The organism is uncultured Campylobacter sp. (assembly GCF_937921625.1).
Lineage (GTDB): Bacteria > Campylobacterota > Campylobacteria > Campylobacterales > Campylobacteraceae > Campylobacter_B.
This window is the reverse complement of the sequence record NZ_CAKZTI010000036.1, coordinates 1-115,343: the sequence shown is the minus strand read 5'-3', so window position 1 is coordinate 115,343 and position 115,343 is coordinate 1. Positions and strand designations below refer to the sequence as shown.

General features: G+C 44.7%; 102 protein-coding genes, 1 tRNA gene and 4 pseudogenes (1 of these 107 running past the window's edge). 40 read left to right on the top strand and 67 right to left on the bottom strand.

Translation table 11 applies throughout. From position 1 onward, the window contains the following. From Q0101_RS06005 to mscL, 8 genes and pseudogenes are all read right to left on the bottom strand, one after another. Nucleotides 1-516, bottom strand: the 5' portion of a protein-coding gene (locus Q0101_RS06005; protein ID WP_297943271.1) for a hypothetical protein. The gene continues 33 nt to the left of window position 1, outside the view; the window shows 516 of its 549 coding nt (coding positions 1-516); it begins with the start codon at nucleotides 514-516; its stop codon lies beyond the left edge, outside the window. Between the two features lie 643 nt (nucleotides 517-1,159). Then, nucleotides 1,160-2,500, bottom strand: a pseudogene (gene priA, locus Q0101_RS10715) (primosomal protein N'); the annotation flags it as partial. 702 nt (nucleotides 2,501-3,202) lie between these two features. Continuing rightward, nucleotides 3,203-3,454: pseudogene (locus Q0101_RS10710) on the bottom strand (primosomal protein N'); the annotation flags it as partial. A gap of 4 nt (nucleotides 3,455-3,458) precedes the next feature. Continuing rightward, nucleotides 3,459-3,932 (bottom strand): prepilin-type N-terminal cleavage/methylation domain-containing protein, encoded by a 474-nt coding sequence (locus Q0101_RS05995; protein WP_297943269.1) that lies wholly within the window; start codon nucleotides 3,930-3,932, stop codon nucleotides 3,459-3,461. A gap of 97 nt (nucleotides 3,933-4,029) precedes the next feature. Further along, a complete protein-coding gene (asd, locus tag Q0101_RS05990; RefSeq protein ID WP_297943268.1) occupies nucleotides 4,030-5,085 on the bottom strand; it encodes an archaetidylserine decarboxylase in 1,056 nt (351 codons plus the stop codon). Then, nucleotides 5,086-6,213, bottom strand: a complete 1,128-nt coding sequence (locus Q0101_RS05985; RefSeq protein ID WP_297943267.1) for a metallophosphoesterase — start codon at nucleotides 6,211-6,213, stop codon at nucleotides 5,086-5,088. A gap of 3 nt (nucleotides 6,214-6,216) precedes the next feature. After that, a complete protein-coding gene (locus Q0101_RS05980) occupies nucleotides 6,217-6,855 on the bottom strand; it encodes a Crp/Fnr family transcriptional regulator (RefSeq protein ID WP_297943266.1) in 639 nt (212 codons plus the stop codon). A 9-nt stretch (nucleotides 6,856-6,864) separates the two neighbouring features. Continuing rightward, nucleotides 6,865-7,266, bottom strand: coding sequence for a large-conductance mechanosensitive channel protein MscL (mscL, locus tag Q0101_RS05975; RefSeq protein WP_005872182.1), 402 nt, complete (start codon nucleotides 7,264-7,266; stop codon nucleotides 6,865-6,867). A gap of 114 nt (nucleotides 7,267-7,380) precedes the next feature. Here mscL and gltX point away from each other — a divergent pair, with 114 nt between their 5' ends. The 4 genes from gltX to Q0101_RS05955 all read left to right on the top strand — a co-directional run bounded on the left by gltX (nucleotide 7,381) and on the right by Q0101_RS05955 (nucleotide 11,134). Next, a complete protein-coding gene (gene gltX / locus Q0101_RS05970; RefSeq protein WP_297943265.1) occupies nucleotides 7,381-8,697 on the top strand; it encodes a glutamate--tRNA ligase in 1,317 nt (438 codons plus the stop codon). After that, the gene (locus Q0101_RS05965; RefSeq protein WP_297943264.1) at nucleotides 8,684-8,980 is read left to right on the top strand and encodes a YggT family protein; all 297 of its coding nucleotides are present in this window, start codon (nucleotides 8,684-8,686) and stop codon (nucleotides 8,978-8,980) included. Before gltX ends, Q0101_RS05965 begins: the two co-directional genes overlap by 14 nt. Then, the gene (locus tag Q0101_RS05960) at nucleotides 8,977-10,641 is read left to right on the top strand and encodes a lytic transglycosylase domain-containing protein (protein ID WP_297943262.1); all 1,665 of its coding nucleotides are present in this window, start codon (nucleotides 8,977-8,979) and stop codon (nucleotides 10,639-10,641) included. Before Q0101_RS05965 ends, Q0101_RS05960 begins: the two co-directional genes overlap by 4 nt. Nucleotides 10,642-10,891: 250 nt before the next feature. Next, on the top strand, nucleotides 10,892-11,134 hold the full coding sequence (locus Q0101_RS05955; protein ID WP_297943260.1) for a hypothetical protein: 243 nt from the start codon (nucleotides 10,892-10,894) through the stop codon (nucleotides 11,132-11,134). A gap of 402 nt (nucleotides 11,135-11,536) precedes the next feature. On the opposite strand, the gene Q0101_RS05950 is transcribed toward Q0101_RS05955, so the two are convergent. Together Q0101_RS05950 and Q0101_RS05945 are read right to left on the bottom strand one after the other, a co-directional pair. Continuing rightward, complete coding sequence (locus Q0101_RS05950) at nucleotides 11,537-12,493, bottom strand: hypothetical protein (protein ID WP_297943258.1); 957 nt, start codon at nucleotides 12,491-12,493, stop codon at nucleotides 11,537-11,539. 11 nt (nucleotides 12,494-12,504) lie between these two features. After that, entirely contained in the window at nucleotides 12,505-13,026 is a 522-nt protein-coding gene (locus tag Q0101_RS05945; protein ID WP_297943256.1) for a hypothetical protein, read from the bottom strand. A 101-nt stretch (nucleotides 13,027-13,127) separates the two neighbouring features. Between Q0101_RS05945 and mobB the strand changes: the two genes are divergently transcribed. From mobB to dapE, 5 genes are all read left to right on the top strand, one after another. Then, entirely contained in the window at nucleotides 13,128-13,616 is a 489-nt protein-coding gene (mobB, locus tag Q0101_RS05940) for a molybdopterin-guanine dinucleotide biosynthesis protein B (protein ID WP_297943254.1), read from the top strand. Nucleotides 13,617-13,625: 9 nt separating this feature from the next. Further along, nucleotides 13,626-14,474, top strand: a complete 849-nt coding sequence (locus Q0101_RS05935) for a class 1 fructose-bisphosphatase (RefSeq protein WP_297943252.1) — start codon at nucleotides 13,626-13,628, stop codon at nucleotides 14,472-14,474. Beyond that, on the top strand, nucleotides 14,474-14,683 hold the full coding sequence (locus tag Q0101_RS05930) for a hypothetical protein (RefSeq protein ID WP_291936097.1): 210 nt from the start codon (nucleotides 14,474-14,476) through the stop codon (nucleotides 14,681-14,683). The genes Q0101_RS05935 and Q0101_RS05930 overlap by 1 nt, the downstream gene beginning before the upstream one ends. Before the next feature lie 1,158 nt (nucleotides 14,684-15,841). Next, nucleotides 15,842-16,432 carry a LysE family translocator gene (locus Q0101_RS05925; protein ID WP_297943249.1) on the top strand — a complete coding sequence of 197 codons (591 nt, stop codon included), beginning with the start codon at nucleotides 15,842-15,844 and terminating at the stop codon, nucleotides 16,430-16,432. Between the two features lie 22 nt (nucleotides 16,433-16,454). After that, complete coding sequence (gene dapE / locus Q0101_RS05920) at nucleotides 16,455-17,633, top strand: succinyl-diaminopimelate desuccinylase (protein ID WP_297943247.1); 1,179 nt, start codon at nucleotides 16,455-16,457, stop codon at nucleotides 17,631-17,633. A gap of 244 nt (nucleotides 17,634-17,877) precedes the next feature. Here the strand turns inward: dapE and Q0101_RS05915 are convergent, their stop codons facing one another. Then, nucleotides 17,878-18,036: a hypothetical protein gene (locus Q0101_RS05915; protein ID WP_297943245.1), complete on the bottom strand. Its 159-nt coding sequence runs from the start codon at nucleotides 18,034-18,036 to the stop codon at nucleotides 17,878-17,880. Nucleotides 18,037-18,327: 291 nt separating this feature from the next. Between Q0101_RS05915 and Q0101_RS05910 the strand changes: the two genes are divergently transcribed. Then, nucleotides 18,328-18,522 carry a hypothetical protein gene (locus Q0101_RS05910; protein ID WP_297943243.1) on the top strand — a complete coding sequence of 65 codons (195 nt, stop codon included), beginning with the start codon at nucleotides 18,328-18,330 and terminating at the stop codon, nucleotides 18,520-18,522. Between the two features lie 184 nt (nucleotides 18,523-18,706). Here the strand turns inward: Q0101_RS05910 and Q0101_RS05905 are convergent, their stop codons facing one another. The 3 genes from Q0101_RS05905 to Q0101_RS05895 form a co-directional block, all read right to left on the bottom strand. Next, complete coding sequence (locus tag Q0101_RS05905) at nucleotides 18,707-19,270, bottom strand: methylated-DNA--[protein]-cysteine S-methyltransferase (protein WP_297943241.1); 564 nt, start codon at nucleotides 19,268-19,270, stop codon at nucleotides 18,707-18,709. Between the two features lie 144 nt (nucleotides 19,271-19,414). Then, entirely contained in the window at nucleotides 19,415-21,322 is a 1,908-nt protein-coding gene (locus tag Q0101_RS05900; RefSeq protein ID WP_297943238.1) for a hypothetical protein, read from the bottom strand. A 25-nt stretch (nucleotides 21,323-21,347) separates the two neighbouring features. Beyond that, a complete protein-coding gene (locus tag Q0101_RS05895; RefSeq protein ID WP_297943236.1) occupies nucleotides 21,348-22,160 on the bottom strand; it encodes a M23 family metallopeptidase in 813 nt (270 codons plus the stop codon). A 108-nt stretch (nucleotides 22,161-22,268) separates the two neighbouring features. On the opposite strand from Q0101_RS05895, the gene Q0101_RS05890 reads away from it, so the two are divergent. Both Q0101_RS05890 and Q0101_RS05885 read left to right on the top strand, forming a co-directional pair. Further along, nucleotides 22,269-23,084 carry a lipid-binding SYLF domain-containing protein gene (locus Q0101_RS05890; protein ID WP_297943234.1) on the top strand — a complete coding sequence of 272 codons (816 nt, stop codon included), beginning with the start codon at nucleotides 22,269-22,271 and terminating at the stop codon, nucleotides 23,082-23,084. Nucleotides 23,085-23,337: 253 nt separating this feature from the next. Next, nucleotides 23,338-23,413 (top strand) — tRNA-Lys (locus Q0101_RS05885). A gap of 396 nt (nucleotides 23,414-23,809) precedes the next feature. On the opposite strand, the gene Q0101_RS05880 is transcribed toward Q0101_RS05885, so the two are convergent. The 45 genes from Q0101_RS05880 to yajC all read right to left on the bottom strand — a co-directional run bounded on the left by Q0101_RS05880 (nucleotide 23,810) and on the right by yajC (nucleotide 75,402). After that, nucleotides 23,810-24,739: a Wzz/FepE/Etk N-terminal domain-containing protein gene (locus Q0101_RS05880; protein WP_297943232.1), complete on the bottom strand. Its 930-nt coding sequence runs from the start codon at nucleotides 24,737-24,739 to the stop codon at nucleotides 23,810-23,812. Nucleotides 24,740-24,761: 22 nt separating this feature from the next. Then, entirely contained in the window at nucleotides 24,762-26,072 is a 1,311-nt protein-coding gene (locus tag Q0101_RS05875) for a sugar transferase (RefSeq protein ID WP_297943230.1), read from the bottom strand. A 1-nt stretch (nucleotide 26,073) separates the two neighbouring features. Further along, on the bottom strand, nucleotides 26,074-27,438 hold the full coding sequence (locus Q0101_RS05870) for a mannose-1-phosphate guanylyltransferase/mannose-6-phosphate isomerase (RefSeq protein WP_297943228.1): 1,365 nt from the start codon (nucleotides 27,436-27,438) through the stop codon (nucleotides 26,074-26,076). Next, nucleotides 27,431-28,555 carry a glycosyltransferase family 4 protein gene (locus Q0101_RS05865; RefSeq protein ID WP_297943226.1) on the bottom strand — a complete coding sequence of 375 codons (1,125 nt, stop codon included), beginning with the start codon at nucleotides 28,553-28,555 and terminating at the stop codon, nucleotides 27,431-27,433. Before Q0101_RS05865 ends, Q0101_RS05870 begins: the two co-directional genes overlap by 8 nt. After that, nucleotides 28,552-29,658: a glycosyltransferase gene (locus Q0101_RS05860; RefSeq protein WP_297943224.1), complete on the bottom strand. Its 1,107-nt coding sequence runs from the start codon at nucleotides 29,656-29,658 to the stop codon at nucleotides 28,552-28,554. Before Q0101_RS05860 ends, Q0101_RS05865 begins: the two co-directional genes overlap by 4 nt. A 27-nt stretch (nucleotides 29,659-29,685) precedes the next feature. Further along, nucleotides 29,686-30,915 carry a hypothetical protein gene (locus Q0101_RS05855; protein WP_297943222.1) on the bottom strand — a complete coding sequence of 410 codons (1,230 nt, stop codon included), beginning with the start codon at nucleotides 30,913-30,915 and terminating at the stop codon, nucleotides 29,686-29,688. Further along, a complete protein-coding gene (locus Q0101_RS05850; RefSeq protein ID WP_297943220.1) occupies nucleotides 30,867-32,027 on the bottom strand; it encodes a glycosyltransferase in 1,161 nt (386 codons plus the stop codon). The genes Q0101_RS05855 and Q0101_RS05850 overlap by 49 nt, the downstream gene beginning before the upstream one ends. Next, nucleotides 32,020-34,074, bottom strand: a complete 2,055-nt coding sequence (locus Q0101_RS05845) for an alginate lyase family protein (protein ID WP_297943218.1) — start codon at nucleotides 34,072-34,074, stop codon at nucleotides 32,020-32,022. Before Q0101_RS05845 ends, Q0101_RS05850 begins: the two co-directional genes overlap by 8 nt. A gap of 37 nt (nucleotides 34,075-34,111) precedes the next feature. After that, nucleotides 34,112-35,179, bottom strand: a complete 1,068-nt coding sequence (locus Q0101_RS05840; protein ID WP_297943216.1) for a hypothetical protein — start codon at nucleotides 35,177-35,179, stop codon at nucleotides 34,112-34,114. A gap of 9 nt (nucleotides 35,180-35,188) precedes the next feature. After that, nucleotides 35,189-35,950: an AglZ/HisF2 family acetamidino modification protein gene (locus Q0101_RS05835; protein ID WP_297943214.1), complete on the bottom strand. Its 762-nt coding sequence runs from the start codon at nucleotides 35,948-35,950 to the stop codon at nucleotides 35,189-35,191. Nucleotide 35,951: 1 nt separating this feature from the next. Continuing rightward, nucleotides 35,952-36,569 (bottom strand): imidazole glycerol phosphate synthase subunit HisH, encoded by a 618-nt coding sequence (hisH, locus tag Q0101_RS05830; RefSeq protein ID WP_297943212.1) that lies wholly within the window; start codon nucleotides 36,567-36,569, stop codon nucleotides 35,952-35,954. Next, nucleotides 36,563-37,726 (bottom strand): N-acetyl sugar amidotransferase, encoded by a 1,164-nt coding sequence (locus Q0101_RS05825; RefSeq protein ID WP_297943210.1) that lies wholly within the window; start codon nucleotides 37,724-37,726, stop codon nucleotides 36,563-36,565. Before Q0101_RS05825 ends, hisH begins: the two co-directional genes overlap by 7 nt. Before the next feature lie 33 nt (nucleotides 37,727-37,759). After that, nucleotides 37,760-38,326, bottom strand: a complete 567-nt coding sequence (locus tag Q0101_RS05820; protein ID WP_297943208.1) for an acyltransferase — start codon at nucleotides 38,324-38,326, stop codon at nucleotides 37,760-37,762. 150 nt (nucleotides 38,327-38,476) lie between these two features. Further along, the gene (locus Q0101_RS05815; protein ID WP_297943207.1) at nucleotides 38,477-39,556 is read right to left on the bottom strand and encodes a DegT/DnrJ/EryC1/StrS aminotransferase family protein; all 1,080 of its coding nucleotides are present in this window, start codon (nucleotides 39,554-39,556) and stop codon (nucleotides 38,477-38,479) included. Further along, a complete protein-coding gene (locus Q0101_RS05810) occupies nucleotides 39,553-40,515 on the bottom strand; it encodes a GDP-mannose 4,6-dehydratase (RefSeq protein WP_297943205.1) in 963 nt (320 codons plus the stop codon). The genes Q0101_RS05815 and Q0101_RS05810 overlap by 4 nt, the downstream gene beginning before the upstream one ends. Further along, nucleotides 40,512-41,468 (bottom strand): Gfo/Idh/MocA family oxidoreductase, encoded by a 957-nt coding sequence (locus tag Q0101_RS05805; protein ID WP_297943203.1) that lies wholly within the window; start codon nucleotides 41,466-41,468, stop codon nucleotides 40,512-40,514. The genes Q0101_RS05810 and Q0101_RS05805 overlap by 4 nt, the downstream gene beginning before the upstream one ends. After that, on the bottom strand, nucleotides 41,458-41,970 hold the full coding sequence (locus tag Q0101_RS05800) for an acyltransferase (protein ID WP_297943201.1): 513 nt from the start codon (nucleotides 41,968-41,970) through the stop codon (nucleotides 41,458-41,460). Before Q0101_RS05800 ends, Q0101_RS05805 begins: the two co-directional genes overlap by 11 nt. Beyond that, complete coding sequence (locus tag Q0101_RS05795) at nucleotides 41,963-43,051, bottom strand: DegT/DnrJ/EryC1/StrS aminotransferase family protein (RefSeq protein ID WP_297943199.1); 1,089 nt, start codon at nucleotides 43,049-43,051, stop codon at nucleotides 41,963-41,965. The genes Q0101_RS05800 and Q0101_RS05795 overlap by 8 nt, the downstream gene beginning before the upstream one ends. Before the next feature lie 4 nt (nucleotides 43,052-43,055). Continuing rightward, on the bottom strand, nucleotides 43,056-44,318 hold the full coding sequence (locus tag Q0101_RS05790) for an oligosaccharide flippase family protein (protein WP_297943197.1): 1,263 nt from the start codon (nucleotides 44,316-44,318) through the stop codon (nucleotides 43,056-43,058). A gap of 19 nt (nucleotides 44,319-44,337) precedes the next feature. Beyond that, nucleotides 44,338-46,467: a bi-domain-containing oxidoreductase gene (locus Q0101_RS05785; protein ID WP_297943195.1), complete on the bottom strand. Its 2,130-nt coding sequence runs from the start codon at nucleotides 46,465-46,467 to the stop codon at nucleotides 44,338-44,340. Nucleotides 46,468-46,488: 21 nt separating this feature from the next. After that, a complete protein-coding gene (gene wecC / locus Q0101_RS05780) occupies nucleotides 46,489-47,688 on the bottom strand; it encodes a UDP-N-acetyl-D-mannosamine dehydrogenase (protein ID WP_297943193.1) in 1,200 nt (399 codons plus the stop codon). Further along, on the bottom strand, nucleotides 47,685-48,821 hold the full coding sequence (wecB, locus tag Q0101_RS05775; RefSeq protein ID WP_297943191.1) for a non-hydrolyzing UDP-N-acetylglucosamine 2-epimerase: 1,137 nt from the start codon (nucleotides 48,819-48,821) through the stop codon (nucleotides 47,685-47,687). The genes wecC and wecB overlap by 4 nt, the downstream gene beginning before the upstream one ends. A 138-nt stretch (nucleotides 48,822-48,959) precedes the next feature. After that, nucleotides 48,960-50,291, bottom strand: coding sequence for a lipopolysaccharide biosynthesis protein RfbH (gene rfbH, locus Q0101_RS05770; protein ID WP_297943189.1), 1,332 nt, complete (start codon nucleotides 50,289-50,291; stop codon nucleotides 48,960-48,962). Further along, on the bottom strand, nucleotides 50,288-51,217 hold the full coding sequence (locus Q0101_RS05765) for an NAD-dependent epimerase/dehydratase family protein (protein WP_297943187.1): 930 nt from the start codon (nucleotides 51,215-51,217) through the stop codon (nucleotides 50,288-50,290). The genes rfbH and Q0101_RS05765 overlap by 4 nt, the downstream gene beginning before the upstream one ends. Further along, on the bottom strand, nucleotides 51,214-51,999 hold the full coding sequence (locus tag Q0101_RS05760; protein ID WP_297943185.1) for an aldolase/citrate lyase family protein: 786 nt from the start codon (nucleotides 51,997-51,999) through the stop codon (nucleotides 51,214-51,216). Before Q0101_RS05760 ends, Q0101_RS05765 begins: the two co-directional genes overlap by 4 nt. Nucleotide 52,000: 1 nt before the next feature. Beyond that, nucleotides 52,001-52,729 carry an HAD-IIA family hydrolase gene (locus Q0101_RS05755; protein ID WP_297943183.1) on the bottom strand — a complete coding sequence of 243 codons (729 nt, stop codon included), beginning with the start codon at nucleotides 52,727-52,729 and terminating at the stop codon, nucleotides 52,001-52,003. Continuing rightward, a complete protein-coding gene (locus Q0101_RS05750) occupies nucleotides 52,722-54,512 on the bottom strand; it encodes a thiamine pyrophosphate-binding protein (RefSeq protein ID WP_297943181.1) in 1,791 nt (596 codons plus the stop codon). The genes Q0101_RS05755 and Q0101_RS05750 overlap by 8 nt, the downstream gene beginning before the upstream one ends. Then, on the bottom strand, nucleotides 54,509-55,582 hold the full coding sequence (gene rfbG / locus Q0101_RS05745; RefSeq protein ID WP_297943379.1) for a CDP-glucose 4,6-dehydratase: 1,074 nt from the start codon (nucleotides 55,580-55,582) through the stop codon (nucleotides 54,509-54,511). The genes Q0101_RS05750 and rfbG overlap by 4 nt, the downstream gene beginning before the upstream one ends. An 11-nt stretch (nucleotides 55,583-55,593) precedes the next feature. After that, the gene (gene rfbF / locus Q0101_RS05740; RefSeq protein WP_297943179.1) at nucleotides 55,594-56,367 is read right to left on the bottom strand and encodes a glucose-1-phosphate cytidylyltransferase; all 774 of its coding nucleotides are present in this window, start codon (nucleotides 56,365-56,367) and stop codon (nucleotides 55,594-55,596) included. Nucleotides 56,368-56,378: 11 nt separating this feature from the next. Continuing rightward, a complete protein-coding gene (locus Q0101_RS05735) occupies nucleotides 56,379-57,311 on the bottom strand; it encodes a glycosyltransferase family 2 protein (RefSeq protein ID WP_297943177.1) in 933 nt (310 codons plus the stop codon). Between the two features lies 1 nt (nucleotide 57,312). Beyond that, nucleotides 57,313-57,678: a GtrA family protein gene (locus Q0101_RS05730; protein WP_297943176.1), complete on the bottom strand. Its 366-nt coding sequence runs from the start codon at nucleotides 57,676-57,678 to the stop codon at nucleotides 57,313-57,315. Further along, entirely contained in the window at nucleotides 57,671-59,716 is a 2,046-nt protein-coding gene (locus Q0101_RS05725) for a glycosyltransferase family 39 protein (RefSeq protein WP_297943174.1), read from the bottom strand. The genes Q0101_RS05730 and Q0101_RS05725 overlap by 8 nt, the downstream gene beginning before the upstream one ends. Further along, nucleotides 59,706-61,766, bottom strand: coding sequence for a glycosyltransferase family 39 protein (locus Q0101_RS05720; protein ID WP_297943172.1), 2,061 nt, complete (start codon nucleotides 61,764-61,766; stop codon nucleotides 59,706-59,708). Before Q0101_RS05720 ends, Q0101_RS05725 begins: the two co-directional genes overlap by 11 nt. Nucleotides 61,767-61,768: 2 nt before the next feature. Continuing rightward, on the bottom strand, nucleotides 61,769-62,467 hold the full coding sequence (locus tag Q0101_RS05715) for a 3-methyladenine DNA glycosylase (RefSeq protein ID WP_297943170.1): 699 nt from the start codon (nucleotides 62,465-62,467) through the stop codon (nucleotides 61,769-61,771). After that, nucleotides 62,464-62,832, bottom strand: a complete 369-nt coding sequence (locus Q0101_RS05710; RefSeq protein WP_297943168.1) for a hypothetical protein — start codon at nucleotides 62,830-62,832, stop codon at nucleotides 62,464-62,466. Before Q0101_RS05710 ends, Q0101_RS05715 begins: the two co-directional genes overlap by 4 nt. Further along, nucleotides 62,829-63,812, bottom strand: a complete 984-nt coding sequence (locus Q0101_RS05705; protein ID WP_297943166.1) for an ATP-binding protein — start codon at nucleotides 63,810-63,812, stop codon at nucleotides 62,829-62,831. The genes Q0101_RS05710 and Q0101_RS05705 overlap by 4 nt, the downstream gene beginning before the upstream one ends. Next, nucleotides 63,796-66,756, bottom strand: coding sequence for a DEAD/DEAH box helicase (locus tag Q0101_RS05700; protein WP_297943164.1), 2,961 nt, complete (start codon nucleotides 66,754-66,756; stop codon nucleotides 63,796-63,798). The genes Q0101_RS05705 and Q0101_RS05700 overlap by 17 nt, the downstream gene beginning before the upstream one ends. Continuing rightward, nucleotides 66,756-67,649 carry a M23 family metallopeptidase gene (locus Q0101_RS05695; RefSeq protein ID WP_297943162.1) on the bottom strand — a complete coding sequence of 298 codons (894 nt, stop codon included), beginning with the start codon at nucleotides 67,647-67,649 and terminating at the stop codon, nucleotides 66,756-66,758. Before Q0101_RS05695 ends, Q0101_RS05700 begins: the two co-directional genes overlap by 1 nt. After that, nucleotides 67,642-69,249, bottom strand: coding sequence for a bifunctional folylpolyglutamate synthase/dihydrofolate synthase (locus Q0101_RS05690; protein WP_297943160.1), 1,608 nt, complete (start codon nucleotides 69,247-69,249; stop codon nucleotides 67,642-67,644). The genes Q0101_RS05695 and Q0101_RS05690 overlap by 8 nt, the downstream gene beginning before the upstream one ends. Next, complete coding sequence (gene lptE, locus Q0101_RS05685) at nucleotides 69,230-69,769, bottom strand: LPS assembly lipoprotein LptE (RefSeq protein ID WP_297943138.1); 540 nt, start codon at nucleotides 69,767-69,769, stop codon at nucleotides 69,230-69,232. The genes Q0101_RS05690 and lptE overlap by 20 nt, the downstream gene beginning before the upstream one ends. 6 nt (nucleotides 69,770-69,775) lie before the next feature. Beyond that, entirely contained in the window at nucleotides 69,776-72,223 is a 2,448-nt protein-coding gene (gene leuS, locus Q0101_RS05680; RefSeq protein WP_297943136.1) for a leucine--tRNA ligase, read from the bottom strand. A gap of 9 nt (nucleotides 72,224-72,232) precedes the next feature. Next, a complete protein-coding gene (locus Q0101_RS05675) occupies nucleotides 72,233-72,574 on the bottom strand; it encodes a DUF6394 family protein (RefSeq protein WP_005872279.1) in 342 nt (113 codons plus the stop codon). A 9-nt stretch (nucleotides 72,575-72,583) separates the two neighbouring features. After that, a complete protein-coding gene (gene secF, locus Q0101_RS05670; protein ID WP_291935970.1) occupies nucleotides 72,584-73,552 on the bottom strand; it encodes a protein translocase subunit SecF in 969 nt (322 codons plus the stop codon). After that, entirely contained in the window at nucleotides 73,539-75,140 is a 1,602-nt protein-coding gene (gene secD, locus Q0101_RS05665; RefSeq protein ID WP_297943134.1) for a protein translocase subunit SecD, read from the bottom strand. Before secD ends, secF begins: the two co-directional genes overlap by 14 nt. Then, nucleotides 75,130-75,402, bottom strand: coding sequence for a preprotein translocase subunit YajC (gene yajC, locus Q0101_RS05660; protein ID WP_005872282.1), 273 nt, complete (start codon nucleotides 75,400-75,402; stop codon nucleotides 75,130-75,132). The genes secD and yajC overlap by 11 nt, the downstream gene beginning before the upstream one ends. Here yajC and Q0101_RS05655 point away from each other — a divergent pair. The 9 genes from Q0101_RS05655 (at nucleotide 75,378) to Q0101_RS05615 (ending at nucleotide 85,717) form a co-directional block, all read left to right on the top strand. After that, a complete protein-coding gene (locus Q0101_RS05655) occupies nucleotides 75,378-76,721 on the top strand; it encodes an apolipoprotein N-acyltransferase (protein ID WP_297943132.1) in 1,344 nt (447 codons plus the stop codon). The genes yajC and Q0101_RS05655 overlap by 25 nt on opposite strands. 64 nt (nucleotides 76,722-76,785) lie before the next feature. Next, nucleotides 76,786-77,505 carry a UMP kinase gene (gene pyrH, locus Q0101_RS05650; RefSeq protein ID WP_005872284.1) on the top strand — a complete coding sequence of 240 codons (720 nt, stop codon included), beginning with the start codon at nucleotides 76,786-76,788 and terminating at the stop codon, nucleotides 77,503-77,505. 16 nt (nucleotides 77,506-77,521) lie between these two features. Then, nucleotides 77,522-77,740 (top strand): DNA-directed RNA polymerase subunit omega, encoded by a 219-nt coding sequence (locus tag Q0101_RS05645; protein ID WP_005872285.1) that lies wholly within the window; start codon nucleotides 77,522-77,524, stop codon nucleotides 77,738-77,740. Then, nucleotides 77,718-79,910, top strand: coding sequence for a RelA/SpoT family protein (locus Q0101_RS05640; RefSeq protein WP_297943130.1), 2,193 nt, complete (start codon nucleotides 77,718-77,720; stop codon nucleotides 79,908-79,910). Before Q0101_RS05645 ends, Q0101_RS05640 begins: the two co-directional genes overlap by 23 nt. Nucleotides 79,911-79,924: 14 nt before the next feature. Then, nucleotides 79,925-81,130 (top strand): tyrosine--tRNA ligase, encoded by a 1,206-nt coding sequence (gene tyrS, locus Q0101_RS05635; protein ID WP_297943128.1) that lies wholly within the window; start codon nucleotides 79,925-79,927, stop codon nucleotides 81,128-81,130. Further along, nucleotides 81,130-82,218 carry a nitronate monooxygenase gene (locus Q0101_RS05630; protein ID WP_297943126.1) on the top strand — a complete coding sequence of 363 codons (1,089 nt, stop codon included), beginning with the start codon at nucleotides 81,130-81,132 and terminating at the stop codon, nucleotides 82,216-82,218. The genes tyrS and Q0101_RS05630 overlap by 1 nt, the downstream gene beginning before the upstream one ends. Next, on the top strand, nucleotides 82,202-84,001 hold the full coding sequence (locus tag Q0101_RS05625) for an N-acetylmuramoyl-L-alanine amidase (RefSeq protein WP_297943124.1): 1,800 nt from the start codon (nucleotides 82,202-82,204) through the stop codon (nucleotides 83,999-84,001). Before Q0101_RS05630 ends, Q0101_RS05625 begins: the two co-directional genes overlap by 17 nt. A gap of 658 nt (nucleotides 84,002-84,659) precedes the next feature. Then, the gene (locus tag Q0101_RS05620; protein WP_297943122.1) at nucleotides 84,660-85,394 is read left to right on the top strand and encodes a hypothetical protein; all 735 of its coding nucleotides are present in this window, start codon (nucleotides 84,660-84,662) and stop codon (nucleotides 85,392-85,394) included. Next, the gene (locus Q0101_RS05615) at nucleotides 85,391-85,717 is read left to right on the top strand and encodes a hypothetical protein (protein WP_297943120.1); all 327 of its coding nucleotides are present in this window, start codon (nucleotides 85,391-85,393) and stop codon (nucleotides 85,715-85,717) included. The genes Q0101_RS05620 and Q0101_RS05615 overlap by 4 nt, the downstream gene beginning before the upstream one ends. Nucleotides 85,718-85,820: 103 nt before the next feature. On the opposite strand, the gene Q0101_RS05610 is transcribed toward Q0101_RS05615, so the two are convergent. Then, entirely contained in the window at nucleotides 85,821-86,927 is a 1,107-nt protein-coding gene (locus Q0101_RS05610; protein ID WP_297943118.1) for an FtsW/RodA/SpoVE family cell cycle protein, read from the bottom strand. A gap of 52 nt (nucleotides 86,928-86,979) precedes the next feature. Between Q0101_RS05610 and Q0101_RS05605 the strand changes: the two are divergent. The 10 genes and pseudogenes from Q0101_RS05605 to Q0101_RS05560 all read left to right on the top strand — a co-directional run. Continuing rightward, nucleotides 86,980-87,609 (top strand): annotated as a pseudogene (locus tag Q0101_RS05605) (RluA family pseudouridine synthase); the annotation flags it as partial. A gap of 669 nt (nucleotides 87,610-88,278) precedes the next feature. Further along, nucleotides 88,279-88,605: pseudogene (locus tag Q0101_RS05600) on the top strand (RluA family pseudouridine synthase); the annotation flags it as partial. Beyond that, complete coding sequence (locus Q0101_RS05595) at nucleotides 88,535-89,200, top strand: fibronectin type III domain-containing protein (protein WP_297943116.1); 666 nt, start codon at nucleotides 88,535-88,537, stop codon at nucleotides 89,198-89,200. The pseudogene Q0101_RS05600 and the gene Q0101_RS05595, both read left to right, overlap by 71 nt. Before the next feature lie 3 nt (nucleotides 89,201-89,203). Then, the gene (trmB, locus tag Q0101_RS05590; protein ID WP_297943114.1) at nucleotides 89,204-91,366 is read left to right on the top strand and encodes a tRNA (guanosine(46)-N7)-methyltransferase TrmB; all 2,163 of its coding nucleotides are present in this window, start codon (nucleotides 89,204-89,206) and stop codon (nucleotides 91,364-91,366) included. Continuing rightward, nucleotides 91,354-92,043: an ATP-binding cassette domain-containing protein gene (locus tag Q0101_RS05585; RefSeq protein WP_297943112.1), complete on the top strand. Its 690-nt coding sequence runs from the start codon at nucleotides 91,354-91,356 to the stop codon at nucleotides 92,041-92,043. Before trmB ends, Q0101_RS05585 begins: the two co-directional genes overlap by 13 nt. Continuing rightward, nucleotides 92,030-92,845: a hypothetical protein gene (locus Q0101_RS05580; RefSeq protein WP_297882232.1), complete on the top strand. Its 816-nt coding sequence runs from the start codon at nucleotides 92,030-92,032 to the stop codon at nucleotides 92,843-92,845. The genes Q0101_RS05585 and Q0101_RS05580 overlap by 14 nt, the downstream gene beginning before the upstream one ends. Then, nucleotides 92,842-94,224 (top strand): peptidoglycan DD-metalloendopeptidase family protein, encoded by a 1,383-nt coding sequence (locus Q0101_RS05575; protein WP_297943109.1) that lies wholly within the window; start codon nucleotides 92,842-92,844, stop codon nucleotides 94,222-94,224. The genes Q0101_RS05580 and Q0101_RS05575 overlap by 4 nt, the downstream gene beginning before the upstream one ends. Before the next feature lie 4 nt (nucleotides 94,225-94,228). Continuing rightward, on the top strand, nucleotides 94,229-94,663 hold the full coding sequence (locus tag Q0101_RS05570) for a hypothetical protein (protein ID WP_297943107.1): 435 nt from the start codon (nucleotides 94,229-94,231) through the stop codon (nucleotides 94,661-94,663). 25 nt (nucleotides 94,664-94,688) lie between these two features. Continuing rightward, on the top strand, nucleotides 94,689-95,504 hold the full coding sequence (locus tag Q0101_RS05565; protein ID WP_297943105.1) for a threonine/serine exporter family protein: 816 nt from the start codon (nucleotides 94,689-94,691) through the stop codon (nucleotides 95,502-95,504). Nucleotide 95,505: 1 nt separating this feature from the next. Next, complete coding sequence (locus Q0101_RS05560; protein ID WP_297943377.1) at nucleotides 95,506-95,997, top strand: threonine/serine exporter family protein; 492 nt, start codon at nucleotides 95,506-95,508, stop codon at nucleotides 95,995-95,997. A 54-nt stretch (nucleotides 95,998-96,051) separates the two neighbouring features. On the opposite strand, the gene Q0101_RS05555 is transcribed toward Q0101_RS05560, so the two are convergent. The 3 genes from Q0101_RS05555 to Q0101_RS05545 all read right to left on the bottom strand — a co-directional run bounded on the left by Q0101_RS05555 (nucleotide 96,052) and on the right by Q0101_RS05545 (nucleotide 99,532). Continuing rightward, nucleotides 96,052-97,002: a hypothetical protein gene (locus tag Q0101_RS05555; RefSeq protein ID WP_297902755.1), complete on the bottom strand. Its 951-nt coding sequence runs from the start codon at nucleotides 97,000-97,002 to the stop codon at nucleotides 96,052-96,054. Nucleotides 97,003-97,203: 201 nt separating this feature from the next. After that, the gene (locus Q0101_RS05550) at nucleotides 97,204-98,184 is read right to left on the bottom strand and encodes a hypothetical protein (RefSeq protein WP_297943103.1); all 981 of its coding nucleotides are present in this window, start codon (nucleotides 98,182-98,184) and stop codon (nucleotides 97,204-97,206) included. Between the two features lie 184 nt (nucleotides 98,185-98,368). Then, nucleotides 98,369-99,532, bottom strand: coding sequence for a PepSY domain-containing protein (locus Q0101_RS05545; protein ID WP_297943101.1), 1,164 nt, complete (start codon nucleotides 99,530-99,532; stop codon nucleotides 98,369-98,371). 353 nt (nucleotides 99,533-99,885) lie between these two features. On the opposite strand from Q0101_RS05545, the gene Q0101_RS05540 reads away from it, so the two are divergent. From Q0101_RS05540 to Q0101_RS05510, 7 genes are all read left to right on the top strand, one after another. Then, the gene (locus Q0101_RS05540; RefSeq protein ID WP_297943099.1) at nucleotides 99,886-100,575 is read left to right on the top strand and encodes a hypothetical protein; all 690 of its coding nucleotides are present in this window, start codon (nucleotides 99,886-99,888) and stop codon (nucleotides 100,573-100,575) included. A 42-nt stretch (nucleotides 100,576-100,617) separates the two neighbouring features. Continuing rightward, the gene (locus Q0101_RS05535) at nucleotides 100,618-101,340 is read left to right on the top strand and encodes a hypothetical protein (protein WP_297943097.1); all 723 of its coding nucleotides are present in this window, start codon (nucleotides 100,618-100,620) and stop codon (nucleotides 101,338-101,340) included. A gap of 287 nt (nucleotides 101,341-101,627) precedes the next feature. Further along, nucleotides 101,628-102,521 carry a DMT family transporter gene (locus Q0101_RS05530; protein WP_297943096.1) on the top strand — a complete coding sequence of 298 codons (894 nt, stop codon included), beginning with the start codon at nucleotides 101,628-101,630 and terminating at the stop codon, nucleotides 102,519-102,521. 285 nt (nucleotides 102,522-102,806) lie between these two features. Then, complete coding sequence (locus tag Q0101_RS05525; RefSeq protein ID WP_297943094.1) at nucleotides 102,807-103,520, top strand: vWA domain-containing protein; 714 nt, start codon at nucleotides 102,807-102,809, stop codon at nucleotides 103,518-103,520. A 387-nt stretch (nucleotides 103,521-103,907) separates the two neighbouring features. After that, nucleotides 103,908-104,075 carry a hypothetical protein gene (locus tag Q0101_RS05520; protein ID WP_297943092.1) on the top strand — a complete coding sequence of 56 codons (168 nt, stop codon included), beginning with the start codon at nucleotides 103,908-103,910 and terminating at the stop codon, nucleotides 104,073-104,075. Between the two features lie 48 nt (nucleotides 104,076-104,123). Beyond that, the gene (locus tag Q0101_RS05515) at nucleotides 104,124-105,230 is read left to right on the top strand and encodes an alanine racemase (RefSeq protein ID WP_297943090.1); all 1,107 of its coding nucleotides are present in this window, start codon (nucleotides 104,124-104,126) and stop codon (nucleotides 105,228-105,230) included. Between the two features lie 140 nt (nucleotides 105,231-105,370). Further along, entirely contained in the window at nucleotides 105,371-105,811 is a 441-nt protein-coding gene (locus Q0101_RS05510) for a pyrimidine dimer DNA glycosylase/endonuclease V (RefSeq protein WP_297943088.1), read from the top strand. Between the two features lie 378 nt (nucleotides 105,812-106,189). Here Q0101_RS05510 and Q0101_RS05505 read toward each other — a convergent pair whose 3' ends face one another. The 4 genes from Q0101_RS05505 to Q0101_RS05490 all read right to left on the bottom strand — a co-directional run bounded on the left by Q0101_RS05505 (nucleotide 106,190) and on the right by Q0101_RS05490 (nucleotide 113,527). Continuing rightward, nucleotides 106,190-106,822 (bottom strand): tetratricopeptide repeat protein, encoded by a 633-nt coding sequence (locus Q0101_RS05505; protein WP_297943086.1) that lies wholly within the window; start codon nucleotides 106,820-106,822, stop codon nucleotides 106,190-106,192. Between the two features lie 56 nt (nucleotides 106,823-106,878). Next, nucleotides 106,879-109,509, bottom strand: coding sequence for a hypothetical protein (locus Q0101_RS05500; RefSeq protein WP_297943084.1), 2,631 nt, complete (start codon nucleotides 109,507-109,509; stop codon nucleotides 106,879-106,881). Nucleotides 109,510-110,981: 1,472 nt separating this feature from the next. After that, on the bottom strand, nucleotides 110,982-112,628 hold the full coding sequence (locus Q0101_RS05495; protein ID WP_297943082.1) for a formate--tetrahydrofolate ligase: 1,647 nt from the start codon (nucleotides 112,626-112,628) through the stop codon (nucleotides 110,982-110,984). Between the two features lie 140 nt (nucleotides 112,629-112,768). Continuing rightward, nucleotides 112,769-113,527 (bottom strand): exodeoxyribonuclease III, encoded by a 759-nt coding sequence (locus tag Q0101_RS05490; RefSeq protein ID WP_297943080.1) that lies wholly within the window; start codon nucleotides 113,525-113,527, stop codon nucleotides 112,769-112,771. A gap of 67 nt (nucleotides 113,528-113,594) precedes the next feature. Between Q0101_RS05490 and Q0101_RS05485 the strand changes: the two genes are divergently transcribed. Then, nucleotides 113,595-113,957 (top strand): diacylglycerol kinase, encoded by a 363-nt coding sequence (locus Q0101_RS05485; protein WP_297943078.1) that lies wholly within the window; start codon nucleotides 113,595-113,597, stop codon nucleotides 113,955-113,957. 488 nt (nucleotides 113,958-114,445) lie between these two features. Beyond that, nucleotides 114,446-115,343: DNA (cytosine-5-)-methyltransferase (dcm, locus tag Q0101_RS05480; RefSeq protein ID WP_297943076.1), on the top strand; the 898-nt coding region annotated here is incomplete at its 3' end.

The window sequence follows — 115,343 nt, the reverse complement described above, 5'->3', positions numbered from 1 at the left end:
GGTAAATTCGCCATGATCTCCCAACCAAAACGTCGCATACTCAAAATTATCAATCGCAAATGTCGCATGGTGTTCGCTGTATACCCTGCGCGATCTGCATTTTTTGCCTTTGTAATCATAGTGATCTGATAGCTTTTTATAAAACTCGATGCTTTCGTTATCAAAGTCGTAGCCCAGCGCGATATCTTGATTTCGCCCGTCGTAAAAATGAATATAGTCGAAATCGAGGTTGTAATAAACTTTGCAATGATCATTATCGCCGTTTATTATGGCATCGCTGCAATATTTTTCTAGCTTTAATTTCTCTTTTTCAAACTCATGCCGTAGCTCAATCTGCTCAGACGGGTCTAAATTTTGTGTTTTCTCAGTAAAAAATTCCTCTTCATACCTAAGCGCCTTTTGCAATAAAATAGCCGCATACTCGGCTCTTTTAGAATAAAAATATAGAAAATAGGAGGTGTATAACATAAAGATAAACCCTACAAAAATCATAAAATTTCTAAGTAGTTTTTTCAAATCGTTGCCTTTTTAAATTATAAGACGGCAAGACCTACCGCCGCCAAAATCTATTTTCTAGCATAAATTCATCGCCCCGTTGCGCAAAATTTTGCGGGCAAGGCTTATGTCGATAAAATTTTATAAATCGCGCTTAGCCGAAGCTTACAGGGTCCATATCGATCTCGACGGGCAGATGCTCAAGCGCGCGCGCGGCGTTGATCAGCGGCACGTGCGAGCTAGCGCGCAGCAGAATTTCAAAGCGAAATTTCGACGCGATATAGGCGATACCCGCCTTGCCGTAGCCGATGATCTCAAAGCTCTCGCTCGTCTTCTCTTTCAAATACTGCGCAGAATTTTCGGCAGTATTTTCGGCCGCTAAATTTATAAAATTTTGCGCGGCACCGTTTCTTTCAAGCTTTAAATTTACGCTGTCTGCGCCTGCGTCACAAGCTGAAATTTGCGCAGCATTTTTCAAATTTGAAGCGTTTTGGCGGTTTAAATTTGCATCGTCCCCGCACAGATCCGAGCTTTGAAATTTAAAATTTGATATTTGTTTGCCGCTCTGCTGCACAGAATTTTGTAAATTTAAAGCGCTTAAATTTGCTCTCCTAGCATCCAGCCCGTCACGCGGTGCAAACGCGTTACTTCCCGACTGTTTACGACGTAAAAGCTCAAGCGCGGCGTTCATTATCTCGCTCGCCGCCTTTTCATTTTTATGCGAGATCAGCACGCGTAAAAGCCGCATATACGGCGGATAGAACCCTTCTCGAAACTCCGCTTCGTCGCGCAAAAAATCGTCGTAGTTTTCGATATAATCCCTAAAAAAGCCGCTCTGGCGCGTCTGTATGACGACCCTGCCCTGCCCCGAGCGGCCCGCGCGGCCAGCCACCTGCATCGCAAGCGCCAGCGTCTTTTCACGCGCCCTAAAATCGGGATAGCTCAGATGCTCGTCGATCCCCATTATCACCGCAAGATCGACGCCATGGTAATCGTGCCCCTTACTAAGCATCTGCGTGCCCACCAGAATGTCGATTTTATGGGCGTTGAAGTTATTGAGCAGCGCCTCAAGCTTGCGCTGCGTGGTAATCTCGTCGCGATCAAATTTTGCGATGCGGGCGCTTGGGAAACGCGCCGCAAGCTGTGCCGCAAGCTCGCCGGTGCCGATCTTGCGCGCCTGCATCACCTCGCCGCCACAGTTTTCGCAAGACGCCCTGTAAAACGTGCTAAAGCCGCAGTAATGGCACTTTAGCGCCGCAGCGTCCGCGTGGTAGCTCATCCCGACGGCGCAAAACGGGCAGCGCACGATCTGCCCGCAGTTTTCGCAAACCATATATTTGTAGTTCGCGCGCGTCGGCAAAAACACGACCGCTTGCTTGCCCGCTTCGAGGCTGCGCCCGATCTCGGTTAAAATTTTAGGGCTCAGCCCCGTCTCGCTCTCATCGAAAATGAAGCGCTTAGCGCTGCTAAAATAGGTGCCGCGCAGGCGGAAATGCGGCTGCTTCGCGTAGGTGCTAAGCGCGGGCGTCGCGGAGCCCAAAACCACGCGGATGCCAAGCTTTTTGCCGACGAAAATCGCGGCGTCGCGGGCATTTAGGCGCGGCGCGGCGGCCGATTTATAGCTGTCGTCGTGCTCCTCATCCACGACGATGAGGCCTAGATCGCTAAAGGGCAAAAATAGCGCCGAGCGAGCGCCCGCGATGAGCCGAATCTCGCCTGCGTTAAATTTTTCTAAAATTTCGCGCTTTTTTTTGGGCGAAATTTTGGAGTGCCAGACGCCGAGCCGCTCGCCGAAATAGCTCTGTAGCCGCTTCGTCATCTGCGGCGTGAGCGAAATCTCGGGCATCAAAAACAGCGCCTGCTTGCCCGCAGCGAGCGCCTGCGCGATCAGCGCGATATAAATTTCGCTCTTGCCGCTGCCCGTATCGCCGAAAATCAGCGACGTCTCGTTGGCTTCGGCAAATTTACGCGCTTGCTCCTGCGCGGGGGTGAGGTTTGGAATTTTACCTATTTGAAGCGGAGATAGCGACGGCGGGGCGGGGCTTTGCGCCGCGGCGTCGGAATTTTGAATTGAGATGGAATTTTGCGCTGAAGTAGGATTTTGAATCGAAATGGAATTCTCTCTCTCGGTAAAATCCCGCTCTTGGATCGAATTTTGCGCGATAGCGAAATTTTGTTTGTGTGCCGAACTCGGCGCGGTAACAAAATTTATGGCGGTCTTCATGGCGGCAGAATTTTGAATCAATGCGAAATTTTGAATTGAGGCGGAATTTAGTTCATTGACAAAGCCCTGCTCTTGGATAGAATTCTGCGCAGGGGCGGAATTTGACGCCAAATTTTGCGAGATAGAATTTGGCGCCCGCTTTAAATTTTGCTTTTGCATGGAATTTGGCGCGATGACGGAATTTATGACGGTAACAGAATTTTCTGCGGTAGTAGAATTCCTCCTCAATTCAGAATTTTGAATTGAGGCGGAATTGTGTGTGGCATTAAAATTCCCATCGAGCGTAGAATTTTGTGTGGTGATGGAATCCTGCTCGAAAATAAAATTTTGTTCGCGGGTAGAAGCTTGTTTGCAAGCGGAGACCAACTCACTAACGGGAATTTGCTCGCAAGCGCAATTCCGCTCGGTCGTAGGATCCTCCTGCGAATTCCGCAAATTCTGCGTCGTCTCACTTGAAGGCTCAAAGATCCCGAATGCAACGCCCTTTTCGCAAACATAATAATGCGCTATAAAATTTGCTAGTATAATTTGAAACTGCGTAAATTTAAGCTGCGAAATCTCTAAAATTTTCTTAGTTTTGAAGCTCGGCTTTGCAACCTCGCGCAGAATTACGGCGGATTTGATACTTGATTTTATGGGAACGGATACGATTTGATAAGCTGGGATTTTAAAATTTAAACTATAAGTAAGCGGCTTTAGGCTGGCGCCCAAAACCGCAACTTCATAATAGAGCATTTAGCTATTGAGCTAAGGATTGGCAAAGCTCGTCTTTGTGATCGCAGTCGAATGAACCTACGTTTCTACCCGCTGCCGTAGCCAAAGCCGATGTCGGATAGTAATCAAAAGTAGTACTCTTGCCCGCTACGCTAGCCCTATATGTAGACGTTGCGTTAGCATTGCCGTTCGTAACCAAAGCCCAGCCGTTCCTACCGCCATCTCTCATAGGATAGATAGGTTGCTGCAAAACGCCGTCAAAAAGAGTGGCGTTGTCCGAGCCCTCCAAAGCAGGCCATGTGGTCACGCCCCTCATCATATTCTCGCTTCTAACCAGCGAAAGTCCGCTTCTAATGGCGGCGATATCTCCACGCATCTTAGCGATCGTAGCATCGTCGCGCGTAGCGGCTAATCTAGGCACTGCGATGCCCGCCAAAATACCTAAAACGACGATGACGAAAACAAGCTCGATCATCGTAAAAGCTTTTAAATTTTTCATGTTAAATCCTTTGATTTAAAGTGAGATGATTATAGCCAAATTTAAATAAAATTAATTTTAGTTAAACGGAAAATATCTAATTTTAGATAAAAATTTACTAAAATTTGCCTAGTTCGCCGATTTTTTGTGAAAATTTTACGGCGGTCTCGGACGAAATGCTAAATTTCAAAAACTCGCTTTGCGCTACGAGCACGATCGTCGAGCCCAGCTCGAAATTTCCCAAATGATCGCCCTTTTTAAAGCTTAAATTTTCATATTCGTAAAACGCTCCCTCCCTGTTTGCGCACGCATTCGTCTGTATCTGCGTATCGAAATCAAATCTCATCTTGCCGACGTTTAAAGCGCCTACGAAAACCATCCACAAAATCCCGCCGTTTCGCATTTTACACTTCAAAATAACGCGCTCGTTTTTTGCGTAGAGGTTTGGAATTTTAAGTAAAAATTTCTTCGCCACGCTGTAAAGATCAGCAGGTATGTAAAGTGCCTGCAGCACGCTCAGATCGCACGGCGCGTGATAATGATGATAATCACGCGGGCTTAGATAGATGTTTGCGTAGCTTAAATTTACGCCGCTTGTATTTTCGCCGCCTTGGGCGTCCTCTGCGTTCGTTTCGCGGCTCGCACCGCTTTCATCGCTATAAATTTCAGCCTGCACGCCGCTTGCGGCATAAGTTGCGCCGCTTTCGTCGCTTATGATTTTCGCTTGCGCGGCGCGAAATTTCATCCTTGCGCCGGCATCTTTTGCGTATCCGGTTCCAACCTCGCCGCTCCCGTTCGTAGTAACCGCCCCGTCATCTAAATTTTTAACCGCTCCGCCGCTTTCGCTTGCAGTAAACGTGCGCCCCAGCAGCTCGCTAAGGCTGTATTCGCAACCCTTTACGCTAAAAGCTCGCATATCGGCGCAGCATCCGCTCTCAAAGATCACGCCGTCGCTAGGGCTTATAAAAGCTGTCTCGTCTGCCGCTATCTCGCGCGGACTCAGCAAGCGGCGAGTAAAAAGCGCGTTTAAACTCGCGTAGCTTTGCGGCGGATCAAATTCGCTCATATCGATTTTGAAAAATTCCACATATTTGCAGTTGATAAAATTTTGTATAAATTTAGGGAATTTCACCGCGGCGATAATCCCGAAAATCCTCGAAATAAAACTTCTCATCTATGCCTTTCTAAGCTTAAGCAGCGCGATCTCGGCATCCGCAAAGACCCTTATCGGCGGGCCCCAAAACCCTACGCCGCTGCTTACGTAGATTTGCTTCAGCCCGTCGTTATACAGCCCGTAAAGATACTTCTGGCTAAGCAGCACCAAAAGCGTCCATGGGAAAATTTGCCCCGCGTGAGTGTGTCCGCAGATACACAGATCGACCTCGTCGCGCACGAAGTCCACGACGTATTTGGGCTGATGCGCGAGTAAAATTTTAGGCTTATCGGGATCTGCCTGCGCTAGCGCAGTGCTTAGATCGGGCTGCATGTATCCGAAGCGAAAGCCGCTAAGATCGTGCACGCCCATTAAATTTAGCCCTTCAAATTCCACGCTTTCGTTTTGCAGTACCCGCACGCCCGCTTTTTGCATCGCCGCGATAAGTCCGATTGCGTCGCCGCGGTAATACTCGTGGTTGCCCGCGACGAAAAAGATAGGCTTTTTGATCGCCTCAAGAGGCTGCAAAATATCCCCGAGCTCATCCGAGCGTAGATCAAACATATCGCCCACGATCAGCAGCGCGTCGAAACTTAGCGAGTTTATCTGCGCTACGACGCCTTGCAAAAACTCCTTTTTCAAAAACTCGCCCAGATGCACGTCCGAAATAACGACGAAGCTTAGCTCGCGAGCTAAGTTTTTGATTTTTATTTCGCGCTCGGTGATTTTTGGAATTTTTAGTGCATTATAAAGCCCCTTAAAAATATAGCTAAACGCCATTATCACGAAGGTTATGTCGATAAGGGTTTTTAAAAATTTTCGCCTGTTTTGGCTAAATTTAACCACATGCGCAGCGGCGCTTAGCACATCGTAAGCAAGGCAGATAAAAAAGAGCGAAAAGGACGCTGCCATGCAAAATACGCATAGTTTATAGAGCAGCTCGTTTTTAAAGCTTCCATTAAGCCCAAAACCCGCAAAAAATATCGCATCTAAAATCGCCAAAGCTATGCAAAGCAAGCTCAAGGCAGGGCGGAAGATCACGAAATTTTTATATGGCGTAAAGCGCGCGTTGATCGATCTGTAGACGTAAAGATTAAAAAACAGAAATAAAACGGTGCCGACGATCGGAAAAATATAGGCGCTTTTCAAACTCTAGCCTTGGATATACTCGTCCAGCTTATCTTTATCAAAGCCCGTGATTTCTTGCTTATCGTCCAAAATTAGCGCGCCACTCTTTTTAAATTTAGTGATAGTGCGCGAAAATGTTTCGGGAGTCACGTTTAGAATTCTGGCTATTCTAGTGTATTTCGTGCTCATAAAAATATCGAAATTCTCGTTGATAAACTTAGCGATCCTGCCGTCGCAGCTAAGCACGACTTGATTATCAAAGACCGCATTTAGCGCGCGGATCTTCTCAGACATCGATTTTAAAAGCTCCAGGCAAATTTTAGGATCGCTCATAAACTCGTTTTTAAATTTTTCATAATCGATCTTTAGCACCTCGCCGTTTGTCGAAAACACGCCACTTGCAGGATAGCTCGTCTCTTCGAAATTTACCATCTCCGCCACGAGCGAGATGGGGCGGATCTCACGCATATGGATCTCACGCCCCTTTGCGGAGGTTTTATAGATTTTTAAAATTCCTTTTAGCAGGATTAATAGATACTGCGAGCGCTCGCCCTCGAAAAATAAAATTTCGCCCTTTTTGTAGCTTTTATGGATGCTAATCTGCTCCAAACGATCGATTTGCGCTGCGCTTAGAGCTTTGAAATAAGGAATTCTCTCAAGCATCGCCGCGACCTATTTTTTAAGCAGGTCTCTTATCTCGGTAAGAAGTTTAATCTCTTCGCTAGGCTCCGCAGGTGCGGCAGGCTCCGGCGCAGGAGCAGGCTTTTTAAGCTTATTGATCGCCTTGATCGCGCAGAATATACAAAATGCGATGATTATAAAATCGACCGTTACCTGGATAAACGAGCCGTAGTTTATCGTAACGGCGGGGGTCTGCCCCACCGCTTCTTTTAGCACGATCTTAAGGTCGGTAAAATTCATCCCTCCCGTAAGAAGTCCTAAAACCGGCATCATGATGTCGCTTACGAGCGAGGTTACGATCTTGCCGAAAGCCCCACCGATGACGACGCCCACCGCCATATCGATGACGTTTCCTTTCATCGCGAATTCTTTGAATTCCTGAATGAAACTCATATTGTCTCCTTAGATAAGATGCGCCGATATTAGCCTATTTTTGCTTTGTTTTTGCTTTTTATTAGGAAGTAAAAAGTATAATCCCAGCTTAAATTTAAACCCAAAGGACCTAAATTGTATCGCTTCGCTCCGTCGCCCACCGGCGATATGCATATCGGAAATTTACGCGCGGCTATTTTCAACTACATCTGCTCGCTGCAAGATAAAAGCGGCTTTATTTTACGCATCGAGGATACCGACACTGCGCGCAATATCGAAGGCAAAGATCAAGAGATCATCGAAATTTTAAAGCGCTTCGGCATCTCGTGGCAGAGCCTGTATTATCAAAGTAAAAATTTAAAATTTCATCAGCAGTTCGCAGCCAAGCTACTCGCCGAGAAAAAGGCGTTTTGCTGTTTTTGTAGCGAGGAGGAGCTTGAGGCGAAAAAGCAAGCCGCCAAGGACGCGGGAGAGGCGTACCGCTACGACGGGCACTGCGAGCATTTAAGCGACGAAGAGGTGCTAAGCTGCGGCAAGCCCTTTACTATCCGCCTTAAAAAGCCCGATCACGCGCTGGAATTTACCGACGCGATCAAGGGGCGTATCGCATTTGAGCCGCAGAATATCGACAGCTTCGTCATCATGCGCGCGGACAAGACGCCTACATATAACTTCGCTTGCGCCTGCGACGATATGATGCAGGGCGTTAGCTTCGTAATCCGCGGCGAGGATCACGTCTCAAACACGCCAAAGCAAAACTGGATCCGCGAGAACCTCGGCTACGACGGCGAGATCAAATACGCGCACCTGCCGATCATATTAAATTCCGAAGGCAAAAAGATGAGCAAGCGCGAGGATAGCTCCTCGGTAAAATGGCTGCTTCAAAGCGGCTACCTACCCGAAGCGATCGCGAACTATCTGATCCTGCTGGGCAACAAAACGCCGCGCGAGGTCTTTAGTATGGATGAGGCGGTGGAGTTTTTCGACATCGCTAAAATTTCAAAAAGCCCGGCGAAATTTGACGAGGACAAACTCGCCTTTATAAACCGCGAGCATATCAAAAGAGCGAGCGAGCAGCGCCTAGCGGAGCTTTTTGAGCTTGAGCCGAAATTTGCGCCTTTGATAAAATTTTACACTCAAGAAGCGAGCCTTATCCCACAGATCAAAGAGAAGATCGCAGCGATCTACGGCGCGAAAGATATCCCGCAGGAGTGGGCGGCGCAGGCACAGGCACTGCGAGAGGCGATCTTAAATTTATTAAGCTCAAACGGCGCTCCAATGGAATTTAATGACTTCAAAACGGCGCTTTCGCAGGCTACAAATTTAAAAGGCAAGAGCCTGTTTATGCCGCTTAGGTTTTTACTAACCGGCGCGCCCCACGGACCGGAGCTTAGCGAGCTGTATCCGCTGATCCACGCCGATTTAAAGGAGATACTCGATGCTACTAAATAGCGTATTTTACGGCATTTTAGTGAGTATTCACTACGTGATTCAAGCTTATATGGTGCTAATTTTCGTCGCCTGCGTTTTGAGTTTCATCCGTCCAAATCCGTTCGGTAAATTTTATAAAATCGTCCGCGTCATCTCTGCGCTTACTGAGCCTGCGTTTGCGTTGGTGCGTCGCTATCTGCCTACGACTTTCGGCGGCTTTGATCTTTCGCCGCTTCTTATCCTGCTCGTGCTTAATTTCTTTGACAGCGCGATAATCTATATCATCAATAGGACGGTCATTTGAAAATATTTCTGAAATTTAGCCTTGTTTTGGGGCTGCTGTGCGCCGCAAGTAGCGGTAAAATTTTAAGCTACGAGGAGATCAAAAACGAGCCCAAATCCCTAGCCAAGGACTATTACATCTATCGCCTAATAGATGAGACGAAATACAACAAAGCGGAGATTAAAATTTTAAAACAAAGTATCTTTCGCTACAAAGGCAAACTAAAAGAGAAGCTAGATAGAATTTTCGGCGCCATTCGCCCTCCTAAGCGTCCGGATCGCTGCGCAGGAGTAACGGCGGCAAATATTTTAGATGCAAATTTAACCTGCAAAAAGGCGCGCTCATATCCAAATTTCATCGCCAAACTAAGCCCGTCGGTACGAGAGACGCTCGCTTCGCAGCTTGAAAAGTACCAAGACGCAGCAAGTAGAAACGCCGTAAATTTACTGCGCGGATTTAACGACGAAAATCCGAGCGAGTATTTTATGCAGAGCCGCAACGCGCAAAACTACTTTTTATATTACGACTACTTAAAAGGTGCGGGCAAAGACGCTCTGATCGACATCGACGCCAACGCAGCCTTCGTAAGCGAACTAGCTTCGCAAAAAGGTTTCAAAGCGGTTCTTAACGATGCGCTAATCAACCGCAAATACCCGCACTTGCGCCGCTCGCTCACGGGCGTCGATCCACTAACCGTGGAGAAGGACGTAGCGTTTATGCTGGGCGTAAACGCCGTCATGCAGGGCGACGAAGGGGCTGCGCTTGCATTTTTTAGCCGCGCGGCTGCTAGCTTTGAGAAGCCTCACGATGTGCACAATGCGAAATTTTGGATCTACCTGCTAAACGGAGATCAAAATGCCTTGCGCCAGCTTGCTAGCAGCGATTATTACAGCCTCTATGCGCTTTATGCCAAGGAGGTCTTAGGGGATAGGAATTTAAACATAATCATCCCAAATCCTGCTAAAAATTCCATCGAAGGCTACGATATTACCGATCCTTTCGCTTGGGTTCGCACGAAAAATAGCGCTGATAAGATGTCGCGCCCACAACTTTTGGAATTTGCTAAAAAATTCGACACCAAGCAAAGCATCGGCGAGTACTCATACATCATGAATAAAGCAAGCGGCGGCAAGGACAACTTCTATCCGACGCCGTTTATGGAGTATATCGGCGACGGCGATAACCGCCGCAAGGCGCTAATTTTGGCGCTCGCTCGCCAAGAAAGCCGCTTCGTGCCCGCATCGGTATCTACGTCGTATGCGCTTGGGATGATGCAATTTATGCCATTTTTGGCTAACGAGATCGGAAAAAAGCAACTCAAAATCGACGGCTTCGATCAAGACGATATGTTCCGCCCCGAAGTCGCCTACCGCTTTGCTAACATCCACATCGACTGGTTGGAGCGTAAAATTTACAGCCCGGTTTTCATCGCATACGCTTACAACGGCGGGCTCGGGCTCGTCAAAAAGATGCTTCAGCGCGACGATATGTTTAATAAGGGTAAATTTGAGCCGTGGCTTAGCATGGAACTCGTGCCGTATGCCGAGAGCAGGGACTACGGCAAAAAGGTACTCGCAAACTTCATCATCTACTCGCAGATCCTCGATCCGCGCGCGAAAGTCTCGGTACAACAGGAGCTGCAAGATCTGCTGATACCGAGTAGAAGCGACAGCTTCCGCTAAGCAGGCAGCGGGCTTGGAGGATGATTTTAAAAAGCGATGAGCAAAGAATTTTAAAAGCCGTCGCTTCAACAAAAGCGCGAAATTTGCCCGCTAAGGGCTTAGACGGGCAGATCAAAACGGCAAAATTTTATCGCGCGAATAGGCAATGCGCTATAAAATCGTGCGGAATTTATTTTGGTTTCAGTGACAAAATTTTATCTCTTGATGCTAGCCAAAGGTTATTTCTGCCCTACACGAAAGGCGGCGCGCCATGCAAATTATCGCGACCGCAGTTCTCATAGTAGCCGCCGTTTTGTGCGTATCGTCATTGAAAGACGAAAAGAAGCGCTCCGCAAATTTAGCGGCTTGTTTGTTTTTTATGGCGTTTGCGTATTGCGTACAATTCGGCGTAGGGGACGATAGCTACGTCCGAGTGGGCGGCGCGGCGCTGATAGTCTTTTTTATCTTTGCGGTTGCTTTTTTCGAGCTTTATTTCTGGGGCGACGAGCTTTAAAATCTAAAATTTATTGAAATTTTATCGCGGCGTTTTGTGAGCGATTAAATTAGCGCCGGAGCGCAGAATTTTAAGTGGCGTGAAATCAAAATCGGGCACTTTCGGCTATGGAATTTAATTTAAACAGATAAGCTATTCGCAGATTACCCGCCGCAAAGGCTGCGGCAGGTTTAAATTTAGCCGCTTTTGCGGCCTACTTGCGGCGCTTTAAAGCTTGGGTATGCAAACCGTCGTTTTAAAATTTCGGCAAGTTTTAAATTTTAAATCCACTCCTCTTTGCCGCTGCGCCGTTTTAGTTAAATTTTAACCGCGCGGCGCAGAGCTCGCGAGCGCAAGATGATTTAATTTTACGACCTTAACTCCGCGCGAGCTTCTGCGGAATAAAATTTAGCGATCAAATTGCTATTTGAAAAGCCCTTTGATCTTGCCGAAAAGCGACTTTTCGCCGCCTGCGCAGGTTTCGTCTTCATGATCTTCTGCGGCGGAATTCTCACTGCCGCCTTCTATCGTATCACCGCTGCACGAGACGGAATTCTCGCTGCTTGCCTTCATTATGTCGCCATCCGCTTCTATTGCACTGCTGCCGCCCGCTACATCGACGCTGCGCAAGGTAAAATTCTCTCTGACCATCCTAACGCCTCCGCCTGCCTTATCTCGCTCTATCGCCTCGCCGATCTGCTGCGCGGCGATTTCCGCATAGATCAGCGCGCCCTGCGTATCGCAATTAAAAAGATTTGAAAACGACTCGGACCTATTCAGATCGATCGGATTGGGCTCAATCACCTCGGTAGCCTCAAGCAGCCCTGCTTCAAGCTCTGCGGCGGAATTTAGCGCGTTTAAAAACACGGGCAAATTCTGCGCGTAAAACTCATCTATCGCCTCTTTTATCTCGCCGTCCGCTTCGTAATCGCGCAGCAGTTTCTGCACGCCATCGGCGCCAAGATACGCGCCGCAGCAGTAATTCTCGACGATCTCGTTGTGAATTTCGCCGCTAAATTCCGCTAAAAATTCCTTCGGCAAAACCTCGCGCCAATCGCTTATGTAAGGTTTAAATTTAAAGCTTTGCTCCGCCAAAAAGCTAAACGCCGTGCCGCGCGTGTAAAAATACTCTCTAAAATAGCCCTGCGCCACGGCGAGGTGAAATCCGTGCGTTTTATTAAAAATCCCCTGCGTGCCGTACTGCAGCGCCGAGCGGAAGCCGTCCGCGTATTTTTCTACATAAAATTCATCCATCCCCGCTTCGCGAGCGATTTGGGCGATAGCCTCAAAATCTCCCTTCTGCGCGAGCTTTAGCGGCTTAAAATACCACTGCGAAATTTCATCTTTGCCGATCGCATGGTAGCTTATGTCGTAGCCCACCCTCTCTCCTTTTAATCTTTCAGATCGATCTGCGGCTGCCAATACAGCGACTTTGAAACTTTGCGAAATTTCATCGTGGCGTTCAGACCATTTGAGGTGCGGTAGCTAAGCACCAGCTCGTCCTTATCGCTCTTAGGCGCGGTGATCTTGTAGCGGCTCGCCCACGCGATCTTAAAAAGCTCCTTTTGCAAAAGCGGATCCCCGTCGTGCAGCGGCACTACGTTTGCGTTTACGCCGTTGATCTGCACCGCGCGGATCTGAATCTCTTTAGGATAGGAGGTGAGCAAAAACACCTCGTCCTCCGCGGCGTTTCTAAGCTCGGGCGCGACGGGATTTAGATAGGTCGCCACTCCCAAATAGCGATCGCCCGCGCGCACCGATTCAAATTTTTGCGTGTAAGCAAGAAACTCATTTTTAAGCGGATCGTGACGGGGATCGTTTGCGGAGCAGGAGTTTAAAAATAGCGCTAGCGCGGCTAGGAGCGCGCCCTTTAGCAGGCCGTTTAGCGCGCCGCTAAAATCAAATTTCTTCATCGATCTTTCCTTTGAAATTTTAGGCGCATTCTAACGAATTTTGCTTTTTAAAAGGCTAAATTCGCTACAATCTGCTCATCTTAAAAAGCCGGATTTTAAAAATGAAAAGACTTGTTATCGCATTTTCAGGCCCTTCCAACAGCGGCAAAACGACGCTAATTTGCAAGATCGCTAAAATTTTTATCGCTAGCGGGCTACGGACTGCGATCGTAAAGCACGATCCCGGCGATAAGGCGCACTTCGACGTAGAGGGCAAGGACAGCGCAAAATTTAGCGAGCTCGGCGCCGAAACCGTCGTGATGAGCCCGACGCGGACGAGCTATTTTTCGCAGCGCTGTATGCAGATTGACGAGGTCGTGCGGATGCTAGGCGAGTTTGATATCTTGCTCGTAGAGGGGTTAAAGACGCTGCCGCTGCCGCGCATAAGCCTGTTTCGCGACAAGATCGATGAGGCGTATCTGCCCTTTTCGGACGCGATCGCTTCAAATTTAAGCGGCGAGCAGATGGATAAGTTTTGCTCTGTAAATTTCGACATCGACGACGCTGCGGGCATTAGCGAATGGATCTTAAAAAACGCCAAAAAAATGTAAAGGAATAAAATGCAAGAGATCGTAAAATCAATCCAAAATATCGCGCTACAAATCGCCGAGGAGCTGAAATATGCGGACTTCGGCTACACCGATCATCACAACAGCACGGGCGATACTCAGCTCAAACTCGACGTAAAAAGCGACGCCATAATCGAAGCGGAATTTCGCAAAAATCCGCTCGTGCGCGCCCTAATCAGCGAGGAGAAAGATGAAATTTTAACGCTGCAAGAGGATGCGCGCCTAATCGTCGCCTACGATCCGCTCGACGGCTCAAGCTTGGTGGACGTAAATTTCGCCGTGGGCTCGATTTTCGGCATCTACGAGGATGAAATTTCGCCCGCAAACTTAAAGGCGGCGATCTATTGCATCTACGGGCCGCGCCTTGAGATGGTCGTTTGCGAGGACGCGCCGAAGCTCTACCGCCTAAATCGCGAGGGCAACTTTAGCTTCGTAAAAGACCTGCGCCTACAGCAAAAAGGCAAACTAAACGCCACGGGCGCGACGCAAAAGGGCTGGAGCGAACCGCACCGAAAGCTCGTGCGGGCGCTGTTTGATGAGGGCTACCGCCTGCGCTACAGCGGCGCGATGGTAAGCGATCTGCATCAAATTTTATTAAAAGGCGGCGGACTTTTCAGCTACCCCGCTACCAGCGATCATCCTCGCGGCAAGCTTCGCGTGACCTTCGAGGTTCTGCCGTTTGCGTTCATATTCGAGCACGCAGGAGGCGCCACTAGCGACGGCGAGAACGGCTCGCTTTTGCAGCTAAAGATCGAGAAAATCCACCAAAGCAGCCCTTGCTTTTTCGGCTCGAAGTACGAGATCGCGAAAATGCATGAAATTTACGGCGAGAAAAACTGATGGCTGATACCCAGAGCAGCGCGCCGCGCGACGTTTACGACGAAATTTTGGATAAAAGCTTAGCCGCGCTGCAAGCCTGCCAGGCAGAGCACAATCTCACCAGCTGCTTGGAGTGCGAGAAGCTGCTAGATTGCGCCGTGCGCGATAAATACGTCAAGGCGGTTTATGAGAGCATGTCGCACGGCGCGACGGGGGATTTTTCGTTTTAAATTTGGCTATTGCGATGCGACGAGGGATTTTTACGAATTCGGGTATAAATATACCACCGCCTTCCTCTTGCGTCGCAAGGTTTTCACGAAAATAGCTGCGGCGCGGAATTTGCTCTGCGGTGCAGATTTAATCCGGCGGCGCGCAGGCTCTTGCTTTGCAGTGTAAAAAATTTGCTCCGCTGCGAAACGATAAAATTTACGGCGCGATTTGGCGTTGCGGCGAAATATGCTCTGAGGCGCGCCTGTTTTGCGGGCCAGATTTTACGGCGGGCGATAAAATTCAAAATGAAGGTGTAGCCAAATTGCAGGCACGCGGCTAAATTTCAAACGCACATACGGTTAATTCGGCACGCGGCTAATTGAAGCGGACAAACGTTGATCGGGCTCCGCGGTCGGATTTTTAAAATTTGTGGATAAAATTTTAAGACAGGCAGAACGGCGGGATTGTATCCTTCGTTGAGTTTTTAAAATTTACGGATAAAATTTTAAGGCGCGATTTCGCTTCGCAAAATTTTATCTGCGATCGTGAGCCGTTTATAAGCGCGGACGCGCGAAATTACGCAAAGTAAAATTTCGGCGGGTTAAATTTTATCGCCGCAATCTTTAAATTTACGCGACTAAAATTTACCGGCTTGCGCGAGCCGCCGTTCGTCACCGATCTTTTGCCGGTTTAAATTTTGCCTTGCGAAATTTGGCTCGAAATTTCACAATGCAGGCGAGACGGCGGATTTTGCCTCGCAAAATTTAAGCCGTAAATTTAAAACGCAAATTTAAACCACGATCCGTGCGTTAAAATTTAAAAGCCAAAGCGCAGGCAATCGCACGCGTTAAATTTAAATGCCCTGGCGCACGCAATGCTCGGTATCAGAATTTCAGAGCCAGCCAAAGCTCAGTAAGCAAGTGTGTCGCGAGCCGTGCATGCTAAAATTTCAAAGTTGAGATGCATGCGACTACGCGCGTTAAAATTTTAAAGCCAAGGCGCATTACGGCGGCGATTGCGTTAAATTTAAAAATCGATCGGCGATCGCGCGGAATTTTAGGATCGGTCCATTCGCGAAGCTGTGCGTCATCGACCTATTCGTAAAGCCGCGCCCATAGGTTTTTTCGCAATGCCGCGTGCCGAAATTTTATAGCAGATTGGGGAGTACAAGCAGAGGGATGCAATCGTTCGTACAAGGGGTTTTGTTGGGGCTGGGCGTTAGCGTGCCGATCGGCCCGGTAAACGTGCTGATAATGTCCTACGCGCTGCGAAGCTACACCAAGGCGCTGTGCCTGGGCCTAGGCGCCATGAGCGCGGATATGCTATATCTGGCGCTATCGGCGTTTGGCATATCGCAGCTAGCCAAAATCCCGATCGTTTTTGCCTGCATATCGGTATTTGGTGCATGCTTTTTACTCTACACGGCGTACGCGATCTGGCATGGCGCGACTAGCTCGGTGCAGCCTGCAAGCGTCGAGGCTTGCTCAGGCGTAGCGCTTTACGGCAAAGGCTTTTTGATAAATTTACTAAATCCATACGTCATTATGTTTTGGCTCAGCGTCTCTGCCGGCACCGCGCGAGCAGATTTTGCGCTTGCTCTTGCGGGGCTTGTAAGCGGAATCTTAGCTTGGATCACGCTTTTTCCGCTTGCGATATATTCTAGCCCGCAGCAAGCTTCCAAACATAGTAGTGCGAGCATTTGCATATATCTCGGCGTTTATTTTGGTATTTTTCGCACTAAAGCTTTTATACGCTATAATTTTTGCTAAAATTTAAACCAAAGGATGGCTTATGAAACCGATTGAAATTCTAAAAGAGCTCATCAAATTCCGCTCGCTCACGCCTAGCGACGACGGAGCTTTTAACTACGTCTCGATGCTGCTGGCGGACTTTAGCGAGGATAGATTCGAGCTAAACGGCGTAACTAACGCGATTTTTACCAAGCGCTTCGGACAGGGTCCGCACCTATGCTTTGCCGGGCACATCGACGTAGTCCCGCCGGGCGAGGGCTGGGCGAGCGATCCGTTTAAGCCGGTGGAAGCAGAGGGCTTTTTATACGGGCGCGGCGCGCAGGATATGAAAAGCGGCATCGCAGCGGCGATCTGCGCGCTAGCGGCGGCACACGATTTTAAGGGTACGCTAAGCCTACTACTAACCAGCGATGAGGAGGGTGACGGCATCTACGGCACGCGCGAAATGCTCTCTAAATTACGCGAGCAAGGTGCCCTACCCGACTTCGCAGTCGTTGCGGAGCCTACATGCGAAGTATGCTTCGGCGATACCATTAAGATCGGCCGTCGCGGCTCGATTAACGGCGTCCTCACGCTCACGGGTATCGGCGGGCACGCAGCCTACCCAGATAAATGCATCAATCCTGTCCACATTTTAGCGCCGGTGCTTGTAAGTCTTGCGGGGCATGATCTGGATGCTGGCAGCGAAGATTTCGCTCCAGCCAAGATAGTCATTACCGACATTCGCGGCGGTTCGCAGGTAGTAAACGTAACGCCCAAGGACGTACACGTGATGTTTAACGTACGCGGCGGCGTAGGGCTGGGGCTAGAAGACGTGCGAGACTATGTACTAGAGTTATTTGAACTGGACGCAAAAGATGCGCTATGCAGCGAAAGCGAATCCTGCGGCAAGCTAGAAATGAGCTGCACCGCACAGCTGCGAGCAGGCGCATCGCTGCACCTTGCGCTAAAAAGCTCCTCAAAGCCTTTTTTAACTCAGCGAAACTCCAAAATCGTGCAAAAACTAAGCGCTAGCGTGCAGAAGATCTGTGGCGCAGCAGCCGAGCTAAACACCGCAGGCGGCACGAGCGATGCGAGATACTTCGCGGAGTTTGGCGTGGAGACGGCGGAGTTTGGCGTGCGAAACGACACGATCCATCAGATCAACGAACGAGTAGAGATTAGCGACGTCGAAAATTTAGCTAAAATTTTTAGCGATCTGATAGAAAATTTCGGCTAATTTAAGAATTTGGCAAAGCTGCGTAGATTTGATAAAAATTCTTCGTTCTACCAAGTTTCGCCGAATTTGCTGGGGTTTTCGCTCGTAGTTGCTTGGCAAATTTTATCTTTGCCTCGCGTCTTACGTAGGAATTTCGCTCTGCGCCACTTTTGCTAAGAATTTTATCTGCAGCATGCTCGCCGCTTTTACAATTACTTTGCTATGCAACGTCGCTTTCGCAAGAAACTCTAGCAAAACGTCGCTTTCAAAGGCGAGCTTCGCCGACGAACGCTACCACTGCTAGGAATTTTTTAAAAGAATATTGCTTTTGCGCGAATTTCAGCAAATAGCGCGGTCTTTGCGCAAAATTCCCCTCGCTCTCTTTGCGTAGAATTTCATCTTCGTCAGGTGACTCTAGCGGCATACTGCTGTACTTTGCCGTCTCCGTGAAAAATTTTATCTTTGACGCGCCCGCTGCTTACGCAAGAAGCTTGGCTAAGACAATGCTGCTTCTGCCCCCCCAGGATACCGCCCGCTTCGTGGATCTATAAAATTTTACTTAGTCACGTTACCGCTAGGATAAATTCTGCCCCGGTTACCGCTTCTGCGCGGATTTTAACCTCGCTTCGGCAAGCGCAATTAAAAATTTACTTTGCCTTAATACGGCGGCGTTGAATTTTACCCTTGCAGCGCGGTGACGCAGAATTTTTAGGCTATGCAAAATTCCGCCTCAAAATTTGCTATCCTTGCCTATTTTCACGAAGGGGGCTGCAAAATTTTTACCGCCTCGCGTGCTGCTACACTAAAATGCACGCAAGATGAAAATTTATCGAAGGACTTCAGCACGGAATTTCGCGAGGCTAAATTTTATCACTGCGAAAAATTTCAACCGCTCATAGCAGGCGTCTAAGGCGCGATAAATTTAAAATTAGGGCTTTAAGTCAGCATAGCAAGTTTCGCTTCTTGCAAAATTTTAACTGCCTTGGTCGCCGCAAAACTAGAAATTTACAAAATCGCTTTATGAAATTTCGCAGCGTCGCGCGGTAAAATTTTAAAATCAGCGCCGTGCCTGCAAGGCATAATTTAACGGAATTTTACTTGCCCAATTTGGCTAAGCTTTCTCTTTCAAAGTTTAGCAGCCATGCTTTGGTAGCTACGCCGCCCGCGCCGCTGTATCCGCCGAGCCCGCCCGCAGCTACGACGCGGTGGCACGGCACGATGATGGGGATTTTGTTTTTGCCGTTTGCGCCGCCTACTGCGCGGCTTGCGTGCGGTCTGCCGATAGCCCGAGCTAGCTCGCCGTATGTTACGACCTCGCCGTAAGGAATCTCTAAAAGCTCGCTCCACACGGACTTTTGAAACTGCGTGCCATTTTGGCTCAGTTTAACGCTAAAGCTTTCAAGCTCGCCCCTGAAATATGCGCCAAGCTCGTCGGCGCAAAGAGCCAAATTCTTTCTTAAATCGCTAAGCCTTAAATCGCGTCCTTTATCATCCGCTGCACGCACAAAGCCCAATTTAAGCTTTGCGTCGTGTTTTTTAAAGATCTCATCGTTGGGGCTGCAGGCAGAGCTTTTGACCCAGTCGATACTGCAGATCCCGATCTCGTCATCCCAAATTTCAAGCATTCCAATAGGCGAATTAAAAAAGGCTTTTTGCATCTCAATCCTTTCAAATTTTTACTGGTTTGATCAAAAAAATTTTAAAAAGCGCTTGTTGCGGTGCGAGCTAAAGCTCGAAAACGATGGAATTTCATGCGGTAACGCGAATTTTTTAAAATTTATACGCAAGGTGCCGCAAAGCCTCTACTCAAACCGCACGATGTTTACCAAAACCCCGTCGAAAACGTCCTGCTTAAAGAGCTTGATCTCGCGCACGATATCTGCGTTATCATCGTCGATGACGCCATTTTTAACGAGGCTGTCCTCGATGAGCTTAAAGATAAAGGCGTGGTTGCTGACGTCAGAGATACCGCTTTTAAAGCCCATTTCAAGGCGTACCGGCACGCCTATGTGCACGCCGCGCAGATCCTTGGCGATGTAAAGATCAGCGATCGTGCGCACCATCTTTTTCGCCATTTGGTAGCTCGCCGTGGACGACAAAATATCATTAAGACCGAAATTCTCCATCAAAAGTGGAATACGAACGCGCGCCAAAACCCCTTCGCCCGGCTCGCTCGCGCTCTTTTTCAAAAACGAAATTTTAATCCTATGCGCGATGCCTATGAAACGCGGCTTAAGCTCGATGAGCCTAGCTTTAGACGTTTGCGGTAGCGAGATAGGACGCGAAGTACTTGCAATAGGCAGAGCCTGCGGACGCTCTCGAAGGCTCGAGCGCTCTTTCGCAGGCGCTTTGCGCGCAGGCTTGCCATAGAAATTTACGGGCTTAGTCGCAAAAGTTGATTCGCTCCCAAAAGCAGCAGACGCGGGCTCATCACCAAGCGCCCCCTCCGCCATAGAAGAAGCAAACGTAGAATTCTCACCCGTTAACGCAGGCTGCGTGGGTTGCTCAAATTCGGGCACAAATTTATTTCCCGCTTGCGGTGGCAAATTCGAAGGGCGCCACTCTTGTGCGGAGCTTTTCTGTGCTAAATTTTGCTCGTCGGAATTTTTTAGCGCGTAATTTTGCCCTTTTGCCAAGCACATTGAATCCTCACCGACTAAATTCTCATCTTGAGGCGCGAATTCCGAGGCATTTTCTAAGGCAAAATTTGCGGCACGGCGGCTAGCGAAATTCACGCTTTGCTTCTTGGCAAACTCGGAGCCTTGAGGCCCACAATCATTTGCGCACTTTATATCAAGCGCAGAATTTGCGAAAGTGGAATTTTTTGATGCAGAGCCTTGCGCCGTAGAATTTTTACTTCGTAAGTCCGCGTCCTGCTCTGCTACAAACAAATTTTCAACCGTAAAATTCTCTGTTTGCGCTATAAAATTAGAATTTTGCGCCTCAAATGCGGAATCTTTCACGAGCGCAGAGCTTTGCGCAGAAACAAAATTTCGCGATGTAGGAATGAAGCTTTGCCCTTTGGCAGAATTCGCAGGCGCAGAGCTTTGCGGCATAAAATTTTTACTCCTCGCATTTGCGCTCTCTTCGAAACTAGCAGCAAGCCCCACGCTCACGTCATCCTGCGCAGCATCATTTTGCGAAATTAAATTCTCGCACGCCGTATCCCACGCGGTATCTACGCAAAATTCCGCCCGAGCCGCACCATAAAATTCTGCTTGCGAAACATCTTGAAATTCCGCCTGCGAAGTAAAGCCTTGCGCACTCTGAGCGCTGCGCGCAGAAAAATCTCTCTCGCCGCGCCTTGCATTTGTGGCATACGAAGTCTTTGCCAAGCTGTCATTTGCCTCGGGCAAAACTGCGCTTAAATCTCCTTCACAAAAGCTACTAAAATCGCAGGCGTCGCCAAACTCCGCATAACCATAACCATCCGCTGCGCGGAAACGATCTGTGCGGGCTTTCTTTTTGGGCGTAGAAGAGAGGGTGAGCCTGCCTGCAAGCTCGCGTCCGCCGGAGTTTAAAATCCCAAAGATTCTAGCTCTAAAACGCTCGAACTGTTCGCCACTGAGCGAAATTTTGTCGTTTAGGCTCTGCACGCCGAAGTCTGCAGCGGTAAAATTTACGATCGCTCCGTCCCTACTCGCGACGCGCACGCGGCCTTTGACCGAGCCTTTTAGCTTAAAATCGCTGCCTGCGAGAATTTTTTTCATCAACTCCTTCGGATTGTAGGGCATTTTAGCGCTCGCCAAAAACCACTTCGTTAAATTTAGCGACGAAGCTTAGCGGATTGACACTCACGCCGTTGATTGCGATGCCGAAGTGCAGATGCGGGCCGCTGACTCTACCGCTCTCGCCCGAAAGTGCGATTTCATCGCCTTTGCGAACGTGATCGCCAAGCGTCACTTTGATCTCGCTTAGATGATAGTACTGCGAATAGATGCCGCCGCCGTGATCAATCACGACCGAGCCGCCCGCGTAGTAGCGATCTTTGGCGATGACTACGACGCCGTCGTTGGCGGCGCGCACCGCAGTGCCTACTGCGGCGCGATAATCGGTGCCGCTATGATAGCTTTTAAGCTCGCCGTTGAAAGTGCGGGCATTGCCGAACGCAGAGGTTATTTTGGAGTTTAAAGGCAGCTCAAACGGCGTGGAAAAAAGATAGCGCGGCGTGGTAATCGCATAGATCGCGTTGGCTTCGTCGAGCTCTTTTTTGATACGCGCGGCGGCTTCTTTGGGTGGTTTAACTTTACCAGGAGCGACACTTAGGGCCTCTTTTTTATACTCGCCCTTTTTCAAAGCGACGATCTGCTCACGGCTGCCGCTTTGATCTACTATTCGCAGCGCGAAATCTCCCTTAGCACGGTAATTCGCTGCTAAAACGGCGATTTTACAGCTAGAATTTGGCGCCTCGATAAGGGGGATTTTCTTTGAGCCAAAGCTCAACTCGGTTGTGCTTTTATCTAATTTTAAGATAATAACGTCACCGTTTACTATGTCTAAAGCGAAAATTTTGATCGCCAAAAGTGCAAAAATAGCTAGAAATTTCATAAATTTTCCAAAATTCGTTATTTTTCATCAATTTTTTGTTAAAAATTAGCTAAAACAAATGAAATTGCTGTTATAATAACGAAAATTCAATTTTAAAAGGATTAAATGATGAAAAAGTTTTTGCTTCTAGCATCTGTTGCACTTTGCGGTCTTTTGCACGCGGACGTCGTGGCAAATCAAGAGGTTATAGCGGCGACTAACGTCGTTAGATCTTTCGTAGCGGCTAATAACTTCGGCACCGATGAGCGCTATCTAACCAGCGCCAAAGCCGTCGCAATCCTAACCGACGTAAAACGTTTAGCTGCGGGCGCATCGCTACAATACGGCGATGGAATTTTTAGCGTCAAAGGCGAGAACGGTGAGTGGAGTTCACCGATTTTTATCAAATATAAAGGCTACGGCGTGGGCTTACAGGCAGGCTACGAGACGAGCGACATCGTGATGATCTTCCATACTACGAAGTCATATCAAGACATTTTTACTGGCACAGACACCCTTGAGATCAATGTAGGTGCTGCAGCAGGCGGCGTAGGTAGAAGAACAGGTCGCGCAACCGATCTACCTGATATTTCTGCATGGATGGTAAGCCCGGGCGAGCAAACAGGCGTCTACCTAGGCGTATCGATCGACAACGGCAGAATCACTATCGACGATCAACTAACTAACGACTTCTATGAGAGAATTTACGACTACGAGGATATCTTAAACGATTCTCCGCGCGCGAATAAATATGCAAAAAGATGGAAGGAAGTGATGAGGAAGTATTTCACAAACGGCGAGAAATATGGCGCTAGCAGCAGTGCAGCGATACCTGTAAGTCACGTGCAGAAAAAATACCCTGATGGTAAGCCAATCATCTCAAACCGCTCTCCTAGAACTCATGCTAAGGCTACGCGAAGCAAAAAGGCTAAAAAAGCAAAATAAATTATCGAGCCAAGCCCCGCTTATGGGGCTTCTTGTTTTGGCTTTGCGTTGATTTGTGCAAGAGCGCCTAGATGTGAAATCGAAGCGCATAGGTTATTTTAAAAAGATTTATTGATTCTTTACTAAAGTATTTTATTTAATTTTTATGAGTTATTAGATATATAAAGACCGAATAAAATTTTATGAAATTTAACGAAATTTTTATAAAATTTAATCAGTTTTTTATATTTTTATCACTACAATTATAATTCTTGTCTCGTTAGCTCAGTTGGTAGAGCATCTGACTCTTAATCAGGCGGCCGTAGGTTCGAATCCTACACGGGACACCAATACTTTTTTACATACAATTATAGAATTTTAATCGGCGATTTTTAATTAATACACCTAAATTTATAATTACGATGCTTTTGTAAATGCAAATTAGGGCCACTCGAAGTAATAAATGACTTTTTCGATAATGTATCCAAGCGATAGAATTCGATGCATAGATGAAATTTAATAGTCATAGCCAAAAGCACAAAACAAATCTATCTTTGATACCGCAATAGCCAAATGTCATTCTTGCTCTTTAGTAAAATAGTATTGCTAATTTAACGTCAATACTATTTTACTAGAGTTTGCGCAAAATAATATTTCATATAAAGGCGCCGCAGTAGGGAGTTTTATCAAAAGCAGCCTTTACATTCAGCTGTAACACCCCAATATAGAAATAAATTATTTAAAATTTATCTATTTTCGGAATTGCAGGTTTTAAATTTATCATAAACCAATACTACAAAGGTAGAAAGCATAAGTCCTATTATTGCAGATATTGCTAAAATGATTAGTTTTTTAGGCTTTACTGGGCGATCAGATAAAACTATATTAGAAATTATATGAGAAGTTTTAAAATTAAAATCAGAAAGCCTACTTTCTATAATGCTCTTTTTCTTCATTAAATCAGGAATTTGTACTAGAGTTATAGCACTCATTTCATCGCTTATTTTAGGTATATTGTCGTTTAAAATTTTGTCTTTTATATTCATTAACTCCATCAGTTTTAATTCGCCAACATCACTAAGCTTTTCTTTCTTGTTCAGCATATCTATTTGATCGTCTATTTTGGCTATCTGAACGCCTTTTAAATATTCTATGCGTTCTTTTAAATTACGAATTTTATCATTTTTTAAATAACTTATCTGCGAATCAATACTTACCGATTGTTCGCGTACAGCCTTTTTATATTCATCTAAAACTATAGCATCTTCTTTGCTTAAATCTGCCACCATCTCATCTATCTGTTTTTTTAGTAATTCGTTTGATTTGGCAAACGCCGTTATAATAAATATATTGGCGCTATCTTTATCAGCGACGATACTATCAACCGTTACGTTCTTGTCCTTAATATCCTTTAGTCCATCAATATATTTTACTCTAAGCTCATGCATCCGAGCGGATCTTTCGGTTATATACTGTGGCATACCAGTTTCATTATTATAATAGGCGGTTTCTACCGCCGCCGTTGCTTTATACCACGGAGTAGCAAATAAAATGTACAAAAGCCCAATCGCAATAAATCCGCAAGTTACTATACAAATTTGCTTTTTATATTTCCATATCTTTTTTGCCAAATCTAGCAAATCAATCTCATCATCTTCACAATAATTCTGTTGCATATTTCTTCTCCAAATTTAAAATTTAAATTGCGCCCTCACGAACAAGGACCACCTTAAAGGTTTTTATGATTATCACGATGTCGTTCCAGATCGACCAGTTTTTCATATACCACGTATCCATGCCAGCTCTAGTCGCAAAATCCACGTCGCTACGCCCACTCACCTGCCAAAGCCCCGTAATACCGGGCTTGACGGCTAGGATGAGATCGGCGTATTCACCCATATCTTTGCGCTCGTATTGCGCGCACGGGCGAGGTCCTACGATGCTCATTTCGCCCTTTAGGACGTTGATCAGCTGCGGAAGCTCATCAAGCGAGCTTCTGCGCAAAAAATCGCCCAGCTTCGTAATACGCGGATCGTGCTCGTATTTGTGATATTTTTCAAAATACTCCACTTCTTGCGGATTTTGCTTGAGATACTGAGCTAAAATTTCATCCCCGTTCTCTTTCATCGAGCGGAATTTCAGGCATCCAAACGGCTTACCGCCAAACCCCATCCTTTGATGCGAAAAGAATATGCGCCCGTCCGGTTCTTTTAGCTTCATCATCAGCGCGATTACGCCGAAAATCGGCACCAGCAAAGGAAGCGCCAAGATGATAAGTGCTAAATCAAGCCCGCGTTTAAGCGCTAAATTTAGAGGACTTTTTAGAGAATTTCGTATCGCAAAGAGGCTTGTGCGCGAGGCAAAGACGCTGTAAATATATGTCTGCGTAAAGTCATACGAACGCAGCACGGGGGTGAATAAAATTTCTTTATTTTCCCTGATGTTGCTCTCGATGAGCTCGTTTAAAGCGCTCGCTTCGAGCCTGCTTCCGCCGATAAATAGTACGTCGTAGTCCCTGCCTAGCGCTCTTACATACCCAAGATATGCGCTTCCTAAGACAGCGCTTTCAAACTCCTCGCCCTCGCCTAAAATTTTCGCCCTCTTTCGCCATAATCCAAATTTAAAAAGCTTCCTTTTCATTATGAGCTTAAAAATCGGCAAAACCACCGCCATAAAGGCAAAGCTCAAAATAAAGCTGGCGCGCGAAAATTCATAATTGACTTTGATTAAAGCAAGTAGCGCTAGGCTTAGCAAAAGCCCAAAAAAGCAGCTTCTTACTAAAATTCTACTCTCGTGCCAAAAATCATATCGCCTCGAATAGATCCCCTGATAAAAAAATAGAAATATCATTATGATGTAGGACGGCGCGAAGCCCTGATACCTGCCGATATCCAGCAGCACGCTATCGCCGTAGAGCAAATTTTTAAGCACCACGGCAAGCCCGAAGCAAAGCCAGATGCCGAAAATATCGACCGCCAAGATTATCAAAACGCAGAGTTGCTTTTTCATCCTAACTCCTATTAAAATCATCTTGCAGGCGCACGATATCGTCCTCGCCGGTATAGCTGCCGACTTGAGCTTCGATTAGCACTACGGGGATCTTGCCTTCGTTTGCGAGGCGGTGGACCTCGCCCATTCTAATGAACGTCGATTCGTTCTCGCGCAGCAAGAAATTCCGCTCGCCCACGGTCACAGTCGCAGTGCCGCTAACGACGATCCAGTGCTCGTTGCGATGGTAGTGCTTCTGCAGCGATAGTCGCTTGCCGGGCTTTACGACGATGCGCTTGATCTTATAGCCACGCTCATCTTCGAGCACCGTGTAGCTGCCCCACGGACGGTGCGTCGTTACGTGCACGCGCGCTAGATCACTATCCTTTAGCCGCTCCACCACCTGCTTTACCTTTTGGGCAGAGCCTTTTTTGCATATAAGTAGGGCGTCCTTGGTATCGACTATAGCGAGATCCTCGACATCTATAGCGGCTATCGTGCGGTCCGAGCCGATGATGAGATTGTTTTTAGAATTTAGAGCGATATTTTGCTCGCTTGCGGTGTTGCCGTTCGCGTCTTTAGGCAGCTCGGCGTCTAAGCTATCGAAGCTTCCCAGATCGCTCCAGCCGATATCTGCGGGCACGACCTTAGCAAGGCTCGTGCGCTCCATAACTGCGTAATCGATACTATCTGAGGGGATCTCTTGCATATCGCCTAGTTTAATTCTAATCGGATTTTCCGCATTAGAATTTTCGTGTGCACGAACGCAGGCTTCGTAAATTTCAGGACTTTGCGATTTTAGTTCGCTCAAAAATACGCCGGCTTTAAACATAAACATGCCGCTGTTCCAGTAAAAATTCCCCGCCGCTATGTAGCTTTGCGCCGCCGCAAGCTCAGGCTTTTCGTGAAATTTTAACACGTCCTCGCCGCTTGCTTCGATATAGCCGTAACCCGTATTTGCATCCGCGGGCTTGATACCAAACGTCACCAAAAATCCCTGCTTCGCAAGCTCATGCGCGCGCAAGACGCTGTTTTTATACGCCGCTTCATTTCTAATGAGATGATCGCTCGGCGTTACGAAAACGATCTCCTCGGCCTTTAAGCTCAAACATGCAAGCGCGATCGCAGGGGCCGTGTTTCTGCCGACGGGCTCGAGTAGAAATTTTACGCCGCGCGCGCCTAGGGTCTCAAGCTGATCGAGCACCAAAAAATACTGCTGCTCATTCGAGACGACGAGCGTGCGCTCGCATAGCGGGGAGTTTCGCTCGTAGCTCATCATAAAAAGCGAGCGATCGTCAAAGAGGCGCACGAACTGCTTTGGCATAAGCGTGCGGCTGATGGGCCACAGCCTCGTGCCGCTGCCGCCGCTTAGGATTATATTAGTCATTTAGGCCGTCCTTAAATTCCTCATATTTTTTCTCGACGTAGCTTTTGATCTCGGCTTCAAAGCGCGCGCGCGAAAATTTTAAAGAATTTTCTCTGATTTTTGTAGGCTCAAATTTATCATAATTTTGCTCAAATTTAGCTACGGCGGCGAGCAGCTCCTTTGCGTTTTGCTCCATAAAATACAGCCCGCTCTCGCCATCGCGCACCGTCTCGCGAGCGCCGCCGCGCCCAAAGCAGATCACCGGCGTGCCGCACGCCTGCGCCTCCACCGGCGTAATGCCGAAGTCCTCCTCTGCGGCAAAAACGAACGCCTTAGCCCGCCCCATAAGATCCGCCATCGTTTCATCATCTGCGAAGCCCAAAAGTTCGACATTTTTGCCCGCTTTTGATTTTATTTTTGCCATATCGGGACCATCGCCGATAACGAGCAGCTTTTTATCAGTCTGCGAAAATGCCTCTACAATGAGATCGATCTTTTTGTACGGTACCATGCGCGAGGCGGTAAGGTAAAACTCCTCTTTGGCTTCGCGCAGCGTAAATTTATCCACGTCCACGGGCGGATAGATGACGTCGCTGGGCTTGCCGTATGTTTTTTTGATACGGCGCGCGATGTAGCGGCTATTTGCGACGTAGTGATCCACGCGGTTTGCGGTGCTCGCATCCCAAAGCCTAATTTTATGTAAAAAATACTTCGCCAACATGCCCTTTAAACCGCGATCCAGCCCGCTTTCTCGCAAATACTGATGATACAGATCCCACGCGTAGCGGATCGGCGTGTGTACATAGGCGATATGAAGTTGATTTGAGTGCGTCAGCACCCCCTTTGCGACGGCATGCGAGCTGGATAGCACGACATCGTAGCCGCTTAGATCAAACTGCTCGATCGCAAGCGGAAATAGCGGCAGATAGTTGCGGTATTTATCCTTCGCAAAGGGCAGCTTCTGGATAAAGCTCGTGTGGGCGCGCTTGCCTTTTAAAATTTTATCTCTGTCGGTATCGCTTAAAAAGTCGATGAGGCTATAAATTTCAAAATCATCCCAGATATCGGTAAAACTCTCGACGCATTTCTCCGCGCCCGCATAGGTGCTAAACCAGTCGTGGATAAGGGCTTTTTTCATTGCAGCTCCCTAGTTGATCTATTTTCAAATATTTCCTCGTAAATTTTTTCCACTTTACGAACCGCGATGCCGATATCAAATTTATTTTTAAAATTTAGCAATGCTTCGCCCTGCATTTTACCGTATATTTGCTCATCATTTAATAAAATTTCTATATCCTGGCGCGCCTGCTGTGCGCTCTCAAACAAAAATCCGCTTTTGCCGTTTTCTACGACCTCGTTATTTCCCACGACGTTTGTCGCTACTATCGGGATGCCGAGCGACTGCGCCTCTATGAGCGCATAAGGTAGCCCCTCCCACCTAGAAGTAGACAGGTATATGTCCGTAGCGGATAGATACGCGGGTATTTCGTCGGTAAAGCCGGTAAAGATTATATTTACGCCGTCTTTTTGCGCCATAGATTCAAATTTTGTCCTATCGTCGCCGTCTCCGAGCCACAAAAAAACGATGTCTGAGTTGTCTTTAAAATTTTGAGCTATCTCGTACGCCAAGGACATATTTTTCTGATAATCGAATCTCGAAATAGTTGTAACTACCCTTTTTTCCGATAGATTAAATTTTATCTTGGCATGATCATCTTTTAAAAGAGCTTTTATGCCGTTATATACGATCTCGCACTTACTTTTTTTAAATAGTCTAAGCTTTAAACAAAGGCTATTTTCGCTATTTGAAACATTTATAAATTTATCGGTAAATAGCGTTAAAAACCGCTCCAAAAAAATATATACACTCTTTTTCAAAAAGCCGTATTCTCCAATATGAACGCCGTGTAAAGTATGGACTATCTTTAGCCTTGGATTTAAAATTTTAAGCATCCGCGAATAGATGCCCGCACCTTTGCCATGAGAATGAACTATCTCTATATCGTTATCTTTTATAAATTTATTTAGCCCAAGGAGTTTTTTTACACTAAATTTTCTGTGCGGCAGGGCAAATATATCTTTAACCTTTTTTGACTCGCTCCACATATTATAATAGGGCTTATCTTTCGGACAAGCCAGAAAGATCTCCATATCGCTGGATAAATTATTTATAAGCAGATCGACGTGTTTTGGGCCACCGCCGTGATCGGCCCTAAGTGATAATAAAAGTATTTTCTTCATTTTAAAACCTTATAAAAATATATCAATCTACTTTTGTTTAATAGAAGCATCAAATTTCCCGTTTAATGCTTTATCGTTAAAGTTATATATCAATCCGGTAATCATCCAAAAAAACAGCTTCTCAGCATTTCCAAAAAAATGATCATTAAAAAAGCTTATAAAAACAAAAGCAAAAATATATGCTATAAAATATAAAAATATATTATCTTTCATTTTTATATATAATAACCAAGCCATCTTTATTATATGATATAAAAATGCATAAAATACACAAAAGCCAAGTACTCCAAGCTCTATAAGTGCTTTTAAATATTCAGAATGGGGTGTAATAATCTTTGCGTTGCCAAAAACATACGAAGCCGCTCCAAGACCATATCCAAAAGGATTAGCAAAGAAGAGAGAGATAGCATTATCCCAGATTTCATATCTAGTTATAACACTAGGTGCACCAAAAGGAGTATAATAAAGCCAGGAGCCGTATAAAGACCACACGCCTGAAAGATATGTGATTGTCGCAAAATAATATAATATACAAATATTTGCAAAGAAATATATATGAAATAACATAGGATTAAATTTAATTTTTAAGAAAAATAGCATAGAAATAAGGATAACAACGAACATCAATGGGTTTTTAGGAATATGAAAGCAAGATAGAGCTACAAGAGCCAATAAAAAAATATATTTATATTTATTCCTAAAAATAAAAGATAGCACGACAATAGAAATGCCATATATGTATAAAGTCTGTTCCCCCACAAAAAATGATCTTGTTCTAATTTCTCCATCCGATTCAAATAAGTTACCCAACAAATTAAAAGCCTCTTTTTCGAAGTCGGCATAGCCAAATATCTCATTAAATACAGCATAAAAAACCGATAATATAAAAAAAGAACCCAGCCCAGAAATAATAAAATTAATTTGAGTTTTTGATCTAATACAATTTGAAAAGAAAAAGAAGGTTGCAATAACTGGTAAAAAATATGTTATAAAGGCAACAGCTCCGATTTTAATATCAAAAAACATATAAATAAATAATATGCAAATAAAAATATTCATATATATGGAAGTCTTTTTTCTAAAAGAAAAAACAGCTATAAATAACCATATTAAATAAATTAAAGCCTTATATATATACGCATATGAGCCAAAATAAAATAGGCTAAATCTATCAACAAAATTATTTAAGCAATACAAAGTAAAAGCTATTATATAGAGAAAAGTAAATTCAATATTTTTTGTATTTTTGCGTTCCAATCATTATCCTTTATGAAATTAGCGGCTTTATCCATTCTATCCTTATCTGAATGCATAGATTTTTCTATATTAAGCATAAAATCCTCCTTCGAATTAGACAAAAAAACCAAATCTTCAAGTTGCTTTAGTTCTTGCCAACTAATTGCAACAACGGGAATTCCGGCAGCAAAGTACTCATATACCTTTAGCGGATTGATATTATTTACTAAATCAGGATAATCCTTAACATTAAAAGGAATTATGCCCACTTGCGAATTATATAAAAACGCAGGGATTTTAGTGTATGGAATAGAGCCTAAAATATGCACGTTTTTTAGCTTTTTAAGTAAAGATAGGTCTTTTTGCTCCGGACCTATTATAATAAAACTATAATTTGGCAAATTTTTAGCACAGTAATATACTAAATCCACATCAAACCAATCATGTATTGCGCCTACGTAAATTACCCTAGGCTCAGGAATATCTTCAAGCTCCTGCGGCAAAGACCTATCTGCCGCTTTAAAGAAATCAAGATCAATGCCATTTGGCACATATTTCATTTTAGATTTATCTTTTATCTCGGCATATTTTTCTTTTAAATTTTTAGCCGTATAAATGACTGCATCTACCTTGTTCGCGATATTTATCTCGGCTTTAAACTGCGTATCAGAAACTGCATTAAAACCTTTTGAATAATCGGCTATCCTTAAAATCGATTTTTTATAAGTTACAGAATCTAGCAAAAAGCCGAACAATGGGCTATCAAACCACAATATATCAACCTCATTAAAACCCCGCTCCTTTATAAAATTTAATAAATTCGGACGCGTAAAATTTTGCCAATTGTTTAAGATAAAATTTGACGATAAAAACGGCTTGTTTTGAGGAGTAAAAAGGGAGCGCGGAACATAATAAAAAATGCCGCCTGCGCGCTCGCCGCCTTTTTTATAAATTCTTTCCCGCTCTTTTAGCTCGTTGCTATTTGCAAAAATTTTATGTATAGGCGAGATAGGATTTGAGATAAAAAGTACCTCATACCCTAGCTTTTCAAACGCCCTGGCATAGTGATGGCTGCCGACTTGAAACGGCGAAGTATAGTAATTTGCAACGGCCATTAAAACTTTTTTAGACATTTTTTATCAACTTTCCATACCCATTTGAATATAACTCAAATTTACTATAATAAAATTCCCTATTTGCCATATCGATAATCTCCAGGCTGTCCCCTTTTATCTCAAATTTTCTAATAATTTTTACGCCTTTATATTCTGCGGCGAGACTTATAAAATTTTCTCCAAAATCCGCCACTTCACATATGCACTCTGCAAACATTCCAAATAATCCGATCGCTCCCTCGCCCCAACTATTTTGTTCCAAATCGCTTATAATCGGCACGTTGTGAGCCTTGACGCTTCGAAATTCATTTCTTCTGCCGGGGATCGGCGTATAAAGATATGTACCTGGATCCCTCGCTATGTCGCGGCCGTCTATCCACAGCTCGTAGCTTAGCTTGTCGTTGTGCGTGTGTCCGCCGTGGTCATTCTGTCCAAGCGGCGTAGCGCAGATAGCGAGGTAAAATTTATCTGATTTGAAAATAAAAATTCCGCTGTCCGGATAAAATAGATTTTTGATCTCTTGCGAATTTGGAATTTTAAATTCCATGCTTTTTCGGTGCGGCAGTTCGCTAAATTTCACGCCAGAAGCGACCTGACTTTTATACGTTTTATCGACCGCTTGCAGCGTACGCCCTGCGAGCGAGTAAACAAAGCTTCTCTCAAAGCGCATTTCATTTTTAAATATCTCATCATCGAAAATTCCGCCCATACAGCTAATTAGCGTGGAGTGGTTTAAGATATTTTCATCCCAAAACGGCTCGCCGCCGCCCTGGGAGCCGCTTAAATTTAGATATTTTCGCACGGCTTGTTCGTTGCTCAAGAACTCGCCGTTTGGGCTAAATTTGAAAAACCTGCCGCTGTCGTTATCGCCAAATTGCGGCACTTCGCCGTTTGGCTTCGTGATATCTGCGGTAAACCTGCCGATTTTATACAGCCTGTCTGCGAACCACTGCGGCAGCGCTATTTGTCCGTTTAAAATTTTAAATTCCTGCTCCTCTAAAGGCAAGAGTTCTGGTTTTTTACGCCAAAACTTTGCATCGTAATTTTTTAGCGACGAAATTTTCTCGCTTTTTAGACCCAGTATCATAGCCGTGGCATACGCCATCAGCTCGCCGCTTAGGCGGTGGTAACTCGTAGAACTCTCGAAATTTCCGCCGTCTTCGTAAAATTCCTTTTTCATTTCGCAAATTATCTCTTGCACGGCAAACGCCAGCCACGCGTCTATCTCACCGCCGCCGTTCAAATACGCGCAAGCTTGCAGCAAGCCCGCGATATCGCTTAGATAGTGATTTGACGTAAGATGCGGCGAATATTCCAGATTATTTACGATATGAAGCGCATGCTCGTAGACGCTATTTGAAAAGGTCTGCTTGAAATTTTGATCCAAAATTCCGCCACTGTCCATCTGGCAAAACATATCGCAAGCCGCCAGCATATTGGCGACCCTGATGCCCACGTCCATCGTACAGGCCCAATTTACGCCCATTCGAGGCGGATTATTGCGGATAAAATCTAAAATTTGGTTTTTAAATTCTTTTAAATTTTGCTCCTTTAAACTCGGATCCGCCATCGCAAAAATAGCAAGCTGCGGCAGATGTTGCAACCTCGCAAGCTCCCACGGCACCTTTATATCGCTGCCCGGTTTATGGGCTATGCGCTGATCTTTGTACCATTTTTTTTCGCTCCACCGAAAGCCGCTTTTAACATCTTTTTGCCAATCGATCGGCTCGTAGCCTTCGGGCACATTCGCGGGCGCCGCAACATTCATATCGTATTTGTAGCCCTCAAGCCCGAGCGCCGCGCTATCATAGCTATTTTTTACCCAGCCGCTGCCGAGTAGATCAAATTTATGGTCGATATACATTTTGGATAGATATCTTGCGACATTAGGATCTATATTTGACAGGTCAAGCTCTTTTATATTTATATAGCCGGATTTTATGATCGGAACGTTAAAATTTATATGAGTATTGCCTCGTATTAAATCGATATAATATTTACTTTTATTGTAAAAAAATACGTAAAATTTATTATAAATTTTTAATAAAATTAGTCTTGGCGTCATTGATGTGAGTTTCTTAAAATAAAAATATATCATTAATCTATATCTTTGCACCGCATTCTTTATAAATTTTAATTAAATCATCAACAACTAGGTCTATTTCATGATATTTTTCTACATACATTCTGCTCTTTTTACCCAGCTCCTCTCTTGCCTGAGGATTTAAAATTAAAAATTTAAGATTATCGTAAATTGTTATAGGATTTGTATTCACAAATGGCAGCTCTTTTGGAAACTTATCTATTATGCTCTCTTTAATGTATGTAATTGTAGGTTTATATAAAGCGCAAGATTCGAGCGCCAAAACACCGTGCGAACCCGTTCTTAGCTCATCAACCAATATATCGCAATTTACTATTTCTTGATAAACTTCATGCTGAGTTAAATTGGTTATAAATCTATATTCAAATTTATAACCATCTTTTTGTAACCTATTAATTGCATCTTCTACAAAAACAGTACCTCTTGGTATAACCTGAGTTGGCATATGTAAAATCCTAACAATACCGTTCCCATCTTCTTTTTTCGAACCCAAATAACTATCAAGTATTTCTATGTCAATAGGCTGTCTAAATCTGTAAATCTTTTTAAAAAATGGCATACAATAAGTTTCCATTTCCGGATCTGTTAAAACATTTACTCCATTCTTTGCTAAAACACGCATTTTTTGTCTTATTTTTTTATCCGTATAAGAATCGTTAAATCTATAGAAAAATGGGTTATCGCTAACTGCCATTTCTACAATTCTTGCATCCGTACCACCCCAACTAATAAACATTGGAATTTTAAAAAATTTAAAAATATATGTATCAAGACAAAATGGTAGTATTGTCCCGCCGTGATAATGAACCATCTGCCCGTTTTTAATAATCTCAAAAACTAATTTTATCCTATTAAATAGCTTAACAACAGCACTATCTTTACCGCTATTTAAAGCCTTGTCATATTTTAAGGCTCTTTTTGATAATATTTCTTTGCCTTGCTTATCATTTATAGCACCTCTATCTTCAGAAGTTAATATTATATTTATAGCTTCAAATCCTCTTTTTCTTAAATTTTCCGATATTGCATATGGCCAACCAGCCAAAAGTCCTATTTGATAAATCATTTTTAGCTCCTATTTTAACATTTCCTCTAAGATATTTTTATTTGGGAAATTTACCAAAACGCCCATGCCTTTTTTCTGGTATACAACCATACTACCGACAGCACATGCCGAAACACCAGCCAATTTAACAGCATCTCTTATATCCTCTATTTTCCCACATCCACCATTTGCGATTATTGGTATATTTGTATTTTCGACAACTTCTTTAAGCGTTTGTATATCATATCCGCCCCAAGTGCCGTCTTTTTCAATAGATGTAACAATTATTTCTCCAACACCGGCCGCTTGTAATCGCTTAACCCATTCTAAAATATCATATTTTTGTCTTTTTGTCCCATGATGAGAATATATATGTTTTTTACCAAAAAAATCCTTGCCGACATCAACAGAACCAATAATGCTTTGTGCACCAAAGTGACTTGAAATTTTTTCTATCAAATCGAGATTTTTAAAAGCATTTGAGTTCACTACAATCTTTTCAAAGCCGATTTCAAAAATTCTCTTCGCATCGTCAAAGGATTTTATATTGCCGCCGTAACTAAGGGGCATGAAACATTCATTTGCAATATCTTGCAAAATTCTAAAATTTATATCTATATCTTCTTTTGAGGCAAAAATATCTAAGAACATCAACTCATCTACTTCTATCTCGTTAAAAATTCTAACAGTATTTACAGGATCGCCTATATAGCTATATTTTTTAAATTTGATTGTTTTTACAAGGCTTTCATTTTTTAAAAGCAGACATGGTATCACTCTTGTTTGCAGCATCTTATATCCTTGCAAAATTTTCAAATATTTTCATACCAAATTTATGACTTTTTTCTGGATGAAACTGAGCGCCATAGATGTTATCCTTTTGTATTGCGCTGTCAAAATTTATACCATAATTTGTTTTTAAAATAGAATTTCTCTCATCTTCTACTCTAACAAAATACGAATGAACAAAATAAAATCTAGCCTCTTCGTCTTCTTTTAGTCCGGCGGTTAATAAACTAGTATTTGAAATTTTGACATAGTTCCAACCCATATGCGGCACCCTTACATTGCTTTGTAGAAAATTTCTGAAACTTAATGTTTTTGCATCTATCCACCCAAGTCCTTTCAAATTCCCCTCATCGCTTGAATTTGTCAGAAGCTGCATACCAAGACAAATGCCAAGGATTGGGATTTGCTCTTTTAATGCCTTTTCGTTAAGAACTTCAATTAAATTACTATCATTGATTCTTTTCATTGCAGCGTCAAAAGAACCGACTCCCGGCAAAAGTATCTTGCTCGCCTTTGCAATTTTATCAATATCACTTTCTATAATAGCCTCTACGCCGATATATTTAAACATATTTTTAATGGAACCAAGATTGCCCATACCATAATTTACAATTGTTACCACTCTCTATCCTTTGGCATAGGGAAGCAATATTTTAAATAAAAACTCATAGGAACTAAATTTGCATTTGCAAGAATTTTAAAAAGCGGCCTTAATCTCTCAAAAGTCTTTTTATACGTTGGGTAATCATACCATATTTTTGGCTTTCTATTCATCACTTCTTCATATTGCTTATCGGTTAAATCTAATCTTTTTTTAAAATACTCGACCAGGTCTTTTTCTACATAGGGCTCGCTATTATATTCCGCCAGCGCGTCATCTCTACTCATTTTTCCATTTCTGACCTTTGCCGAAAGGGTATTATTTCGCATATCTGTACCAAATTTTTGCGGTAAATAGACGCTGTGAAAAAATGAAGTCATTCTATTTTCTAAATGATGTCCGCCATAATATCTCCAATCATACTCTTTTTCTAAAAATTTCATAGCATCTTCTTTGTTATAGCTAATATACCAAAAAGGTCTTATCTTTTTAATCCTAACAACGGCGGTCCAAAACAAAAATCTAGCTAGTGTCATCAAAGGATAGGTCCTCATGGGCATTTTGCCAAACATTTTATGTATTGATTCGATATATTTTCCATCAAAATAGTTTCTACCAACAGGGGTTATTCCCTCTTCTATAAACGAATGGCCCTCCAAAACATATTTTATATTATACTTCCAAGCCGCTCTATACATAATCTCAGCCAATGCCAAATCGGTTGATGCCTCAATTTCAGCGACATCAGCCAAAAAAAAGGATCTAAAAATATCGTCAACTTCTTTATTATCTACTACATAAGTGTATAAATCTATATCAAGCCCAGTTAGGACCTTTCTAATATTTTGCGTTGCTATGGCGCTATTCCACGTGTTATCATAATGAACCGCCAATGGTCTAAGCCCCATTTTTTTTGCCAGATATAGCATATAGGATGAATCCGTTCCGCCGCTAACGCCTATAACACAATCATACTTTTTCCCAATACCGTCCTTTTTAATTTGTTCTACTATCTTTTTAAATTCTTCTTCGCCCTCTTTTGTACCAGTTTTGTAATCACTTTTTATCTTATCCAGTTGATGGCAATAGTTACAGACACCATTTTCATCAAATGTGATATACGGAACTCTACTATCATAAATACATCTAGTGCAAATTTTTAAATTATCATTATTCATCTTTTTTTTGCTTTCTATATTATCTTTATTATATCATACTATTTTGGCCGGTGTTCCAAATGCCTTACTATTGGCCGGAATATCTCTATTAACGAAACTATTGGCTCCTATAATAGTTCCTTTGCCTATTGTAACACCCTTTTGTATTATAACATTAGGTCCTATATAACAATTATCTTCTATCTTGGTTGGCTCATATTCGTAATTGGCTCTACCACCACTTATGGACCACCCTACACTATCATGAGAATAAATTTGCACACCAGCCGAAATAGAACAATTTGAACCAATTTCTAGTCCTCCGCTACCATCTAATATCACATTTGGTCCTATCCAAGTATTGCATCCTACATTTACATCCCCCAAAACCAATACATTATCATAAACACTGCTGCCTTCTCCAAATCCAAGTGTTTTCGCCTTTTCCCACCTATCAACGAAACAATCCGCAAAGGATAAGCCTCTATTAAATTTGTTTTTTTTACTTAGAAACAAAGCATTATATATCCTAATCAGAAAAATCAATGCTTTTTGTTCCCAAGCACCGCCACCCCAGTCTTTTAATTCCTGCAAAATATTTGAATTTATGTCTTTTTTCATTTATAAATCATATCTCCTAGATGCAAATTTGCTACTTATACTAATATAATGTTTAATATTCAAAAATCTTACTATCTCCATAACGCAACCAAAAGTCTACTTAAAAAATTTATTCCCTAGCACACGGACTATATTTATACCAAAAAATACTCATGAAAACTCTTTTATTTTATCACAAACAAATAAAACATCTAAATCATTATAGCAAGGCAATGTAATTGTTTGCTCTTGCAAGTAAAGTGCGTTTTTTTGAACTGCGTTATATTTTTTAGAATAATATGATGTACCGCTAAGACAATATGTCCCTATTGTGCTTTCAATGCCTATATTTTTTAAATATGCGATTAATTTATCTCTTATAATATTTTTTGGAACTTTAAAGACGAGCGATTGAACATTATGTATTGCGCCTTCTGAAACCTTTTGAATTTCAAATCCATAAAGCTCTAATTGTTTTGCAAATTGCTTCCTCATCTTATTTCTTAATGCCACTATGTCATCTATTTTCTTGATTTGGACGATACCCATTGCGGCTTGTAGCTCTGACATTCTATAATTATATCCATAATCAATAAAGTTAAATTTATTATTCTCAAATTTAGAGCCATGATTTAATTTAACATCAAAAAAATCTACCATTTTAGAATCGTTAAATGTTATTGCCCCGCCCTCTCCGGTAGTAAGTAGCTTTCTAGGGTGAAAACTAAAACAAGTAATATCCGCTATATTGCCACATTTTACACCAAATTCGCTACTACCGATAGCGCATGCGGCATCTTCTATTAGCGGGATACCTTTTTCTTTGCATATCTCACTTATTTTATGAATACCGGATGGATTGCCTAATGCATCTACAAAAATAACTGCTTTTGTCTTTTTTGAAATTTTACTTGCTAATGACTCCGGCAGCATATTAAACGTATCAAAATCTACATCGGCAAAAATCGGTATGGCTCCTAAATCCTCCACCACATTAGCAGTAGCGGGAAAAGAAAAATCTGAGACTATAACTTCATCTCCACTCCCAACCCCAACAGCTTTTAATGAAATAGACAGAGCGGTAGTAGCAGAAGTTGTAAGATATGCATATTTTGCACCCGTGTAAGAAGCGATTTCATTTCTAAATTTTTCTACAAATACGCCTTTTGTAAAATATCCGCTATCAAATATCTTTTTGAAATCGCTCTCTACTTCATCAAATGAAATATATGGTTTTATTAACTTTATCATTTTATATTCTCCTTATACCAGTTTATCGTCTGTCTTAGTCCGTCATCAAATGTCGTATTCTTTGTATCGCCAATCAAGGATATAAGCTTAGAATTACTCGCATTATGGCATTTAACATCGGACGCCCTGGCCTCTTTCGATATTATATCGCCTTTATAATCCATGATGTTAGCTATTTTGTGGATTACATCCGATATAGATGTTTGATTTTTAGATGAGATATTAACGCTATCACCAGCCTCCATTATAGAATATAGCTTCATAATGGAATCAATAGTATCATAAACGTAAATAAAATCTCTACTTTGCTTTCCATCTCCATGTATCTCAGGCGGGATTCCATTTAAAATTTTATAAACGGTTATCGGAATAACGCCAGATAAATAGCCTTTGTAATTTTGTCTTGGCCCATAATTATTAAAAGGTCTTACTATAAAAGCGTCTAAATTAAACATCTTTACCCACGAAGTAAGCGCAAGATCAGCAGCAGCCTTACCTGCCGCATAAGCAGTAGTGGGAAAAATAGGGTGTTTTTCATCCATAGGCTCATAAACAGCACTGCCATAAACTTCTGATGTAGAAAAATGAACTAATGTTTTAAAAAAACCTTTTTTTTGAAATTCAAGCAAATTTAAAACACCGTTTACATTTGTATCAAAGGCATTTTTTGGATTTACAAAAGAGTAATTAAGTGCTTTTGTTGCTAGATTAAAGACTATATCAATATTATGATTTGTAAAAATATACTCCAAGCTAGAGCATATCTCTATATCGTCTTTATACAAAATAACACCTTTGCTTATGGCATTTTGCAAATTTGATTCGCTACCGGCAAACATATTATCCATCGCTACAATACTTTTTGCACCCTCAGATAATAACCTATCTACCAGGTGACTGCCTATAAACCCGGCTCCGCCGGTTACGAGTATATTGCTATTATTTATTTTTGGTCTCACTTTACTGCCTCCATAATTTCTTTTTGAATAACACTAGCAACCTCAATAGCCGCCAACCCACTACACTCATTAGCCACCACAACATCATCGCCGTTGCACAGCTTTGCAAAATCTATAAGTTCAAGCAACAATGCCTCTTGCGGTCTTACATCAACTATCTCGATTTTTGATGATATGGATACATTGTCTATGTATTGCTCGATAGTTTGTTTGTTGACAAATATTTCTTTGCTTAGAAGATTGCAGTCAATATATTTATCATCGCAAGTTACGCAAATATTTCTTGTTCTTTTTTCTGTAATTCTACTTGCTAAAATATTAGAAAAAGAGCCATTTTTATGTGTTATTATAGCTCTTGCATACTCTATCATTTGATTTTTTATGTAGCCGTGTGCGTAAATTTTATCCACTTCGCCATTAAATTTTAATGCCAAATCAATATCATGAATCATTAAATCCATAATCACATCAACATCGGTTATTCTACTACTAACTTTATTTGTCCTAGAAAAATCAATAGCGATAGTATTTTTGCTATTGCTTATTACATTTTGTAATGCAACGACAGCAGGATTATACCTTTCTATAAAACCGACCTGAATTTTTAGATTTAGCTCTTTTGCCAATTTTGCCACCTCTTTACTTGTTTCAAGGGTAGATGTCAATGGCTTTTCTACAAAAATATTTTTAACATACTTCGAGACCAATTTTATATAATCAAAGTGCGTAAAAGTAGGCGTTACTATTATTACGCCATCAACCCCTTTTAAATCTCTCTCTAAATTATCTGAAACCGGGACATTATAAATTTTTGAAATTTTATCACAAGCTTGTTTGTCTAAATCATATATAAAGGCAATTTCAACTTGTTTTAACATTGATAAATTTCTAAGATGGTTTTGCCCCATCACCCCGATTCCTAGTAGGCCTATTTTTGCAGTTTTATTTTTCATCTGGATTGCCTTGTATTTTATTGCCCATTTTATCTATATAGCTAAAATGTTTTGCAGGATTTCCCATAACTAGGCTATATGGTTCAACATTCTTTGTTACTACGCTACCGGCGGCAACCATACAATATTCACCCAAAACTACGCCACAAACTATTGTTGAATTTGCACCTATACTAGCACCATTTTTTATAATAGTTTTAGTAATTTGCCAATTTGTATTAAATGCTCTTGGGATTTTATCGTTTGTAAAACTAACGTTCGGTCCTACAAATACATCATTTTCAATCACAACACCATGGTATATAGAAACACCGTTTTGTATTTTGCAATTATCACCAATTTTTACACCGATATCAACATATGTATCTTTTGATATAATGCAATTTTTACCTATTTCGCTATCTTCTCTAACCTGTGAATTTATCCAAATTTTAGTTCCGTCTCCTATCTTTGCTTGCGGTGAAACATGGGCATTTGGATGTATAAAATATGAATTATCCATTGTTTATAACCTTTATAATTAAATCTTGTTCATCTTTTGTAACAAAAGCTGACATAGGTATAGCCATAATATCATTTGATACCTCTTCTGCAATTGGAAAATCGCCTTTTTTGTATCCCAAATAATAAAAAACCTCCTGCAAATGTAGAGGTATTGGATAATAAACGCCGGTAGGAATTCCATTATCATTGCATCTTTTTATCACATCGTCCCTATCTTTTACTCTTATGCAGTATTGCGCCCAAACAGATAGATTATGGTCCTCCACAAATGGGACAGTAACTCCTTTAAGATTATCTTTATAAGTATTTGCGATTTTTTGTCTGATAGCGATTTCATCTTCAAAATACTTTAATTTTACATTTAAGACCGCTGCTTGAATTGTATCTAAACGTCCATTTATTCCTATACAACTATGAACATACTTTTTAGTTTGTCCGTGATTTAGGATAATACGAATTTGTCTCGCCAAATCATCATTGTTAGTAAAAACTGCCCCGCCATCGCCATAGCAGCCAAGTGGTTTCGCCGGGAAAAATGATGTTGTAGCTATTTCGGAGAGACTACAAGATCTTTTATTTTTGTATAAAGCACCGAAGCTTTGTGCCGCATCTTCTATCACTTTTAAATGATGTTTCTTTGCAATATCATTTATTTTATCCATATCTGGTACTTGACCAAAAATAGAAACCGGCATTATAGCTTTTGTCCTTGGCGTTATAGCTGCTTCTATTTTTGAAGGATCTATATTATATGTTTTTTCATCAATATCAACAAAAATGGGCTTTGCCCCTACAAAAGCTATCATTTCAGCAGTCGCGATAAAAGTAAATGGACTTGTTATTACCTCATCCCCATTCTTAATGTCTAATGCCATCAAAGAAAGCAATAATGCATCCGTACCATTTCCACATGCAATAGCGTGTTTAACGCCTACAAAACTAGCCAATTTGTTTTCTAGCAGAGCTACTTTGTCGCCCATTATATATGTGGATGTTTCCAAAACATCGCGTATCTCATTGTCTATCTCGGCCTTATATTGCTGATATTGAGCTTGCAAATTTATAAAATTTACTTCCATTTTCCTATCTCCTTAATTTGAAATTATTTCTTGTCCAAAAATATGGTATATAATAATACTTTTGACCTATAACACAGTATAGCATAAAATAAATAAAACTACTTATTGCGGTTGCATAAGCCGAGCCCATTAGCTCATATTTTTTTATTAATACCAAATTTAAAAGTATGTTTAAGACCAACGAACAAATATTTATATATAAGACATATGACGTCTTTTTTGCTATAAATACTCCGGGCGCAAAATTTATAATGCCTATAAACAAAATAGATATTGATAACCATGGAATGATGGTTGCAGCTTTTATATAAAATTCATTTGCGACCAAACGCACTATGTGCTCCGAAAAACAAAATAAAAAACAAATTAATAAAATAGATAAAATTATAAAATAATTAAAAATTTTTGCTATTGAAGCCGGCGTATTCTTATCTCGATAATGTGTATATATTAATGGCGTCAATGCTGTTTGTATACCGGAGGTTAGCAAAGTAATTACCGATGCAAATCTAAAAGCAATACCATATATACCAACATCTTCTACTGATAAAAAATATTTAATTATAAACCTGTCGGCATATACCATAGCATAGGCCATGATAACAGAAAATACCAATGGTAAAGAGAAACTAATCATTTTTTTCAAACAGCTTAAATTAAAAATAAAAGCATAATATTCTTTTGAATACATATATGACAATATAGCACATACTATAGATGCAATGATCTGTGCTATAAATACGGACATAATACCATACCCATAAAGTAGCATAAAGTATGTAATTATTGCAACAATCAGGCTATATATAAAGCTGACTAATAAATTTTGTTTAGATTTTAATTGCCATTTTAACTGACTACTACAATAGTAGTAAATAAAATTGAATCCAAATGATAAAAAAGCTATAAATACGATCTCCTTATATTTTGTACTATCAAAAAGAAAAACAGATATCCTTGAATAGAAAGGAGTGGTACAAATAATAAAAAAAACGTATAAAAATACTATACTCCAAAAAGCAGTTGAAACTATTGTTATTTTATCATTATTATTGGATTCTGGGAAAAATCTAGATACCGCTTGATGAATTTCAAGCCCAATAACTACAGATATTATACTCCCGGTAACAACCAACAAATCAACAACTCCGTATTCTTTTGTGGAGAGAAAAGTGGTATATACAGGAATCATTATAAAGCCTATTGCTTTTGTTAAAATATTAGCAACTGTATATATAAAACTATCTGAAAGTATCTTTTTTATCATTGATATACTTTAAATTTTATCAAATACAAAATGTCACTTCCGTCGTCTGCACCATATCCCAAAGCTCTATCGGCCAGCCTTTTTTGTTTCCTTTTAGAGTCCCAAATAGTGCCTCGAGCTCTTCGAGCTGCCCCTTTTGGCTTACGTTTGTTGAAATTTCTTTCACCCCCGCTCCGTATCCTTTAAGGCTTTTGTAATCGTCCAAAATAATGCTCTTGCCGTCAAAGTGGATCTCCATAAATTCCTTGCCCAGCTCCTTGCTACCGTTTGCAAAATACTCGATGTTTGCCACCGAGCCGTCTTTGTATTTTAAGACGATGGATTTGTTATCCTCGGCGCTATATTTTTCATTACTCGGCGTGATGGCCTGCGAAAATACGCTCTGTATCTCGCTTCCCGTTAGTGCCGTCATCAGATCTATTATGTGGCACGCTTCGCCTACCATTCTGCCGCCGTTTTCGTGCACCCAATGATCCATCGGTATGTAGCCAGCGTTCATCCTATATCTGATTATCATCGGATTTATTCTAGCACTCGTGTGCTTTTTTATCTCCTGCGCGTAAGCGCTAAATCGCCTATTAAATCCCACGAATAAAAGGGGCTTGTCGCCTCCCCCTTCGTAAAATTTCTTTATCTTTTCAAGCTCGTCTTTGTTTGTCGCAAGCGGCTTTTCTACAAATACGTTTTTGCCCGCTTCAAGCGCCTTTAAAGTAAGCTCCGCATGGCTATCGTGCCTTGTGGAGATGATCACCAGATCAACGTTTTTGTCATTTAAAATATCGTCTAAATTTGAAGTAGCGTAGTTCGCTCCGTATTGCTGAGCCACCGCCTTTGCCTTATGCCCACTTCGGTTCATGATCGCGTAAATTTTATATTTATCCGTAAGCTTTGAGATATTAGGCAGATGCATCCCGGTGGCAAATCCGCCGACGCCGACGAACGCGACGTTTATGACATCCCTATTTACTGGCGCGGAGCTTATGATGATTTTTTTATCGTGATTTAGATAGCTATCAATTTCGGTTAAATTTGCCTCGCCGTAGTCTAGCAAAACCATAAGCGGCTTATTCTGCGAAGTCTGTAGCGATTCAAACGCCTCCGTTACCTGCTCGATAGGGTATTTTGCGTCTATGAGCTTATCCAACTTTATCAAATTTTCATTTACCAGCCTTAGATACTCGCTCATGTTTCGATTTTCCGTCCATCTTACGTAGCTAAACGGATAATCAAGCCCCCCCTCTTCGTAGCTCTTATCGTAGCGACCGGGGCCATAGGATGTGGAGATGAGGAAATCAAGCTCCTTTTTATACATATCCTCTCTATTTATCTGCATACCGGCAACACCTACAAGCACCACTCTGCCCTTTTTCTTGCACATCTGAAAACTTTGCGATAGCGGCTCGCTACTGCTCGTAGCGGCGGTAAATAGCACTCCGTCGGCGCCGTATCCGCCGCTCCAAGACGCAACGACGTCTAGCAAATTTTCCTTTGAAGGATTGATAGTTAGCTCAGCGCCGTATTCCTTTGCTATCTGCAAGCGCCTATCGTCAAAATCGCTAACTGCGACCCTCACTCCTGAAATTTTAAGCATCTGCACTGCAAGAAGTCCCAAAATCCCCGCACCGACCACTACGCAGGTCTCACCCAGCCTTAGATCAATCCGCCTAACGCCCTGCATCGCTATGCCGCCGAGCGTCACGGTGCAAGCCCGCTCAAAGTCCATATCCTGCGGCATTTTCATAACTAAATTTTTAGGCACATCTACGTATTCTGCGTGGTTTGCAAGCCCTGCACCGGCTGCGGCGACGCGCTCTCCGATCTCAAAATTTGAAACGCCCTCTCCGACCGCTATGACGACGCCGCTAAGCGAATAGCCAGTCGGATTTCCGTTATCAAGCTTGCCTTTTACCTTCGCATAGACGCTGGCTATACCGTCGGATTTCACCATATTGATGACTTTTTTGACATTCTCAGGCTGCTCTAAGGCCCTTCTGATCAGACTCTTGCCGCTATTTGATACGCCGCTTATCTCGGTGCCCGCCGATATGCAGCTATTTACTACTTTTATAAGAACGCATCCCTTTGAAACGCTTGGAGCGGGGATCTGTTCTGCTAAAACTTTACCTTTTTTAACTATTGCTTGTATCATTGACTATAACCTTAAAAAATATTAAATATTAGTATTTCGCACACCGCAAAAATCCAAAACTTCTTTTTCTATTTTCAGCCCTTTAAATTCCTTATGTCCGACCAAAAATACGACAATGTCCGAAATTTCAACAGCCTTTTTATAGTCCGCTATCTCAAAATCCTTGTGAGCCTTGATATTGGGCTCTACGGCGATCACATCGACGCCGTCTGCGATCAGGCGTCTGGTTATATTTAGCGCAGGCGACTCCCGCAAATCGTCGATGTCGGGCTTAAAAGCAAGCCCCATACACGCGACTTTGGGCTTTTTGCCGTTTTGCAGCTCAAATTTTAAAGCCGCGTTTTTGATCTTTTCTATACACCACTCAGCTTTGTGATCATTGACCTCTCTTGCGGATTTGATCAGCCTCGCTTCGTAGCCGCCCGCATGGACGATAAACCACGGATCGACCGCTATGCAGTGCCCGCCTACGCCACAGCCCGGGTTTAAAATATTAACTCGCGGATGGCGATTTGCTAGCGAGATAAGCTCCCAAACATTGATGCCGAATTTATCGCACAAAATACTAAGTTCGTTTGCAAAGGCTATGTTTACGTCGCGGAAAGAATTCTCTGTAAGCTTTGACATCTCTGCAGTCTTAGAATCCGTCTGCAAAACGTTACCACTAACGAATTCTCCATAAAATTCCGCTATCTTTTTAGTAGCAATTTCTGTAGTTCCACCCACGATTCTATCGTTTTGCGTAAGCTCTTTTAAAATTTTACCCGGCAAAACTCTCTCCGGGCAATGAGCGATATAAATTTTAAAAATATCAACACCGCCATTTTTTAAAATTTCACCTATCTTTTCGGTAGTACCTACCGGTGAAGTGGATTCTAAAACGACCATATTATCGTCTTTTACGTATGGTATTATAGATTTTGCCGCACTTATGACATAATCGATATTTGGCACGTATCCGTCTCGAAACGGCGTCGGAACAGCTATGATAAAAACGTCTGCGAAATCAGGCTTAACGTCTGCTTTTAAATTTCCGCTCTGCACTGCTTTTTTAACAAATACGTCAAGTTCCGGCTCGACGATATGAATTTTACCCTCATTGATCGTATCCACAACGCTCTGCACCACGTCAACGCCGTGGATTTTATAGCCCCTATTTGCCAAAAGTGCTGCTGTCGGCAACCCTATATACCCAAGACCTAAGATGCAAACTTTTTTCATAATATTCCTTTTAAAAATTCCAGTATTTTTTTACAAGCTTTACCGTCGCCATACGGACTTGTATTTTTACTCATTTTATCATATTCATCTTTTAAATTTAATAATTTTTGCACCTCTTTTATGATATTTTCGCGCTTGGTGCCGATAAGTTTAACGCATCCCGCCCTTATCCCTTCAGGTCTTTCGGTAGTTTCTCTGATAACTAAAACGGGCTTGCAAAGGCTCGGCGCCTCCTCTTGGATGCCGCCGCTATCTGTTACTATCATATATGACTTGCTCATAAGATAGACGAAACTATCATACTCTAGCGGATCGATTAAAAATATATTCGAAATGCCCGATAAAATTTCTCCTACAGGCTTTCTTACATTTGGATTTAAATGCACGGGGTAAACGATGTCGATATTTTCGTTTTTTAGCGCTATTTCACGTAAAGCCTCACAAATATTAACAAAGCCTTCTCCGAAATTCTCTCGTCTGTGTCCTGTAACGAGAATAAATTTTCTATCACTAAGCTTATATTTGGAATTTATAAAGGATAAAATTTTATTTTTTAGCAGCTCGTTGTTTTCGATTTTGTCTATCGTCCACAAAAGCGCGTCTATAACGGTGTTGCCGCTAACGACTATATTTTTTGAATCTTTGCCTTCTTTTAATAGATTATCTCTTGCGTCGGCAGTCGGCGCGAAGTGATATTTAGCTATGAGCCCCGTCATCTGCCTATTTATCTCTTCAGGAAACGGCGAATAGATATTATGCGTCCTAAGTCCAGCTTCTACGTGAGCAACATCTATTTTTTGATAATACGCCGCCAAAGAAACAGCATAAGTAGTAGTCGTATCTCCATGCACAAACACGATATCCGGGGTATATTCACTAAATACATCGCGCATACCAAGTAAAACACCAGACGTAATATCGTACAGATCCTGCCCTTGCTTCATTAAATTTAGATCAAAATCAGGCTTTATCTCAAAGAATTCCAAAACCTGATCGAGCATCTGTCTGTGCTGCGCCGTGACGCAAACCTTCACTTCAAATTCCGCGCGCTTTTGAAATTCCTTTATCAACAGAGCCATCTTAATGGCCTCTGGGCGCGTTCCAAATACTATTAAAATTTTCCTTTTCGTCATAAACTCCCCTAAATATCGGTTTTTTAACCAAATTTATCGCCGTAATTTTAATTAAATTTTGCTATATCGGCGCTTAACCAAATAAAATGACACCATTTACATTGCATATAGCTTTAAAATTTAGATCTAATTTATATTTTAGCTTTTAGTAGATACAAATCCTCTAACAGTTTTTATAATATACCCTATCTTCTCATCACTCATACCGGGATATACGCCTACCCAGAAACTATCGTTCATTATCTTATCGGTATTTTTTAGCTCGCCTGAAATTTTATAATCTACTCCGAGTTTAAGCTCTGCAAATAACGGATGCTTGATCATATTGCCCGCAAATAAATTTCTTGTTTGCACGCCCGCCTTCTCTAGATGCTCGCTCAGTTCGTTTCTACTAAATTTTGCCCCGTCTGCAACCGTCATCATAAAGCCGAACCAGCTAGGCTCGGAATGTGGCTGAGCTTTAACTAAGATAAGCTCTTTTATATCTTTCAGCCCGTCATAAAGCTTTTTAAAATTTTGCCTACGATGCTGCACGAAACTAGGAAATTTCTCTATCTGAGCGCAACCCACGGCAGCTTGCATATCGGAGGCTTTTAAATTAAATCCGAAGTGCGAATAAACGTATTTATGATCGTATCCAAGCGGTAGCTCACCAAATTTCTGCGAAAAGCGCCTGCCACAGGTATTATCTACGCCGCTCTCACACCAGCAATCGCGTCCCCAATCACGCATACTTAGCATAATTTTTTTAAGCAGCAGATTGTTTGTGTATGTAGCGCCGCCCTCGCCCATAGTCATATGATGGGGTGGATAGAAGCTACTTGTGCCTATATCTCCCCATGTGCCGGTCGGCTTACCGTCATACAGAGAACCCAGCGCGTCGCAGTTATCCTCGATAAGCCACAAATCGTGTTTATCGCAAAATTCCTTCACGGCTTTTATATTAAAAGGATTTCCCAGGGTGTGAGCTACCATGACGGCTTTTGTTTTTTGACTAAGCGCAAGCTCAAGTTTCGTATGGTCTATGTTAAAATACTCAAGCTCCATATCGACAAAAACGGGAACGGCACCGTATTGTACGATAGGCGCAACCGTCGTAGGAAAGCCTGCTGCTACTGTTATAACTTCATCGCCCTTCTTTATGCGGCGCTCTTTTAGAAGCGACGAGGTAAGCGCAAAGAATGCAAGCAAATTCGCACTGCTTCCGCTATTTACTAAAAACGCCCATTTTACGCCAAGCATTTTGGCAAATTCCTTTTCAAATTTTTTAGAATATGTGCCGTATGTGAGCCAGAAATCAAGCGAACTATCTACCAAATTTACCATTTCGTGCTCGTCAAAGACTCTACCTGCGTAATTCACACGGCTTTTGCCGGGTTCAAATTTAGCTCTCTGCGCCGGCTCATGAACCAGCCTATAATACTCTTTCGTTTTTTCTAAAATTTCTTGTTTTAATTCTTGCGGGGTCATTTTTTGCCTTTCCAAATTTCATTGATTTTTCCCAAATATGGATCTTTTTTTATAGTATCTAAGTCTAAGCTAGCAAAATTTTGTTTAAAATATTTATGAATTTTACCGATCGCTTCCGAATGCGGCGTAAGCTTGAATTTATCTTTCATTTCGGATTTTAATAGGCTATTGTCGGAAGTGTATTCGTTATTTAGCCCTTCATTTAGCACGCTTATCTCGGATTTAAAATCGCTCGCCTCATTTACCAGCGCAGCCAGGCTAAGCAGATCGATTTTTGTTCCGCTACTTGCGTTGTAAATTTTATGCCGTACGTCATTTTCTATATAAAATTCCACTACGTTTAGCAGATCCTCAACATACATATAATCAAAAAATACGTTTTGATTGATCGTGATGGGTAGGTGCAGTAGGTTTTTTACTACGGCATTTGTAATAAATTTATAGCGGTAATTCTCCATTTCGCCGTAAATTCCAAATAAACGAAGCTGGATAATGTTATCCGCGCAATCCTCAATGTAATGCGACGTGATAGCTTTGTAAAAACCGTATTCATCAAGCGGAAGCGCCTCTTTATAATCATCCTCGCGAGCATTTATTATCGGCTTGTGTTTACCGTACTCTGCACCGCTTCCAAACGATATAATCTTTGCGACCTTGTTTTTTTGCTTGGCGATATTGAAAAAGATTCGTAAATTATACTCGGTCACATTTGTCATATCCAGCGTATCACGACCGCCGCCACGATTGGCTAGATGAACGATAGTATCGATTTTATGCGCACGGACAAAATCGTCAACTGCGATTTCGTCAGTCAAATTTAGCTCGCTACTTTTTGGAGCGAAAACATTAAAATTACCATTTAGCGCAAGATGCTTTTTTAGATGCGATCCAATAAAACCGCCACCGCCCGTGATGAAAAGATTCATCTGTTACTTAGCCTTTTTTCAAGCATTTCGATTCTTTTCTCGTCCTCGGACTTGATTCTGTGATAATACCTACGCTTGCTCTTAAGCCAAGCTAATTCAAATTCAACGCCAGCTAAAATTCCGGCTTCCATATTGTTTACAGCATCTTTGCAATATACGATCTTTCGCGTTTCGTATTTATCAAGTAGTCCTTTAGAAATGAGATAGTTAATAAAATCGCATGACTTCGCGGATATGGCTCCGCCTAGACCGCATTTTAGTCCTTTGGCCCTTGCTTTAGTGTAAATATCTTCGCAATATTTTAACATCTCATCGCTATCTGCGAAATCCCTATTTTTGCCCATCGAAGCAGTAAAATCAACCCTGCCTATCGTTATGCCGGTTAATGTATTGATATTTTCTAAAGATAAAATATCGTCTAAATTCTCATAGCATGTTATGGTTTCTACATTAATCGCGAATTCTATATCATTACGGTTATCTTCTGCTACAAAGGTATTTATAGCGGCCACGAACTTACTAACGGCAAATTTTGTCTCCGCCATCGGGGCTACGATCCCTTTTACGCCAAGCGTGATAGCATTATACATATCGGTAACAGCTTCTACGCCACCAATCTTCATAATAATAGGCAGATCAATTTTAGAAGTAATATCCTTTAGTCTACAAAGCTCTTCTTGCCTGCTACCTTCATTCTCATACTCTGCTTTGATCTCAAAAACACCGTATTCGTCTTTAAGTCTTTTAAGAATATCGATCATCTCGTATTCTAAAACATTCATTTTAGCTCCTTAAAATTTTATTCTTAACATTCAGCAATGTAATATCATTGCCAACTAGAATTCCTTTACAATTAAAATTCTTTGCCATAGCCATATCACTTTCTATCCTATCACCTACCACAACGATATGCTGTTTATCAAGCCCCCAATCCTTACATAAAATTTCGAGCATAAAAGGATTTGGCTTTCCTACTATATCCAGCTTAATTTCTTCATCAATACTACCAAGGATTGCACTTAGCATAGCATTGGCACCGGGTCTTAAAAGACCATTTTCTACCGGGAAATTTTTATCTGTATTTGCCACTATTATTCTACGAGATTTTTGTAATGCAATAAGAGCTCTTGATAAAATTTCATAGTTAAAATTTAAATCAAGCCCAATTACCACGGCTTCACAACTATACTCATCCTCGACATTTATATCTGCATTCATTAATTCACTTTTAAAACCACGGCTACCAACTAAAAATATATTTCTTAGATCATTTCTTTGCAAAAATATAGCACTAGCATAAGCTGAGGTATATATTTTATCTACAGTAGTTCTTATACCCATATGAATTAATTTATCTAAAATTTCAACTCTTGTTTTAGTTGAATTATTAGTAAAAAATAAGACATTATAACCATTGGATTGAAGCTCATCTATAGTTTGCAAAGCAAAATCGGCAATTTTACTCCCAAAATAAATAGTCCCGTCTAAGTCAAAAACTACAGCTTTATTCATCTACCGGCTTAATTATCATATTTTTATAAAATTCTTCTCGCGGCAAAAACGGAAACATATCCTCAAGTGGCTTTGAAACCATTTTGCCGTCAGGCTTTATCTTAGACGATAATTTTGGCTCCATTTTTTCAATAGGTGAAAGCATTATTTCGCAAACTACCGCACCTGGTTTGGATAGAATTTCCTCCAACTCCCCTTTTAAATTTAGCTGATTTTCTATCCTGCAGGCTTCAAAGCCATAAACCTCTGCTAATTTTACGATATTAGGAAAGCTGACGCCGCTATCTTTATCTGAGCCTACCTTGTGCCCTTTAAAAAAGTTGTTTTGAGTATTTCTGATAGAAATATAACCTGCATTATTCAGAACAAAGATTTTGATCGGAAGCTTATTATGAATTATTGTCTGAAGCTCTTGAATATTCATCTGCAAGCTACCTTCACCCGTAACGCAAATCGTATTTTTTTTGCCATTTGCGAAGCAGGCACCGATTGCGGCAGGCAGATCGTATCCCATAGAAGCACAACCCGAATTTACTACCACCTTTTGATTCTCATATAAGCGCAAGCTCTGATACGATGAAACACATGCCGTACCGTTACCGAATACATAAACTAAATCTCGTTTATGATTAGATAGCACATCGAAGAAATTATATGAATCAACCCGCTCTTTTACATTTTGTCTAAAAGGCTCAATCGTAGGATAATTCTTTCTGTAATTTTTACAAATTTCAAGCCAAGCTCCAAAATCTAGCTCGTCTTTCAGCACAGATCGCAAATCCGATATAAAAACCTTCGCATCGGATTTTATCTTAATATCTGCGGCAATAGTTTTTTTGTTTAGTTCGTTTTGGTCGATATCAACTAAAATTTTTTTGGCTTCTCTGCCGAAGAATTCCCAGTTATAGCTGACTGCACGGATATTTAATCTAGCACCTATAGCAATGATGAGATCGGAATTTTGCACGACAAAATTTGCCGCTCTATTGCCAATAGTGCCATATCTACCGAAAAACAGCTCATAGTCATTTCTAACGATATCGTATCTAGCGAAAGTACCGATAACGGGGATTTTTAAAATTTCGATTAGTTTTAGAAATTCTTCGTTAGCGCCGGCAAGCGTTACGCCGTTACCTACAATGATAACGGGGCGTTTAGCAGCTTTTAACGCATCTAAAACCTGCGGGATTTTTGTATCGAATTTCGGCTCTTCGGGGATTTCAAATTCTACCAGATCTGCTTCGTCCACCATCGCGCCTTGTATGTCTAGCGGCACATCCAGCCATACGGGTCCGGGTCTGCCGTGCTTAGCCTCATAAATAGCTTTTTGCAGATGAAATTTTATGCTATTTTTATCCGTTATCATTACGGCGTATTTTGTGATAGGTCTTACAATATCAATGATATTAACCTCTTGATCGCCGAGCTGACGTAAATTTAACTCGGGTTGCGAAGCAATGGTCGTCTGAAATTTCACTTGCCCCGATATGATCATCGTAGGGATCGAATCCACCCAGGCACCGTAAACGCCGGTAATCGCATTCGTTCCGCCGGGGCCTGTGGTAACATACGCGATACCAATCTTATTTGAGACGCGCGCATATCCCTCTGCGGCTATCGCGCAAGCCTGTTCGTGATGGTTACAGACATACTCTAAATTTTCATTTTTGCCAAGCGAATCTATCAGGTGCATATTGCCGCCGCCTGAGACCATAAATACGGTCTTTGCAGTATCTTCGTGTTCGGCTATAAATTTTGCTATAAAATCGCTAACTTTTATCATCGCATCATCTCTTTTACGTAGTCGTTTAAATTTTGTTCGGTATCGATCGCGCCGTTTTCGTAGAAATTTTTATACCATTTTACAGTTTTTTCAAATGCCGTTTCACTATTCCAAACGGGCTTCCAGCCAAGCAGCGCATGTGCCTTAGAGCAATCAAGCTTCAATAAATTTGCCTCATGAGGCTGGTTTATGTCGGAATTGATTTGAAATTCTATCTTATCCCAATATCGCTTGGCGCTCTTTAGTACATCAAGCACCCTAATCGCGCCATCATCGCTAGGACCGAAATTCCATGCGCTGCCGAATTCCTTTCGTCCTTCAAGCATTTTTTGCCCCACAAGCAAATATCCGCTAAGCGGCTCGAGCACATGCTGCCAAGGACGCGTCGCATGCGGATTGCGGATCGTTACCGCTTCATTTTTAGCTGCCGCGCGCATCACGTCGCAAATCAATCTGTCTTGCGCCCAGTCTCCGCCGCCTATGACATTACCTGCACGACACGTAGCAAGCAGCGTTTGATGCTTTGTGCCGTAATCTTTTTCATTAAAAAACGAATTTCGGTATGAGCTAGCCAAAAGATCCGCGCAGCCTTTCGACGAACTATATGGATCATATCCGCCCATAGGATCGTTCTCGCGATAACCCCAAACCCACTCTTTATTTTCATAAGCCTTATCGCTGGTGATATTCACGATCGCGCGAACGCCCGCCTTTCTGCAGGCTTCAAATACTTTCAACGTGCCGATGACATTGGTTTCATAAGTTGTTATCGGATCAACATAAGATGGGCGCACCAGCGCCTGAGCGGCAAAGTGAAATACTATATCGGGTTTATAAGCTGCAAAGACTTCATTTAATTTAGCAAGATCTCGTATATCGCCCATTATCTGGATGATATTTAAATTTAAAAGCCCTATATGGTTTGGCTCTGTAGGCGCCGGCAGCGAATACCCTATCACTTTTGCACCCAAGCGCTCCAGCCATAAGCTAAGCCATGAGCCCTTAAAACCGGTATGCCCGGTAAGCAAAACTGTTTTGCCATTATAAATTCCGGAGTATAGATCCTGCATATCTTGCATTGCTACCACTTTTTCCACGGAGCGTTGCCGCTATCCCAAATTTTGTTTAACTCGAGCTTATCTCTAAGCGTATCCATCGGCTTCCAAAAGCCGCTATGTTTATATGCTAAAATTTCGCCGTCGTGGGCCAAATTCATAAGCGGCTCTTGCTCAAATATTGTCGCATCTCCATTCGCAATATAGTCAAAAACCTTGGGCTCACATACAAAGAAACCCGCATTGATCCAATTGCCGTCTCCTTTTGGTTTTTCCTTAAACTCATGCACGCGACTTTCGTCATCTATATTTAGCGCTCCAAAGCGACCTTCCGGCTGAACGGAAGTCATAGTAAGCGATTTGCCGTGAGACTTATGAAATTTTACAAGCTCGTGGATATCTATATCACTAACGCCATCTCCATAAGTAAGCAAAAACGGCTCGTCTCCCACTATGCTCTGAGCCCGCTTAATACGACCGCCAGTCATAGTGTTTAGCCCGGTATTTAACAGCGTAACACTCCAAGGCTCGCTAAAATTGGTCAAAACCTCCATTTTTCCATTTTTCAAATCTATAGTCATATCGCTTTGATGCAAAAAATAATTGGCAAAATATTCTTTGATATAGTAGCCTTTATAGCCAAGCAGAATGACGAATTCGTTAAATCCATACAAACTATAAATTTTCATAATATGCCATAAAATCGGTTTTTCGCCGATCTCTACCATTGGCTTTGGTCTAATGCTCGTCTCTTCGGCAAGCCTAGTACCGAAACCTCCTGCTAGTATTAAAACTTTCATTAAAGCTCCCTTTAATCAAAATTTATTCTTTCTTTTTCAAATACCAATGGGCGATTCAACACTTGTGTATAAATTGCCCCGATATATTCGCCTATTATACCGATAAAAAACAAAATTCCAGATGAAACGAACGAAAAAAGTATGATAAGAGGCGCGATACCCACACTCATTTCGTTCCAATATATGAGTTTCAGGATAAAATACACAAGCCCCACTATTATGCTTAAAATACCCATTATCATGCCTATAAAAGTCGCGAGCCTAAGTGGCACTTTAGAATTGCAGATTATGCCTAGTATCCCCATATCATAAAGCGTGTAGAAGTTATTTTTGGTAACTCCTTTAATTCTTACCGGTTGATCGTAAGGAATTTTGGCTACCTTATAGCCTGCCTCCGCGAGCATTCCGCGAAAAAACGGATATGGATCATGCATCTGCCTAAGAGCCGTTATTACTTTTTTATCAAAAAGCCCAAAACCGGTAAAATTCTTAAAAATCTCGATCTCAGATAGTTTTGATAAGAGCTCGTAATAACACTCTCTGATTTTAAACATCACGCCGCGCTCCTCGCTATCTCGCTTAATAGCCAAAACCAAGTCGTTGCCCTCCTGCCATTTTTTTATAAACTCTGGTATCATCTCGGGCGGATCTTGCAAATCGGCCACGATAGAAATCACGGCATCTCCGTCTGCACCCAAAAGCGCATAGGTTGGCGATTTGATATGCCCGAAGTTTCTGGAATTTACGATGATCTTTAAATTTTTATCATCGTTTGCAAGGCGTTTTAAAATTTCAACCGTTCTATCAGTCGAAGCATTATCGATAAATATATGCTCGTAGGCATACTCCGGAAATTCGCCCATAACTTTTTTTACGCGCGCATAGACCTCCTCTACGTTTTCCTCCTCATTAAAGCAGGCGGTAACTATACTGATCTTTTTCATATCATCTCCTAAAGACGAAAAATTTATTTAACAAAAATGATACCGCAGCTAGCGGGATCAAAAGCACAAAACCGTTTATATACATATTATCAAATCCAAGCCACTTGAAAAGCCATAGAAAAAATATATTTAAAAAATAAGTAATGATGTAAACTAGTATAAATCTAAATATCAGACCATTATCACTGCTACCAAATACCAGCTTGCCTATAGTTTTAAAGTTAAACAATACGCCTAGTATCGTAGAAAACAATACGGCAAGAGGATAATATAGGCCCAAATAGATAAAAAGAGCGAATAGCCCATACCCAAAGGCAGTATTTAGGATACCGACGAGGAGAAACTTGACGGCTTGTCGTTTAATCATAGCTATCATTTCGTCTATAAATATTTATAGTATTAAAATTTGCCTTATCAATCGGCTCAACCCCAAGTTGAGGTAAAATTTCCATTATATTGGCTACATTACCATTCAAGGTCACTATATCCGAATTCCTAACTGTATTATTAATATCTTGCAAAACGACTCCGTCTCTAGTGATTTGTATGAGATTTACGCCGCTATCCTGTAGCCATAAATAGAACCTTTCATAACTTTGATCAAAAAAGTTACTATTTTGAATTATTACATCTGTTTGAATATTTAAATTTTTAGATGCATTATTAAACATCAAGCTATTAGGTACAACAAAGGAGTTTATAAATTTATATCTACCCTCTTTTACCCATTTATTCATTACTTTATAAAAATCCTCTTGAATAAAATCATCTTTTCTCAAAAGTCTTTTATTTATATCAAACGCTTTTTTATAATATTGATATAAAACGATGTTCTTGGTTGGTCTATTTGTAAAATTAATATATTCTTGTTTAATCAGTTTTGTTGGAGTTACATCAAACCATTGTGTTACTAAGTGATATGGTGGAATTTTATCATTTAAAAGATACATTATCGGTAAGTTAAAAAAGTAAAAATCTTTGTCAGATACTGTATTTTTAGGTACATAATCATGAATATAGTCAAAAATATAAGATAATTTCTGATTCATATAAATATTTTTTAAAGGAATATATGAGGTCTCGGATTTAGCCTCGAATACACTACCTTGATAATTTTCAAGCCAATTATATGGTATTAAAAATTTTACGTATATTATGAAAGATACCATTACAAGCATCCAATAGATCAGTAAAATCCTAGCTATTTTGCGCAAATTTTGATTTAATAAAAAGCTGAATGCCAACCCTGCACACAAAAGAATGCTATTCATATTTAAGGCGATAGTAGTGAAAGTATTACTATAAACTATAGCAGCAACACAAAAAGTAATGAAAATGTAAATTTTTGATCCAAAAATACTACTATTTTTATAGAACATAGCAGCAAACATGATATACAAAATCATAGCTATGGAAAAGCTAATATAAGAGATATATTTAATAATATATAATATAACAGTATTATGAAATAAAACAATATAAGTAAGCGCAGTCAGTCCAATAGCTACGATAGTAAATCGAAATAAGATAGTTGTTCTTGCTGCAATTTGTCCTACCAATACATCATATAGATATACAATATTTTTTCCAAAATATGCAAGAATTAATATTATAAAAAATTCCGATACGCTTATTGTTAATATCCGACTAAGCTCTGGTTCAAAAATAAATCTAGTCGCTACAGTCCATAGACTTCCTTTTGAGTCATTATCGGTTATAGATGCGGGATCAAAAGGCATTATAAAATTTACGGGTACAAAGAATATAACGGTAAAGAGCAGTAAAAATCCTATTCTTTTAAAATAATCTTTTACGCTACTGGATATAAAAGCATAAGATACAAAAAGACTAGCAAAAAGAACTAATCCCACATTTTGCTTTATGAAAAAAAGTAGGACTAGAAATAAGATTCCAAGTATTTGATATATGGTACCTTTTTTAGAATTTTCATTTTTTATGGATTTTACTAGAAATAGTAGGGTAGAAAATTCTATGATGAAGACGTAAGTATGATAATCCTTCGGTATATATGTCTCCATACTAAACCATAAAAAGCTAGCAAAAGTGGCTCCTATAGCACTAGCCGGCTTTGAAAAAAACTCCCTTAAAACCAAATACAATAAGATCACCTGAATCATTGCTGCTACCACGCCGATGCAGGCAAATGCAAAGAAATTTATCCCAAATATTTTTTGATAAAAGGCATTTATATATACAAATAACGGAGTCCATGCTAGATAAAAATCTTTATTTATCACCTCTCCCTTATTTACCAGATAAGCATATGTTTCCCACCAGCCTTCTTGGAGGGAAAAGTAATGGTTGAATATAAGAAGATGTAGTATTAATACTATACTAAAGCAAAATGTTAATATAAATTTCTCTTCAATAGAACTATTCACCATGACCTTCTTGCTTTTCGTATACGTTGATGGTATTGAAAAAAGTCGCTTCGGTCGGAGCTACTCCTAGAATTGGAAATATTTTACATAAATCTACTATACTACCATCCATTTGCAATACATCACCATTTTGCAAGCTATCATCTTCTTGTTTTGTGCCATTTTGATCGGTAGCTATCTTTTTATCACGCCTGATAGTAACTAATGTTACGCCATTCTCTTGTAGCCACTTTGTAAATTTAGATCTATCCATACCAAAAAATTTTTCATTTTGCAAAATAATGAGCATATTTTTAAGAATATGGTTTTTTTCTTCTTCAGCAGGTACATTATCGTATGGAACTACAAACGACTTTATAAATTTATATCTTCCTTCCCGTACCCATTGATTCATAGTTTCATGAAAATCAAGTTGTTTAAAAGAGCTTTTAACTTGAAAATTTCGATGCACAGTAAAGAAAAATGTCTGATATTGATACATAACAACGTTCTGCGCAGGAGATTTAATAAATTCATCATATTCCCTAGATATGGCCTTAGATGACGATACGTCTAGCCAATGAGTTACTAAATAATACGGTGGAATTTTATTATTCAATAAGTACATTATGGGAAAATTAAAAAAGTAAAAATCTTTTTGATTTTTAGATTTAACAGCTACATACTTATCGAAATAATCAAAGATTTCCGATATCCTCTCATCCATATAAATACCATCTAACTGAGCGTATGAACTTTTAGAATTGGCGCTAAAGATATCTACCTGAGTATTGAAATTCCAATAATACGGCATTCTTATAGTTGCTAAAAACATAAAAAATATTATTATTAAATGTATATATATAGTAATGTATTTTATTTGTCTTAATCTACTTATATTTATAATAAATGCGCTGGCAAAAGCTATACATATCATATTACCACTCGCCGTAAAAGCATCAGCCAAAGTACCCGAATAAGATATGGCGGCCATGGCTACAATCATAAAGGCATATATCTTTGATGAATTGCCAATTACATCGTTCCTCTTGAAACATATATACAGCAAAAATAGAATAATACCTATTGAAAGAGATATAAAATTCTTTATTTCTATCCCGCTACCGCTCATCTTAATAAACATACAATATATTAAAATTATATGTAATATTACAAGCATTAATATACGAAATTCTCTTGTAGTTTTGGCTATAGCTTTTTCATATAAATTAGTATAAATTTCCGCTATTTTTGATCTTATAACATATAAGATGAGTACAGCTATCGATACAATAAGTGAGTTTTTTAGTATCGTTTGATTTAAAGGATATGTGATAAATCTAGTAGCCATAGCGAAAAAGCTGCCTTTGGAATCATTTTCTGTTATAGAAGATAAATTAAAAGGAATGACAAAATTCATAATAGTAAAAAATATAGCAGAGGTAATGAGTAAAAAACCGATTCTTTTTATATAATCTTTAAAACTTGTAGCAACAAAAGCATATGCGACAAACAAACTAGCAAAAAGAACCAAACCCACATTTTGTTTAATGAAAAACAATAAAATACAAAACAAAATTCCAATTATATGATAAATTCTACCCATATTAGAATTGTAATTTTTGATATATTTTATAAAAAATAGCAATGTCAAAAATTCTGTAATATATACGTATGTATGATAATCTTTGGCGATATAGGTGCCGCTATTTATATTTAAAAATGTCGCAAAAAGTGCAGCCACGGCGCTGCTTGTTTTAGAAAAAAATTCTCTTAAAACCAAATACAATAAGATTACCTGTATCATTGCGGCTACTACACCGATGCAGGCAAAAGCAAAAAAATTTATTCCGAATATTTTTTGATAGAAGGCGTTTATATATACAAATAACGGAGTCCATGCTAGATAAAAATCTTTATTGATCACTTCTCCTCTATTTACTAAATAAGCATAGGTTTCCCACCAGCCTTCTTGGAGTGAGAAGTAATGGTTAAATATCAGTAAATGTAACGCAAGCGTTATACAAAAGCAAAAAGCAACCATTAAATTTTCTAAAATTTTAGTGTTAAACATATCTACCTCAAATCATTTAAAATTATTTTCGCGCTCTCATCGAAAATTTTACCTTTCAAATGCGCTTTGCAAAATTCCACTATGAGCCCGTGAAATAGCGCATACACGCCGTTTTCGTTCTCTAGCTTTCCTGCTTTTGCCGCCGCATCGCAGGGAGAGTTGGCGGAATTTACAAATTCATAGATCCGCTCAAATTCCAGCTCGCAAAGCCACGCGCTAAGCTCGTCGTAGCTTTCAAACTCATATCCCAAAGCCCCAAGCAGGCGCGCCGAATAGCTGTCCGCAACCATCACCGCGCGCTCGCACGCATAGCACAAAATCGCATCACAGCTCTCTGCGCCGATCCCTTTGCGCGCTAGCAGCCACTCACGGCTAACGCCCGCTTTAAAGCTCTCAAAATCCCCAAAATCCGCGATTATCGCTTTACAAAGCAAGCTTAGGCGTCTCGCTTTTTGATTATAAAATCCGCTCACTTTAATGATCTTCGCAAGCTCCGCTTCATCTAGCTCGGCGATCCCATCTAAGCTCAAAAGCCCTTTGCTACGCAGGTTTTGCAGTGCCGCGTCTGCATTGCGCCACGCAGTATTTTGGATCAAAATCGCCCCCACGACCACCTCAAAGCTTCCAAACGCGGGCCACCAGCGAAAATCCTTGATTTTCACGGCGCGAAAAAGCGCGATAAAAAGCTCGGTCGCGCTCATCTGCCGTCTCCAAGGACGCTGGGGGCATCAAATTTCGGCTCTATAATCCGTACCTCGCCGCATCTTGCGACAAGCGATGCATACGCCGAAATAATTTTTAAATTTCGCTTAAAGAGTGCCGTGCAACGCATAAAAATTTGAAATTTATGCGTTGCAAAAACAGACGCAAACGGGGTTTGTTCTTGCAAGACACCTGCGATGAGAAGGAATTTCGACGCATCGCTAGGCTTAAATTTAACGATCGTCGCGCACGTAGCGGCAACTTTAAATTTTAGTGCAGCCGCTGCCCTGCTTCGCTCCAGAAGCCGCTTTACGCCGCAACTAAGCTCGCTTACGACATTTTGAAATTCGCGCGCCGTATTCATCTGCTGCCGCCTTTTAAATTTGCAAAAAATTCCTCGCCAAAGCTTAGGAAAAACTGCTTTGCCGCGCGGCCGCTGCGGCTTGCACGAAGCATCGTAAACTCACGCGCCTTTGCATGCAGCTCGTCTAAATTTGCGGCAAAGCTCAAGCGAAATTTCGCCGCACTTATACCTTGCGCAGCCGCAAAATAGGCATCTACGATCCCCAAATACTCCTGCATGCTCCCGCCGTAAAAGCTTAGCTGTAGCCCAAAGCGCTCGCTAAGGCTGATTCGCTCGTTCGCCGCATCGCTTAGGTGCAGCTCGCCGCGGCTTATCTGCGCGGCGTCGTTATCGCTTGCGCATTCGCCTACGATGTGGCGGCGGTTGGACGTCGCATACATCAGCACGTTGCGCGGCGCGCGCTCCAGTGAGCCTTCAAGTAGCGGCTTTAGGTGCTTGTAGCCGCTCTCGCCGAGCTCAAAGCTCAAATCGTCGCAAAAGATGATAAATTTAAAGTTCGTTTCGCGGATCGCATCGATTATATCCACGAGATAGCCCAGATCGTCCCTACCGATCTCGATGATCTTAAGACCTTGCGGGATAAATTTAGAAAAAACCGCCTTCGCAAGGCTTGATTTGCCGCAGCCGCTCTCGCCCCACAACAGCGCGTGATTGGCGCTACGGCCGCGCAGGAAGGCGTCTGTGTTTTTTATAAGAGCCGATTTTTGACTCTCTAGCCCCACAAGCGCGTCAATACCCGTGAAATCGATGTCGCGAACGATCTTTAGCGCCTTTTTATTCGCGCGAAAAGCGGCGACCTGCACAGCGCGCCAATCAATCGTGCTAAAATCGCTGAAATAAATTTGCTCGCCGGCGGCGCTCTGCACGCTTTTTAGGACGGCTTGCGGCGCTAAATTTAAACCGCTCGCCGCGTCTAAATTTAGCCCTTCGCTTCTACTTTTACTCGCGCTTTTTTTGATATTTTCATCGCAAGTTCGCATTTTTTAGCTCCCTTCGCAGATAGATCAAAATTTCGCTTATCACGTCGTCATCGTCGCGCGTCTGCGCCTTTAATCGCACCTTATCGCCGTTTGTAAGGGTGATCAAGATATTTTCGTCCATGCTCGAAATCACGCGCAAGCCAAGCTTCGTAGCCAAAACCTTAATCATCATCACGTCGATAAATTGCTTAGTGTAAATGTCTGCGCGCCCGAAGCGGTCCTCGATCTCGCCGAAAATTTCAAGTACTTCGCTCGCCTCGGCGCACTTGCTAAGCCGCCTGTAAAGATCTAGGCGCAGGCGATCCTCTCTGATAAATTCCGAGTTCAAAAAGGCGTTTACTGAAATTTTAAGCTCCACGCTCGCAGCGGCGCTTTTTCTGCTTAGCAGCTTGCCGATCTCCTCTTCGAGCATCTTTAGATAAAGCGAGTAGCCGATCGCCTCGATGTGCCCGCTCTGTGCCTCTCCGAGCAAATTTCCGCCGCCGCGAATTTCAAGATCGTGATACGCCAGTACTGAGCCGCTACCCAAAAACGAGTTGCTCTCAAGCGCTACGAGCCGCTTTAGCGCGTCCTGCGTAAGAGCGGTTTTATCCTCGATCAAAAAGTAGCAAAAGCCCTGTTTGTTGCTGCGTCCGACGCGGCCGCGCAGCTGGTGCAGATCGGCGATACCGAATTTATCAGCGTTTTCGACGATGATCGTATTTACGCGCGGCATATGGATGCCGCTTTCTACGATGCTGGTGCAAAGTAGCAGATCGTATCCGCCCGCCACAAATTTTAAAATTTCATCCTCCGTAGTTTTAGCGTCAATCTTGGAGTGCAAAATTAAAATTTTAAGGCTCGGCAAAATTTCAAGCAGCTTCTTTTTGGTGCTTTGCATCGTCGCGATGTGGTTGTGGACGTAAAAAATCTGCCCGCCGCGTCGCAGCTCGCGCGAGATCGCCTCTTTTATGATCTTTTCGTCCCACTGCTTGACGAAGGTACGCACGTCAAGGCGATCCTGCGGCGGGCTAAGCAGCGTGGAGTAGCTTTTAATCGAGCTTAGCGCCATATTCAGACTGCGCGGTATCGGAGTGGCAGACATACTAAGTAGGTGCGAGGCGGCGCTTTTCTCTTTGAGCCGCTCCTTTTGCTTAACGCCGAATTTATGCTCCTCATCGATGATTATGAGCCCTAAATTTGCGGGGTTTAAATTTAAAAGCGAGTGCGTGCCGACCACGACGATCGCCTCGCCGCCTTGCAGGCGCTTTAAAATTTCACTTTTTTGCCTTGCGCTGCTAAAGCGATCGAGCTTGAAAACGGGAATTTCAAACTCCCTAAAGCGCTCGCTAAGCGTGGCGTAATGCTGAGAGCTAAGCAGTGTCGTAGGTACGAAAAACAGCACCGAATGACCGCTGCGAATGCAGGCAAAGATCGCATTCATCGCAACCTCGGTCTTTCCAAAGCCCACGTCTCCGCTAAGCAGACGATCCATCACCTTGCCGCTTTGCAGATCCTCTAAAATCGCGCTCACTGCCTTTTGCTGATCGCTCGTGTAGCTAAAGCCGCTTGCGCTTAAAAATTTCGCATAGTCCGCGCTTTCGTTTTTGATGACGAGCCCTCGCACCAGCTCGCGCTTGGCCGCCAGCGCGATGATCTTTGAAGCGATCGCGAAGAGCTTTTCGCGCACTCGCTCCTTGATTTTGCAAAAGCTCGCCCTGCCCAGATGATCCAAGCTCACCGCACCGCCGCTTGCGACGTAGCGATCGATCTTATTTAGATACTCTACCGGCAGCAGCAGCTTATCGCCGCCCTCGTAGAGCAGGGATACGAACTCCTTGCTGCGCCCCATCACCTCAATGAGCTCAAGCCCGTTAAATTTAGCGATACCGTGATCTTCGTGCACGACAAAATCGCCCACGTTTAGCTCATCCAGAGCCAGGCTCGATCTTCTTACGCGCTTTTTAGGCGCCGCTTTGTTTAGCGAAAGGATGATCCGCTCGACGCTTATTAAATTTACGACGAAATCCTCGCGTAAAATTTCGATATTGCTAAATCCGCTAAGATCAAACGGCGCGAGCAGTGCGTCGTTTCGCGCGATCAGCGTGATAGTCTCGCTGCGGTGGAATTCAAAAAATTCCTGCGACGGCGTCACGGCGAGGTCTTTAAATTTACGCGCCGCGGGCAATACCTCGATCGCGTCTAAAAAATCCAAATTGCGCTCGGAAAAAATTTCATCCTTTTTGATCTCGTGCAGCAAGACGCAATCAAACGCACTCGTGTAATCTACGAAGCCCTCGATGAACCAAAACCCGAGCGAGCCCAGATCGCGAGCTAACGCGTCGCTGTCCGCGCGCGATATCTTTTCGCTCACGCTCTCAAACTCGTCCTCGCTTAAATTTGCCAAAAACGGCGCTATCTCTACTTGCGCAAGCTCATCTTTTTCGCTTTTTTGCGTCGCGACGTCAAATCGCCTGATACTCTCAACCCTCTCGCCGTCGAGCAGAATTCTAACCGCGCTTTCGCTCCCTACCGAAAAAATATCGATGATCTCGCCACGGAAGCTAACCTCGCCCATGCTTTCAACGATGTCGCGCACGTCGTATCCCAGGCGCAAAATTTCCTCTTTCAGCTCGTTTAAGTTTAACTCTTCGCCAAATTTTAAATTTAGCGGGCGCAGATGGCTTGCGGCGGGGAGTTTGTTTAAGATCGTGCGGACGGGCGAGATTAAAATTTTTTTACCGCTTGCTTTGTAAAACGCGCTAAGAGCGGTGCTGATACCCGCAAGCTCGCCCATGTAGCTGCGCAGATCCTCGCCAAAGCTCGCTCTAAAATCGGGCAGGCAAAAGGCCGCGTAGCCCATAAATTTAAGAACCTGCTCGCACGCCGCAGCCTCTTTATCGTCCTCGCAGATCAAAAGCTCTTTTTGGTTTTGCAAAAAGTATTCGTAAACCTCGGCTTGCATTATTTAAACCTTTCGATCTGATGCTGCACGACGTTTGCGATCTCCTGCCACGATACGTTAGGCTCCAAGGTCGAGATATTTTTGAAATTTTGCGCGTTCCAGCTCATAAAATTTGCAGGATCGACGCTTTGAGCCAAAAACCTAACTTCGTAATGCAGGTGCGGGCCGGTGCTGTAGCCGGTGTTGCCGCTATAGCCGATGAGATCGCCCTTTTTAACCCAAGAACCGGGCGTTACGATCGCGGAGCTAAGATGGCCGTAACGGGTCTCAAAACCGTAATTGTGCGATAAAATCACTAAAATTCCATATCCGCTGCCACTGCCGCCTGCAAACTGCACGAAGCCCTCTGCCGTCGCAAACACCGGAGTGCCCTCGCTTGCTCGCAAGTCGATGCCGTGGTGCATCCTCATAACACCGCTGATTGGATGAGTGCGCATCCCAAAAGGGCTAGTGATCCCGCGATACTGCATCGGAAGTCCATTAGGCACAGCGCTAAGAATCGCGCTCGCCGTTTTTTCGCTAGCTGCGATGTGCGTGCCGGAGCCCTTTTTACGCTCCTTTTTCATCTCATTCATCGCAAGCATTACTTGGATATCACTATCCAGCCCGCCTCCATCGTCTTCGCGTCCGTCCAGCTTGGCAAGCACCTCCTCGTTTTTGCCCTCAAGCGCGATATTTTGCTCTTTTAGCGCGAGATTTTCAGCGTATAGGGTTTTGTTTAGCTCTTTTAAATTTGATCGGTCGCTCGCGAGTTTAAAGATCGCAAAAAACAAAACTAGCAGAAAAATTACAAAAAACGCGGATAAAATTTTAAGTTGAAATCTAAAATTTTCGCCAAAATACAGCGTCTTGGTGCCAAAGTGATCGCTTAGGGTGAGTTTAGTTTTAGCCACGGCGCGCCTCAAACCATAAAATGAAATTTTCTACCAAATGAAACGAGCCGAAAACCAAATACTCCTCGTCCGCTCTAAGCTCGCCGCGAAACGGCGAATGTGGAATTTTAAGCGCGTCAAGCGCACGGGTTATCGCCTCTGCTGCCATTTCGCGATCCGCAACCTCGTAGTTAAAGATCTCCACGCGCTCTACCACGGGTGCTAAAGTCCGTAGCACCGCGGCTACGTCTTTATCGGCAAAGGCGTTATAAATCAGCACGATCTTTTTGCCTCCGTAGATTTCGGTAATTTCGCGGGCGACTTGCTGTGCCGCAAGCTCGTTGTGTCCAACATCCACGCGTAAATTCGGCGCCAGAGTCTCCATCCTGCCGCGTAAATTTAGAGGCGGCAGCTGTGAAATTTCAAATTTCAAATTTAAAAATTTCATCGCAGCAAGCGCTAGAGCTAAATTTGAAATTTGAAATTTAGGTAGATTATTGTGCGCGCAAAACCATGCAATCTGCGCTTGCTCACTCTCGCTTAAAAGCTCTGCTGCAAACCTCAAATGAGTTCCTTTTTGCTCTGCGATCTGCCGCGCGATACGAAGCGGAACTTCGCTCATCTCATCGCTTAAAATCGCCGCTTGCTGCATCGTAATGAGCTTGGTGTGGGCGATCTGCTCTAGATTTTGTCCTAGCATGCCCAAATGATCGGTGCCGATCGGTGTAAAAAGTGACAACGTGCGCCCGAAGCTCGACGTAGCGTCAAACTCGCCGCCCATCCCAGCCTCGATCACGCAGTAATCGCAATCCCTAAAAAGCACTGCCGCCGCAAGCGTGAGATACTCGAAATACGAGAGGCTATCTTTAAACTCCGCGGGCAAGCTCTCTTGCAAAAACTCATGCGCGAAATCAAGCTCCTCATCCGTAGCATCACGACCTAGCGAAATGGGAAGCGAGCTTTGAGCGGATTTGGAATTTGATCTTAGCTGAGATTTAAAATTTTGCTCCGGTGAGAATTTTAAATTTTGCTCAGACGGCGATTTGAGATCTTGAGAATTCCATAAATTTTGTGTAGAAGTAGAATTTTGCGCGATGAAATTATGCTTGCTACAAAAATTTTGCGTGGTATAAACGGAGTTCTGCAGGGCGGAATTCTGCTCGCCGTGCAAATTCTGCGTGGTGGAATTTTGCAAATTAGAAATAGAAATTTTAGAGGCTGAATTTTCTCTATTCGCAAAATTTTGCATCTTTATGGAATTTTGTTTTTCTGTAAAATTTGACGCCGAAGCGGAATTTTGCTCGTTTTTAAAATTTGAAGCGCCTGAATTTAACGCAAAAACTGGGTTTTGCGCGATGCGTCCGCCTAGATAGATGCGCTCGTTGAGCTTAAAAACGTGCGGACTGGTGTAGTGCCCGACGTTAAAGCCCGCTGCAGCGATCGCGTTAGCCAAAAACCGCCCAGTGCTGCCCTTGCCGTTGGTGCCGATGATCTGAATGACGTTTTTGAGCGGAATTTTATCTTTAATGGCAGCATATGCCCGCGGGAAGCGCTCGTAGTCGATTTTTTTGTAATAAATCGGGCGATTTTGCAAAAATTCTTTAATGCTGCGCCCGCTCAAGTCTGAATCCCCTAATCGCAAGCGCCGAAATAAACTCGTCAAACGCCTGCGCAGAGGCATTTTCGATCGCCTTGTAGCGGTCCTTATCGCTAATGATCGAGCTCGTATCGTAGCTATTTTTGACTAGGCGGCTAACTTTAAAATCGTAATCGCCAACGCAATCCTTGCTGAAAACCTCGCCGTTTTTAAGCTTAGTGCTAAAATTTACGACAAGATTTGCGCGGTAGCTAGTGACGTAGCCGAACTGATCGTATGAAAGCTCGCTAAAGCTTAGGCTTTTTATGCTCGCTACTACAATCGTCTGCGCCGAGTTTTTATCCGAAAGGCTCATCCCTAGGCGCTGGACTATACCCTGTCTGATCGCATCTTTAATAGCGACGGTGTTTTGCGGATCGGTCTTGCTCATCATTACGTCCACAAATACACTTCCGCTCATCGTCTCTTTTGCAATCCTTGAAACGGGCTTGTAGCCGCAGCCGATTAAAAAAATCAAACAAAAAACGGTTAAAACTTTTCTCATCTTCGCCTACTTTATCACCAAATTTACGAGCTTGTTTTTGACGTAAATTTCTTTTACGACGCTCTTGCCCTCTAGCCATTTGGCGCAGTTTTGCTTTGCAAGGTTTAAAATTTCGCCCTCGCTTAGGCCTGCATCCGCTTCAAACTCGGCGCGTTTTTTGCCGTTAATCGTGACGGCAAGCCTGATCGTATCGCTCTCAAAGACCTCTTCGCAAACTCTCAGCTCGCCGAAATTCCGCCTCTTAAACAGCTTCTCGCTAAGCTCGGCGCAGATGTGCGGCACTATAGGCTCTAGCAGATTTAAGATCACGAAATATCCCTCGGTAAATACGTCTTTGTTGCTCTGCGTATTTAGCGCATTTAGCGCCTCCATACACGCGGCGATTAGGGTATTGAAAGCAAAACTGCTCTCATAAACCTGCTGTGATTTCTTAAGCGCCTCGTAAACTTTGAGGCGGGCATATTTTTCCTCTTTGTTTAAAGCGGCGTGGTTGATCTGCGGAATTTTATCCGTAGCGTAGGCGTTTTCAGCACGATCGTATAGGCGATTTAAAAATTTATACGCGCCCTCTACCGCGCTGTCGTTCCACTCAAGCTCCTTTTGCGGAGGCGCGGCAAAAAGTATAAAAAGCCTCGCCGTATCAGCGCCGTAGGTCTCGATGATGTCGTCGGGATCGACGGTATTTCCCTTGCTTTTACTCATCTTCGCGCCGTCTTTTAGCACCATGCCCTGGGTTAGTAGCCGCTCAAACGGCTCGCTATCGCGCAGATAGCCTATGTCGCGAAGAGCCTTTTGGAAAAATCTCGCATACAAAAGGTGCAAAATCGCATGCTCGATGCCGCCGATATACTGATCGACATTCATCCAGTAGTTCACGCTTTGCTCGTCAAACGCGCGCTGCTGCCACGTTCGCTCGTCGCTTGCGTAGCGCGCGAAATACCATGAGCTTTCAAAAAATGTATCGAGCGTATCGGTCTCACGCACCCCGTCGCCGCCGCATTTAGGGCATTTGCAAAACTTCCAGCTAGGATGCGTATCCAGCGGATTGCCCTTGCCGGTGATCTTAATATCCTGCGGAAGCTCTACGGGCAGATTTGAAATTTCCTCGCTTACCAGCCCGCATTTTGGGCAGTGGATCATCGGGATCGGCGCGCCCCAGTAGCGTTGGCGGCTCACTCCCCAATCGCGCAGTTTAAAATTTACCACGCGACATCCGAGCTTTAACTCCTCAAATTTTGAGATAACGGCGCTTTTTGCCTTCTCGCTATCCATGCCGCTAAATTCCGCGGAATTTACCAAAACTCCGCTCTCTGCGTAGGCTTTGCCGGCGTCGTAATCGCCACTTTTTGGAGCGATGCTTTGAATGATCGGCAGGTTAAATTTCTTCGCAAACTCAAAGTCTCTCTCATCGTGCGCAGGCACCGCCATAACCGCACCGCCGCCGTATTCGGCTAGGACGAAATTTGCAGTCCAAACGGGGATCTTTTTGCCGCTTAGCGGATGAAGCACGCTGATTCCGAGGCTCACGCCGTCTTTATCGCTTGCTTGGCGCTCGCGCGGACTTTGATTTAAAATTTCTCTCACCTTCGCCACAGCCTGGACGTCAAGTAAGCCTTTATCCAAAAGTCTCTTTACGACCTCGTGCTCCGGCGCAAGTGCCGCGTAGCTCATGCCATAGATCGTATCCGGCCTCGTAGTAAAAACCTTAAAGCCCTCGATGCCGCCAAGTTTGGCGCTGCTTTGCTCGTCAAATTTAAAGCTAAATTCCAAACCCTCGCTGCGTCCGATCCAGTTTTCCTGCATCGTAAGCACCTGAGCAGGCCACTTGCCCTCAAGCTGCTTTAGGCAATCCAAAAGCTCCTGCGCATAAGCGGTGATTTTTAGATAATATCCCGGCATTTGCTTTTGCACGACCTCGTTGCCGCAGCGCCAGCACCTGCCCTCCTCGACCTGCTCGTTGGCAAGCACCGTCTGATCGTGCTCGCACCAATTTACCACGGCGCTTTTTCTGTAGATGAGCCCTTTTTCAAAAAGTTTGATGAAAAATTCCTGCTCCCAGCGCGTGTAAAGCGGATCGGAGGTGGCGAGCATGCGACGCTTTGAGAAGCTAAAGCCCAGGCGGTGCAGCTCGTTTTTCATATAATCGATATTTTCATAGGTCCAAGCTCTGGGATGGGTGCCGTGTTTGATCGCCGCGTTTTCTGCTGGCATGCCGAAGCTGTCAAAGCCGATCGGCTGAAGCACGTTGTATCCGCGCAGCCTGTAGTAGCGGCTCAAAGCGTCGCCGATGCTGTAGTTTCGCACATGCCCCATATGGATGCGGCCGCTTGGATAGGGAAACATCGAAAGGATATATTTTTTAGGCAAGCTATAATCGTCCTTAGGCTCGAAAACCCCTTCATCGTCCCAAATTTTCTGCCATTTAAGCTCAATACTTTTACTATCGTAAGGCATTTTGCGCTCCTAGAATTCGTCTTTGGTTTTTGCCGACTCAATCGCTATTAAAATTAGCGAGAAAAAGTTTGCAAGTAGCGCGCCGATCGCAAGCGAGGTCACGATCGACAAATCTCCCGGCGCTACTACAATCAAAACGAACGCCGGTATGAGATGCAGATCCGCGACGAGCGAGCTTGCAAAAAGCTCAGCTGCTAGCATATTTCGCACGCCTACCTTCAAAAGCGTCGAGACCGCATTTACGCTGGTTGCTATGAAAAGTAAAATTTCATTCTTCTCATACAAAAACCCGCCTATCGTAGTCATACTCATCAGCGCAAAAAATATGTAAATTACCCTTCCCCAGTTCATCTTCTATCCTTACACCGTGCCTTTTTCATACATGGCGCGATTCTTTTCTTTCTCTTTGATACGGCGCTGTTTTTCAGCCAAAAACGCGCGGTACTTCTCGACGTTAAATTTAAATAAAATCAGCATCGGAGCAGCTACAAATACGGAGCTGAATGTTCCTGCTATGACGCCTATTAGCATCACGAAGCTAAAGCCGTGGATCATCTCGCCGCCCCAAACGAATAAAATCACGATGACGATGAGAGTCGTAAGCGAAGTAAGCAACGTGCGCGATAGCGTGTGAGAGATCGATTCGTTTATAACCTCGTCAAGCTTAATCGATTTACTATCTTTTACACCTTCTCGAATTCTATCGAAAACAACGATGGTGTCGTTTAGCGAATAGCCCATTATAGTTAGCAGTGCGGCTAGAATTTCAAGGTTGAAATCTACGCCGGCTAAAATCATCGCGCCTACGGCAACTACGACGTCGTGCAGATCCGATAGTACGGCTGCAATCGCAAATCTCCACTCAAACCGCAGGGTGATATAAACCAAAATGAGCGCAAACGACACACATACCGCTAAAATTCCGTTTGTGCGAAGCTCCTCGCCGACTTTAGGACCTACGATATCGACCTTGCGAATGTCGAAGTTTCCACTACCTTGTAAAATTTTTTGCGCCGCCAAGGCGGGATTATCGCCCAGTTCACTCGCAGCGCCTGAATATCTAATCGTAACTTCTTGATCGCTACCGAATTCCGTAACGTTGATATTGCCTAAATTTGCCGCCTCGAAGCGTTTTCTGATCTCATCAAGCGGTGCTTTAGCGTCGTATTTAACCTGAATGAGTGTACCGCCGCTAAAATCGATGCCGTAATTAATGCCCTTAATGAAAAATAGCGCAATAGAGCCTATTATCAAAACAGCAGAAAGCGCAAAAGTAAAATATCTAAATTTCATAAAATCATAAATTTTGCCCTTATCAAACACTTGCATTTGCGCCTCCTCTTACTTTATAACCGAGCCAAAGCGCGGTATTTTTGCTCTTTTCCATCTTATCCATTACTAACTCAAACATTCCGTGAGTGCCTAAAATAGCCGTTATCATCGACGCTACGATACCGATGCTCATCGTGACGGCAAAGCCCTTCACCGGACCCGTGCCGTAAGCATAAAGCGCAGCAGAAGTAATTAGCGTAGTGATATTTGAATCCACGATCGCGCTCATCGCATTTTCATAGCCTTTATTTATACTTTGGCGGATTGAAACTCCCGTCCTTAGCACCTCTCTAACGCGCTCGTTAATGATGACGTTCGCATCTACCGCCATTCCGATAGTTAGCACGATTCCAGCCATTCCAGGAAGCGTTAAAGTAGCGCCGAATAGCGCCATACAAGCGATCAGAAATAAAATATTTACTACAAGCGCGATATCGGCAAAAAGTCCCGCTACGCCATAGTATAAAATCATAAAGATCAAAATCGCAACCGCTGCAAGACTAAGCGCCGCCATACTTTTATCGATGCTATCTTGTCCTAGGCTAGGGCCGATGCTGCGTGTCTCTGAGACTTTAACAGGAGCCAAAAGCGCACCGCTTCTAAGCGCAATCGCTACGTCGTGCGCCTCCTCGACGCTAAATCCGCCGCTGATCTGACCGCTGCCGCCGCCGATGCGCTCGTTTATGCGTGGCGCGGAGTAAACCTTGCCGTCAAGCACGATGGCTAAACGCTTGCCGACGTTTTTGCCGGTAAAATCGCCGAAAATTTGAGCGCCTTGAGAGTTGAGCGTAAAATTTATGATCGGCTGGTTGGTGTGCTGATCAAAGGCAACTTTCGCATCAACTAGCATCGCGCCGTCTAAAACCGGAATTTCGTTTATGAGATACTTATAATTCGGATTTTTAACGTCGGGATAGATCACGTCGCCGTAGGCCCTGGCGTCCGCCGCGCTGATAGTCTGCGCGCGGTCTTGGCGCACGTCGTCCACCGCCATAAGCTGTAAGTGAGCCGCTTTAGCGATCAGATCCTTGGCGCGCTGCTCATCCGCTGCGTTTTTGACGCCCGGAAGCTCGACCAAAATATAGCTCTCGCCCTGCTTTGCTACCGTTGGCTCCGCAAGTCCGAATTGATCCAAGCGGTTGCGGATAGTCTCAACGGCCTGTTCGATCGCGTATTTTTTAGTAGCCTCAATCTCCTCTGGCGTTAGTGTGACGCGATATTTTTCGCCAGATTTTTGAATGTCTAATCCGCTTGCGGCGCTATGCAAAATCGCATCAAATTTGGAAGCCTCATCTGCGTCTAAAATTTCAAACTCGAACGAATCGCCTTCCAATTTTAGCCCGTCCATCAGCAGATCATCGCGCTTAGCGGCGTAATTGACGCTCGCGGCGATCGATTTGATCTTAGAAACGACCGCCTCGTCGCTTTGAACTTCCAAAAGCATATGCAGGCCGCCTTGCAGATCCAAACCCAAGTTTATCTTGCTTCCCTTTTCGGTCTGAAAGATCGAAGGCGCGGCAAAAATCGCCGAAAAAATAACCGCAGCCAAAAAGATCAGCAGGCGGTATGAAATTTTACTGCTCATCTAATTTTCTTGCCACAAATTGTTTATCTAGCTCGACCATGACCTCATCGTTAAGCTTAACTGTGATAAAATCATTGTTTGTTTTCACGACCGTGCATTTTATGCCACCGCTAGTTATGATCTTATCGCCTTTGCCGAGCGCATCGACCATCGCTTTATGATCCTTGGCCTGCTTTTGCTGCGGTCTGATAATCAAAAAATACATAATCGCAAAGATTACGACGATAGGCAGGATTGATGCAAAGAAGTTTCCTTGTTCCATGTGTTTCCTTCATTAGAAATTTAAAAAGTAGCTATTTTACATTAAGTTACATAAATAAAGGCTTTGTTCTTGCCCTTGCGCTTTCAAATTTTATTTTCGTAGAAATTTTAAGCTCTAAATTTGACGGTTTAATCGCCTTGGCGGCGGAATTTTTCTCGCCTCTAATTGCGATAGCGGCACTTTTTTATCTGCTAAAAGCAAACAAGGCGGAGTGGTTTTGGTGCGGATTTTTTATCGGCGCGCTGTGGATGCACTGGATCAGCTTCAGTCTGATCTATTTCGATCTTGCGTTTTTAATCCCGCTTGAAATTCTTGGAATTTGCCTCGTTTACGCCTTTATTTTCCGCATCTTTGCGATCTTTGACGCGCCGGTTTTGCGCGCTGCGTGCCTTTTGATTCTAAAATTTATCCATCCCTTCGGCTTTGATTGGTTAAATTTTGAACTGCTTCTAAGCCATGGAATTTTCAGAGCCGATCTTAGCGCGCTGGCTCTGATTTTAGCGGGGCTTTGCGCGGTTTTGTATCTACGCGGACGAGGCGCCCGGGCTAAACTTAATGCCGCGATCTTTGCGGTGTTTTTAATCTGCGCGCTGCAATTTAGCCAAAAAGAAGCCGAGCCGCTGCCGATTAAAATTTCGCTCGCAAACACCGATATTTCGCAGTATGACATCTGGGCAAAGGATAAAATTTTATCCGCCGCGTTGGCAAATTTAGCTCGGATTGATGATGCGATCGCAGCGGGTCAGGACGCGATAATTTTGCCCGAGAGCGCCTTTGCGATGCCGCTAAATTTAGAAAATGTGCTAGTTGAAGCCCTAAAGGAAAAATCGCGCGCAATTACTATTGTAGCAGGCGCGGAAGCGTATGAGAACGGGAAATTTTACAACAGCGCCTATCTTTTTGCAAACGGGGAAATGAAGCGCTTCGATAAGCATATTTTGGTGCCGTTTGGCGAAATGGTGCCGCTGCCTGAATTTGCGCGAAATTTCATAAACCGCGTGTTGTTAGGCGGCGCGACCGATTTTTCGACCGCTAGCGGTTTTAGCGACTACGAGCTTGGCGGCAAGAGCGTAAGAAGCGCGGTTTGCTACGAGGCTACGCGCGCGGAGCTTTACGAGGGCTCGCCCAAATATGTCGTAGCGATCAGCAATAACGGCTGGTTCGTGCCGAGCTACGAGCCCTATTTGCAGCGCCTCATAATCCGCTACTACGCGAGCTTGCACGGCACGCTGATCTATCACGCCGTAAACGGCAGCGCTAGCGAGATAATCGCTCCGAAAAAGATCTGGATAAACCGCCTTAAAGGTCATCTAAAATAGCCTAAAAAGTTATTTTTAAACGACTTTTGGATAATATTTTAAAATTTTATTAGGAGCTAAATTTATGGCTAAATACAATCGCATACTTGTAAAATTTTCGGGCGAAGCGCTAGCGGGAGAGAACGGCTTTGGGATCGACAGCGAAATTTTAAAATTTATCGCTAAAGAGATCAAGCAGCTCGTAGAAGGCGGCATCGAAGTAGGCATCGTAATCGGCGGCGGCAACATCATCAGAGGCGTAAGCGCCGCGGCTAGCGGTATCATCAAACGCACCAGCGGCGATCATATGGGCATGCTAGCTACCGTCATAAACGCAATCGCGATGAGAGAGGCGCTAGAATACGCAGGCATGGATGTGCGCGTGCAAAGCGCGATAAAGATGGAAGCGATCTGCGAGACCTTCATCATCGGCCGCGCCAAAAGACACCTAGAAAAAGGGCGCGTCGTGATCTTTGCCGCAGGCACGGGAAATCCATTCTTCACGACCGATACCGCAGGCACGCTCCGCGCGATCGAGATCGGAGCCGACGCTATCATAAAAGCCACTAAAGTAATGGGGATCTACGACAAGGATCCGCAAAAATTTAAAGACGCCAAATTGCTTTCCAAAGTCACTTACGACCAAGCCTTACACGACAATATCAGGGTGATGGACGATACGGCTATCGCGCTTGCTAAAGACAATGCGCTTCCGATCATCGTATGCAATATGTTTAAGAGCGGAAATTTATACAAAATCGTCGATGGCGGAGATCTAAGCTCCTGCTCGATCGTAAAAAACTAAAATTTAAGGAGAATTGATGAGAACCGAACAAATTGTAGCTAAAGCTTTAAAAGTAACGGGCGGAGACCGATATAAGCTATCTTTGATGATAAGCAAACGCGCCGAGCAGCTAGCTGCAGGCGAACCGCCGTTAATAGATAACGTAGATACTCGCAGGATGAAATTTGCCGATATAGCAATCTTGGAACTAGCCGAAGGTAAGATCGCATTAGATGGAATCGTTGACAAGGATTAATGATAACTTCTTAGAAAGTCTCATCGACGATGTCGTCGATACCAAAGACATTCAAAGCGCCAAGCAGCTGCTTTATAATCTAAAAGAGCCCACTCCGCTGCTAGTGGATGCTATAAATTTATGCATCGCGCAGCATGACGGGCAGTTTCGCAAAAGCGGCGAGCCGTATGCGATCCATCCGATTTTGGTAGCCTGCTTCGTATCTTTTATGGGTGGAGACGACGCAATGGTAATATCTGCGCTACTACACGACGTAGTAGAGGATACAGATTACAGCATCGAGCAGGTTAGACAAAGATTCGGCGACGAAGTAGCCAAAATCGTAGAGGGGCTTACTAAAATCGTAAACATCAGAGAGGATAAATTAGCCCCATCCAGCGATAGTAACGCCAAGCTACGCACCACTGCGCTTACCTTCCGCAGGATGCTGATGATCTCCATTAACGATCAGCGCGTTTTGGTAGTCAAGCTCTGCGACAGGCTGCACAATATGCTAACTCTAGACGCGCTCCGCCCCGATAAGCAAAAACGCATCGGCGAGGAGACGCTTTTGGTTTACGCGCCGATCGCGCACAGGCTTGGAATTTCATCGATCAAAAACGTGCTTGAAGATCTTAGCTTCAAATACGTCATGCCTAAAGAGTATTCTGCGATCGCCGATTACGTCGAGGAGCATAAGCAGCAGCTTCAGATGAGCTTGAGCAAATTTAGCGAAAAGATCAAGGAGTATATGCTTTCAAACGGCTTTAGCGAGGGCAGCTTTGAGATCCAAAAGCGAATGAAACACTACTACTCGATATTTTTAAAAATGCAGCGCAAAGGAATTTCGATCGAGGAGGTGCTCGATCTTTTGGCTATCCGCATCATCGTGCAAAAGCCGATGGATTGCTACTTGGCTCTTGGCATCATCCATACTAAATTTAATCCGCTGATCTCGCGCTTTAAGGATTATATCGCGCTTCCGAAGCAAAACGGATATCAGACAATCCACACGACCGTCTTTAACGAAAGTATGATCGTAGAGGTGCAGATCCGCACCTTTGATATGCACAACACCGCGGAATTCGGTGTCGCCGCGCACTGGAAGTATAAATATAGCGGCTCGATCAATCCGAAGCTTGATTGGCTAAACGACATCGGCATGCAGGAAGAGGACGACGCCAACGCCGAGGATCTTTACGAATACGCTAAAGACAGCCTCTACGTCGAAGATATCGCCGTGTATTCTCCCAAGGGCGGAATTTTTACGTTGCCGCGCGGTGCTACGGCGCTTGATTACGCCTACGAGATACACTCTCAAGTGGGCTTAAAAGCGACCGAGGCCTTTATAAACCGCGTCAAGGTGCCGCTTCTTACGGAGCTTAAAAACGGAGATATCGTTCATATCATCACCGGAAGCGAGCCACACTACCGCTGCAGTTGGCTAAGCTCTGTAAAAACGGGCAAGGCGCGCGCGACGATAAAGGCATTTTGCAAGCAAAAGATCAGAGATATAAATTTTGAAGTAGCGATTAAAATTTTATGCGCGATCTTTACGACGAGCAAGGAGAGCATTTTAAGCTGGCTCGAAAAAGAAAATTTAAGTAAAAAGATCGGCAAAGCTGCCTATGACTCGGTATTTTTAAAAGACGTCGTAAATGCGCTGAAAAAATACCCGCTCAAAGAGAAATTTTTCAATATGAAATTTCGCAGCAAGTATGAGATCGAGAAGCAAAAATTTGACAACATCGTGGTGTATTCAAATTTTAAAATCGACGAGGTTGAGTTTGATTACTGCTGCAACCCAAAGCGCGGCGACGACATCATCGGCTTTCGCAACGGGCACGGCGTGACGGTGCATCATAAGCTGTGCGAACGTGCAAGCGAGCTAATCAAAACCGATGAGATGATCTTCGTAAAATGGACGCGCAATGCGCCGCACCGCTACAAGATCATATTAAATTTAGAAAACAAGCGCGGCTCGCTGGCGGCGTTTTTGAACTATTTAGTCAAGCTCGAGGTCGATCTGGTGTCGATAAGCCTTAACGAAAATAGCGAAACGACGTCGGATTATTTTGAGATTATCATCGAGCTAAACGAAAATTTAGACTCCACGGAGATTAAAGACAAACTCAAAAACCGCTTTAAAATCGTGGATTTCGTATCACTTACGGACGTATATAAAAACTAAATAAGGGAGAGCAAATGGCTGACATTCAAGGCATTATGGAAAATTTTAAGTGCGGTGTCGCGGAGATCATCGGCGAAGAGCAGATCGAGGCACTGATTAGGCGCTATTACGACAGCGGCGAGGTCTTTTACGTCAAAATCGGCATGGATCCCACTGCTGCGGATCTACACCTAGGACACGCCGTCGTTCTAAATAAACTTGCATTTTTGCAAAATCACGGCGCGATCGTGCAGTTTCTAATCGGCGATTTTACCGCTCAAATCGGCGATCCTACGGGTAAGAGCGAGACTCGTAAAAAGCTAGCGCGCGAAATCGTGCTTCAAAACGCCAAAACCTACGAGCAGCAGGTGTTTAAAATTTTAAATCCCGCAAAAACTAAGGTGATGTTTAATTCCGAATGGACCAACCGCCTGGGTGCTAGCGGTATGATCGAGCTATCAAGCACTTTCAATGTTGCCAGGATGCTCGAGCGCGACGACTTCGAGAAGCGCTACAAGGCCGAACAGCCAATCAGCATCAGCGAGTTTATGTATCCGCTACTGCAAGGATACGACAGCGTTTGCATGAAATGCGATATAGAATTCGGCGGTACCGATCAGAAATTTAATCTTTTAATGGGTCGCCAGCTGCAAAGAATTTATGATGTCGGCAAGGAACAAAGCGTCGTGATGATGCCGCTTTTAGTAGGTACCGACGGCACGAATAAAATGAGCAAGAGCCTGGGTAACTACATCGGCGTAACCGATACGCCTCATGATATGTACGGCAAGGTGATGAGTATCAGCGATGCGTTAATGTGGGATTGGTATAATCTGCTAAGCCAAAAAAGCAGCGAAGATATTGAGCTAATAAAAGGCTTCGTGGCGGATGGTTCTATCCATCCTAAGGCAGTTAAGGAGGAGCTTGCCTCCGAGATCGTCACGCAATTTTATGACGAAAACACCGCCTTTGAAGCCAAGCAGGAATTTGACCGCGTCCACGGCGCCGGCGAGCTTCCTAGCGAGATCAAGGAATACCACGTAAGCTCGCCTGCATGGATCGTAAAGGCGCTCATCAGCTGCAAGCTCGCAGTCTCTAGCTCGGATGCGCGCAGGCTGATAAAATCAAACGCCGTCAGTATCGATCAAAATAAAATTTTAGATGAGCAGCTTCAGCTTAGTTCGGGCGAATATACACTCCAAGTAGGAAAGAAAAAATTCGCTAAATTAAAGGTGGATTAATGAGTATAAAAATAGGCAAACACGAGATTGCACACCCGATAATTCAAGGCGGCATGGGACTTGGTATCAGCTGGGACAAGCTAGCCGGCAATGTCAGCCTAAACGGCTGTCTAGGCGTCATTAGCTCGGTCGGCACCGGCTATTACGAAAATCTTAAATTTGCCAAAAAATCGCTCGAGGGCAGACCATATCAAAGCGAGAATTTTTATAGCAAAGAGGCGCTTTTTGCCATCGTACAAAACGCCCGTAAAATTTGCGGCGATGCGCCTTTGGGGATGAACGTAATGTGCGCAGCGAACGACTACGAACGCATCGTGCGCGACACGTGCGAGGCAGGTATCGACATCATCATAAGCGGCGCGGGTCTTCCTACCAATCTGCCGGAATTTACGGCCGATTTCCCGGACGTCGCGCTCGTGCCCATCGTCTCCTCCGCCAAGGCTCTTAAGATCATCGCCAAACGCTGGAAGCAGCGCTACGACAGAATTCCCGACGCCGTAGTGCTTGAGGGCCCTCTTAGCGGCGGGCATCAGGGTTTTACCTACGAGCAGTGCGGCGATCCGGCGTTTGCGCTGGATAATCTAATCCCGCAAGTAAAAGCGGAAATCTCGCAATGGGGCAGCTTCCCGCTATTTGTCGCAGGCGGAATTTGGGATAAAACCGACATCGATCGCGTGAAATCTTTGGGCGCGGATGGCGTGCAGATGGGTACGCGCTTCATCGGCACCTTTGAATGCGACGCCGCGGAGGAATTTAAGCAGGTACTTCTTAACGCAAAAAAAGAGGACATCCGGCTTCTAAAATCGCCCGTAGGCTATCCTGCACGCGGCATTCATACCAATCTGCAAGATATGATCGCCGCAGGCACGGCGCCTAAGATCCGCTGTATCAGCAACTGCGTAAGCCCATGCGAGCGTGGCAAAGGCGCTAACGCCGTAGGATACTGCATCGCCGACCGCCTAAGCGACGCATATCTGGGCAAAACGCAAAGCGGTCTGTTTTTTACCGGCGCAAACGGCTGGCGATTAAACGAAATAATATCCGTGAAGGAATTGATAGAAAAACTTGTAAATGGCGAAGATAGTTAAAATTTTTCTAATCGCGGCTTTTAGCTACGTATTGGCGTTTGGAGCTTCCAGTGAGGCGTTTTTTGCGAAATTCGACAAGGATTTCATCGTAGCGACGCCAAATTACAAGCGCTCGCTGCACAAGGAGCTAAAATCGCTTTACCAAGGCGCGTCCGATAAAGAGGTCCGCATCAAAGCGCTAAAGAGGCTGGTTTATAGCTCGAAAAATTTAGGGCTTGATTCCTCGCCTTATGAATCTGCACTAGCCAAATTACAGGGCAAAGCAAGCGATAGCAGCACGAATTCTAAAAAGCTCAAAGATGAAAACGCAAAAAATTCCAAAAGCTCGGACGAGAAAAACGCTTCAAATTTAGCGCATAGCCCCAAAGCCTCCGCCTCTAAAAATTCTAAGAATTCAAAAAATTCCACTTCCAAAAATCTTAAAAAGATACGCGCGCCAGAAAAAGCCGATCTAAGCTCGCTATCTAGCGAGGATTTGGAGTTTTTACGCTCGACTAGACCGGTCGGCGCTGACGAGGTCGTAGACGCCCAAGAGGACGATGGCGGCGGGGATGCAACCGCACAAGACGAAGACGATGGCGGCGCGGATCAAAGCAGCGAGCTTAGAAAAAGCAGCGTCAAAAAAGCGGACAAAAACGCCAAGCTTGCGCTAAATTCTCTGCGCGGCGATAAAAACGAGATCGTGCTTGAGTTTAACCGCGATCTAAAGCGCGGCGATTATAAAGATTTTACGATCGCAAGTAGCGATAATTTTCGCTTCGTGATTGATTTTAGCGCGCGGCAAAAGTCACAAAAAACACGGCTTAAAGATAGCTTCGTTAGCGATGTACGCGTCTCGCAATACAACGACAAGACCGTGCGCATCGTACTTAGCGACTCGAAAGAATTCAACGCAAACGTAGAAATTAACGGCAATATGATGATTTTAAGTACGGCTGAAGGCTTAAAAGCCGCAAAATCTGCGCGCGCAGAAAAAAACAAGGATCAAAAATCAGGGCGCAAGCGCGAACGCGAGCAAGATAGCGAGCCGCAAATCAGCACAATAGATGATTCGCAAGGTGCCAAAACCGCGTCCGTAGCCGCCGGTAAAATTTACAAATCCACCAAGGGCAAGCTCATCGTAATCGATCCAGGTCACGGCGGTAGCGATTCGGGCGCAGTCGGAAACGGGCTGAAGGAAAAAAACGTCGTGCTTGCCACATCCAAAAAACTCGGCGCATTGCTTCAGAAACGCGGCTATAAGGTGCTTTATACGCGCAGCACCGACGTTTTTATAAATTTAAGGTCGCGCACGATATTTGCCGGCAAAAAGAACGCCGATATGTTTATTTCGATCCACGCAAATGCCGCTCCTAACGCTAGCTCAGCACTTAAAATGAGCGGCGTGGAGACCTTTTTCTTAAGCCCGGCTAGAAGCGAGCGCAGTAAAAACGCCGCCGCGCTCGAAAACAGGGGCGATTTGGAGGATATGAATACCTTCTCGAAGCAGACCTTCCTCAATTTCTTAAATCGCGAGAAAATAATCTCCTCAAACAAGCTTGCCATCGACATTCAAAGCTATATGCTCAGCTCGGTCAAAAAAAGCTTCGCGAGCAAGGACGGAGGCGTGCGCGAGGCGCCATTTTGGGTGCTGGTGGGCGCTACGATGCCCGCGGTGCTCGTGGAGATCGGCTACATCACGCACCCGCAGGAGGGTAAAAATTTAGGCAAAAGCGCCTATCAGGATCGCATCGCACAGGGCATCGCAAACGGCGTGGACGCGTACTTTCAGAAAAACAAGTGATGAAATTTTACGCGCTACGTATTTTACAAGCGGGATAAAATTTTATTTCGGCGCGAAATTTGCTCCGTGGATATAGTTTAGCGGGCACGATAGCTCTTGCGGATAAACAGAGTGTGGAGGCGGTAAATTTAAAATTTTAAAACCCACCGCGCTAAATTTAAAGTAAAACGCGCGGCGCTTGCATGCAAAATTCGCTCGCGTGCCAAATATTTACTACGAGCAGGTAAATTTTGCGGAGCGTCTTGCGGCGCCACGAGCTAGAGATATATACGGCTTAGACGCGGAATTTTTAGCGCAGCTGGCGGTAAAATTTTAAAGCACGGACTTGGCTCCACTTGCTCAGCAGAGTGCGGCTGGCGGTAAAATTTACCGACAGAATCGCATTTAAGTCGCGCAAAAATAGCGATTTTGTCGCACTAACGCAAGTCGTGTTTCAAACCGCGTCCGCACAATTAGAATTGCGCTTTAAGTCATGAGTATGTGTATCGCTCTAGCCGCGCTTAACGGCGTCCTGAAATTTCGTGCCATGTTCGCAGAGCGGCGATGTTTACATAATGCCGCGAACACGGCAGTTGCGATACGTCGATGCCTGCGCTCTATGCGTATGAAGGGGCGCAGCTGAATCGTAAATTTAAAGATAAAATTTAAAAGGTCCAAAATGAAAAAAATCGTATTTTTGATCCTGCTTTTCGCAGCCGTCGTGCTCGCACTCTACGTCACTTCGCGCGTCAATCCGAGCCTTTTTGCCGAAATCAAAGTCCTAGGCGCGCTGCTAAACGCCACGATATTCGGCGTCGCGCTCATCGCCTTAGCGATCGGCGAAAAGGAGCTCGTGCGCTTCCCGTTTCTTACAGCCTCGCTGCTGGCGCTGTTTTCGGGGCTGGTAGAGGGCGTGCTGCTCTTTGAAAACCGCTACTACATCGCGATTACGGCGGTAGCGTTCGTCGCCTTCGTCTTTTATCTACAGATCAGGCACAAAAGGTTTTCAAATAAAATTTATGAAAATTCTGCGGACGAGAGCTCTAAAAATTTAGACGGCAACGAGAGCGAAAATTTAAAAGACGCGGGTTTCGGCGGCGCAAAAGAGGCGCAGGATCCGCAAAGCAAAGATGCTACGGCGGATGAAATTTTAAACTTTAAAAGCGGCGGTGAAATTTCAAATTCTCAAAGCGAGGATGAAATTTTAAATTCTAATGGCGACCTCGGTGAAAATTTCGCAAGTGGCGCCGGTGAAAATTCTACGCATCGCGCCGGTGAAAATTCCGACGAAAATTTTAAAATTTCAAATGGCAGCGCGGATGAAAATTCCGAGCAAAATTTCAATCAGGACAGCGAAAATTCCAAGCTAGGCTCGAACGAAAATTCCGCGGATGGCGCAAGGCGCGATAGATGATCAAATCCGCTCTGATCGCGATTGCGGTGATATTTTTGCTGCTTTTAAATTTAGCCAATCTGTTCGGCATGACACGCATAAGCGGGCCGGTGCCTGCGATGATCTGGTTTGCGATCAGCTTCTGCGGGGTTTTTTACTTGTACAAATTTTGCGGCGCAAGGCCCATCGCGGCGCGGATCGGGATCTTTGCCGTAGCCTTCGTGGGAGGATTTTTCACGAGCGTTTTGTACTATGGATTTTTTAATTCGCAAACTTTAGAATTCGCCTTTACATACGCCTTTTTCGCGGTGGTATTTACGCTCGGCATCGGCGTGATTTTGTAGCGAGCTTTAAAATTTAGCGCCTACTTCAAATTTCACCGCCAGAAGCTCAAAATAACCTCGCGCGATTTTGTAGAATTTCAAAATTTATCCGTGCGGGCTAAATTTACATCCTGATCTTGTAGGTTTTGTAGTTATCCTTCATCCTAAACGTCAGCAAATTTTGCAAAATTCCAAAGAGGATCATAAATGTGATGAAGCTGCTGCCGCCGTAGCTGAAAAACGGCAGCGGCACGCCCACGACGGGTGCGAAACCCACCACCATCGAGATATTAACGCCTGTATAGATGAAGATGAGCGAGGCAAGCGCGCTCGTAAAGACCCGTATCAGATAGTCGCTCTTAAAGTCGTAGTTTAGGCTCAGCAGATGCAGTATCAGCAGCGCATACAGCGCGATCAGCGCGGCAGCCCCTACAAAGCCGAAGCGCTCGATCGTGTAAGCGAAGATAAAATCGCTCGTCGCAATCGGTAGAAATTTAAAGTGCGTCTGCGTCGCTTCATCCTTATCCTTGCCGTAGATGCCGCCGTTTCCGATAGCGATGATCGCCTGCTTGACCTGGTAATTGGGCTCCTCGCTGATAAAATCGGCTATGCGCTTTTTTTGATAATCGTGCATGTTTTCGTACAAAATCGGCGAGCTGGCCATAAAAACGATGATCAGCGTAAGCCAAATTTTTTTATCGACGCCGATAATAAAAAGAATAGCAAATCCCGTCAAAAAAAGTATCGCGGCGGTGCCTAGATCGGGCTCTTTTGCGATCAGAACAAAAGGCAGAAGTATGTAAAAGCTAAGGCGCAAAAAATCCTTCAGCCCGTAGCCGTTTTTCGGCGGCGGATTTTTGTGTATCAGATACATCAGCATCAGGATAAACGCGGGCTTCATCACCTCGCTGGGCTGCAGCGTAAAATGCACGAAAGGAATCTCCAGCCAGCGCCTTGCTCCTAGCTTGCTAACGCCGAAAAAATCGACGCTGAGCAGCAATATGATGTTGATCCAATAAAATATCGGTATGAGATATAAAAATTTGCGTATCGGAAAGAGAAAAAACAGCGTAAAAACGGCAAATCCTACGCCGAAATAAACCACCTGCTTCGAGGACAGCACGTCGTTTGCCTCGCTTATTAAAACGTATGAAAAAACCACTATCGGCACGATTAAAAAAGGTTGAATGAAATCAAAATATGCTAAAATCTTTTTGTCAATTTTAAACAACGCTTAATCCTATTAAAATTTTGACGTAAGAATAGCCAAAAAAGGTATAAATTTGGATAATCTAATAGCACAATGCAGCGAAAGGCTCGACGTTTTTTTAAGCTCGCAGCTTAGAATTTCGCGCAACCAAATATCAAGCTTAATCAAATCCGCGGCAGTCAGAGTGGACGGAGCCGTGCAAACTAAGCCCGGCTACAAGCTATCTGCGGGCGAGCTCGTACACATCTACTACCCCGCGCCCGCGCCGCAGCAAATGAGCGCGGAGAGGCTAAACTTCGACGTTGAAATTTTATACGAGGATGATGATCTGCTCGTAGTAAATAAGCCCGCGGGCCTTACCGTTCACCCCGCCGCAAGCGTCAAAGAGCCCACGCTCGTGGATTGGCTCAAGTCTCGCGGCTATCTGCTTTCTACGCTCGGCGGCGAGCTTCGCGCGGGCATCGTGCACCGCCTGGATAAGCTCACCAGCGGCGCCCTGCTCGTCGCCAAAAACAACGCCGCGCACGCCGCGCTCTCGGCGCAGCTAAGCGATAAAAGCATGGGGCGGATATACCTCGCGCTCATCGACCTGCCGCTGAAAGAGCCCTGCGTGATCGAGCGCCCGATCTCTCGCAACCCCGCAAACCGTCTAAAAATGGGGATCGTGCCCGGCGGACGCAATGCAAAGAGCGCGTTTTATGAAATTTTAAGCGGCGCGGAACTAACGGAACTTCAAAACTCCGCCGAAAAGTGCGATGAAATTTTAGGCGCGGACGCGGGCGATAGTACAGCTGCCGATAAGAACGCGGGGGCGGATAAAACTTCAGCCGCCGATAAAATTTTGGCTGCGAACGCAAGCGCAAGTAGAATTTCGACTGAAGAGAAAATTTTGGGCGACGCTACGGATAAAATTTTAACTGGTAATGCGGATAAAATTTCGGCCGTGTCCACAGGCGGGGATAGAATTTTAAGCGCTAGCAAAGGCGTAGATGCGAGTAAAATTTTAGCAACCGACGCAAGCGAGCGCGGGAATGAAATTTTAAATGCAGACCCAACTGCGAGCGCAGATAAAATTTCGACTACCGACGCAAGCGCGAGCAAGAACGCGGGCATGGATAAAATTTTAAACGACTACGCAGGCGCGGATAACGCGGACGAAATTTCAAATAACTGCATGCGGAGCGTGGATAAAATTCCGATCCAAAGCGTAGATAAAATTCCAAGCAGCCGCGCGGATAACGCAGATAAAATTTTAACCGCCAAAATGAGTGTGGATCAAACCAAAGCCGCCCGCCGCACCGAGAATAAAGTTTTAAATTTTAAAAATCCCGCTCAAAACCAAATTCTGCCACCGATAAGTCTAAAGAACTTCAATCTCGTCGCGGCGAAGCTCTTCACGGGTCGCACGCATCAGATCCGCGTGCATTTAAGCTCGATAAATCGGCACATTTTGGGCGATCATTTATACGGATTTAAGAGCGAAAACGCTAAAATTAGCAGGATTTTGCTCCATGCCTATTTGCTCTATTTCATCCATCCGCGAAGCGGCAAAGAGGTGAAAATTTGCGCGGGCTTGCCGAGCGAATTTCTAAATTTTACGACAAATCAAAAGGTAAAGGATGAAATTTATGAAAAAATTTTACCGACTAACGTTGAGCGCTACTTTAGCGATATTAGCGGGTGGTTGCGCTATGTCTAGCGCGCCTAGTGCAAGCGACGAGAGCCTGCCGCGCGTAGAGGGGGTTAGGACGATCGCGAGCGACAATGAGATCGGGCTTGAGTGGCCTAGATACGACTCAAATACCGCCGTGTTGGGCTTTGTCGTTTATCGCGCGCCTGCAAGCGGCGGCGAAGCCAAAAAGATCGCCACCATCGCAGATCCATACTCCACTCACTACGTAGATACGAGGCTGCAGCCGGGCACTTCGTATAAATACACGGTGCGCACATACGGCGCCAAGGGCGTTTCGGCTCCTTCTCCGGTCGCTATCGCAAGCACGGCGAAGATGTTAGAGTCCGTGCCGTTTGCGCAGGCGATCTACGGACTTCCGGGCCGCGTTAAGATCATCTGGCGCCCGCATCCGGATCTTCGCGTAAGCTCCTATCTCATCGAGCGCCGTCCTAAGGGAGGCGAGTCGTGGAGCACGATTAAAGAGGTTCGCGGCAGACTTAGTGCTGAATATATCGACAATATCGATTACGGCGAAGGATACGAATACCGCATCACCGTCAAAACCGAAAACGGAGAGCTGTCCAAGCCTAGTGCAGTCATTGCCGCAGCGCAGGCAGAATAAAGTTTGCCAAATTTCATAACCCAAAGCGTGAGCCTGCCACCGCTACCAGCTAGATTCGGCGAGGTCGAATTTTTAGAGACGGCGCGCGGCAGAAACCTGACGCTCGTGCGAACCAAGAGCTTTGATAGCGAGTTTTTTATCACCCTAAAACCCGGCAGCGGCAAAATGATAGTAAAGGGCGAAAAGATCACCAAGCCCGCCAAAATCGGCCATCTGCAGCGAGCGCTCGAAATTTTTAAAGAGCGCTTCTGCGGACGGATCATCTCGCAGGCGTTTGCTTACAAAGACAGCTCGCTTACTGAAAAAACGCCGCTGATTTTGGACGAAAATGAAATTTTATCCCTCGTAAAAAGCTCTAAATTTAATAAAATTTTTATCGAGATTGGCTTCGGCTCTGGCAGACACCTGCTTCATCAAGCACGCTCGAATAAGGACGCACTACTAATCGGCATCGAAATTTACAAGCCCGCGATCGAACAGGTCGCAAAGCTAGCGATCCGCGAGGGGCTGCAAAACATTGCGCTGATTGCCACCGACGCGCGGGTTTTACTGAGCCTGCTTCCCGCGGGTTGCCTACAGCGCGTATTTTTGCACTTCCCCGTGCCGTGGGACGACGCGCCGCACCGCCGCGTGATAAGCGACGAGTTCGCCTCGCAGATCGCACGCACGCTCGGACGCGGCGGTCGCTTCGAGCTTCGCACCGACAGCGAGGAGTACTTCCTCTACGCAATACAAAAGCTCTCGCCCTACGTGCAGCGCAAAGCGGGCGAAATTTCACATTTTAAAAACCGAGACGCCGCCGTAGCGAGCAAATACGAGGATAGATGGCGCAAAATGGATAAAGACATCTACGATCTGATCTACGAGAACAAAACTGCGGGTCTGGGCGAGCCGCAGCAGTTTGAGATGGAATTTTTAAAATTTGACGCGGCGGCAATCGCGCGAAATTTTAAAAATTCTACCTTCAAAGGCGAGGATTTTTTCGTGCATTTTGAGGAAATTTTTTACTTTGACGCGCAGAAAGACTTGGGCGCGGATGGGATTTGCACGGCGGACGGCGTGAATTTAAGCAGCGCGGGTGAAGCGATAAACGACGAGACTACAAATTTAGACGCGACGCGCGGCAAAAATTTAACCGAGCGCGCGAGCATGGGTGAAATTTCGTCAGACTGCGGCAAAATTTCAGCTACGACAGCGGGCGATAAAATTTCAACTTGCGCGAACGCTACGCAAATTCTAAAAAAAGCGAGCGCCCCACTGAATACAAACCGCGCGGATGAAGAGGGTGCAAAAGACGGCGCAAATTTAAACGAGGATCGCTTGAGCACGAAGGGCATAGATTTAACGAGCGACGTTCCCATCGCAGTAAGCGCTAAATTTAGCCACCCCGCCCCGAGCGAAAAACGCGCTTTAGCCTGCGAGCAGATCGCAACAAAGCAAGGCACGCAGATAAACAGCGCAGCCTCCGCAAGCGATACACTAAACGCAAACGACCTGATCGCAACAATCGACGCAAGCAACGCGCTAAATTCTAGCGGCGCAAAGAGCGCGCCTGCAGCTATCGACGCGACAGGTACAGACAATACACCCACAACGATCGGCGCAATAGATGCGAGCAATGCGCTGAATGCGGACGGCTCTTTCGCAGCGACCCGTGCGATAGAAGAGAGCGCCACGCCGAATGCGACCCGCACAGACGAAGCAAACGTTACGCAAATTCTAAAAAAAGCGAGCGCTATACCTTGCAAAAATGAGCCGCAAGCCGAACTGAAAAACGAGCTAAACCGCGCTGCTGAACCGCAAGCAGAATTACAAAATAAGTCAAACTCTATCAAGTCGCAAGTTGAGCACCAAAGCGAGCCAAGCCATGACGAGTTGCAAGCCGAACACCAAGGCAAATTAAACTGTGCCGAGCAGCAAGATAAACGGCAAAGCGAACCAAGCTGCGCCGAGCCGCAAGACGAACAGCAAAGCAAGCCGTGCACCGCAGAGCCTCAAGACGTGCTAATCCTGCTTTCGCTCGGAGCATTCGACTTTCCGCAGCAGTGTTTCATCCGCGCAAACGCAAGCGGCACGCGCTACTTCATCCGCCGCCCGCTTCCTACGCGCGAAAACCACGCGGCACATCAAAAAATTTCGGAGATATTTTCACAATGGCAGAAATAACGGACGATTACAACATCATTACCGCAGCGGGCCTCACGCTGGGCTACGAAAGGGCGGGCGCGGTCATCCAAGACGCGAGTTTCGGCATCGGCGCGAAGGACTTCGTCATCATCACGGGCAAGAGCGGCAGCGGCAAATCCACGCTGCTTAAGTCCTTCTACGGCGGCATCGACATCATCGGCGGCGAGCTGAACGTCTGCCTGTGCGATCTAAAAGGCATCACAAACTCCGATCTGCGCACCCTGCGCCAGCGCATCGGCATTATATTTCAAAACTACCGCCTGATCAACGAATGGACGATCGAGCGCAACATAATGCTTCCGTTAATGATAATGGGCTACAATCAGCAGGTCTGCCAAGACCAAGCCAAAAAGCTACTGCGCCACGTCGAGCTCGGGCACAAGATGGGTAAGTATCCGCTCGAGCTTAGCGGCGGCGAGCAGCAGCGCGTGGCTTTGGCGCGTGCGATGGCGCATAATCCGCGCCTACTGCTGTGCGACGAGCCTACGGGAAATTTGGACGACTACTCCAGCGCCATTATTTGGAATTTGCTGCGCTCGGCGTGCGAGTCGTGGAACGCCTGCGTCGTTATCGTGACGCACAAAATGCCCGCCACGCTGCGTTTTAGGCACCGACATTTTGAGATTAAGGACGCTAAAGTAAATGAAATCGATTAAAACCCATTTCGGCGTGATCTTTTCGCTCGTCGCGCTGCTTTTCTCCGTGCAGTTTGGAATTTTTATGAGTAACCTAACCAAAAGCTACGAGCGCTCGATCCAAAACGAATACAACATCGTGCTAGTCTCCAAAACCTCGCTCAGCCTGCAAGACGCGCAAAAAGCGGTACCGAAAATCAGCTCGATTAGCGAAATTTCGACCGCGGGCATCACCGAGCGCCTGAAGGGTAAAATTTCACAAAACGCCTTTGCCGAGCTGAGTAAAAATTTGCCTAAATTTTATAGCGTCAAGCTCGAAAGCTTCCCCGACGCCGCGCAGCTTGCAAAGATTGAGCAGGATCTAAAATCCATAGGCTCGCTCACACGGGTTGAAATTTTTAAAAAAACCCACGATGAAATTTTTAAAATTTTACTGCTTATCAAAAGCCTCGTTTACGGCTTTGCGTTTCTCATCGTGCTTTTAGGCGTGATGTTAATTCACCGCCAGATGCGTATCTGGGTTTACGAACATAAAGAGCGCATCGAGATCATGGAGCTTTTCGGCGCGTCGTTTCTGATAAAAAGCGGCAAACTCTACCGAATGGCGATAATCGACTCCTTCATCGCCACGCTGATCGTGACCTGCTTCTACATAGCGCTTCCTTCTTGGGAGGTGTTTTCGACCACGCTTAAGGGCATCGGCGATCTACGCACCGCCATAGTGCTGCCTTACGATGCGCTGATTCTTTTGGGTGTCGCCTTGGCGCTATCTATCATCGCGGTTAGCTTTGTGATGCTGCAAATCGGAAATAAACGAGCATGAAAAGAGCTTTTTTAGCGCCGCTTCTTGCGCTAGGGCTTGCCGCAGCTCTTACTTATGCCGCGCCCGCAAAGCAGCAGAGTACGAAAGATAAGATCGCCAAAGCGGGTCAAGAGCTCAAAAGCTCGCAAAAGGAGGGGATGCAACTCTCGCAAAAGATTGACGAGATTGCAGGGCAAATCATAAAGGAGCAGGAGGGCTTTAAAAAGCGCGAGGGCGAGATCAAGCAGCTAAGCGAAACGATCGAAGGGCTAAAGGATCAATACGCCGCCGAAGCGCAGGAGCTTGAAAAGCTTAATAGCCAAAACGTCACGCTTCTTAGCGTGCAAAGCGATCTGGAAAGCAAGATCGCAAGCGTGATCTCACAAGAGCTATCATTCGATCTCATCACCGACGTAAATTCCACCACTACGCCCGATTCTATCGTAGCTAGCGAAATTTTAGAGGGGCTCGGCGTCGTTATGAACGATGAGCTGAAAGGGCTGATCAAAGACTACGAAAATAATCAAAATTTTATCAACGAGCAGAACAAAAAGATCAAATCGATCCAGGCGAGCATGGCGGGCTACGACAAGAAAAAAACCGATCTTGACGCCAAACAAACCACCCAAAAAGAGAAGCTCGCGCAGATGAAAAAGGACAAAGAGGACTACATCGCGAGACTGGAGAAGATAAACGACGAGCAAGATGCCATATCTAAGACCCTACAGGAGCTTAAGATCATCGACGACGCCGAAGAGAAGGCAAAAGCGCAAAAGGAGGAAGCGGCGCGCCAAGCAAAGCTTGAAGCGCAGAAGCAAAAGGAGCGCCAGGCGCGCGAAAAAGAGTACGCCAAAGCAAAAGCGGCTGCCAAAAAGGCGGGCAAACCCGAGCCTGCACCTCCTAGTGAGCCCGAGCCCGAAGTGAGCGAGCCAGCGGATGAGCGCGTAAGTAAGATCAACCAAAAGGTCAAGCAGTACGGCTCGAGCTATCAGTCCTCGCGCGTTAAAAAATACAGCGGAGCCAAGACCGCGGCGCCTCTGAACAGCGCGTATTTGAAGCGAAAATTCGGCAACTACAACGATCCGGTGTATAACATCAAGCTTTTCAACGAAAATATCGTGCTGGGCTCAAACAGCGGCGACACGCAGGTTAAGGCGGTGCTGCCGGGCAAGGTGGTATTCGCTAAAGAAACCGCCGTGCTCGATAAGGTCGTGATCCTAGAGCACAGCGGCGGCATCCACACGATCTACGCGCATCTAAATCAGATCCCGCCTACCGTGCGCGTCGGCTCCAACGTCAAAAAGGGCTACATCATCGGGCGCATCGGCTCGGATCTGACCTTTGAGGTGACGCAGCAGAACTACCACATCAACCCGCTCGATCTCATAAGTCTAAGGTGAAGTCGTGGGCGGTGGAAATTCTAAATTTAGCGGATCTTGCGATGACGAGAAAAGTTTAAATTTAAGCAAGCAAAGCTCAGCCTGCGATTTAAATTTAGACGAGCAGAATTCTTTAAAAGAGCAGAATTGCGCCGCTTCAAATTTGAGCGATGAAAGCTCTGCGGCGGCGACAAAAAATTCTAGCGGCGAGAATTCAACCTCAGCGTTAAATTTGAATGACGAAAATTCCAAAGCCACATTAAATTTAAACAATCAAAATTTAAGCAGTCAAAATTTTACCGCTACAAGCGATGTCGCCGCGTCAAATTTAGATAGCGAGAATTCCTCCACGGGCGCTACCGCTGCATTAAATTTTAAAAATAAAAATTCCGCGACGGCGGGCGTTGTAGAAAGAAACAGAAGCTGCAACGGCCTCAGAAACAGCGCAAAACGATATTGAGATTACAAGAGTAGCGGAGGAAATAATGACAACAGAAATGGCGGTAGCAAAAGAAGCAGAAGCGGCGAGACCGCAAATCCAAGAGCTCACCAATTTTCTTAGCGAATACACCGCCAAGATGCTTAGTATCGGCACTTACACCGCGCGTATAGAGCACTGCGTGCGCAGGATAGCGGACGCTTACGACTATGAGGCTAGCCTGATGATCTTTGTGCGCCACTTCATCATCAGCGTGATGGATCCTGCGGACAACTCTATCCGCCGCACCTACGTCAAAACGGGCGCTGCGGCGCAGATCAGCTTCGATCTGATCTCGGAGCTAAGCGCGCTTAGCTGGGAAATTTACGACGAAAAAATCCCCCTTGCGCGCGCCAGAGCCTCATTTGCAGAAATTTTAGCCTCGCAAAAGAAAAGCTTTGCCAAAACTCTTGTTTTGCTAAGCGTCGCAAATGCCGCATTCTGCGAGCTTTTCGGCGGCGATGGCGGCGCGATGGCGCTCGTTTTTGCGGCTACGGCTTTTGGAATTTGCGCCCGCTATCTATTTAGCAAGCTTAAAATCAACCTAAAAATCCAATACATCGCGGTTTCGTTCGCAGTCTCCTTCATCGTCTCGCTAGGCGCTCACTACGGGCTTAGCGCCACGCCCGACGTCGCCGTGGGATCGAGCATACTCTTTTTGATCCCCGGCATCTGGCTGATCAACTCCGTCTTTGACATCCTAAATGAAAATATGCTCGTAGGCATCAGCAGAGGGCTAAATACGGGGCTTTTGATCATCTGCATCGCGATCGGGCTCTTTCTGACGCTTAGCATCTCAAATTTGGGGCTTGTAAATGTTTGATATAGCGCTTTTGGTATTTAAGGATGCTTGCTTTGCCGCTGCGGCGGGGCTCGGGTTTGCGTATGCGTGCATGCCGCCTAAAAAGACGCTTATTTTCTCGGCGCTGCTTGCGGCGGTTGCGCATTCATGCAGGTTTTTGCTGATACAGAGCCAAATTTTTTCAATCGCCGCCGCGACGCTTTTTGCGTCGTTTCTGATCGGCGTTTTGGGGATGCTCTGCGCCAAGCGCCTCAAGGTGCCCGCAGAGATCATCGCCTTTCCCGCGCTGCTTCCGATGATCCCAGGCATCTACGCCTACAAGGCGGTTTTGGCGCTGTTTTCTTATATCAGAGCCGCGGGCGCAGAGCATAAACTCGCTCATCTTATCTCGTTTTTCGATAACGCCCTCGCCACGATCTCAATCTCGCTGGCGCTCGGCACGGGCGTTTCAATAACGCTGCTAATTTTCTACGAGCAGTCCTTGATGATCACTCGCGGCGCAAGAGGCAAATAGCGCTAAGCAAGAAATTTTAAGCGTGCACGACGGGCAAATTTTATAAATTCTATTTTATTGCTCTCGTTTTATCTCTTTGGTTTTTTCATCGTAATAATATCCTTGCTCCACACCCAGCAAATTATCTTTTATATCGTATTTATATGTATAATTTTCATCAAAAATACCTAGATAAAAAGCATACCGACTATATTTTCTACCTTCTAACTCAAAAAACGCTTTATACGGTTTTATATCTTTCTTTTTAAAGTTATATAAATTACAAAAGTTATCGTATTTTTTATCTATTAGGCTTACATACATATCAAAAAATAGCATGTCGGTTGGAATAGAAAAAATTTTATCATTAGGATATTTGTGGTCGTATATTTTAGGATTAATTTCATTTAAAAATATTTTTTCCGTAAATAACATATCAAATACATGTTTATCATTTTCTAATCCGCTAAAATATAATTTGTATTTTAAATTTCCATCCGACAAGATTAAACTATTATTATTTTCCCAGGGGTAAACAACTTCGCCTTTGAGCATGGACATATTTACAAAATCTTTGAAATTTGCTACGGCTTGTTTACCATTGCAAGCCCTGTCTCCCAAACTCATAAAATATTCTAAATTTATATTGTCATCTACAATGAAAAATTCGCAAGCTTTATCTGGACGATTATTTCCACCGCATCTTTCCGCCAACCCGCTATAAAAATTATAAAATTCATCCTCTACTTTACCGTATTGTTTCTTTATTTTTCTTTCCATATCACGGAATTCCTCCGCTGAAATATTTATAGATTTATAGGTCTTTTTAAGCATGCACTTTAGTGCCCTATCCTTAAGCTGTATATCCGTAAGATTGCCATCTAGATCGCATACCCATTCATATGGATCGGTTTCAATTTTTTCGGCTGAATTTGGGTATTTATACTCCGCAATAATCGAAAGTATCGCGCACAAAGCGCATATTATTATGATGAAGACCAAGCACAGATAATATCTCGTTTTCAAATTTCACTCCTAAAATTTTCCGCAATATACCTCACATAGACTTAATCCGCGATAATTTTAGTATGCCTCAAATATCGTTAAATCAGGGCTTTTCTTGATCCGCTTCGGCAAATTTCATCTCAATGCTTCGTAGGTATTAGGCTCTCTTGCGCGCTCGTCGCACCTCTTGCCGCGAAGGTAAAATTTAGTTATATCCTTCATTTATCGCTCATTATTCAATATTTGTTTTATTGTTTTCTCTTTTTCGTCGTAGTAATATCCCATATAACTTAAAAGCATATTTCTGTAGCCCAAGATATATTTAAAGCTCTTATCTATCAATATGATATAAAAATCATATGTTGCATAATTATCTCTATATTTGAAAGCTATTTTATTGAATGGGCGGCTAGTGTCTATATCGCTATTTTCATAAATTTTATAAGTCATGCAAAATTCTTCCAAATTATTTTTAAAATTTCCATTTTCTTCACCATTAAGTGGTTTATATAAATTAAGAAATAATAAATTTATAGGGATTATGAGCGATACTTCGATATTATTAATATCTATATTTGGATCTTGTAGATCTATCTTATACTTATAAACTCCATAATTTATTATTGCTTTATTCATGTCGCTTTCGCTAGCAAAATATAGATTGTATCTTAGATCCCCGTTTTCTAAAATCAAACTTTCCTTATCTTCCCAAGGATATACGACTTCGGTTTTAAAAATTTCTTTATCTATATAGGTCTCGGCATCTTGTATCGCCTTGCCGTTCCTGCAAATTTTTGAGCCCAAATCCATAAGATAATCTAAATTTAATCTTTTATCTATCTTGTAAAATTCGCATTTATCATCGGGGCGCTCGTTTCCATGACATTTACTATGGATGCGTATTAAATAATCTTTTAATTCTATATCTTCAATATCTTCTTCGATGTGAAGATTTTTATATTTCATTCGGATATCATCTATTTTTTTAGCGATTTTTTCTTTAGAAAAGTTTTCGCTTTCATGCATCTTTTTAAGCATACACTTTAACGCCCTATCTTTAAGCTGTATATCTGTAAGATTGCCATCTAGATCGCATACCCATTTATATGGATCGGTTTCTTCTTTTTCGACCAAATAAAATATTATGCCGGAAGCGCATATTATTATGATGAAGGCCAAGCACAGATAATATCTCGTTTTCAAATTTCACTCCTAAAATTTTCCGCAATATACCTCACATAGACTTAATCCGCGATAATTTTAGTATGCCTCAAATATCGTTAAATCAGGGCTTTTCTTGATCCGCTTCGGCAAATTTCATCTCAATGCTTTGTAGGTATTAGGCTCTCTTGTGTGCTCGTCGCACCTCTTGCCGCGAAGGTAAAATTTAGCTAGACTTTTTCGACTTAAACGCCCTTTTTGCCGTCATATAAAAGCCGCTAAAGATAAAAAGCGCCATGCAAAGCGAGACGAGCGACCATAAAATTTTACCCGCGAGCCCGAAAAAATACCCCGTGTGAAGCTGATAGTTCGCATCTTTAAACTCGCCCACGGTGATACCCTCCGTCTGCTTCTGCTCCGCGATCTTTCCCTCCTTTAGCTTCACGCTCGCGCCTTTTGGACGGGCTGTAGCGGGCGCATCGGGCTCGTAGTATCTGACGCCGATCTTATCTCCGGCTGCGAGCATTAGGGTAAATTCTTTATACTCTATGCCGCTTGATCTGAATATCTCATAAGCCCTCTGCGCGTCGCTAAATTTATACGTAGCGGGCTTTTTGCCCTCCTCTTTAGCAGGTGCGGCGGCGTGATCTTTAGAAGCGGCGGCGGCTTTAGGTGCGCTAGCTTGCGGCAAATTTTGCGAGCTTACAAAAAGCTTCATCACGGCATCGTTATACCAGCTATACGACCAGTTAAGCCCGGTTAGACAGATAAGCAGGTAAATCACCGCACTTAGCGAGCCTAGGCTCGTGTGTAGGTTATAAAAAAGAGCGTATTTTTTGAGTTTAAAATTTGGCTTTATAGCTTCGATAAATTTGCGCCTAAGCCTTGGGAAATGCAGCCAGACGCCGCTTATTACGAGCAGTATCATCGCCACGACACTCGCGCCTACGATCTGTTTACCGACCTCGCCTGCAGTTTTATTGCCACTTAGCGCTAAACCCAAATTTCGGTGCAGAGACATCACCGTTAGCACAAAGCCCGTGCCGCGATCCTTGCCGATGATCTGCGCGGTGTACGGATCAACTAGATACGCATCATTTCTGTTTGCGTAAACGACGAAGGCTTCGTCATCGCTTTTGGGCACGACAAGCCTTACGGGCTGCTTAGCGCCCGTTTGCTCGCTAAAGCTTTGCAGGATTTTCTCCACGCTTTGCATTTCGCCTGTTTTTTCGACCTTTTTAGAGCCCGCGTTTATTAGCGCCTCAAGCTCGTGCTGATACGACAAAATCGCGCCCGTAACGCCAATGATAAGCAGCGGGATAGAAAAAACGATCGACAAAATAAGATGGACGTTAAACAAAATTTTATTACGCTTCAAAAGCGAGCTCATTGCAAATCCTTGCGAGATAAATTTAATCTTTATTTGATTGAAGTTCGCAATTATATTGTGCGATTTTAAATATTTAGATAATTATCATTAAGATTTAGGCCGCGAAATTTTAAGGCACGTTATGGCATCGCAAGAGCGCCTAGGCACCTCGCGCAATTTCATAAACCGCGCGCTTTAGGTTCTCGAAGCCAAAAATTTAATCCGCCTTTCGCGCGGCAAGATCACGCTAGCAAGGCAAAATTCTAATCTCAAATTTATAAAAAGCGCGCTTAGAATCTCGTAAATTTAGAAATTTTGCGCTAAAATTGCCAAAGACGCGAGCTTGCGTAATCCAAAAAAACAAGGTCATTATTATGTCGCAAAGTATAGCCGAGTTTGCTTCGATAATCCTTTATGTTACGATAGGCTTTTGCCTTCTTGTTTCATTGCTACAGACAAACAGATCGTATAAAACCGTGTATCGCGGGACATTATTTATCCCAACCGATCCGCTTTTAAAAATACCTATGTTTATAATATGCCTAAGCTTCGGTGTAGTCACTCTATCCAGCTCGCACGTAGCAAAACATAACGGTAATCCGATACCCTGCTTTTACACCCACGATAAAGTTTGCTCGCAAGAGTACAAAGCGGCGGGCATAAATTTAAGATGCTTCGAAGAAGGCGATCCCAGATGCGTGGATGGGTATCTGCAAATAAGCGAGCCAAGACTAATACTCGGCAAAATCATATCCGTCTGCGCCATAATTTTTTCTTTTGTCGTGCTAATTCAAAAAGGAATTAGAATAGATAAAAGCGGCATCTGCAAAGAATGGGAGGTTCTGCCGTTTAAACATACGGAAAGGATAAACTTTGACGAGATGAGCTACGCCGTAGGGTTTATAAGAGGCGTAAAAATAATCAGCATACGCGGCAAAATTAGCGGCGTTAAATTTGGGGCGGGATTTTTATATGCACGAAGGGATATAGATTTTTTGCAAAATTTTATATCCGAAAAGCTCGCTGAAATTTCAAAAGCTAAAGCAGTCGAACGAAACGCTTGAGCTTAATTTAACGCTAAAAATATCTAAATTTAAGGCGGCGACATGATATTTTTATATTTGGTATTTGGCATAAATATTTTACTGTTTGGGCTTGCCATTTTAAAAAGCATGATTTTTAAAAGCAACGCCTCTTATAAAACCGTGCAAAAGGGTGCCTGGCTCATACCTCCTAGCCCCATAGCAAAAACTATGCTTATCGTGCTATTTTTATCCTGGGGTTCACTGGTAACATTTGATGAGCCTTGGATAAAAACAACAAAAGGCAGAGATAAAGTTGCATGCTTTGATACAAACGACCCTCTATGCGTAGGTGGGTATATGCAAAGAGGAGGCGGCGAGACCGCACTTGTGATCGCGATGGGTCTTGCAATGATGCTAATTGCCATACTGCCGTTATCTGAAAAGGGCGTCATCATAGATAGCCGCACCGTAAGGAAAGAGTGGAGATTTTTATCGTTTAAATTTAGCACAAAGATCGATATAGAAAATGCCCTTACGGAGAAAGAGATGAAGGGCGAGATGCCGATTTTGATAGTAGAAGACGGGCAAAGCGGCAAAAATTTTACGCTTTCGTTTCCATACGCACAGCAAGATATAAAATTTATCGAAGCAGAGATAAGAAATAGGCGCTATAAGATGATAAAATCAAAAGAGGCGAAGGCTCCCCTTAAATCCGCGCTCAAAAAAACTATAAGCTTAAAAGGCGCGAATGAGCGCGCAAACATAGAAATTCTAAAAAACGACAAAGAGGGCGCGGGCGATTAAATTTTAAATTTATCCACGCGCGAACAATAGCTGTGAAAATTTATGACAATCCGTAGCAAAGCGGCATAATGATCGCGCGTACAAGTGCGCGTAAGCCCAAGAAGACGAACCGGGCGCTAGCCTAAAAATACGAGCCGAAAGCTTAAAACGAGCGCGGCGTTTAAATTTAACTCGCGATCTTAAAAAACCAAAATTCCAAACCGCTCCGTCAAAATCGTCAAAATTTAGCCTATTTTTTACCTAAAATTTCGTAAAATTACGACTTTAAATTTTCAAAAAGGATGCAGATGAATAAAAGTTTGGAATTTAGAGCCGACATCGGGATGGTCTTCGTAGCGATCGCTTTTGGACTCGGGTATCTGCCCACCTCGCAGGCACTTGCGAGCAACAACGTCTTCGTGCTGCTATTTTGGCGCTTTTTCGCCGCAAGCATCATCGCAGGCGCGATATTTTTCCCAAAGCTCAAGGCCATAACTTCGCGCGAGATCAAGCACGGCGCGGTGCTTAGCCTGTTTTTATTCGCGGGCTTTACGTCGCAGACCTTCGCCTTTAAATTTGCGCAAAGCTCCTCCGTGGCGTTCATCATCGGCCTAAACGTCGCGCTCGTGCCCTTCATCGCCGCAGCGCTGTTTAGACATAAAATTTACTCCTACGCCTACGCTGGCATCGCGCTTGCGATTGCTGGGCTCTATCTCATCGGTGACACGCAGCTAGGCCTCGGCAAGGGCGAAGCGCTGGCGCTAGTCTGCGCGTGCGCGTATTCGTTTCACATCGTGCTAACCAACCGTTTCGTTCAAAGCTGCGACGTAGCGGGCATCGCCTACGTACAGATCCTCTGCCTAAGCGTGCTTTGCTGCTTTGCGGCGATCTTTTTTGAAAGAGTCAGCATCGTGCCGGTGATGGATAGAAGCTTTTTCGTCGCGATGGCGGTAATCTGCCTGCTGGGAACGGTTTTTGGCTTTTTCGCGCAGGCCTTGATGCAAAAATACACGACGCCCGTAAAAACCGCTCTGTTTTTCACGCTCGAGCCCGTGACGGCGGGCATTATGGGCGTATTCGTGGGCGGCGAGAGGCTAAGCGCGATGCAAATTTTAGGCGCGGCGCTCATCCTTGCAGGCGTTTTGATAAGCGAGATCGGAAGTTACCTCAGCGCGAAACGGAGCAGATCCGCGGGCGCTTGATTTTGCGGCGCCATAAAATTCCGTGCTGCATAAAATTTGCACGCAGAATTTCGCGCTGTATAAAATTCTGCGTCTTTAAAATTCCACAGCGAAATTCTATGCCGCGCATAATTCTATATCGCGCGGAATTTCGCGGCGTCTCTCGCAAGGATACGTTAAAATTCCACGACAAAATTTCGTATTAAAATTTACCCAGCAGAGGCGTGCGGCGAAGCTTTAGTGATAAAATTTCATTGCTTAAGCGATACAATAGTAAAATAATGAAATTTTAACAAAGGAGCCCCTATGAAAAAAATCATCCTTCTTGTTGCCGCGCTTGCGGGCATATTGTTTGCCAAAAGCGTAGAGCTAGAGACGCCGCCCGATCATAAAGACGGCGTAAATCACCTAGAATTGGTGCTGATCTTAGATAAATCAGGCTCGATGAGCGGGCTTGAGAGCGACACGATCGGCGGATTTAACTCGATGATAGAAAAGGAGCGCAAAGAGGGCATCGACGCCAGCGTCACGACCGTGCTTTTCGATACGAAATTTAACGTCATCCACAACCGCACGCCGCTTAAGAAGGTCGAAAACCTAACGTCTAAAGAGTACTACGCCGGCGGCAACACCGCGCTACTTGACGCCGTCGGCAGCACGATAGCGCGTATCGAGCGAGTGCCCGACATCTATGCCAAAAACAATCGCGTGCTTTTCGTCATCATCACCGACGGGCAGGAAAACTCAAGCCGCGAATACTCCAAAGCGCAGATTAAGAAGATGATTAGCGACAAGCAGGAAAAATACGACTGGGAGTTTATCTTTTTGGGCGCTAATATTGACGCCGCAAGCGAAGCGCAAAGCATCGGTATCAAAAGCGAAAACGCCTTAAAATACGAGAATTCCAAAGAGGGCGTGAGTAAAAATTTTGAAGCGGCGGCCGAGATATCCAAAGACGTAGCGACCGACAACAAAGCAAACTCGAAATGGCGCGACAAGGTGCTTCAGGACAAAAAATAGCGCGGCGCAAAGCAATGCGCGCTAGAAATGAAGTGTCGCTACGGAAACGAGCGGCGGCACTAAAATAGGCGGCGATGTGCAGCGTGCGGCACAAAACGAGCTTTAGTAAAAAACACGGGCGGCGGCGCGGAAACAGATAGTGCGCCGGGTCGCTTGCCGAAAAATTTAATGCGAATATGCGCCGCAAGCAAAAACAGGCGCGCGAGGAATAAAACTGCGTGAAGCGGAGCCGAAAATTCCGTGAACCTAGCGGCACGGGGCGCGTATTGATTTTTACTCGGTGCATTTTAGAATTTTATTTTGATTTTTTCATGTGCCGCGCGTTATTGCTTTTGCCGGCGCTGCTTTGTTGCGGCAAGAAAACGCAAATTTGCTCGCCGAATTTAAATGCTTCGCGAAGGGAGCCGATTTACGGCGAACAAGCCGCATTTCGCAGACGAAGCTAAATTTACGGCGCGCAAATTCCGCTTTTTGCAAGCGACAGGTAAATTTCACCCTTTGCAAGCCGCGCTAAATTTTAAAATTTCGCTGCCGCAAAACGGGCACAGCTACTAAAAAAGCGCGGCTGTATTAATTTCGTAAATTTAACGAGGAGGTGAGCTTATGAGGGTATCCGAGATCGACACGCCGGCGCTGCTGATTGATCGCGAAATCGTGCTTCGCAACCTGCAAAAGATGCAAAACTACGCAGACGCCGCGGGCGTGAGCCTGCGCCCACACACCAAAACGCACAAAATGCCCTATTTCGCGAAGCTGCAAGAAAGTCTCGGCGCTGCTGGCATCACGGTCGCCAAAACGGGCGAAGCCGAGATCATGGCGGCAAACGGGCTGAAAGATATATTTATCGCAAACGAGATCGTGGGCGAGCTAAAATTTCAGCGCATCGTCGCGCTTTTGCGCGCGGGGATAAACTTAAGCTTCGGCATCGACAGCATAGAGCAGGCGAGCCTGATAGAGCGCGCCTTTGAGCGCAGCGGCGCAAAGGCCTGCGTGCTTGCCGAGATCGAAGTGGGCGAAAACCGCTCGGGTTTCGTGGAAAAGCAGGATTTCGCGGCGTTTATAAAATTTCTAAAAAGCTGTAAAAATATCGAATTCCGCGGCGTATTCTCCCACGACGGCCACTCCTACAAGGCCGCCGATAAGAGCGAATGCGAGCGCATCCACCTAGCCGCGCAGCGCCGCACGCTGGAGTTTGCGGATATCGCGCGCGAGCTAGCTCTGCCCGCACGCGTCGTTAGTATCGGCTCGACGCCCTCGCTCATCAACGATTTTGAAATTTTAAAGGGCGTCACCGAGATCCGCCCGGGCACCTATATCTTTATGGACGCCTCGCAGGCGCAGGCGTACGGCGATTATTCGATGAACGCCGCGAGTATCCTTACGACCGTCATCAGCAGACCTACGGCGGATCGCATCATCACCGACGTCGGTGCCAAGGGGCTTACGCAGCAAAGGCGTACCGAGGGCTTCACGGCAACGCCCGGGCTCGGTCGCATAAAGGGCACGGAGGTGTGGATAAATGGCGTTTACGACGAGCACGCGATCATCTACGACAGAGCGCTGCGAGGCGCTGTGCGCGTGGGCGATCGGCTCGAAATTTATCCGAACCACATCTGCCCCGTCGTAAATTTACACGAGTTTGCCTATCTCGTTAGCGGCGGCGAGGTCGTAGAAAAGATCCCTGTGCTATGCAGAGGCAAGCTGCAATGAGCAGACAAACTCAAAGGTGCGGCGAGATAAAATTTTAGCTTCGGTAGAGCCTGGCTAAATTTAAGACGCGAATTTATCGCCGCTCAGGCTGCGGCGCGAAGCGCGCCGAATTTGACGACGAAATTTAACGAAAGGCGAAAATGAGACTTTGGACGATAAGCTTTAAATATCTCGACGCAAAGGGGCTCGTGGCGCTGTGGCGCGAGGCACTGCTAGCCAAAAACGTGCTGGCTGGACTCACCAAAGGCTACAAAAATCACCCGCAGCTTGACCGCTTTTACGCGCACGAAAACGCGCTAGAGGCGGTAAATGCGTATTTGGCGGAAGTTTATGAGGAGGGCTGCGCTCGCGGGTATAAATTTGACGCCGCGAAAGTGGGCGAATTTGACGCGCGAAATTTGGCTAAAATCAGCGTCGCTCGCGGTCAGATCGAGTATGAATTCGCCTTTTTACAAAAGAAGCTAAAAACGCGCGACAGAGTAGTTTACGAGCGAAATTTAAGCGTAAAAAATATAGAAATCGCAGGCGTTTTTGAGGAGGTTGCAGGCGGGATTGAGCCGTGGGAAAGGGTTAAAATTTAACGCCGTCTCGCGCGGCAGAGGCGACGAGTATATTCGGCTTATGCGAGCGAGCTTTTCCTGCGCGGCGCTACTTTTAAATTTATCGGTTTGCCACAAAGCTAAGCTTTGCGTAGCGTCATACAGGATCGCGCGCCGTGCCGCTTCTGCGGCGTCGCATACGCCGCGATTGATCAGCGGCGTAACGTGTCGGATCAGCGCTAGCATAGTAATGATTTTGTCTCCTAAAATACGAGCCCGCTAAGAGCTTGCGTCGTTATGTTTCCGCTCCTACAGGATACTTGATGTTTAGATTTGCGCTATTTATGCGAAATCTGCTATGGTTCTTACTCCGTAACCACGGCGAGTGCGAGGGTCTGCTTCAAAGCATGGATTTGCGGGCTACTTAAGCCTCTCATAACTTTCGCATGAGCTTTGCCATGCCCTTTCATGCTCCGCTACCGAGCTCATAAATCTATCCTTGCCGCCCAGCTCGCAGGCTTTTTTGTAGTACTGCACGGCTTTAACATTATCCGAGCCCTCATAAAGACGCGCTAAATTTAAGCACGCAGCCCAGCTATCCGCGATATCCATATCGCAGCCGCGCACATAGTAACCTATGCCCTTTATAGCGTCTTTGCGCACGCCTCTGCCTCCCATATACGCAGAGCCTGCATTACTGCAGCCTATCGCGTGCCCATCATCGCAGGCTTTGTCAAACAGCTCCGCCGCCTTCGCCTCATCGCGCGGCATCCCCTCTCCGCTTTGATACAAAATGCCTAAATTTACGCACGACTCCACATCGCCGCCTTTGCAAGCTTTGACGTATAACGGCGCAGCCTTTAACAGATCTTGCGGCACGCCCCAGCCATAATTATAAATCTGCGCCAAGGCCCCGCACAACTTCATATCGCCCTTATCGCAGGATTTTGTAGCCCAGCTTATATCGTCTGCGGTGATTTCAAAATTTTCGGAGAGCGCGAAATTTGCGGAAAGCGCCGCAGCGAATACTAGAATCAAAATTTTATTTTTCATTTTCGTCCTTTTTGGTTTTTAAGATCGCCCGCCAAGCATAAGGCGCGGATTTACCGTTAAGGCGCAGTTTGATCGCTAGAGTTCGGGTTCGTTCTCGCCTGCTCTTTGCTTTTTAGCGCCTCGTAAATTTCATCGACGCCGCTTAGATTTTGATCCAAAACCTCTCTCGCCTTTTTTAGCGTGCGTGCGCCAAAAATCCCATCTTGCTTCACTCCGATGCTTTTTTGGATATATAAAATTTTATCCTTTTGCATAGCAGCGGAATCCTTAGTCGCCCTGGAGACGGAATTTGAAGCAGGGCTTTCAGGGCCGCTAGAGCTTGCGCTCGTAGAATTTTCGTCTGCAGAATTTACGCCATCACTCGCGGAAGCGGAATTTTTGTCCTCAAAAAATGCAGGCATCCACCCTTGCAGCAGCTCCGCCACGCCGGTTTTCGGTGTGTAGCCCGTATTTGCCGCGCCTCCGTAGATTGCGCTAGCTAAAACGGCGCAGAGCAGAGCTTTACAAAAGCGAGCAAACGCCGCGCCGCCTCTGCCGCAGCGATATTCTCGCGGAATTTTACGAGCTTTTACGATGCACCGCACTGCGCTTGCCAGCCACAGCACTCCTCCGCCTAACAGCCCCGCAGCAGCGATTGCCACGCCACATGCAAGTGCCCAAAAATAATGCTCCGCAAAGATCATCTCGAAGCAGCCCTCGCACGCCAGCGCAGCCGCTGCGATGAGCGCGCCTCCGCCTATGCACCACATCGCGCGGTCATATCGCGGACTTAGCACGCCAAGCGCCCCAGCCATCGCTCCGCCCAAATCACGAGCGCATTGCTGCGAAATAAAGCCATCACAAACGCGCATAATCGCCACAGCGAAACTCTGCGCGCAATCCTCGCGCAAAGAACGTGGGAAAAATAATTTCTTTAATCGTGCAAAGAGCGAAATTTTAGAATTTGATGCGGCAGGGCTTTGCGTATTCGTGCGATTTTTAAATTTTGCAGCGGCTAGATTTTCGGAATTTATTGCGACGGAGTCTATGGAATTTGTGGAATTTTCAGCACCCAAGACACTTAAATCTCGGTAATCTCGCTCGCCGCGTAATTCGTAAAGACCCTCCGCAGTGCGATCAGAAGTGTCACTTAAGTCCTCTTGCGAGCCGGTGAAATTAGATCCATTCTGCGCGAGAGCTTCGCTTCCTTGCTGCCTAGCCTCAAAATCGCTGGCAGAATTCTCTCCACCTTCCAAAAGATCCGCCCCGGCAAATTTTATGCCGCCGCTCACTCCGCCTGCGAACCTGCCTTGCTCTCCGCGCAACCCCAGGCGATTATCTTCCGCGCCCATAGAATTTGCCGGAGCGCTCGCGAATTTCATGCCCGCAAATTTTACGCTCGCGCTGCCCTTGAGATTTTCTTTGCGCGAAGCGTCTTTTGCAAGGCTCAAAGCGTCGCGATCAGTCGCGCTGCGGGCAGAATTTGCAAAGTTAAAATGTCCGTCCGCGCCGCGTAACTGCTCAAGATTTAGCGTCTCGCCGCGCAGCCTAGCACTAGCTAGGCGCATCGCCGCATCCAGCGCAGGCTTCGCGCGAAATAGCGCAAAAAGGCTTTGCGCATCGTTCCGCCCTAGCCTAGCGGGTGCACCGCGCACCGCCGCAAGCTCCGGCGCAAAAACTTCGTCCAAAAAGTTAGGTCTTACGAATGTCGCGCCACCGAAGCACGCCGCATCGTAAGCCTTGCCGCAGACGGCAAAACTCAAGCGCAAAAAATCATCCTCCGCGCTAAATACCGCTTCGCAGCCGCCCTGCGCCGCTCGCAGCGAGCATAGACGAAACAAAAGTCTGCGCGCTGCAAAGCCTACGCCCTTGCTGCATAAAAACTCCAGCAGCTCGCGCGCAAAAACCTGCGAGCTCGCGCCTATGCTGACGCTCGGGCGGGCATAAACGGATACTTTGCCGGTGCGAGTGAAATACCCGCGCCCATCGCAGTGCTCGCAGCGAAAATCACCCGCACCGCCGCACTTTTCGCAGCGCAATCTGCCTGCGCCGCCGCAAGCGGGACAAATGCGAGAGCCGCTACCGCCGCAGTTAGCGCAGGGAATGAAGCGATAGCCCATAGAATTTGACGCAGAGCCTGCAGAGTCGCCTCCAGAAAGGCCGCGCACATGAGCGTCCGTAGAGCTTAATGCCGCACGGCTATAACCACCGGCGCCCTTGCAAGCGGGACAGATCAAGCGCCCGCGCCCGCCGCAGTTAGCGCACGGCGCCTTGCCTGCGCCTTCGCAAGCATTGCAGCGCCTCCTGCCCGATCCGCCGCAATGCTCGCAACGCAGATGAACGCTAAAGGGCTTAAAATCTTGGAATTTTATGATTTGATCCGCATTCATAGCGGCTTTTTGGGGGTCTGCACGCAGGCGTAGCATAAAGGTCTCGCTTAGCTCCGCATCAGTGCTTGCCGCGCGTAGGCACTCGCGCGCATGAGCTTCGAACTGCGCGACGTCAGCGAAATGCAGCTGCGCGCGCTCGCCGCCACTTATCTGCGAGACGCTAAACTTGCCGGCAAAGTCATAACGCACGCCAAGTCGCACGCTAAATCCATAAAACTCGCGATCAAGCTCACGCAGATCGGCGCCGCCGCTACGCGCTAAAGCTTTTAGTCTAGCAACAAACGCCTCTGCAAGCTCCTCTTTATCCAGCTTGTCCATGATCGCTCCTTTCTTGCAGGCACGCCACAAAGCCGCGCCGCATAAATTTTAAAATTCCTTTATTAAGATCCCGCAAATTTTAGCATTTCATATAATTATACCGCGAAAGGGAATTTTAAAATTCTAAAATCTCACGCAGGATGGAATTTAGCGCCATTGCGCGCCGTAAAATCTCGCTGCAAATCAAAACTCTAAAATAGAGCTAGACGCGGAATTTCGCACTGCGGCGCGGCGACGTACATAACTGCCGCAACAAATACGGCGCGAACGGATCGCAAAACGGAGCCGCCAGGCATACGGCGCCCGAGCGGTAGTAGCGGGCATGCAAGCTTTAATTCCGCAGCAGCACATAATTTGGCTCGCGACGATGTACGACACAGCGTAACGCGAAGCAAATTTCACGCCTACATAAAATTTTAAATTTCACGGCGAGCTCGTACGTACGACATGCAATTTAAAATTTTACGACAGCTATAGCGCGGCATGCAGCGGCCTAAAATTCTGCGATAAGCGGCACGCAAATTTCAATCCCGCGCGACAATCAGGCGACGAGCGCGTGGAGTGCAATTTAATTTATAAGCGCGCAGCGGCATATAGTCATCGCGCAAATTCAGTTCGCAGCGGGCAGCACGGCGCGAAATTTCATTGCCGCGACGCATCAGCTCGTAAAATTTAGTTCTACTGCCATGCAGCTATAGCCGCCTGCGCCTTTGCAAGCAGAGCAGATCAGACATCCGCGCCCACCGCAGACGTTGCATGGCGGTGAGTAAAATTTAATCCGGGCTCTGCAAACCTCCGCCAACATGACTGATCGTACGAGCGTAAAATTTAGCTCGCCTGCCGCGTAATTCAACTCACGGCGGTGTATGTCGCGGCGCAAGCGCGAATTTTAGATCGTGCGGCGATCTGCTGCGCGACCGACGGATTAATTTCACGGTGCGCTCGACATGAAATTTAGAATTTCGTAGCGATACATGACACTGTGCGCAGCCGCGTGAAATTTTAAATTTCACGGCGAGCCCACGCGTTATGAAATTTTAAATCTTGCCGCGAGTGAGCTCGCAAGCTCGCGGACGGCTCGGTTTAAGATCTTGCGCCCAGTTTTTGCGCGGAATTTTGCGAGCGAAATTTCAAATGCTAAATCCGCGCGGGTTTCGCGCCGAATTTCTGCGTAGATCTTGCGCGAAATTTAACGAAATTTCGCAGGACGAACCCGGCGCGCCGAAATCCGACTAATCCGACTAATCCGACTAATCCGACTAATCCGACTAATCCGACTAATCAAAACTCAACTGGCTAAAACCCAGCGCAATAAAACCGAGGCATAGCAAAACCATGACGTGATAAAACCGGGGCGCGATAAACTCGTCTCAACCTACAAGCAAAATTTATCGCCGTCAAAGTCCGCAGCTAAATTTTACCGCCCAAGTGCGGAATTTTCGGCTTTGGTTTTGAGCGCCGAAAATAAAATTTCATGCTAGCCCGCTTATAACGCCCCCATCCGTGATCTTCATATTTAGCGCGTTAGGAACCTTCGGTAGCCCTGGCATCAGCATTATCTTGCCGCAGACGGCGACGATGAAGCCCGCCCCCGTGCGAATCTGAAGGTCCTTAACGCTTAGTTTAAAGCCGCGTGCGCGCCCGAGTGCCTTGGCGTCGTCGCTGAAGCTATACTGCGTCTTTGCGATGCAGACGTTTAGCCGCTCAAGTCCCAAGGCCTTGATGTGCTGCAGCGCCTTTTGCGCCTCGGGCTCGAAAACGACCTCGCTCGCGCCGTAAATTTTAGTAGCGATCTTTTCGATCTTACTCGCCGTATCGTCGCTAAGCTCGTAGGCAAACTTCAGCTCCTTAGCGCGCTCGCACTCATCTACTACGAGGCGGGCTAGCTCAAGTGCGCCCTCGCCGCCTTTGGCGAAATTTTCGCAAATCGCCATCTGCACGCCGCGCTGCTTGCAATACTCGCGCACGAAGGCGATCTCCTCGTCGCTATCGAAGCTAAAGCGATTAAGCGCCACGACGGGATTTAGCCCAAAGTTTTGTAAAATTTCGATATGCCCGCCTAAATTTACGATGCCTTTTTGAAGCGCGGCAAGATCAGGGCTCGCGATACTTTCTTTATCCGCGCCGCCGTTGTATTTAAGCGAACGGATCGTGCTGACTAACACCGCGGCGTCCGGAGCGATGCCCGCGCGGCGACACTTGATGTCGATAAATTTTTCAGCCCCGAGCTCGCTTCCAAAGCCCGCCTCCGTCACGGCGTAATCGGCAAGACTTAGGGCTAGCTTGCTCGCCATTATGGAGTTGCAGCCGTGCGCGATATTTGCAAAGGGTCCTCCGTGCACGAGCGCGGGCGTGTGCTCAAGGCTCTGGATGAGATTTGGCTTCATCGCGTCTTTTAGTAGGATCGCCACGGCATCCGCGCAGCCCAGATCGCGCACGTATATCGGCTCTCCCTGCGTATCGTAGGCGACCATTATGTTTGCGATGTTTTCTTTAAGCTCGGCAAGATCGTTCGAGAGGCACAGAACCGCCATTATCTCGCTAGCTGCGGTGATATTAAAGCCGTCCTCGCGCTGCACTCCGTCGGTGCGCCCGCCCTGTCCTACGGTGATGTGGCGCAGCGCGCGGTCGTTCATATCCATGCAGCGCTTCCATAGAATTTTCTCGATCTTTAGCGGGTTTTCTTGATACAGCGAGTTGTCGATGACCGCCGAAATTAGGTTATTTGCAGAGGTGATCGCGTGAAAATCGCCGTTGAAGTGTAAATTTAGATCGTCCATCGGCACCAGCTGCGAGTACCCGCCGCCCGCGGCGCCGCCTTTGATACCGAAAACTGGCCCCAGCGACGGTTCGCGCAGCGCAAGGCAAACGCTTTTGCCCAGACGTTTTAGCGCGTCGGCTAGACCGATGGAGGTCGTAGTTTTGCCCTCGCCAAACGGCGTCGGATTGGTCGCCGTAACCAAAATAAGCTTCGAAGCGCGCGATCGCGGCTTGATGTTTAGCTTGGCTTTATAGTGGCCGTACAGCTCGATCTCATCCTCGCTAAGCCCCAAATTTTTCGCAACGTTTGAAATTTTATCCGGCTTCGCCGCATTTGCTATTTCGATATCGCTCAACATTTTCTCTCCTTAAATTTAAAATTTTATCGCGCAGCGTTTGCGCACCGCCTCTTTAAATCCGCGCATTAGCTCACGCCGCTACGCGCACCTTATCCGCAAGCCACGCAAGATCAAAGCGCGCGGCGCGAAATTTGCCCCGGCTAAATTTCGATCTCGATACCCACCGGGCAGTGGTCGCTGCCCATTACGTCGCTTAGGATGAAAGCGTCCTTTAGCCGCGAGCGCAAATTTGCCGAGACGAAAAAATAATCGATCCGCCAACCTACGTTTTTTGCGCGCGCGTTAAAGCGGTAGCTCCACCACGAGTAGGCGTCCTGCAGCTCGCCGTGCACGGCACGGAAGGTATCGACAAAGCCTGCCGCCTCCACCTCATCGAGCCACGCGCGCTCGATCGGCAAAAAGCCCGAGGTTTTGGAGTTCGCTTTGGGGTTTGCGAGATCGATCTCGCGGTGCGCAGTATTTACGTCGCCGCAAAATATCACCCCGAGCCCCTGTTCTGCAAGACTGCGCGCGTAAGCTAGGAATTTTGCGTAAAATTCCATCTTGTAGGCCAGCCGCGCCTCGTCCTTTTGGCCGTTGGGAAAGTAGATATTAAAAAGCACGACATCGCCGAAGCGGTGCTGCAGCACGCGCCCCTCGTCGTCTGGGAAAAACAGCGCCTTGCTCGTCTCGCTTTTAAATTTCGCCAGGCTCGCCACGCCCGAATATCCCGCGCGAGCGGCGGAATTTAGATCGATCTGAGAAAATCCGAGCTCATAAAGCCCTTTCGGAGCGTCCTTTTCGCTCACCTTGATCTCTTGTAAACCCAAAAAATCGGGATTTTGCTCGGCAAGCCACGCAAAGCCGTCTTTACCGAGCACTGCGCGTAGCCCGTTTACGTTCCAACTAATCAGTTTCAAATTTAGCCTTTGGCGCAAAAATTTTGGTATGATTATACGAAATTTTGACTAAATTTAAAGGAAAACTATGCGCAATCAGCCCAAATACCGATTTTTTGCCAACTGGGGCTACGCGATGGCGGGTCTTGCCGAGATGCTGCGCAGCGAGCGTAGCTTCAGACTCGAGCTTTGCGTGTTCGTCCCGCTTCTGCTGTCGCTATTTTTTTGGAATTTCGGCGCGACTCTAAATCTATTTTTGATCTTCGGCGCGGTCTTTACCATCGCGCTAGAGTGCGTAAACTCAGCCATTGAGCGCGCAGTCGATCTTGCTACGAGCGAAATCCACCCGCTAGCCAAGGGCGCCAAAGACACCGCAAGCACAGCCGTGATGATGAGCCTATTTCTCAACGCCGCGCTGTGGGGATATGCGATCTGCGGGAAAATTTTTTGAAATTCCGCGAGTGGAATTTTAAATTTCAAAAATTATCGCTTAACGTAGCAAGCTCGGCAAAATTCAATCATGAAATTTTACGTGCGCCATTTAATTCGGTCTTAACATATTAATTTCAAACTGCACGGAGCCCGCAGGCATAAGCCCCTTGCCCGTAAAAGCAGGCTTTGTTCAATTTAGCAAGCGGCGCCGTCTTGCTTGCGATAAATTTAAAGCGATTTCGAGCCAAAAGCTTTAACCGCGCTACGCGCAGGACGGCGCGCTAAATTTAAAAAAACTGTGTCGCGCTCAGCGGTAAGATTTACGCGATTTACCTTTAAATTTTAAGAATGAAATTTGAAACCTTAACTTGAATAGCTTTTTAAGCATACTTCGAAATATAATTAAATTGTTTGCAATTATATAAAGCAACGATCTAAAATTTAAAAATAAAATCAGCAAAATTTAATGAGCGTTATTATAAAATCTTAAAAAATAAGAAGGTATCTGTGAGTTATAGAGTAGGAAGTTTGTTTGCTGGCGTTGGTGGTATATGTCAAGCATTTAAGAATTCAAATTGTGATGTTATTTGGGCAAATGAAATTGACAAGAATGCCTGTATGACTTATAGATTAAATCATAAGAGCATAAATCTTATCGAAGGAGACGTTAAAAAATTAAATAATAAAAATCTATCTAGTATAGATATACTTACTGCAGGATTTCCTTGCCAACCATTTTCGCAAGCTGGGCACGGAAAAGGGTTTGAAGATGGGCGAGGAAAGCTTTTTTTTGAAGTATCGAGACTATTAAAAGAGTTGAGGCCAAAAGCCTATTTTTTAGAAAATGTCAAAACTCTTGCAACACATAATAACGGAAAAACTTTTAAAATCATTAAAGATGAAATAAAAAAGACTGGATATTCTTTTATACCATTTGTGCTAAATGTTGCAAAGTATACAGACATACCACAAGGGAGGGAAAGAATATATATCGTAGGCTTTAAAGATGAAAGCGACTATTCATTTGAAAAGCCTATAAAAGAAAATATACTAGAAACAAAACAAGAGAATTTATTATCCGCTAGATTTCAAATACCAAAAGAAACAAGCAAGACCCCCAGAAATATAAAATCCTTCCTAGATGATTCGTGCGTTATTCAATCTGATATTTATAATGACAAAAGCAATAAAATCCATCGTAGAGTAGTAGAAAGTGTGACAGATGAAAACATTGTTTATCAATATAGGCGTTATTATGTTCGCTCCAATAAATCAAATGTTTGCCCTACCTTGACTGCAAATATGGGTGCTGGTGGACATAATATCCCAATAATATTAAATAATGGTATAATAAGAAGATTAACCCCAAAAGAATGCTTTAATTTGCAAGGATTTCCGCGAGATT

What these genes read in the sequence shown, in the direction of transcription:
- leuS (WP_297943136.1), bottom strand. Translation starts at nt 72,223, where the DNA reads ATGCCTTACGATAGTAAAAGTATTGAGCTTAAATGGCAGAAAATTTGG.
- Q0101_RS05860 (WP_297943224.1), bottom strand. Translation starts at nt 29,658, where the DNA reads ATGAAGAAAATACTTTTATTATCACTTAGGGCCGATCACGGCGGTGGC.
- Q0101_RS05630 (WP_297943126.1), top strand. Translation starts at nt 81,130, where the DNA reads ATGAGTATAAAAATAGGCAAACACGAGATTGCACACCCGATAATTCAA.
- dapE (WP_297943247.1), top strand. Translation starts at nt 16,455, where the DNA reads ATGAAACCGATTGAAATTCTAAAAGAGCTCATCAAATTCCGCTCGCTC.
- Q0101_RS05865 (WP_297943226.1), bottom strand. Translation starts at nt 28,555, where the DNA reads ATGAAAAAAGCCCTTATCCACGACTGGTTTAGCACCTATGCGGGCGCG.
- Q0101_RS05995 (WP_297943269.1), bottom strand. Translation starts at nt 3,932, where the DNA reads ATGAAAAATTTAAAAGCTTTTACGATGATCGAGCTTGTTTTCGTCATC.
- Q0101_RS05530 (WP_297943096.1), top strand. Translation starts at nt 101,628, where the DNA reads ATGAATAAAAGTTTGGAATTTAGAGCCGACATCGGGATGGTCTTCGTA.
- Q0101_RS05545 (WP_297943101.1), bottom strand. Translation starts at nt 99,532, where the DNA reads ATGAGCTCGCTTTTGAAGCGTAATAAAATTTTGTTTAACGTCCATCTT.
- Q0101_RS05625 (WP_297943124.1), top strand. Translation starts at nt 82,202, where the DNA reads ATGGCGAAGATAGTTAAAATTTTTCTAATCGCGGCTTTTAGCTACGTA.
- Q0101_RS05805 (WP_297943203.1), bottom strand. Translation starts at nt 41,468, where the DNA reads ATGAAAAATAAAACTGCAAAAATAGGCCTACTAGGAATCGGGGTGATG.
- pyrH (WP_005872284.1), top strand. Translation starts at nt 76,786, where the DNA reads ATGGCTAAATACAATCGCATACTTGTAAAATTTTCGGGCGAAGCGCTA.
- Q0101_RS05785 (WP_297943195.1), bottom strand. Translation starts at nt 46,467, where the DNA reads ATGATACAAGCAATAGTTAAAAAAGGTAAAGTTTTAGCAGAACAGATC.
- mobB (WP_297943254.1), top strand. Translation starts at nt 13,128, where the DNA reads ATGAAAAGACTTGTTATCGCATTTTCAGGCCCTTCCAACAGCGGCAAA.
- asd (WP_297943268.1), bottom strand. Translation starts at nt 5,085, where the DNA reads ATGAGAAGTTTTATTTCGAGGATTTTCGGGATTATCGCCGCGGTGAAA.
- Q0101_RS05535 (WP_297943097.1), top strand. Translation starts at nt 100,618, where the DNA reads ATGATATTTTTATATTTGGTATTTGGCATAAATATTTTACTGTTTGGG.
- Q0101_RS05720 (WP_297943172.1), bottom strand. Translation starts at nt 61,766, where the DNA reads ATGTTTAACACTAAAATTTTAGAAAATTTAATGGTTGCTTTTTGCTTT.
- Q0101_RS05645 (WP_005872285.1), top strand. Translation starts at nt 77,522, where the DNA reads ATGAGAACCGAACAAATTGTAGCTAAAGCTTTAAAAGTAACGGGCGGA.
- Q0101_RS05485 (WP_297943078.1), top strand. Translation starts at nt 113,595, where the DNA reads ATGCGCAATCAGCCCAAATACCGATTTTTTGCCAACTGGGGCTACGCG.
- Q0101_RS05520 (WP_297943092.1), top strand. Translation starts at nt 103,908, where the DNA reads ATGCTTCGCGAAGGGAGCCGATTTACGGCGAACAAGCCGCATTTCGCA.
- Q0101_RS05875 (WP_297943230.1), bottom strand. Translation starts at nt 26,072, where the DNA reads ATGAAAAAGCAACTCTGCGTTTTGATAATCTTGGCGGTCGATATTTTC.
- rfbG (WP_297943379.1), bottom strand. Translation starts at nt 55,582, where the DNA reads ATGCAGGATCTATACTCCGGAATTTATAATGGCAAAACAGTTTTGCTT.
- Q0101_RS05675 (WP_005872279.1), bottom strand. Translation starts at nt 72,574, where the DNA reads ATGAACTGGGGAAGGGTAATTTACATATTTTTTGCGCTGATGAGTATG.
- Q0101_RS05880 (WP_297943232.1), bottom strand. Translation starts at nt 24,739, where the DNA reads ATGCAACAGAATTATTGTGAAGATGATGAGATTGATTTGCTAGATTTG.
- Q0101_RS05750 (WP_297943181.1), bottom strand. Translation starts at nt 54,512, where the DNA reads ATGATAAAAGTTAGCGATTTTATAGCAAAATTTATAGCCGAACACGAA.
- Q0101_RS05925 (WP_297943249.1), top strand. Translation starts at nt 15,842, where the DNA reads ATGCAATCGTTCGTACAAGGGGTTTTGTTGGGGCTGGGCGTTAGCGTG.
- yajC (WP_005872282.1), bottom strand. Translation starts at nt 75,402, where the DNA reads ATGGAACAAGGAAACTTCTTTGCATCAATCCTGCCTATCGTCGTAATC.
- Q0101_RS05800 (WP_297943201.1), bottom strand. Translation starts at nt 41,970, where the DNA reads ATGGATAATTCATATTTTATACATCCAAATGCCCATGTTTCACCGCAA.
- Q0101_RS05915 (WP_297943245.1), bottom strand. Translation starts at nt 18,036, where the DNA reads ATGCCGCTAGAGTCACCTGACGAAGATGAAATTCTACGCAAAGAGAGC.
- Q0101_RS05795 (WP_297943199.1), bottom strand. Translation starts at nt 43,051, where the DNA reads ATGGAAGTAAATTTTATAAATTTGCAAGCTCAATATCAGCAATATAAG.
- Q0101_RS05715 (WP_297943170.1), bottom strand. Translation starts at nt 62,467, where the DNA reads ATGAGCGCGACCGAGCTTTTTATCGCGCTTTTTCGCGCCGTGAAAATC.
- wecB (WP_297943191.1), bottom strand. Translation starts at nt 48,821, where the DNA reads ATGACGAAAAGGAAAATTTTAATAGTATTTGGAACGCGCCCAGAGGCC.
- Q0101_RS05760 (WP_297943185.1), bottom strand. Translation starts at nt 51,999, where the DNA reads ATGAATGTTTTAGAATACGAGATGATCGATATTCTTAAAAGACTTAAA.
- Q0101_RS05705 (WP_297943166.1), bottom strand. Translation starts at nt 63,812, where the DNA reads ATGCGAACTTGCGATGAAAATATCAAAAAAAGCGCGAGTAAAAGTAGA.
- Q0101_RS05845 (WP_297943218.1), bottom strand. Translation starts at nt 34,074, where the DNA reads ATGACGCCAAGACTAATTTTATTAAAAATTTATAATAAATTTTACGTA.
- Q0101_RS05755 (WP_297943183.1), bottom strand. Translation starts at nt 52,729, where the DNA reads ATGAATAAAGCTGTAGTTTTTGACTTAGACGGGACTATTTATTTTGGG.
- Q0101_RS05505 (WP_297943086.1), bottom strand. Translation starts at nt 106,822, where the DNA reads ATGAAAAATAAAATTTTGATTCTAGTATTCGCTGCGGCGCTTTCCGCA.
- Q0101_RS05900 (WP_297943238.1), bottom strand. Translation starts at nt 21,322, where the DNA reads ATGAAAAAAATTCTCGCAGGCAGCGATTTTAAGCTAAAAGGCTCGGTC.
- tyrS (WP_297943128.1), top strand. Translation starts at nt 79,925, where the DNA reads ATGGCTGACATTCAAGGCATTATGGAAAATTTTAAGTGCGGTGTCGCG.
- Q0101_RS05935 (WP_297943252.1), top strand. Translation starts at nt 13,626, where the DNA reads ATGCAAGAGATCGTAAAATCAATCCAAAATATCGCGCTACAAATCGCC.
- Q0101_RS05765 (WP_297943187.1), bottom strand. Translation starts at nt 51,217, where the DNA reads ATGAATCTTTTCATCACGGGCGGTGGCGGTTTTATTGGATCGCATCTA.
- Q0101_RS05735 (WP_297943177.1), bottom strand. Translation starts at nt 57,311, where the DNA reads ATGAAAAAGATCAGTATAGTTACCGCCTGCTTTAATGAGGAGGAAAAC.
- Q0101_RS05615 (WP_297943120.1), top strand. Translation starts at nt 85,391, where the DNA reads ATGATCAAATCCGCTCTGATCGCGATTGCGGTGATATTTTTGCTGCTT.
- Q0101_RS05905 (WP_297943241.1), bottom strand. Translation starts at nt 19,270, where the DNA reads ATGCAAAAAGCCTTTTTTAATTCGCCTATTGGAATGCTTGAAATTTGG.
- Q0101_RS05955 (WP_297943260.1), top strand. Translation starts at nt 10,892, where the DNA reads ATGCAAATTATCGCGACCGCAGTTCTCATAGTAGCCGCCGTTTTGTGC.
- Q0101_RS05870 (WP_297943228.1), bottom strand. Translation starts at nt 27,438, where the DNA reads ATGACTAATATAATCCTAAGCGGCGGCAGCGGCACGAGGCTGTGGCCC.
- Q0101_RS05790 (WP_297943197.1), bottom strand. Translation starts at nt 44,318, where the DNA reads ATGATAAAAAAGATACTTTCAGATAGTTTTATATATACAGTTGCTAAT.
- Q0101_RS05580 (WP_297882232.1), top strand. Translation starts at nt 92,030, where the DNA reads ATGAAATCGATTAAAACCCATTTCGGCGTGATCTTTTCGCTCGTCGCG.
- Q0101_RS05575 (WP_297943109.1), top strand. Translation starts at nt 92,842, where the DNA reads ATGAAAAGAGCTTTTTTAGCGCCGCTTCTTGCGCTAGGGCTTGCCGCA.
- Q0101_RS05710 (WP_297943168.1), bottom strand. Translation starts at nt 62,832, where the DNA reads ATGAATACGGCGCGCGAATTTCAAAATGTCGTAAGCGAGCTTAGTTGC.
- Q0101_RS05585 (WP_297943112.1), top strand. Translation starts at nt 91,354, where the DNA reads ATGGCAGAAATAACGGACGATTACAACATCATTACCGCAGCGGGCCTC.
- Q0101_RS05725 (WP_297943174.1), bottom strand. Translation starts at nt 59,716, where the DNA reads ATGGTGAATAGTTCTATTGAAGAGAAATTTATATTAACATTTTGCTTT.
- Q0101_RS05565 (WP_297943105.1), top strand. Translation starts at nt 94,689, where the DNA reads ATGACAACAGAAATGGCGGTAGCAAAAGAAGCAGAAGCGGCGAGACCG.
- rfbF (WP_297943179.1), bottom strand. Translation starts at nt 56,367, where the DNA reads ATGAAAGTTTTAATACTAGCAGGAGGTTTCGGTACTAGGCTTGCCGAA.
- Q0101_RS05700 (WP_297943164.1), bottom strand. Translation starts at nt 66,756, where the DNA reads ATGCAAGCCGAGGTTTACGAATACTTTTTGCAAAACCAAAAAGAGCTT.
- Q0101_RS05890 (WP_297943234.1), top strand. Translation starts at nt 22,269, where the DNA reads ATGAAAAAGTTTTTGCTTCTAGCATCTGTTGCACTTTGCGGTCTTTTG.
- mscL (WP_005872182.1), bottom strand. Translation starts at nt 7,266, where the DNA reads ATGAGTTTCATTCAGGAATTCAAAGAATTCGCGATGAAAGGAAACGTC.
- Q0101_RS05820 (WP_297943208.1), bottom strand. Translation starts at nt 38,326, where the DNA reads ATGAAAAAAGACATAAATTCAAATATTTTGCAGGAATTAAAAGACTGG.
- Q0101_RS05500 (WP_297943084.1), bottom strand. Translation starts at nt 109,509, where the DNA reads ATGGACAAGCTGGATAAAGAGGAGCTTGCAGAGGCGTTTGTTGCTAGA.
- secD (WP_297943134.1), bottom strand. Translation starts at nt 75,140, where the DNA reads ATGAGCAGTAAAATTTCATACCGCCTGCTGATCTTTTTGGCTGCGGTT.
- Q0101_RS05640 (WP_297943130.1), top strand. Translation starts at nt 77,718, where the DNA reads ATGGAATCGTTGACAAGGATTAATGATAACTTCTTAGAAAGTCTCATC.
- Q0101_RS05655 (WP_297943132.1), top strand. Translation starts at nt 75,378, where the DNA reads ATGCAAAGAAGTTTCCTTGTTCCATGTGTTTCCTTCATTAGAAATTTA.
- Q0101_RS05930 (WP_291936097.1), top strand. Translation starts at nt 14,474, where the DNA reads ATGGCTGATACCCAGAGCAGCGCGCCGCGCGACGTTTACGACGAAATT.
- Q0101_RS05965 (WP_297943264.1), top strand. Translation starts at nt 8,684, where the DNA reads ATGCTACTAAATAGCGTATTTTACGGCATTTTAGTGAGTATTCACTAC.
- Q0101_RS05945 (WP_297943256.1), bottom strand. Translation starts at nt 13,026, where the DNA reads ATGAAGAAATTTGATTTTAGCGGCGCGCTAAACGGCCTGCTAAAGGGC.
- Q0101_RS05540 (WP_297943099.1), top strand. Translation starts at nt 99,886, where the DNA reads ATGTCGCAAAGTATAGCCGAGTTTGCTTCGATAATCCTTTATGTTACG.
- Q0101_RS05825 (WP_297943210.1), bottom strand. Translation starts at nt 37,726, where the DNA reads ATGAATAATGATAATTTAAAAATTTGCACTAGATGTATTTATGATAGT.
- rfbH (WP_297943189.1), bottom strand. Translation starts at nt 50,291, where the DNA reads ATGACCCCGCAAGAATTAAAACAAGAAATTTTAGAAAAAACGAAAGAG.
- lptE (WP_297943138.1), bottom strand. Translation starts at nt 69,769, where the DNA reads ATGAGAAAAGTTTTAACCGTTTTTTGTTTGATTTTTTTAATCGGCTGC.
- Q0101_RS05815 (WP_297943207.1), bottom strand. Translation starts at nt 39,556, where the DNA reads ATGATAAAGTTAATAAAACCATATATTTCATTTGATGAAGTAGAGAGC.
- Q0101_RS05730 (WP_297943176.1), bottom strand. Translation starts at nt 57,678, where the DNA reads ATGATTAAACGACAAGCCGTCAAGTTTCTCCTCGTCGGTATCCTAAAT.
- Q0101_RS05910 (WP_297943243.1), top strand. Translation starts at nt 18,328, where the DNA reads ATGCAAAATTCCGCCTCAAAATTTGCTATCCTTGCCTATTTTCACGAA.
- Q0101_RS05595 (WP_297943116.1), top strand. Translation starts at nt 88,535, where the DNA reads ATGAAAAAATTTTACCGACTAACGTTGAGCGCTACTTTAGCGATATTA.
- secF (WP_291935970.1), bottom strand. Translation starts at nt 73,552, where the DNA reads ATGCAAGTGTTTGATAAGGGCAAAATTTATGATTTTATGAAATTTAGA.
- Q0101_RS05515 (WP_297943090.1), top strand. Translation starts at nt 104,124, where the DNA reads ATGAGGGTATCCGAGATCGACACGCCGGCGCTGCTGATTGATCGCGAA.
- Q0101_RS05835 (WP_297943214.1), bottom strand. Translation starts at nt 35,950, where the DNA reads ATGCTGCAAACAAGAGTGATACCATGTCTGCTTTTAAAAAATGAAAGC.
- Q0101_RS05850 (WP_297943220.1), bottom strand. Translation starts at nt 32,027, where the DNA reads ATGTCTAAAAAAGTTTTAATGGCCGTTGCAAATTACTATACTTCGCCG.
- Q0101_RS05620 (WP_297943122.1), top strand. Translation starts at nt 84,660, where the DNA reads ATGAAAAAAATCGTATTTTTGATCCTGCTTTTCGCAGCCGTCGTGCTC.
- Q0101_RS05840 (WP_297943216.1), bottom strand. Translation starts at nt 35,179, where the DNA reads ATGATTTATCAAATAGGACTTTTGGCTGGTTGGCCATATGCAATATCG.
- Q0101_RS05525 (WP_297943094.1), top strand. Translation starts at nt 102,807, where the DNA reads ATGAAAAAAATCATCCTTCTTGTTGCCGCGCTTGCGGGCATATTGTTT.
- wecC (WP_297943193.1), bottom strand. Translation starts at nt 47,688, where the DNA reads ATGAAAAAAGTTTGCATCTTAGGTCTTGGGTATATAGGGTTGCCGACA.
- Q0101_RS05495 (WP_297943082.1), bottom strand. Translation starts at nt 112,628, where the DNA reads ATGTTGAGCGATATCGAAATAGCAAATGCGGCGAAGCCGGATAAAATT.
- Q0101_RS05510 (WP_297943088.1), top strand. Translation starts at nt 105,371, where the DNA reads ATGAGACTTTGGACGATAAGCTTTAAATATCTCGACGCAAAGGGGCTC.
- Q0101_RS05980 (WP_297943266.1), bottom strand. Translation starts at nt 6,855, where the DNA reads ATGCTTGAGAGAATTCCTTATTTCAAAGCTCTAAGCGCAGCGCAAATC.
- Q0101_RS05895 (WP_297943236.1), bottom strand. Translation starts at nt 22,160, where the DNA reads ATGAAATTTCTAGCTATTTTTGCACTTTTGGCGATCAAAATTTTCGCT.